98 protein-coding genes and 1 pseudogene (2 of these 99 only partly in view) are annotated in these 115343 nt (G+C 59.5%); 33 read left to right on the plus strand and 66 right to left on the minus strand.

All coding sequences use genetic code 11. From position 1 onward, the window contains the following. The 3 genes from AGR13A_RS15990 to bcsN all read right to left on the minus strand — a co-directional run. Nucleotides 1–296: the 5' portion of a cellulose biosynthesis cyclic di-GMP-binding regulatory protein BcsB gene (locus tag AGR13A_RS15990; RefSeq protein ID WP_080837447.1), read on the minus strand. 2188 nt of this gene lie to the left of the window's left edge; 296 of the gene's 2484 nt are visible here — the first part of the coding sequence; it begins with the start codon at nt 294–296; its stop codon lies beyond the left edge, outside the window. Then, entirely contained in the window at nt 293–2482 is a 2190-nt protein-coding gene (bcsA, locus tag AGR13A_RS15995) for a UDP-forming cellulose synthase catalytic subunit (RefSeq protein ID WP_080837450.1), read from the minus strand. The genes AGR13A_RS15990 and bcsA overlap by 4 nt, the downstream gene beginning before the upstream one ends. Before the next feature lie 82 nt (nt 2483–2564). Then, entirely contained in the window at nt 2565–3464 is a 900-nt protein-coding gene (gene bcsN / locus AGR13A_RS16000) for a cellulose biosynthesis protein BcsN (RefSeq protein WP_080840232.1), read from the minus strand. 433 nt (nt 3465–3897) lie between these two features. On the opposite strand from bcsN, the gene AGR13A_RS16005 reads away from it, so the two are divergent. After that, nucleotides 3898–5082: an AGE family epimerase/isomerase gene (locus tag AGR13A_RS16005; RefSeq protein WP_035220904.1), complete on the plus strand. Its 1185-nt coding sequence runs from the start codon at nt 3898–3900 to the stop codon at nt 5080–5082. 52 nt (nt 5083–5134) lie between these two features. On the opposite strand, the gene AGR13A_RS16010 is transcribed toward AGR13A_RS16005, so the two are convergent. From AGR13A_RS16010 to AGR13A_RS16030, 5 genes are read right to left on the minus strand one after another with little or no spacing between them, the layout of a single operon-like run. After that, the gene (locus AGR13A_RS16010; protein ID WP_080837455.1) at nt 5135–6097 is read right to left on the minus strand and encodes a glycoside hydrolase family 26 protein; all 963 of its coding nucleotides are present in this window, start codon (nt 6095–6097) and stop codon (nt 5135–5137) included. A gap of 12 nt (nt 6098–6109) precedes the next feature. Beyond that, nucleotides 6110–6613, minus strand: a complete 504-nt coding sequence (locus tag AGR13A_RS16015; RefSeq protein ID WP_080837458.1) for a DUF995 domain-containing protein — start codon at nt 6611–6613, stop codon at nt 6110–6112. Between the two features lie 15 nt (nt 6614–6628). Then, the gene (locus tag AGR13A_RS16020; RefSeq protein ID WP_080837461.1) at nt 6629–8557 is read right to left on the minus strand and encodes a glycosyltransferase family 2 protein; all 1929 of its coding nucleotides are present in this window, start codon (nt 8555–8557) and stop codon (nt 6629–6631) included. Further along, nucleotides 8554–9537: a UDP-glucose 4-epimerase GalE gene (gene galE, locus AGR13A_RS16025; RefSeq protein ID WP_080837465.1), complete on the minus strand. Its 984-nt coding sequence runs from the start codon at nt 9535–9537 to the stop codon at nt 8554–8556. The genes AGR13A_RS16020 and galE overlap by 4 nt, the downstream gene beginning before the upstream one ends. A gap of 1 nt (nt 9538) precedes the next feature. Continuing rightward, nucleotides 9539–10561 carry a UDP-glucuronic acid decarboxylase family protein gene (locus AGR13A_RS16030; protein WP_035220920.1) on the minus strand — a complete coding sequence of 341 codons (1023 nt, stop codon included), beginning with the start codon at nt 10559–10561 and terminating at the stop codon, nt 9539–9541. Nucleotides 10562–10958: 397 nt separating this feature from the next. Between AGR13A_RS16030 and AGR13A_RS16035 the strand changes: the two genes are divergently transcribed. Further along, the gene (locus AGR13A_RS16035; RefSeq protein WP_080837468.1) at nt 10959–11312 is read left to right on the plus strand and encodes a hypothetical protein; all 354 of its coding nucleotides are present in this window, start codon (nt 10959–10961) and stop codon (nt 11310–11312) included. Between the two features lie 55 nt (nt 11313–11367). Here the strand turns inward: AGR13A_RS16035 and AGR13A_RS16040 are convergent, their stop codons facing one another. Next, a complete protein-coding gene (locus AGR13A_RS16040) occupies nt 11368–12138 on the minus strand; it encodes a helix-turn-helix transcriptional regulator (protein WP_080840234.1) in 771 nt (256 codons plus the stop codon). Nucleotides 12139–13044: 906 nt separating this feature from the next. On the opposite strand from AGR13A_RS16040, the gene AGR13A_RS16045 reads away from it, so the two are divergent. The 5 genes from AGR13A_RS16045 (at nt 13045) to AGR13A_RS16065 (ending at nt 20418) form a co-directional block, all read left to right on the plus strand. After that, nucleotides 13045–14010, plus strand: a complete 966-nt coding sequence (locus tag AGR13A_RS16045) for a fibrinogen-binding protein (RefSeq protein ID WP_080837471.1) — start codon at nt 13045–13047, stop codon at nt 14008–14010. 149 nt (nt 14011–14159) lie between these two features. Then, nucleotides 14160–16181 (plus strand): hypothetical protein, encoded by a 2022-nt coding sequence (locus tag AGR13A_RS16050; protein WP_080837474.1) that lies wholly within the window; start codon nt 14160–14162, stop codon nt 16179–16181. 88 nt (nt 16182–16269) lie between these two features. After that, nucleotides 16270–18471 carry a type I secretion system permease/ATPase gene (locus tag AGR13A_RS16055; protein ID WP_080837477.1) on the plus strand — a complete coding sequence of 734 codons (2202 nt, stop codon included), beginning with the start codon at nt 16270–16272 and terminating at the stop codon, nt 18469–18471. An 8-nt stretch (nt 18472–18479) separates the two neighbouring features. Then, nucleotides 18480–19838 (plus strand): HlyD family type I secretion periplasmic adaptor subunit, encoded by a 1359-nt coding sequence (locus AGR13A_RS16060; RefSeq protein WP_035220932.1) that lies wholly within the window; start codon nt 18480–18482, stop codon nt 19836–19838. An 85-nt stretch (nt 19839–19923) separates the two neighbouring features. Then, nucleotides 19924–20418 (plus strand): hypothetical protein, encoded by a 495-nt coding sequence (locus tag AGR13A_RS16065; RefSeq protein ID WP_035220934.1) that lies wholly within the window; start codon nt 19924–19926, stop codon nt 20416–20418. A gap of 65 nt (nt 20419–20483) precedes the next feature. Here AGR13A_RS16065 and AGR13A_RS16070 read toward each other — a convergent pair whose 3' ends face one another. From AGR13A_RS16070 to AGR13A_RS16090, 4 genes are all read right to left on the minus strand, one after another. Further along, nucleotides 20484–21794 carry an O-antigen ligase family protein gene (locus AGR13A_RS16070; protein WP_080837481.1) on the minus strand — a complete coding sequence of 437 codons (1311 nt, stop codon included), beginning with the start codon at nt 21792–21794 and terminating at the stop codon, nt 20484–20486. A 7-nt stretch (nt 21795–21801) separates the two neighbouring features. Then, on the minus strand, nt 21802–23061 hold the full coding sequence (locus AGR13A_RS16075; protein WP_080837484.1) for a polysaccharide biosynthesis/export family protein: 1260 nt from the start codon (nt 23059–23061) through the stop codon (nt 21802–21804). 193 nt (nt 23062–23254) lie between these two features. Continuing rightward, nucleotides 23255–23935 carry a sugar transferase gene (locus AGR13A_RS16085; RefSeq protein WP_003500662.1) on the minus strand — a complete coding sequence of 227 codons (681 nt, stop codon included), beginning with the start codon at nt 23933–23935 and terminating at the stop codon, nt 23255–23257. 619 nt (nt 23936–24554) lie between these two features. After that, entirely contained in the window at nt 24555–25103 is a 549-nt protein-coding gene (locus AGR13A_RS16090; protein ID WP_035220941.1) for a cupin domain-containing protein, read from the minus strand. 146 nt (nt 25104–25249) lie between these two features. Between AGR13A_RS16090 and AGR13A_RS16095 the strand changes: the two genes are divergently transcribed. Together AGR13A_RS16095 and AGR13A_RS16100 are read left to right on the plus strand one after the other, a co-directional pair. After that, nucleotides 25250–26584 carry an aspartate aminotransferase family protein gene (locus AGR13A_RS16095; RefSeq protein ID WP_080837487.1) on the plus strand — a complete coding sequence of 445 codons (1335 nt, stop codon included), beginning with the start codon at nt 25250–25252 and terminating at the stop codon, nt 26582–26584. Nucleotides 26585–26727: 143 nt separating this feature from the next. Next, a complete protein-coding gene (locus AGR13A_RS16100; RefSeq protein ID WP_080837490.1) occupies nt 26728–28548 on the plus strand; it encodes a methyl-accepting chemotaxis protein in 1821 nt (606 codons plus the stop codon). A 199-nt stretch (nt 28549–28747) separates the two neighbouring features. On the opposite strand, the gene AGR13A_RS16105 is transcribed toward AGR13A_RS16100, so the two are convergent. The 4 genes from AGR13A_RS16105 to AGR13A_RS24970 form a co-directional block, all read right to left on the minus strand. After that, nucleotides 28748–29533 carry a L,D-transpeptidase gene (locus AGR13A_RS16105; RefSeq protein ID WP_080837493.1) on the minus strand — a complete coding sequence of 262 codons (786 nt, stop codon included), beginning with the start codon at nt 29531–29533 and terminating at the stop codon, nt 28748–28750. A 19-nt stretch (nt 29534–29552) separates the two neighbouring features. Then, nucleotides 29553–30608: a L,D-transpeptidase family protein gene (locus tag AGR13A_RS16110; RefSeq protein ID WP_167377567.1), complete on the minus strand. Its 1056-nt coding sequence runs from the start codon at nt 30606–30608 to the stop codon at nt 29553–29555. Between the two features lie 156 nt (nt 30609–30764). Further along, on the minus strand, nt 30765–31550 hold the full coding sequence (locus AGR13A_RS16115) for an SDR family oxidoreductase (RefSeq protein ID WP_080837497.1): 786 nt from the start codon (nt 31548–31550) through the stop codon (nt 30765–30767). After that, nucleotides 31547–31930 carry a hypothetical protein gene (locus AGR13A_RS24970; RefSeq protein WP_167377568.1) on the minus strand — a complete coding sequence of 128 codons (384 nt, stop codon included), beginning with the start codon at nt 31928–31930 and terminating at the stop codon, nt 31547–31549. Before AGR13A_RS24970 ends, AGR13A_RS16115 begins: the two co-directional genes overlap by 4 nt. Before the next feature lie 98 nt (nt 31931–32028). On the opposite strand from AGR13A_RS24970, the gene AGR13A_RS16125 reads away from it, so the two are divergent. Continuing rightward, nucleotides 32029–32601 carry a DNA-3-methyladenine glycosylase gene (locus AGR13A_RS16125; protein ID WP_080840236.1) on the plus strand — a complete coding sequence of 191 codons (573 nt, stop codon included), beginning with the start codon at nt 32029–32031 and terminating at the stop codon, nt 32599–32601. Between the two features lie 94 nt (nt 32602–32695). Here the strand turns inward: AGR13A_RS16125 and AGR13A_RS16130 are convergent, their stop codons facing one another. The 3 genes from AGR13A_RS16130 to AGR13A_RS16140 form a co-directional block, all read right to left on the minus strand. Further along, entirely contained in the window at nt 32696–32854 is a 159-nt protein-coding gene (locus AGR13A_RS16130; protein WP_080837499.1) for a hypothetical protein, read from the minus strand. A gap of 230 nt (nt 32855–33084) precedes the next feature. Continuing rightward, nucleotides 33085–33282, minus strand: coding sequence for a hypothetical protein (locus tag AGR13A_RS16135; protein WP_020011889.1), 198 nt, complete (start codon nt 33280–33282; stop codon nt 33085–33087). A 174-nt stretch (nt 33283–33456) separates the two neighbouring features. After that, complete coding sequence (locus tag AGR13A_RS16140; protein ID WP_035220956.1) at nt 33457–34470, minus strand: substrate-binding domain-containing protein; 1014 nt, start codon at nt 34468–34470, stop codon at nt 33457–33459. 266 nt (nt 34471–34736) lie between these two features. Between AGR13A_RS16140 and AGR13A_RS16150 the strand changes: the two genes are divergently transcribed. The 6 genes from AGR13A_RS16150 to AGR13A_RS16175 all read left to right on the plus strand — a co-directional run bounded on the left by AGR13A_RS16150 (nt 34737) and on the right by AGR13A_RS16175 (nt 40809). Beyond that, nucleotides 34737–36002, plus strand: a complete 1266-nt coding sequence (locus tag AGR13A_RS16150) for an ABC transporter substrate-binding protein (RefSeq protein ID WP_080837503.1) — start codon at nt 34737–34739, stop codon at nt 36000–36002. A 64-nt stretch (nt 36003–36066) separates the two neighbouring features. Next, the gene (locus AGR13A_RS16155) at nt 36067–37041 is read left to right on the plus strand and encodes a carbohydrate ABC transporter permease (RefSeq protein ID WP_035220962.1); all 975 of its coding nucleotides are present in this window, start codon (nt 36067–36069) and stop codon (nt 37039–37041) included. Then, the gene (locus AGR13A_RS16160) at nt 37038–37871 is read left to right on the plus strand and encodes a carbohydrate ABC transporter permease (protein ID WP_035220964.1); all 834 of its coding nucleotides are present in this window, start codon (nt 37038–37040) and stop codon (nt 37869–37871) included. The genes AGR13A_RS16155 and AGR13A_RS16160 overlap by 4 nt, the downstream gene beginning before the upstream one ends. Nucleotides 37872–37881: 10 nt before the next feature. Further along, entirely contained in the window at nt 37882–38910 is a 1029-nt protein-coding gene (locus AGR13A_RS16165; protein ID WP_080837507.1) for an ABC transporter ATP-binding protein, read from the plus strand. A 57-nt stretch (nt 38911–38967) separates the two neighbouring features. Next, the gene (locus AGR13A_RS16170; RefSeq protein WP_035220968.1) at nt 38968–39753 is read left to right on the plus strand and encodes a ThuA domain-containing protein; all 786 of its coding nucleotides are present in this window, start codon (nt 38968–38970) and stop codon (nt 39751–39753) included. 6 nt (nt 39754–39759) lie between these two features. After that, nucleotides 39760–40809 (plus strand): Gfo/Idh/MocA family protein, encoded by a 1050-nt coding sequence (locus tag AGR13A_RS16175; protein WP_080837510.1) that lies wholly within the window; start codon nt 39760–39762, stop codon nt 40807–40809. 193 nt (nt 40810–41002) lie between these two features. Here AGR13A_RS16175 and queE read toward each other — a convergent pair whose 3' ends face one another. From queE to queC, 3 genes are read right to left on the minus strand one after another with little or no spacing between them, the layout of a single operon-like run. Beyond that, entirely contained in the window at nt 41003–41758 is a 756-nt protein-coding gene (gene queE / locus AGR13A_RS16180; RefSeq protein WP_080837512.1) for a 7-carboxy-7-deazaguanine synthase QueE, read from the minus strand. Continuing rightward, nucleotides 41755–42111: a 6-carboxytetrahydropterin synthase QueD gene (gene queD, locus AGR13A_RS16185; protein ID WP_080837515.1), complete on the minus strand. Its 357-nt coding sequence runs from the start codon at nt 42109–42111 to the stop codon at nt 41755–41757. The genes queE and queD overlap by 4 nt, the downstream gene beginning before the upstream one ends. After that, on the minus strand, nt 42111–42821 hold the full coding sequence (gene queC / locus AGR13A_RS16190; protein ID WP_080837519.1) for a 7-cyano-7-deazaguanine synthase QueC: 711 nt from the start codon (nt 42819–42821) through the stop codon (nt 42111–42113). The genes queD and queC overlap by 1 nt, the downstream gene beginning before the upstream one ends. Before the next feature lie 225 nt (nt 42822–43046). Between queC and AGR13A_RS24975 the strand changes: the two genes are divergently transcribed. Further along, entirely contained in the window at nt 43047–43184 is a 138-nt protein-coding gene (locus AGR13A_RS24975; protein WP_167377569.1) for a hypothetical protein, read from the plus strand. After that, nucleotides 43177–43347 carry a hypothetical protein gene (locus AGR13A_RS24980; RefSeq protein ID WP_167377570.1) on the plus strand — a complete coding sequence of 57 codons (171 nt, stop codon included), beginning with the start codon at nt 43177–43179 and terminating at the stop codon, nt 43345–43347. The genes AGR13A_RS24975 and AGR13A_RS24980 overlap by 8 nt, the downstream gene beginning before the upstream one ends. Nucleotides 43348–43443: 96 nt before the next feature. Here AGR13A_RS24980 and AGR13A_RS16195 read toward each other — a convergent pair whose 3' ends face one another. The 6 genes from AGR13A_RS16195 to AGR13A_RS16220 all read right to left on the minus strand — a co-directional run bounded on the left by AGR13A_RS16195 (nt 43444) and on the right by AGR13A_RS16220 (nt 49731). After that, complete coding sequence (locus AGR13A_RS16195) at nt 43444–44577, minus strand: Gfo/Idh/MocA family protein (protein ID WP_080837525.1); 1134 nt, start codon at nt 44575–44577, stop codon at nt 43444–43446. A gap of 23 nt (nt 44578–44600) precedes the next feature. Next, on the minus strand, nt 44601–45365 hold the full coding sequence (locus AGR13A_RS16200) for a sugar phosphate isomerase/epimerase family protein (RefSeq protein WP_080837528.1): 765 nt from the start codon (nt 45363–45365) through the stop codon (nt 44601–44603). A 59-nt stretch (nt 45366–45424) separates the two neighbouring features. Next, nucleotides 45425–46513, minus strand: coding sequence for an ABC transporter ATP-binding protein (locus AGR13A_RS16205; protein WP_080840238.1), 1089 nt, complete (start codon nt 46511–46513; stop codon nt 45425–45427). 5 nt (nt 46514–46518) lie between these two features. Continuing rightward, entirely contained in the window at nt 46519–47460 is a 942-nt protein-coding gene (locus tag AGR13A_RS16210) for a carbohydrate ABC transporter permease (RefSeq protein WP_003525110.1), read from the minus strand. After that, nucleotides 47453–48355, minus strand: a complete 903-nt coding sequence (locus AGR13A_RS16215) for a carbohydrate ABC transporter permease (protein ID WP_080837531.1) — start codon at nt 48353–48355, stop codon at nt 47453–47455. Before AGR13A_RS16215 ends, AGR13A_RS16210 begins: the two co-directional genes overlap by 8 nt. Before the next feature lie 143 nt (nt 48356–48498). Then, nucleotides 48499–49731, minus strand: coding sequence for an ABC transporter substrate-binding protein (locus AGR13A_RS16220; protein ID WP_080837534.1), 1233 nt, complete (start codon nt 49729–49731; stop codon nt 48499–48501). Between the two features lie 238 nt (nt 49732–49969). Here AGR13A_RS16220 and AGR13A_RS16225 point away from each other — a divergent pair, with 238 nt between their 5' ends. Further along, nucleotides 49970–50704 carry a CPBP family glutamic-type intramembrane protease gene (locus tag AGR13A_RS16225; protein ID WP_308400276.1) on the plus strand — a complete coding sequence of 245 codons (735 nt, stop codon included), beginning with the start codon at nt 49970–49972 and terminating at the stop codon, nt 50702–50704. A gap of 106 nt (nt 50705–50810) precedes the next feature. Here the strand turns inward: AGR13A_RS16225 and AGR13A_RS16230 are convergent, their stop codons facing one another. After that, nucleotides 50811–52241: a mannose-1-phosphate guanylyltransferase/mannose-6-phosphate isomerase gene (locus AGR13A_RS16230; RefSeq protein ID WP_080837540.1), complete on the minus strand. Its 1431-nt coding sequence runs from the start codon at nt 52239–52241 to the stop codon at nt 50811–50813. A 456-nt stretch (nt 52242–52697) separates the two neighbouring features. On the opposite strand from AGR13A_RS16230, the gene AGR13A_RS16235 reads away from it, so the two are divergent. The 7 genes from AGR13A_RS16235 to AGR13A_RS16265 all read left to right on the plus strand — a co-directional run bounded on the left by AGR13A_RS16235 (nt 52698) and on the right by AGR13A_RS16265 (nt 61438). Next, the gene (locus tag AGR13A_RS16235; protein WP_003524555.1) at nt 52698–54986 is read left to right on the plus strand and encodes an NADP-dependent malic enzyme; all 2289 of its coding nucleotides are present in this window, start codon (nt 52698–52700) and stop codon (nt 54984–54986) included. 395 nt (nt 54987–55381) lie between these two features. Further along, on the plus strand, nt 55382–56218 hold the full coding sequence (locus AGR13A_RS16240) for a transporter substrate-binding domain-containing protein (RefSeq protein WP_035221000.1): 837 nt from the start codon (nt 55382–55384) through the stop codon (nt 56216–56218). A gap of 195 nt (nt 56219–56413) precedes the next feature. After that, entirely contained in the window at nt 56414–57157 is a 744-nt protein-coding gene (locus tag AGR13A_RS16245; RefSeq protein WP_139786080.1) for an amino acid ABC transporter permease, read from the plus strand. Continuing rightward, complete coding sequence (locus AGR13A_RS16250) at nt 57154–57936, plus strand: amino acid ABC transporter permease (protein WP_059753232.1); 783 nt, start codon at nt 57154–57156, stop codon at nt 57934–57936. The genes AGR13A_RS16245 and AGR13A_RS16250 overlap by 4 nt, the downstream gene beginning before the upstream one ends. A gap of 12 nt (nt 57937–57948) precedes the next feature. Then, nucleotides 57949–58749, plus strand: a complete 801-nt coding sequence (locus AGR13A_RS16255; protein ID WP_020813292.1) for an amino acid ABC transporter ATP-binding protein — start codon at nt 57949–57951, stop codon at nt 58747–58749. Nucleotides 58750–58753: 4 nt separating this feature from the next. Then, on the plus strand, nt 58754–60100 hold the full coding sequence (locus tag AGR13A_RS16260) for an MmgE/PrpD family protein (protein ID WP_080840242.1): 1347 nt from the start codon (nt 58754–58756) through the stop codon (nt 60098–60100). Between the two features lie 18 nt (nt 60101–60118). Continuing rightward, nucleotides 60119–61438, plus strand: a complete 1320-nt coding sequence (locus AGR13A_RS16265) for an LLM class flavin-dependent oxidoreductase (RefSeq protein ID WP_167377571.1) — start codon at nt 60119–60121, stop codon at nt 61436–61438. Between the two features lie 182 nt (nt 61439–61620). Here the strand turns inward: AGR13A_RS16265 and AGR13A_RS16270 are convergent, their stop codons facing one another. Then, complete coding sequence (locus AGR13A_RS16270) at nt 61621–63357, minus strand: methyl-accepting chemotaxis protein (protein WP_080837543.1); 1737 nt, start codon at nt 63355–63357, stop codon at nt 61621–61623. Between the two features lie 328 nt (nt 63358–63685). Between AGR13A_RS16270 and AGR13A_RS16275 the strand changes: the two genes are divergently transcribed. After that, nucleotides 63686–64939, plus strand: a complete 1254-nt coding sequence (locus AGR13A_RS16275; protein ID WP_080837546.1) for an NAD(P)/FAD-dependent oxidoreductase — start codon at nt 63686–63688, stop codon at nt 64937–64939. 56 nt (nt 64940–64995) lie between these two features. On the opposite strand, the pseudogene AGR13A_RS16280 reads toward AGR13A_RS16275, so the two are convergent. Then, nucleotides 64996–65528: pseudogene (locus AGR13A_RS16280) on the minus strand (hypothetical protein). A gap of 50 nt (nt 65529–65578) precedes the next feature. Continuing rightward, nucleotides 65579–65803: an aa3-type cytochrome c oxidase subunit IV gene (locus tag AGR13A_RS16285; protein ID WP_035221013.1), complete on the minus strand. Its 225-nt coding sequence runs from the start codon at nt 65801–65803 to the stop codon at nt 65579–65581. A 417-nt stretch (nt 65804–66220) separates the two neighbouring features. Here AGR13A_RS16285 and AGR13A_RS16295 point away from each other — a divergent pair, with 417 nt between their 5' ends. Together AGR13A_RS16295 and AGR13A_RS16300 are read left to right on the plus strand one after the other, a co-directional pair. Continuing rightward, nucleotides 66221–66760 carry a TRAP transporter small permease subunit gene (locus tag AGR13A_RS16295; RefSeq protein ID WP_080837550.1) on the plus strand — a complete coding sequence of 180 codons (540 nt, stop codon included), beginning with the start codon at nt 66221–66223 and terminating at the stop codon, nt 66758–66760. A gap of 32 nt (nt 66761–66792) precedes the next feature. Then, the gene (locus tag AGR13A_RS16300; RefSeq protein ID WP_080837554.1) at nt 66793–68262 is read left to right on the plus strand and encodes a TRAP transporter large permease; all 1470 of its coding nucleotides are present in this window, start codon (nt 66793–66795) and stop codon (nt 68260–68262) included. Between the two features lie 386 nt (nt 68263–68648). Here the strand turns inward: AGR13A_RS16300 and AGR13A_RS16305 are convergent, their stop codons facing one another. Continuing rightward, entirely contained in the window at nt 68649–69746 is a 1098-nt protein-coding gene (locus AGR13A_RS16305; protein WP_035221021.1) for a TRAP transporter substrate-binding protein, read from the minus strand. A gap of 305 nt (nt 69747–70051) precedes the next feature. Between AGR13A_RS16305 and AGR13A_RS16310 the strand changes: the two genes are divergently transcribed. Continuing rightward, nucleotides 70052–70807, plus strand: coding sequence for a gamma-glutamyl-gamma-aminobutyrate hydrolase family protein (locus tag AGR13A_RS16310; RefSeq protein WP_035221024.1), 756 nt, complete (start codon nt 70052–70054; stop codon nt 70805–70807). A gap of 95 nt (nt 70808–70902) precedes the next feature. Here AGR13A_RS16310 and AGR13A_RS16315 read toward each other — a convergent pair whose 3' ends face one another. The 19 genes from AGR13A_RS16315 to AGR13A_RS16410 form a co-directional block, all read right to left on the minus strand. Next, entirely contained in the window at nt 70903–71934 is a 1032-nt protein-coding gene (locus tag AGR13A_RS16315) for an ABC transporter permease (protein ID WP_080837557.1), read from the minus strand. Nucleotides 71935–71967: 33 nt separating this feature from the next. Next, complete coding sequence (locus tag AGR13A_RS16320; RefSeq protein ID WP_080837560.1) at nt 71968–73509, minus strand: sugar ABC transporter ATP-binding protein; 1542 nt, start codon at nt 73507–73509, stop codon at nt 71968–71970. A gap of 237 nt (nt 73510–73746) precedes the next feature. Continuing rightward, complete coding sequence (locus tag AGR13A_RS16325; RefSeq protein WP_035221030.1) at nt 73747–74676, minus strand: sugar ABC transporter substrate-binding protein; 930 nt, start codon at nt 74674–74676, stop codon at nt 73747–73749. A 357-nt stretch (nt 74677–75033) separates the two neighbouring features. Continuing rightward, nucleotides 75034–76476, minus strand: coding sequence for a M20 family metallopeptidase (locus tag AGR13A_RS16335; protein WP_080837563.1), 1443 nt, complete (start codon nt 76474–76476; stop codon nt 75034–75036). 128 nt (nt 76477–76604) lie between these two features. Continuing rightward, on the minus strand, nt 76605–78149 hold the full coding sequence (locus AGR13A_RS16340) for an ABC transporter substrate-binding protein (RefSeq protein ID WP_167377572.1): 1545 nt from the start codon (nt 78147–78149) through the stop codon (nt 76605–76607). A 29-nt stretch (nt 78150–78178) separates the two neighbouring features. Continuing rightward, on the minus strand, nt 78179–79021 hold the full coding sequence (locus AGR13A_RS16345) for a serine hydrolase (RefSeq protein WP_167377573.1): 843 nt from the start codon (nt 79019–79021) through the stop codon (nt 78179–78181). A 13-nt stretch (nt 79022–79034) separates the two neighbouring features. Continuing rightward, nucleotides 79035–80669, minus strand: a complete 1635-nt coding sequence (locus AGR13A_RS16350; protein WP_080837571.1) for an ABC transporter ATP-binding protein — start codon at nt 80667–80669, stop codon at nt 79035–79037. Further along, nucleotides 80666–81484, minus strand: coding sequence for an ABC transporter permease (locus AGR13A_RS16355; protein ID WP_046801390.1), 819 nt, complete (start codon nt 81482–81484; stop codon nt 80666–80668). Before AGR13A_RS16355 ends, AGR13A_RS16350 begins: the two co-directional genes overlap by 4 nt. Continuing rightward, nucleotides 81481–82425, minus strand: coding sequence for an ABC transporter permease (locus tag AGR13A_RS16360; protein ID WP_035221393.1), 945 nt, complete (start codon nt 82423–82425; stop codon nt 81481–81483). Before AGR13A_RS16360 ends, AGR13A_RS16355 begins: the two co-directional genes overlap by 4 nt. Before the next feature lie 180 nt (nt 82426–82605). Beyond that, a complete protein-coding gene (locus AGR13A_RS16365; protein WP_035221042.1) occupies nt 82606–83511 on the minus strand; it encodes a LysR family transcriptional regulator in 906 nt (301 codons plus the stop codon). A 116-nt stretch (nt 83512–83627) separates the two neighbouring features. Then, nucleotides 83628–84572 carry an isoaspartyl peptidase/L-asparaginase family protein gene (locus AGR13A_RS16370; protein WP_080837574.1) on the minus strand — a complete coding sequence of 315 codons (945 nt, stop codon included), beginning with the start codon at nt 84570–84572 and terminating at the stop codon, nt 83628–83630. Between the two features lie 44 nt (nt 84573–84616). Further along, nucleotides 84617–86155: a hydantoinase/oxoprolinase N-terminal domain-containing protein gene (locus AGR13A_RS16375; RefSeq protein ID WP_080837577.1), complete on the minus strand. Its 1539-nt coding sequence runs from the start codon at nt 86153–86155 to the stop codon at nt 84617–84619. Next, nucleotides 86152–87228, minus strand: a complete 1077-nt coding sequence (locus tag AGR13A_RS16380; RefSeq protein ID WP_003524597.1) for a DUF917 domain-containing protein — start codon at nt 87226–87228, stop codon at nt 86152–86154. Before AGR13A_RS16380 ends, AGR13A_RS16375 begins: the two co-directional genes overlap by 4 nt. 118 nt (nt 87229–87346) lie before the next feature. Further along, nucleotides 87347–88942, minus strand: coding sequence for an ABC transporter substrate-binding protein (locus tag AGR13A_RS16385; RefSeq protein ID WP_035221049.1), 1596 nt, complete (start codon nt 88940–88942; stop codon nt 87347–87349). 43 nt (nt 88943–88985) lie between these two features. Continuing rightward, complete coding sequence (locus AGR13A_RS16390) at nt 88986–90119, minus strand: DUF917 domain-containing protein (RefSeq protein ID WP_035221052.1); 1134 nt, start codon at nt 90117–90119, stop codon at nt 88986–88988. Continuing rightward, nucleotides 90112–91668 (minus strand): hydantoinase/oxoprolinase N-terminal domain-containing protein, encoded by a 1557-nt coding sequence (locus AGR13A_RS16395; protein WP_035221395.1) that lies wholly within the window; start codon nt 91666–91668, stop codon nt 90112–90114. Before AGR13A_RS16395 ends, AGR13A_RS16390 begins: the two co-directional genes overlap by 8 nt. 17 nt (nt 91669–91685) lie before the next feature. Further along, entirely contained in the window at nt 91686–93332 is a 1647-nt protein-coding gene (nikE, locus tag AGR13A_RS16400; protein ID WP_080837581.1) for a nickel ABC transporter ATP-binding protein NikE, read from the minus strand. Nucleotides 93333–93336: 4 nt separating this feature from the next. Next, nucleotides 93337–94218: an ABC transporter permease gene (locus AGR13A_RS16405; RefSeq protein ID WP_020813268.1), complete on the minus strand. Its 882-nt coding sequence runs from the start codon at nt 94216–94218 to the stop codon at nt 93337–93339. After that, on the minus strand, nt 94218–95246 hold the full coding sequence (locus AGR13A_RS16410; RefSeq protein ID WP_080837584.1) for an ABC transporter permease: 1029 nt from the start codon (nt 95244–95246) through the stop codon (nt 94218–94220). Before AGR13A_RS16410 ends, AGR13A_RS16405 begins: the two co-directional genes overlap by 1 nt. A gap of 136 nt (nt 95247–95382) precedes the next feature. Between AGR13A_RS16410 and AGR13A_RS16415 the strand changes: the two genes are divergently transcribed. Next, on the plus strand, nt 95383–97734 hold the full coding sequence (locus tag AGR13A_RS16415; RefSeq protein WP_167377574.1) for a helix-turn-helix transcriptional regulator: 2352 nt from the start codon (nt 95383–95385) through the stop codon (nt 97732–97734). Nucleotides 97735–97737: 3 nt separating this feature from the next. Here the strand turns inward: AGR13A_RS16415 and AGR13A_RS16420 are convergent, their stop codons facing one another. The 5 genes from AGR13A_RS16420 to AGR13A_RS16440 are packed head-to-tail and all read right to left on the minus strand — an operon-like array spanning nt 97738 to nt 103349. Continuing rightward, nucleotides 97738–98448 (minus strand): ribonuclease activity regulator RraA, encoded by a 711-nt coding sequence (locus tag AGR13A_RS16420; protein WP_080837586.1) that lies wholly within the window; start codon nt 98446–98448, stop codon nt 97738–97740. A 37-nt stretch (nt 98449–98485) separates the two neighbouring features. Next, nucleotides 98486–100210: an L-arabinonate dehydratase gene (gene araD, locus AGR13A_RS16425; RefSeq protein ID WP_080837589.1), complete on the minus strand. Its 1725-nt coding sequence runs from the start codon at nt 100208–100210 to the stop codon at nt 98486–98488. A gap of 1 nt (nt 100211) precedes the next feature. Then, entirely contained in the window at nt 100212–101291 is a 1080-nt protein-coding gene (locus tag AGR13A_RS16430; protein ID WP_080837592.1) for a Gfo/Idh/MocA family protein, read from the minus strand. Next, nucleotides 101288–102304, minus strand: a complete 1017-nt coding sequence (locus tag AGR13A_RS16435) for a Gfo/Idh/MocA family protein (RefSeq protein ID WP_080837595.1) — start codon at nt 102302–102304, stop codon at nt 101288–101290. Before AGR13A_RS16435 ends, AGR13A_RS16430 begins: the two co-directional genes overlap by 4 nt. Further along, the gene (locus tag AGR13A_RS16440) at nt 102297–103349 is read right to left on the minus strand and encodes a Gfo/Idh/MocA family protein (RefSeq protein WP_080837599.1); all 1053 of its coding nucleotides are present in this window, start codon (nt 103347–103349) and stop codon (nt 102297–102299) included. The genes AGR13A_RS16435 and AGR13A_RS16440 overlap by 8 nt, the downstream gene beginning before the upstream one ends. Before the next feature lie 117 nt (nt 103350–103466). Here AGR13A_RS16440 and AGR13A_RS16445 point away from each other — a divergent pair, with 117 nt between their 5' ends. Both AGR13A_RS16445 and AGR13A_RS16450 read left to right on the plus strand, forming a co-directional pair. Then, nucleotides 103467–104180 (plus strand): GntR family transcriptional regulator, encoded by a 714-nt coding sequence (locus AGR13A_RS16445; RefSeq protein WP_080837604.1) that lies wholly within the window; start codon nt 103467–103469, stop codon nt 104178–104180. A gap of 56 nt (nt 104181–104236) precedes the next feature. After that, the gene (locus tag AGR13A_RS16450; protein WP_080837606.1) at nt 104237–105133 is read left to right on the plus strand and encodes an SMP-30/gluconolactonase/LRE family protein; all 897 of its coding nucleotides are present in this window, start codon (nt 104237–104239) and stop codon (nt 105131–105133) included. 11 nt (nt 105134–105144) lie between these two features. Here the strand turns inward: AGR13A_RS16450 and AGR13A_RS16455 are convergent, their stop codons facing one another. From AGR13A_RS16455 to AGR13A_RS16490, 8 genes are all read right to left on the minus strand, one after another. Further along, nucleotides 105145–106458, minus strand: coding sequence for an HlyD family type I secretion periplasmic adaptor subunit (locus tag AGR13A_RS16455; RefSeq protein ID WP_080837609.1), 1314 nt, complete (start codon nt 106456–106458; stop codon nt 105145–105147). Next, nucleotides 106445–108280, minus strand: a complete 1836-nt coding sequence (locus tag AGR13A_RS16460; RefSeq protein WP_080837612.1) for a type I secretion system permease/ATPase — start codon at nt 108278–108280, stop codon at nt 106445–106447. The genes AGR13A_RS16455 and AGR13A_RS16460 overlap by 14 nt, the downstream gene beginning before the upstream one ends. A 14-nt stretch (nt 108281–108294) precedes the next feature. Further along, nucleotides 108295–109050 (minus strand): hypothetical protein, encoded by a 756-nt coding sequence (locus AGR13A_RS16465; protein ID WP_080837615.1) that lies wholly within the window; start codon nt 109048–109050, stop codon nt 108295–108297. Between the two features lie 104 nt (nt 109051–109154). Further along, nucleotides 109155–111989: a TonB-dependent receptor gene (locus tag AGR13A_RS16470; RefSeq protein WP_080837619.1), complete on the minus strand. Its 2835-nt coding sequence runs from the start codon at nt 111987–111989 to the stop codon at nt 109155–109157. A 149-nt stretch (nt 111990–112138) separates the two neighbouring features. Then, complete coding sequence (locus AGR13A_RS16475) at nt 112139–113134, minus strand: FecR family protein (protein ID WP_080837621.1); 996 nt, start codon at nt 113132–113134, stop codon at nt 112139–112141. A 111-nt stretch (nt 113135–113245) separates the two neighbouring features. After that, nucleotides 113246–113746: an RNA polymerase sigma factor gene (locus AGR13A_RS16480; RefSeq protein ID WP_020813249.1), complete on the minus strand. Its 501-nt coding sequence runs from the start codon at nt 113744–113746 to the stop codon at nt 113246–113248. 226 nt (nt 113747–113972) lie between these two features. After that, nucleotides 113973–114725 (minus strand): ABC transporter ATP-binding protein, encoded by a 753-nt coding sequence (locus tag AGR13A_RS16485; RefSeq protein WP_080837625.1) that lies wholly within the window; start codon nt 114723–114725, stop codon nt 113973–113975. Continuing rightward, a protein-coding gene (locus tag AGR13A_RS16490) for a FecCD family ABC transporter permease (RefSeq protein WP_080837628.1) crosses the window boundary here: on the minus strand, nt 114719–115343 show its 3' portion. The gene runs 443 nt beyond the window's last position; 625 of the gene's 1068 nt are visible here — the last part of the coding sequence; the start codon falls outside the window, past its right edge; its stop codon occupies nt 114719–114721. Before AGR13A_RS16490 ends, AGR13A_RS16485 begins: the two co-directional genes overlap by 7 nt.

Consider the following 115343-nt stretch of genomic DNA (forward strand, 5'->3'; position numbering starts at 1 on the left):
CTTTCCTGACGCGCCGGGACGGTGACGGGAGGCAAAGGCGCCGGCGGAACGGCAGCCGGGCGCTGTGGCGGTTGCGCTTGCGACGGCTGAGCCTGCGGCGGCGGCGGGATCTGGGCCGGAGCTTGCTGGCGAGGTGCTGTCGGAGGTATGGCGGGCGGCGGCACGGGTGCCGGCGTGGTCTGGGACGGCCTTTCGGGCGACATGTCGAAAGGTGAGGACTGCGCCACAGCACCGGCTGCAGCGGTTCCCCACATCAGCACTGCCAGTGAACTCCTGATCGTTTTGCTGCCGGTCATTTCACGGCTCCGGCAGGTTTGACGGTTTTGGAGGCCGGCCGGAGCGCCTTGGCGAGATAAAAAAGGCCGCGCTGCGTCTGGAAGAGTGAAATCGCCAGGAAGATCGCCGTGCCGCGAATGAGGCCGGGGTTCTTGCGGCGCACGCGCTGGAACTCGCTCCACTGTTCGGAATTGGCAAAGATGAGGTCGGCGATCAGGCGATGATCGACGGCGCGCTGCGGTGAGAACGTGCAGCCGATTGAAACGAACCCTTCGCCGCGAACCGTCCGGACGACATTGATGGGCATGGTTTCCGGAACACCCTCGCTATGGGGTTTGACCTTCACGATCGCCGTCGTGTTCTTTTCGATTGCGGTCGAATTGTCGAACAGATTGATCAGCAGGCCATGCACCGAGACGTTCTCGATGGAGGCCGGCACCCATGCCTCGCTACCCTCAAGCTTGACCTCGCAGCGGCGCTTGACGGTGATGCGGCGCGACGCCGATTTGTCGCCGCGCTCCGAGACGACGCCGAGCGCGCAGCCCGCAAAGATGAGGTTGAGCAGGTTCCAGCCGCCGACGACAAGCGTGACATCCGCCTTGTAGGGCTCGCTGTAGATGCGCCAGGCGGCAAAGGCCATGGCCACGACCAGAAGCGCAAAAATGACGAAGAACGGGCGGCTGATTTCCGAAAGCCGCGCCTCGGCGATGGATTCGTCCTTTGCCGTCACCTTGAAGGTCGGCTTGCCCGGATTAAAGATCACCGAAACGACGGCGGGCAGCAGGTGAACCGTCTGCACATATTCGTAGAGTTCCGAAATCCATGGCCAGCGGAAGCTGCCATAGAGATAGTTCTGCATCATCAGGTTCACGAGCATATAGGCTGCGGTATAGGCAAGAAACTCGCCACCCGAGGCAACGAAAATCTGAAGATCGAAGAACAGGTAGAACAACGGCGCGAACAGAAAGATCGTGCGCGGAAACGGGAACAACCAGAACAGCGTCGATGACATGTAGCAAAGACGTTGTGTGAAGGAGAGGCCGCGCCGGAAGAGCGGCTGGCGGAAAATCAGGATCTGCATCATGCCCTGCGCCCAACGGCTGCGCTGGCCGATGAAGCTTGCAAAAGTGGCCGGTTGCAGCCCGGCGATCAGCGGCTTGTCGACATAGATGCTGTTCCAGCCGCGCGAATGCAGTGCCAGCGCCGTCTCGCAATCCTCGGTGATGCTGACACCGCTGAAGCCTTCGGTATCCTGCAGCGCCTCACGCCGCAGCACGGCGGCGGAACCGCAGAAGAATGCGCCGTTCCACTTGTCGAGGCCGCGCTGGATGATGCCGTAGAACATCTCGTTCTCACTCGGCATCGTCTCGAAGGTGCGCAGATTGCGCTCGATGGGATCGGGATTGACGAAGAAATGCGGTGTCTGGACGAGAAAGAGCCGAGGGTCCTCTTCGAAATAACCCACCGTTTCCAGCAGGAAATCACGGGCAGGCGCATGGTCGGCATCGAACACCGTCACCAGTTCACCGGTCGAGTGGGCGAGCCCGTTATTGAGGTTTCCGGCCTTGGCGTGGACGTTGCGCTCGCGCGTCAGATAACGAACGTCGAGATCCTCGCAGAGCTTCTTCAGCTCCTCGTGGCGGCGCTGCGCGGCCTGCGCCTCGACAATATTGCTGGCATTGCGCTTCTGCACCGAACCGCCATCGTCCAGCAGCCATACGGTGAACCTGTCGGCCGGATAATCCATGTTCTTGGCCGCCGCCAGCGTATTGGCCAGAAGCTCCGCATCCTCGTTGTAACTTGGAACGAAAACATCGACCGTCGGCCGGTAATCGGGCGAGCCGGGTCGGGTCTTGCGAGAAGGCAGCGGCATCGAGACGATGACGAGGCTGAGCCCCAGCATCACCACGCTGTACATTTCCGCGAGATAAAGCAGAAAGCCCGGAATGAAGTTCTCGAGCTGGTTGACGGGCGGCAGGGTGCTGGTGGTGCGCCAGTAGACATAGCGCAGCACGATGGCCGTGCCGAAACCGAGCGCCACAAGACGCCAGGCCCCCTGCCCGTTGAAACTCTTGATCGTTGCAAGAAGAACAAGCGAGATCGCCGTGGCGACCAGATGCGTCTGCAGGCTGATCGGCATCGTGATGATGGCCAGAACGCAAAGCGACACAAGCAACCAGACAATGATCGTGATGGCCTTGTTCATCCCGAAATTTTCCGTTCTTTTCCCCACCCGGAATTCTTACCCGGATTTTTTGCAACGACCTCTTCTACCCTTGTTCCAGCGCCTATCTGCATCCCTGTGCCGCTCCCGAACCGGACAGACATGCTGGCGAGGGAATGGACACCTGCGGAACCTGCGAAGGCTGCCGGCTCTCCGCCTGCACGCCTTCCGCGCGGCTGCCAGCCACGGCAGGCCTTGCGGGCTGGGCGGGGAAGCCGGCCGATATTGGCGACGGAATGCTGACTTCCGCTACCGGCGGCAGCGGCTGCGGCTCGGGCCGAACAGGCGTGATGGCTGCGGCGGCACGGCGCGCAGGCGGCCTCGGCACACTCGCAGTCACTTCGCCCCCCGGCCGCATCGGCACGTCATCCGCCTTGACAGGATAGACCGGATGGCCCGGCCGGCCGAGGTTCTGGTCCACCGCCTGCGGCGTGCCGTAAGGGTTCCAGCTTTGCGACGCATAGGTGCCGGTAATCGTGTAATTATACATGACGGCCAGAAGCCGTTCGACACTCGCATCCGACTGGCAGAGCCGCAGTCGCACCTTGATACGGCCAAGGTTGCGGAAATCCTGCCGCATGCTTTCCGGCGAGCGTATGTCCTGCCAGCCATAAAGGCAGGTGTCGCCGCCCCTGCCGCTACCGGCCGCATAGGAAAAGGCGCCGTAGCCGTTCTGGAGGTAATTGGCCGACATGGCGATGTTTTCGCCCGGAAACTCCGCGCGGATTTCACGCGCAACAGAGGCGGCCCTGAAACCGGTGAACGTCAGAGCGTCACGATCGGTATCACCCGCCTGCTGCGGACCGAAAAATTCCGCCTTGATATAGTTCTGCCCGGGCGTTGCCGCCTCAGAACGCAATATGACCTGCTGCGCCACGGCGTTCGAATAGGTACGGTTGATGACAGTGACGATTTCCGGACCGCCTGGCGGCGGGAAAACAAGCGCCTCGGACGGAGACAACATCTGCGCACCCCCGAACGACCGAACGCCCGAAGGAGTATTGCAGCCCGCAAGAACCGCAACGGAGAACAGCAATGAAGTATAGGCAGAAAATCTCACTGCCCTGCGCCCCTTTGTTTCCCCAACGCCGCCCAGGTTAAAAGGAGACCGAATCACTAATGACCAGACCATTGTTACGAAATACGTGAGGACTACGAATAAGCAATCTCAAATTTCCGTTGTAATTTCTGAGACTTTATGACTTTCGAATCACTGCGGATCCGATGTTGGCCATGCCCGACGGCGGAACCAATTGCCGCGGTATGGGTTGCCTCAACGTCAGGTCGATAATTTTTACGGTTGCAGTGCAATATGTCCCATGGTCTACTTGCCCTCATAATTACGTATTTTTATTGGTCTAATTTTTCATTCAACTGTAAAAACAGAGAGTTGACGCATGACTGTGCAATTTCCGAGCATCGCGCAGGCGCTTGCCGAAGAGATCGGAACATTACGGAAATGGCTGGATAAGGACGCCCTGCCCTTATGGTGGGAGGCGGGTTCCGCCCGACCCGACGGCGGTTTTTACGAGCGCCTCGGCCAGGATGCGAAACCGGTTTTTTCCGATGATCGCCGCGCCCGCGTCCAGCCGCGGCAGGCCTATTGTTTCGCCGCCGCCGGCCAGCACGGCTGGCAGGGACCCTGGAAGGACGCGCTCTCGCATGGTCTCTCCTGGTTCGAAAAGGTCTATCGCCTCGATAACGGCCTTTATGGCAACCTCGCCGACCAGACCGGGAAGCTGATCGATCCATCCTTCGATCTCTACAATCAGGCTTTTGCGCTTTTCGCCGCTGCCCAGACGGCCGCAGCCCTTCCCGACCGCAAGGACGAGATGCGCGGCCGGGCGCTCGACATTCTCGCCATCCTCAAGCGCGACTACAAACATCCCGTCGCCGGCTTCGAGGAGGCAAATCCGCCGCGCACGCCGCTCTGCTCCAATCCGCACATGCATCTGTTCGAGGCGATGCTCGCCTGGGAAGCGCAGGACCCGCAGGGTCCGTGGTCAGCGCTGGCCGATGAGATCGCCGATCTTGCGCTGACCCGCTTCATCGATGGCGGCAATGGCGGATTGCGGGAATTCTTCGGCCATGACTGGACGCCCTATGAGGGCGACAAGGGCCGAATCATGGAACCGGGCCACCAGTTTGAATGGGCGTGGCTTCTGGTGCGCTGGGGCAGCCTGCGCAATAATGAAGAGGCGATAGACAAGGCCAAGCGCCTTTTCGAGATCGGTGAAGACCATGGCATCTGCCCGCGCCGCAAGGTGGCGATCATGAGCCTCTATGATGATTTTTCGGTGCATGACGGGCTGGCGCGCCTGTGGCCGCAGACAGAATGGCTGAAGGCGGCGGTGCGCCTTGCCAGCGTCACATCAGGCGAGGAACGGCAGCGTTACCTCGCTTCGGGCCTCAGGGCCATCGGCGCGGTGCAACCCTTCCTCGACACGCCGGTCAGGGGATTATGGTTCGACAAATGGCCGGCCGACAGGCCAATGCTCGACGAGCCGGCGCCGGCCAGTACATTCTATCATATCGTCTGCGCCATCTATGAGGCGGAGGCGGTGCTGGCAATCAGCGGATAATGTCCGGGCGGGCCGAGCGGGCCGGGCGTCCGCTCGGCCCGCTCGGCCTCGGTTAAGCCTTTGCAGGGCGCACCACGCGCCAGTCGGGCTTGCCGAGATTGTGTGGCCAGTTGTGCACGTCCTTGTCGTTGAAATAGACGACCTCTTCCAGCCTGGGAAAATCCGCCTGCTTCAGCGTCACGTCGTTCATCCACGGGCGAACATAGGAATCGCCGCCTTCATAACCGAGTTCGGCGACCCAGATCGGCTTGTTGAAGGTTTCGACAAGCCCATAGCCTTTACGCAGCAGATCCGAGAACTTCTGCGGCCCGCCATATTCGATCTTGTCGTACTCCTCGAGACCGAAGACCGAAAGGCCGACCAGGTCGGCATAGCTGTCGCCGGGATAATAGGCCTTGAGACCATCGAGCCCCTTCGGAGACCACATGACCTTGACGCCGGGGACCGCCTTGCGGGTCATATCCACCATGCGCTTATAGGCTGTGATGTAGTCCTGCGGATTCCACCCCGACCATGAGAAGCGGCCGGACGTGTCTTCCATTTCCTGCCCCCAGCGCAGGATGAGCGGGCTTTTCATGGCCGACATGCGTGCTGCAATCGCCTGCATGTTCTTGTCGTAGTCACCTCCCAGCACCTTGCGGCGCAACTCGTCGGAGGTGAGACGCCAGTTGACGTCCCAGGACCAGGGCTCGACCGTGATCATGACATTGCGCTTGCGTTCCAGGGCATAGGCGTCCGCGAGCGCAAGACTGTCGAGATCCACGTCTTCCCAGGGCAGAAACAGATGTTCCGTCGCCACCCCGGTCTGACCGGTGAAATCACCGTGCGGATCGTAAGCGCCGAAGCGGATGCCGTCCGCATGCAATGTCGGGCGTTTATCGGCAAGTGTCTTCATGCCCGTGGAACCCATGGGCGCTACCCCTTGGGCGTCCAGCTTGAATATGGGATACATGCTGGCTGAAGCAGCAACAGCGGCCCCACTTGCGAAAAGCAGTCTTCTTCTTGTTATTTGCATGACACTTTCCTCCTACCTCGTCGCGGTCATCGCCTTGTCATAAGCGGCGATCTGCGGGGTGACATCGTCCTTGCGGACAAGTTTCAGGAATTCATCTCCGGGTCGCGGCGGGTTATGCCGGAACACGTACCAGGGGCCGCCCTGCTTGCGCTGGTAAAGCACCTTGCCGATGCGGCCATGGTCGAAGCAGGTATCGGCCTTGCCGCTTCCCGCAGTACTCTTCCATGTGGCGCGCATGCACAGCGTACCATTGGCATCCACGGTCCAGCGGCCATCGCCGACCGACTTCACGCCCTTTTCTTCCGTGGCGGCAACGAACTTGCGGCCATCGGCAATGAAGCGTCCGCCGCCCGTTTCCCATTTCCAGGTCTTGTCGAAGTACATGTCCACGACTTCGCTGGTTCTGAGCGGTTTCGGCGTCTTCGTGCCGCCTGCGGCGTGGACGGCACTGGGCGCGATCACCGCAAGGCAGAGTACGAAAGCGGAGAATCCGCATTTGCTTATTGTTGTTCTCATCACAGCCTCCTCCTTCTATTGTCCGACCCTATTGTCGGCCAGCATGATTTCTCCGGTTGCCATCACCGGCGGCGGCACCATGGGCTCCGCCTGGATGTTTCGATCTCCGGGCATTCCCGGCAGCACGATGCGCAGTTTCAGGCGCACCGATCTCGCTCCCTCCACGCCCGCACCGGCCACGGTGAACCGCGTTTCGGTGAAGCTGACATAGGGTTGTCCGTGCGACAGCGCCTCCAGCCCGCCAATTGCATGGGAGCTGAGTTCCGCGGCACTACCGGCCACGAGCAGCGCCGAACAGGCGGCGGCAGTCGCCGCACCACGCAATGCCGGCAGCTTTGGCAAACCGTTTTCCATCGCGTGGCGGATAAGCAGAAACACCGAGAGGCCCGCATAAATTGCCACATTGATCGCGGCGAAAACGAAGAAGCCTTCCGCTCCGCTTTCGCGCGGCGCGAGCACCATCGCCAGAAGGCTTATCGCGGCCAAAACCATGTAAGGCGCGATTACCCGGAGTGGCAGCGGCGGTGTTGCCTGCGTGCCCTTCGGCGTAATGCGGAAGTCGACAAAGTCTCCACGGATCGTATCGCGTATCGCCGCAAGCACCCCCATCAGCGACCAGGGCCAGCGCAGGAACAGAAACACCATGGCTTCCCAGCTGAACAGCTTGGCATTATGCGGGCGAAATGCCCCCGTGGCCCGCCAGAAAAAGGCAAAGACGATCATGATCAGCGAAATCGGCAGGAAATGCGCCAGAAACGCCGGATAGGAAGCGTTGACCAGCACATGCCCGCGCATCAGGGCGACGGCGGGAAGCACGAACATCAGCGCCATGAAGCCCGAAAACAGCGGATACCAGAGCTGCGAAAACAGGAACTGGAACTTCAGCCGCAGGGGCAGCTTTGGAACATAGTGCCGCGAATATTGCAGCAGGATGGTCATCAGGCTGCGCGACCACTGGAACTCCTGCACGATGAGATCGGCAAAGGTCGACGGCCCGTCGCCATGCGCAATGGCGTTGACGGCATGAACGCCGCGCCAGCCACCGGCATTCATCAGAAGCGTAGTGGAATGGTCCTCGGCAAGCTCGGGTCCAAGCCCGCCCACTTCACGCAATGCTTTCGTGCGCACGGCGTAGTGCGAACCGATGCAAAGCGGTGCCCAGCTATTGTTATATCCCAGCTGCAGCGCACCATGCAGGCTCGCCTCGGCATAAAGCCTGCCACGGGCTGCCCAGCTCTCACCGGCATTGGCATCGCAAATACTCGGCGCCGAGACATATCCCACCACGGGATCGGCAAAGGGACGGATGATCTCGCTGAGATATTCCGGCTCCGGCACGTGGTCGGCGTCGAACTGGGCGACGAAATCATACCGCTCATAACCGTAATGATCGTAGAAATAAGCGAGATTGCCTTCCTTGCAACGCGTGCGGCGCGGCCAGGTCTTGCGATGATAATCGGCCACACCTTTTCGCGTGGAAACGAAAACACCATGCGCACCGCACCATGTCAGCGTCTGCGCATCCGGGTCTTCATCCGCAAGCCAGACGTCGAATTCCAGCCCCTTCTGCTCCAGCATCGCCAGCAGCGTTTTGCGCACAACGGCGAAGGGTTCCGACGGCGCCTTGGTGACGACCATTGCCACCCGCCCCTTCGGCAAAGCAGAGCGTCGATCGACAACTCTGGCGTTCAGGAAGATGAAAATGAAGTAGGACGGCAAAAGGGTGATCCACGCGAGCGTCATCGTGACGACGGTGTAATAGGGCCAGTCGATGACCCGGTCCCGGTCCAGCCACCAGATCCAGAAATAGGCAAGTGTCACCAGCCAGCCGCCAATACCCAGAAGGTAGGCCATGCGGTTCCAGCCGGTAAAGACCGGCAGCATCCGCAATTCGCCTGTAGCAACGCGCGATGATGCGACAGATGGGATGGAGCGCGTCTTCATGACAGCACCTCCAGCCCGAAGCCGGGGCCGGCCGTGCGGATGATGGTGTCGATATCCGAGCGTTTCGGAATAAAGCCAAGTGTTTCTTCCGCCCGTCTTATATCCGCAAACAGGGCTGGCGGATCACCGGCGCGCCTTGCGCCGAAATGCACCGGCACCTCCTGCCCCGTCACACGGTGGATCGCCCGGATGATATCGCCAACCGATGTACCGTGGCCGGAGCCAAGATTGACACGCAGCGTCTCGCCGCCATCGGCCAGATAGTTAACGGCAGCGACATGGGCATCGGCCAGATCGCTGACATGGATGTAATCGCGAATGCAGGTGCCGTCGCTGGTGTCGTAATCCGCGCCGAAGACATCGAGTTGCGGCAGTCGCGAGGCGGCCGCCATCAGGGCCCGCGGGATCAGATGGGTTTCCGGCTCATGGCGTTCACAGAGCTCGCCATCCGGGTCAGCGCCCGCAGCGTTGAAATAGCGCAATGCGACGAAACGCATTCCGTAGGCTGCGGCATAGTCATCAAGCGCCATTTCAAAAATCAGCTTCGTGCGACCGTAAGGATTGACGGGCACCTGTGCCGTTTCTTCGCGGATCGGCAATTGCAGCGGCACACCATAGGTGGCGCAGCTGGAGGAAAATACCAGCCCGTCAATATTCTGCTCGAGGCAGGCATCCAGAAGCGCCAGGCTGCCGCCGACATTGTTGCGATAATATTTGCGCGGATCTTCGACGGATTCGCCGACATAGGCATTGGCAGCGCAATGAATGACGAAGGATGGCGCGAACTCCTTGAGCGTGGCCTTCAGCAGACCACGGTCGAGAATGTCGCCCTCGATAAAGGGACCCCAGCGAACCGAATCCGCGTGACCCGTCGAGAGATTGTCGTATGCGATGGGCTTGAAGCCGGATTGAGCCAGCGCCTTACAGATGTGGCTGCCTATGAACCCGGCCCCGCCCGTGACGAGGATTGTGCGGGGCATCTCATACGGCCTCCGCCACATATCTGCCGGACAGCAGCGCGTCGAAATAGACGATGGTTTTTTCCAGTCCTATTTCGAGCGGTACACGTGGTTGCCATCTGAGTTGTTCCTTGGCCCGCGAAATATCGGGGCGCCGCTGCTGCGGATCGTCGATCGCTGCAGGCAGATGGACGATCCGCGAGCTGGAATTCGTCATGCGGATGACGATATCAGCCAGTTGCCGCACCGGAATTTCCGTCGGGTTGCCGAGATTGATCGGCCCGATGCAGTCCTTCGGCTTTGCCGAGAAACGCAGGAAACCGTCGATGAGATCGTCGACATAGCAGAAGGAACGCGTCTGGCTGCCATCGCCATAAATGGTGATGTCGGTGCCTTTCAGTGCCTGTACGATGAAGTTGGAAACCACACGTCCATCATCCGGGCGCATGCGCGGCCCATAGGTGTTGAAGATGCGTCCGACCTTGATATCGACGCCATAAAAGCGGTGATAATCGAAAAACAGCGTTTCAGCGCTGCGTTTTCCCTCATCGTAACAAGCTCGCGGCCCGATTGTATTTACATTGCCGAAATAGCTTTCCGGCTGCGGATTGACGAGCGGATCGCCATAGACTTCCGATGTCGAGGACTGCACTACGGTTGCACCGCATCTGCGGGCGACCTCCAGCACGTTGACCGCACCAAGCACATTGGTGAGCAGGGTGCCGACGGGATCGCGCTGATAATCCGGCGGCGAGGCCGGCGAGGCGAAGTTGAAGATCAGCGAAACGTCGATATCGTAGGGTTTGCGCACGTCGTGCTCGACCAGCAAAAACCGCTTATTGTCCCGTAAATGCTCGACATTCGCCGTCCGTCCGGTGGAAAGATCGTCGAGACAGATCACCTCGTGGCCGCAGGCCAGCAGGCGTTCGCAAAGGTGGGAACCAAGGAAACCAGCGCCGCCATTGACAAGAACGCGCTGGCCTGGCCGCCACTCGGAATAGATTGTGACGCCGTTATCATGCTCGTTGGGAACGAAATTACGCATTACACACTCCTCCCCATGAGGAATCAGCCCGGCTGATTCGACTTGAACTGGATCAAACTCCCGATTGTGCGGTATCTTGAATATCACCCTCCGGTTTTTATTTCTTCTGGAGGTTTTAATATTTCGATTCGATAGATTTCAACTTTTATGATAGGCGCGGCGAAAAACAGGTCAACTTCATTTTATGGAAATATTACAATTGATTACCCGTTATTACTCAAATTAGCCCCTTGATTTAATACTTTTTAACTATGCCTACATTATGCCTTTCTTATTGAGCATTAGCGCAAGCTTCGCTCAACCAGTCGGGACTATCCTGGTTTTGTAAGGCTCGGTCCACCGGGACAAAACCGCCCGGCGAGATGCGACAGACAGTCGATTTCAGGGGACATACACTATGAATGAAATGCCTTATTCCCATAGCGGCAAAGCAGCTCGCCGCTGTCACTTCGCACTTGTTGCCACAGCACTTGCGGCCTTCACTTTCGCCACTGCTTCCTGCTCCGTGGTCGAAGACGCCGTTCTTATCAAGACCGCATCTGCGAATACGGCCACGATGAAGACGCGCGTTGCTCCGGCCAAGTCTTCCTACGGTTACGACAAGGCAGGCAATGCGGCTGTTACGCTTGTTGCCGACGCATCGTCGTCCGAGACGCCCTCGATATCGCGGCCGTCCTACTCCGGTTCTTCCCCCTATATCTGCTCACCGAGCGGATTTGGTCAGAAGTCCCGCTGCTTCCTGAGGCCCTGAGCCTCGGCAGAAAACCTGATAATACTGGCGCCTTGCGACCTTCGCCGCCCGGCGTTCAGTTTCTCCAGCCGGAAAAGGCCTCGTCTTCGTCTTTATTAAAGAAGCGTGAGGCGGCTTCCGTGCGGTTACGCACATGCATCTTCTTGTAGATGTTACGGACGTGTACCTTCACTGTGTTTTCCGACAGGTGAAGCCGGTCCGCGATGATCTTGTTCTGCGTTCCCTTGCAGAGAAGGTCGAGAATTTGCACTTCCCGCGTGGTCAGCGCCGACATTTCGCTCCGGCTGACAGCGAGGGCGTCAGCACGATTGGCGATTACGGCATTGTTTTGAACGTTTTTGCCGTTGACGGCCTGGGAATAGGGCGTGAGCTTGCCAAGAAGAGCGGCAGGAAAATGCTCTCCGCCTTTCATGAGCAGGTCGACGGCCGCCATAAAGACGTCAAGCCGGAGGTTAAGCGGCAATACGCCATCTATAATGCGCGTCCCCACCAGTTGCTTCAGCGACTCCTCGCACTTGTCGATGGTTTCGACGACCAGCGCGATAGCAGCATCGGGGTGTTTTTCGCGAATGGTTGAAAGAACGCCGTGAAGCCGCTCCGACGATAGGCGGTATGGCAATACCAGCCGGACATTGGCGCCGTAATCATCGTCGATCGTCGCCGACGAAGCGACACTGACCACTGCGAATGTGGGGAACTTTTTGCCCAACGCCTCCACGAGGCACTCGGAAAACAGGTCCGGATCCGCTATGATCAATAAAGTTCCATTTATAGGAGCAACGGCACCACTTTGTTTAGCCGCATAATCTGAAGTTCCCATGAACATTGACGCCTCCCTAAAGCGCTTACGCATTACATTCTTTTGGTTGTGTCGTCTGTGTCTGCCGAGGTCCCCCTGAAAACATAAGGGGCAATTCCCGCCTCAAGCCATGTCAACTATCATTAATTACCCGTTAATTAAGGAGGCTAATACGAAAAGCTGTGTAAATAAATGGCCCAAACGGGTTATTTTTTACAATTGACGTACAAAATAGGTTACGCAATGACAGAATCACTGATCCCGGAAATGTTGGAAAAACAAACACATCGGAAAAGCTTTCGCTGCGGTTTTGTAATCCGGGAAAATATAACTTTTAGTTGAAATCCCTTTACATACCTCCCCGCCAGGCGTGCCCGGAGGATGTGCCGTTTCGGGATGCAAGACTTTTCTCACCGAAATAAACCATGTTTTTCGAAAAAGCCGCTGGCGATCGCCAAAGCCGCTTTATTCCCGGCGAAAGCGGCGAAACGACCGCTGCGCAACACCCTCCGACATATATATTCGGGGTGAAAGCGCCAATATGTTTAACCCGAATTGATATCTAGGAACGGCAATTTTTCTGCTGCACAGTCTGACCGTCGCTGAAACGGCGACCGATGGAAAGACAATCCCGGCCTTTGACGTGTGTTTGCAGATGCCGGTTCCTTTTCAAGAAACATAAGACCGAAAAGACGAAAGCCACCGCGCTCCCCATTGGGGCGAGGATAGGATTTGTGCGCCTTTTTACCGAGTAGCGCACAAGGGCTGAACGAAAAGAGCCCGGTCACGGGCCGATGCCAAACCGCAGGTGATGCGTAACGAGTACATCTGCAAACATCAATCTTTGTACAACGCGGAGCAAGCGCGAAAAAATCCCATTTAAGATGAGAGGGATTTCGAAAGCTGCTCCGAGCTTTTTCGGAGGAAATAGAAATGGGTTATGATCCAAAGTCATCCGGCAGCGACGACGACATCACCAAGATCGGCGCGCTTTCCGATGGTTTCGCCAACACCTCGACCAATGACGCCAAGGTGGAAGACAGCAACGTCGGCACCGCAAACGGTGAAAACCGCAATAACGACAACAGCGACAACAGCACCAATGTGGATGTTGACGCCAAGATCGATGTTGACGCCAATAACGGTGACAATCGCGACAACGACTATGACTGGAGCTATGACAGCAAGTCCTATAGCGACAACGACACGACCACCAAGACAAGCACCGAAACCAACACTGATATCAAGGTCGACTACGACTGGAGCTATGAAAGCAAGTCGTACAGCGACAACGATACCAATGTGAAGACGATCACGGATACGGACACCAAAACGTCCAACTATTCCGACAACGACACCTCCACCAAGACCACAACGACCTCCGACAGCTTCAACTCCGCAGACAGTTTCTACAAGTCGGATGACGACTTCGGCAACATCACGGGCGTCAAGGATGTCGGCAATCTCGGCATCGCCGGCGGAGACCTCACCTTCAACCTGGGTGATGACTTCTCCTTCACACTCGATGTCGACAATATCCTCAACAACTCGCTCGGCGGAGACGGCAACGACACCGGCTTCAGCATGGTGCAGGCCAACCACCTGGCGGACCAGGATCAGGCCTACGACATCAAGATGCAGAATGGCGGTGCGGAAAACCACCTGAGCGCCAATGCCGGTGACGCCTATGGCGCCGAAGGCATCGACGGCAAGGGATGGGACCTCAAGGCCGGCGACGATGCCGCAGGGACCAGCACGGCAGATGCATCGGCAATCCTTGCAAATTCCGGCTTCCATCTGGAACTGGTGCAGGGCGCCAACATGCTCTCCAATGCCGTTGACGTCACGATCACAGGCGGTAACTCGCATGTATCCGATGTCGGTGAGGATCACTCCTGATACCCACCTCTTGACGAAAAGAGCTGCACCGGCATCCGCCGGTGCAGTTCGCGGTTGAAGGACCGGTTTGCGTGAAAACGAAGCACCGCCTTTGAGACGTGTGCCGTCCGCACCCCTGGCCCTGCCGCGATGATCGGGGAGGACCTCCAATGCATATCGACAAGATTTCCGACATGATTGCGCATTTCATCGGCCTTTTCGATACGGTGATCGAGGATGCGCGTCTGAGAGCCAACTATAGCGAGGGCCCGGCGCATTCCGATGCGGATCGCCTGCCGGATGATGAGGCAGCAAAGCTGCTCGACAAGAACTACGACGTTGCCCTCGACGACTACGACCCCGGTGTCAAATATCGTGCCGGCTATTATGATTTCGATTACATACGGCCGCATTTCGCCCGCGCTGTCGAATACGACATGCAGCAGCTTGCAAATGTCGTCCCGGCCGATATTTCCGGCGCTAATTTCCGCTTTCCCGGCCGCCTCTCCTTCGAGGAAGAACGCGAACTGATGGTCCATACCGGACCCGGCTCGGTGATAGGCCATGTTACACAGGTCAATATTCTTCAGGACGACGACTATCTGAACATGACGGACGGCCCGAATGTGGCGCGCGACACGACCTTCGTGACGGAGCGCACCGTCGAGTTCTACAATGAAGCGTCGGTCTTCACGCCTTTCTCCACCTTCCAGCGCACCGACAACTACGATGCGTTGCAGGCGCTTGCCAAATCCGCTCATGACTACATCGAACATGCCCGTGACAATGATGTCACGTCGCTCGGTACCGGCGCGGACCAGAATTTCGTTCTGGCCGGCAACGATATCAACGGACTTTACATCAATGGCTCCATAGCCAGCGAAAAGCCAGCGCTTGATGACTTCATGCCGGATCGCGGCATTGCCAAACCGCAGGAAGAGCCGGAAAAGAGCGATGTTTCGCTGCATGAGGACAGCCCCGCAGGCAATAGCCTCGATATTGCCGCTGGCGCCAATGTCGTGGCCAACATCGCCACGCTGGTTAATACCGGCGTCATGACCTCCGTTACTGCCGTCATGGGTGACTATCACCAGATCGACGCCATTACCCAAGCCTATATCTATAGCGATCGGGACGATATTTCTTCCGTCTTCACCCATTCCGAAGATCAGGCCGCAACGGCCGCATACAACATCGCCAGCTTCGAGCGCAGCATCTATCCCGGCGCGGAAAATGCCGCAGCGGACAGCCACGAGACGGGTGAAACGCCGATATTCCCCACCGCCTGGCGCGTCAGCGTGTTGGAGGGGGATGTTTCCTTCGTACACTGGATCGAGCAATACCAATTCATCAGCGACAATGACACGATGACGATTACCACCTCGGGTGCGACCGTCAGCCTGCTGACGGGTGGCAACGCCGCACTCAACATCGCCAATTTCCTCGGCATCGGCATGCAGTACGATCTGATCATCGTCGGCGGCAATGTCCTCGACATGAATCTCATCAGCCAGATTGCCGTGCTTTACGACAATGACTGGGCCCGCGCCAATCCTGACGCGCCTGGTGGCGCCACCATTCAATCCGGCAACAACCTTCTCTGGAACGACGCCAGCATTCACAATGTCGGCAGCAATGACCGTTTCGAGACCATGCCTGATTACATGAACCAGACGGTGAACGCGATCAATGAGCGCGACCCGAACATGCCGGATGCACTTGCCCACGACGTCAATTTTGCCGGCTATCAGGGACTGAACGTCCTTTATATTACCGGCAACCTTTATGACGTCAGCATCATCAAACAGGTGAGCGTGCTGGGCGATTCCGACGACGTGACGCAGGCCGCCGCCAAGGTTCTCGAAAACAATGAGAACGCCACCGTCAATATCGATACCGGCAGCAACGCCGTCGTCAACATTGCACAGATCGTCGATTACGACAGCTTCGGTTCGACCACCTATGTCGCCGGCGGCGTTTATTCAGACGCCATTCTGATACAGGGCGGCATCATCGAAGATGATACGTCGCAGCCGGCGCAGCACGGCCAGCTGGCAAATGAGGTCATCGCCTTTCTTCACGACGACCCCGCCACCATCGAAAACGAATCCGACGGCGTCATCAATGCCGGCCACGACCTGTCATGGTCAAACGCCCATTCGGCCGACGTCATGCAAGCGGTCACTGCATAGGTTTGGCAAGCGGGGCGGGAAAACCGCACAACAATACGCCCCGCCCGAACCGCAAACACCGCAAGATCACCGAGGGGACCGATAAAAAATGGATCATATTTCAAGAAAAACCATTGCCGACGGGCGCTCGCTGGATTTGCCTCTGGATCAGGATGCGGAAGACAGCAAGCTAACCGACGCCTGCATTTCGGCCATCAACGAAGCCGTTGAGAACCTTCGCCAATTATCCGGCGCAGAACAGGCGAAAAACCCATCGACCTCCCAGAACACAGCGCCCACGCACCCCCCTTCACAACCGCTGGCCCAAATGGAGCAACCGGCGCAATTGCGCGACGTTCCACCGGAGAGACCAGCGCCGCAACAGCCCCCACAGCCAACCTCCCCTATTGAACCCCAGGCCAAGGTCGACAATAGCGACCTGCCTTTCGTCAAGACGATCGACAATAATGACGGTCCGATCCGCGAAAACGAGCGCCGGCCCGTGACGGGCGGTGGCGGCAACGGCAAGGAGCCGACGGACAATGGCGGCGGCGGTGGTGGCGGAGGCGGAAGCCAGAGCGGCTTCCACAAGCGCAGCGAGCCAATCAACTTCGCGGCAAGTCTTGCCAAGGGTATCGCCGCGGTTCGCCGCAACATGGTGGTGGTGATGCTGTTTACCGTTGCCATCAACATCCTGCTGCTTGCGATCCCGCTTTATCTTTTCCAGATCTCGGACCGGGTGCTGACCAGCCGCTCGATGGATACGCTGGTGATGCTGACGGTAGCCGTCCTCGGCGCGGTTCTGCTGCAGGCCTTCATGGACGCGATCCGCCGCTTCATCCTGATGCGCACCGCCGTCGAACTTGAGGTACAGCTTGGGGCGCCGATCCTGTCCGCCGCCGCCCGCGCCTCCCTGCATGGCAGCGGCAAGGACTACCAGATCCTGCAGGATCTGCAGCAACTGCGCTCCTTCCTGACATCGGGAACCTTGATCGCCTTCCTCGATGCGCCGCTCATGCCGCTCTTCATCGTGGTGGTCTATCTTGTGCATCCACATCTCGGCATCATCATCATGGTCTGCTGCGCGGTCCTGTTCATCATCGCCTGGCTGAACCAGCGTTTCACCGCCAGACAATTTGCAGAAGCTTCCGGTTATCTGAGCCGCGCCAATTTCCATCTCGATTCCATGTCGCGCAATTCACAGATCATCAATGCGCTGGCGATGATCCCCGAAGCGGTGAAGATGTGGGGCCGTGAAACGGCGGGATCGCTGAAGTCGCATGTGGCGGCACAGGATCGCAACATCATGTTCTCCGGCGTCTCCAAGGCCGCCCGCATGATCACCCAGGTAGCGCTTCTGGGCTGGGGTGCCCATCTGTCGCTCTCCGGCGAGTTGACCGGCGGCATGGTGATTGCAGCCTCGATCATTTCCGGCCGTGCGCTGGCGCCCATCGAAGGCGCGATCGAAGGCTGGCACCAGTTCAACAAATCCGCCGCTTCCTACGGCCGCATCAAGCAGCTTCTGATCAGTTCGCCGCTGAACTTTCCTCGTCTGCGCCTGCCCAACCCGGAAGGACGCCTCGATGTGGAACGCATCCTCTTCGTGCCGCCGCCGCAGAAGAAGGTGATCCTGAACGGCATTTCCTTTTCGCTGAAAAAGGGGGAATCGCTCGCCATCATCGGTAATTCCGGCTCCGGCAAGACAACGCTTGGCAAGATGCTGGTCGGCTCCATCCTGCCCACGTCAGGCAATGTCCGCCTCGACCTCATGGACCTGCGCAACTGGGACCAGCGGCAATTCGGTGAAAGCATCGGTTATCTGCCGCAGGACGTGCAGCTTTTCCCCGGCACCATCAAGGCCAATATCTGCCGCATGCGCGACGATATCGAGGACCGGCAGATTTATGAGGCAGCGGTGCTGGCAGATGTGCACGAGCTGATCGCGGGCTTTCCACAGGGTTATGAAACCGTGGTCGCCGCCGATGGCGCACCGCTTTCCGGTGGCCAGAAACAGCGCATCGCACTTGCCCGCGCCTTCTTCGGCGATCCCAAATTCGTGGTGCTGGACGAACCCAACTCAAATCTCGACACACAGGGCGAACAGGCGCTGGCCAAGGCGCTGCTGCACGCCAAGAAACAGGGCATCACCACCGTCACCATCACCCAGCGGCCGGCGCTTTTGCAATGCGTCGACAAGATCATGGTGCTGAAAGACGGATCGGTCGCCATGTTCGGCGAAAGAATGGATGTGCTGAAAGCACTGTCCGGCAATGGCCGCCCGAGCAGCCAGTCCCCGCAGATCGAGGGTTGAGGATCGTCATGTTCAAGAAGAAAAATGCCATTGTCGAAGTCAAACCCCAGGGCCAGCTCGAATGGTACAGTGAAGTACCGCGCTCCATTCGTCTGCACAGCTCCATCGGTCTTGCCGTGCTGCTTGCCTCTTTCGGCGGCTTCGGATTCTGGGCCGGCACCGCACCGCTCTCCTCGGCCATTATCGCCCAGGGCAGCTTCGTCGCCACCGGCAACAATAAGGTCGTCCAGCATCTGGAAGGCGGCATCATCAAGGAAATGATGGTCAGCGAGGGCGATACCGTCAAGGAAGGCGACGTTCTTCTGACGCTCGACAAGACAACGGCACTTGCCAATGAGCGCATGTTGCAGCTGCGGCGGCTTCGCCTCGAAACCATTGTGGTGCGCCTGCGCGCCGAGGCACAGGGCGAAAAGAACTTCAAAGTGCCTGACATCGTCATGAAGGAAGCCGGTGATCCCGATATCAACGCGATCATCCAGAGCCAAAACATCGTATTCCACAGCAAGCTCATCAAGCTTGAGGAACAGCTGAACCTGATCGACAAGAACATCCGGTCGCTGGAGTTCCGCTATGCGGGTTATGACGGTCAAAAACAGTCTTTCGACCGGCAGTTGGCGCTTCTGACACAGGAACGCGATTCCAAGGAAAAGCTGGCCAAGGACGGCGTTATCCGCAAAACGGACATGCTAGCGCTGGAGCGTGCCATCGCCGACGCCATGGGTGACATCGCCCGCCTGAGCGGCGAGATGAACCAGAGCGAAGCGGAAATCGCCAAGTTCAAGCAGGAAGCGGTCATCGCCGTCAATGCCAACAAGCAGGCCGCGCTCGATGCGCTTGAAACCGCGGAATCAGATCTCGACAGTGTGCGCGAACAGGTTCGCGGTGCCGCCGAAGTGCTGGAACGCACCGTCATCCGCTCACCCGTCAATGGCACCGTCGTGCGGTCCTATTACCATACGCCGGGTGGCGTCATCACCACCGGCAAGCCGATCATGGAAATCCTGCCCGCCCATGTGCCGCTGATCCTCGAAGCGCAGGTTCTTAGAACCTCCATCGACCAGCTGCACGAAGGCCAGACCGCCGCGATCCGCCTGTCGGCATTGAACCGTCGCACCACACCGGTCCTCAATGGCAAGGTCTTTTATGTTTCCGCCGACAGCATTGAGGAAAATGCCGGCCTGCAGGTCAAGGACGTCTATATCGTGCGCGTGCAGGTTCCCGACGAGGAGATCGCCAAGGTCCATAATTTCCACCCCGTTCCCGGCATGCCGGCCGATGTTCTGATCCAGACTTCGGAACGCACCTTCTTCGAATATCTGACCAAGCCCATATCGGACAGCATGTCACGCGCCTTCAAGGAAAGATGAAGAAATATCAGTAACCTACACTGTCTTTTCCGCAGCGATCAGCATATAATATCCGAATATATTTCGTCGGGGCGGGAGAAGCGACATGGCGGCGATGTCGGATGTATTGCTGCTGGTCGGCAGGCTGAATTACGTGTGGACCAACACTGAAAGCCTGATGATCTATCTGATCGTTCATCTCCTGAAAGTGGAGAAGGAAGCGGCTATCGTGGTGTTTCTGACGCTCAACACCACGCGGGCGCGTATGGACCTCATCGAGCGCCTCGCAAAACTGCCGTCCACGGAGGCGAAGGACCGCAAGACCATTCTCTCCATCATGGCGCGGCTGAAAAAAGAAGCGAAAACGCGCAACAAATACAATCATTGCATCTATTCCTTCGACGACAAGGGCGAAATCGCCAGCACCCAGCTGATGCGGCTGGTGGAAGACGACAGCAAGGTTCGCTACGGCAAGGTCGAACGTATGGACGAGAAGGAAATAGAGCACCTCGAAAAGTCGATCGCGGATATTGTCGAGGTCAGCAAGGATATTTGGAGCTTCATCCACGCCAGCCCGCACGTTTCGGCGGATTATCTTTAGAAGTATCTCTCCTGCGTCATCCTAGCCTTGATCGACGCGCATCCGCGCGGCGAAGACGAGTTCTTTCAGCGAAAGGACTTGGGCTGGCTGGTTTCCGTCTCAAGGCCGGAATGGCGGTGAGAAAATCCGCCACGAACGCTGGTCAGATGCACGCTGCCCCGCGCCGCTTTTGCCGGCAGGCACAGTTTTCCGGCCGCGAAATAGAGCAGGAACGAACCGATCTGATATGGGAAGATGATGTCGATCTCCACGAAGGAGCGAACGACGAAGAGCGCGCAGATGGCAAAGAGGATAACGCCTTGCGGGTCGCTCTTTCGCATCAGCACCGAGCGCAGATGGCCGAGCAGCGTTCCGTAAAGCACCATGCCGAGCAGGATCATGCCGACGAAGCCATTCTCCACCACCGTCTCGATATAGGTGTTGTGGAAGTGGAAACCGCTGCGGCCAGTGATGAAGAAGTCGTTCCACAGGCGTTCGGCATCGGCAAAACCCGCCACCCAGAACCCCTGATATCCGACACCGAGGATCGGGGTCTGTTTTGCGGCCTCAATGCCCTGCTGCCAGAGATAAGTACGGCCGGTCAGCGTCGAATCCTTGCCGAAAATGCCGAGAATGGCATCGAGCAGGCCGAATTGCAGGGAGGCAACAACCAGCAATGCGCCAAGACCGCCAAGCGTGAAAAAGGTCATCTTGCGGTTGGCGGGCGAAAGCATGCCGATCGGAATGAAACCGATGATGAGGGCGACCACGGCGGCCGTGGTAATGGTTGATGTGGCCGATTGCGATGCGAGGAGGCTATAGGCCGATAAAAGCCCGGTGACACCGGCAATTGGCAGCCAGATACCCCTTTGCTTGAGGACCAGCACTGAGGAGGCGGCAAAAATGACTCCAAGCGAGGCGTAAAAGCCAAGCTGGTTCTTCGACGAAAAAGCACCGACAAAACTATAGGTTCCATCAAGCGCATCGAAGAGATAGATGCCGAACAGCAATGAATAAAGCAGCACGACCGTGATGCCGATCAGCGCGCCACGCGTCAGCGTGCGGATGGAAATCACGCGCATGGCAATCAGCGCGCAGACAATATGCGTCATGTACTGGATGGAGGCACGCATGGTCACTGACGCAGCCTCCGACCAGAAGCTGGACAGCACGGTCAGGATACCGAAAGCGAAAATCCACAGATAACGCGGATAATTGCCCAGCACCTGCCGGTAGTTGACCACCACCAGCGGCAGCCACATGCCATAATAGGCCAGTACCGAAATCTGCCCGAAACGCGACGAATAGGCGAACACGAAGAATGACAGCGCGATCGCCGCCATTCCATAGGCTTCATTGCGTTCGGGATCGATCAGCGCCGATTTGGCAATCCGCATGCAAACCTCACTGCATCAGGATTTCGGATGAAACCTTGATGACGTCACCGGGCTGAAGCATCGCATTTTCATCGACCTTCACTTCCTTCGGCTTGCCGTTTTCCTCACGCACCACGACGTAGCTGATGGTCGCGGATTTTCCTGACGGGTCGAAACGGATCGCCTCGGCAGATTGCGCCAGCGCCTCAGACATCAATTCGCGGCTGGTGGTCAGCTGCAGATTGAGCTTGTCGAGTTCCGCTTCGGTATCCTGCAACTCCTTGGAGCGCTGCGCCACCCAGTCGTTACGCAGGTTGATCTCGTCCTGGGTCGCCTTGTTGATGTCCTGCTTGGCACGCAGCGACTGCGTGTCGATATCGAGCAGGGTGGATTCCACTTCCGCCGCCCGCTCTTCCGCGGAGATACGCCGCTGCGAGAGCGCTAGCCCCTGCTCGTTCAGCCGGTTGACGCGGTCGCGGTCCTCATTGGCAAGCTGGAGCTGGCGGTTCTGTGTTTCCGATTTCTTGTTCAGGGATTCGACTTCGCTCTGCAAAAGGGCATGCAGATCCGTCAACGCCTTGAGCTGCAGCGTGTAACGCTCCGTCCGAGACTTCATCAGCGCGCTTTCGCTGGCGAGAAGCGTATCGATCTCGGCAATCTTTTCCATTTCCGGCGTCTTGGCGATGGCCGCATCACCCTTTACTTCAGCGACGAGGCGCGCCTGACGGGCGAGCAGTCTTGCCCGCTGATTGTCATAAACAGCGGCATCGCCGCGCGCATTGATGAAGTCGCGGGCAAAACGCTGCCCGGCATCGGAGCGCCTTAGGCCGCCGGCAAGGCTGACCGCCTTCAGCACCGTCAGATTGGCGGCGTATGGATATTCGCCAGGCGTCTGCACATCGCCGCTCAGAAAGATCGGCCGGAACTGGGCGATTTCGACGGAAGCCGAAGGCAGATTACGAAGGGCAAATTTGCTCTGAAGCTGTGCGCCGATCGCCTCGCTGACTTCCGACGGCGTTTTCCCCGCCACCTCCAGCTGGCCGATGAAAGGCAAGGACAGCGCGCCGGACGGGCCGACGGAATAATCGCCGTTGATGACATCCCAGTTGCGGATGCTGCCATCGGCCGGCTGCCATTCGGCAACACGGATGCGCAGCTTATCGGCGGTGCCGAGCTTGTATTGGGCGCCATCGGCGGCCAAGGCGGAGAGCGGTGCGGCGAAGGCAACGGATGCAGCAAGCACGAAGACGGCGAGCGGGTGACGGGTGGCGGCGAAAAGGCCGTTCATCGGGAAACTCCCTGTTTGCGGACCGCCGCGCGGGCGATCAGGCGATAGAGCAACCGGACAGTGCCGGTTGCGCAGCGCCGCAAAAAGCGGCCAGTATGATTAGCACCAATGACGCACCCGAAGACCGGACTTGGGATCCCGGTCAGGGTGCGTGTCGAAACGAAGATCGATAAAGCCGAACTCAATATTGGTTTTAGTAGCTGCCGCGCGACAGGCACACAGCGGGGATGGTCTTGACGATGATGAAGACATCCTGCCGCATCGACCAGTTCTGCACATATTGCGTGTCGAAGGCCACACGGGTCTTGTAGGAGACGTCATTGCGGCCGCTGATCTGCCACAGGCCAGTCAGGCCCGGACGGGTGCTGAGGTAATAAGCGGCAGCGCTTTCATAGTAGCTCAGCTCTTCGTCGACGACCGGGCGCGGTCCAACCACGCTCATTTCGCCGCGAATGATGTTGAGCAGCTGCGGCAGTTCATCGAGGGAGAGCTTGCGCAGCACGGCGCCGACGGCCGTAACACGCGGATCGTTCTTGAGCTTGCGGGTCGCGCGCCATTCCTCGGCGGCTTCCGGATTGGCGGCAAGATATTGCCGCAGCATCTCGTCGCCATTCATCGCCATCGTCCTGAATTTCAGGCAATGGAAATAACGGCCATTATGGCCCACACGCCGGTGGCCGTAGAAGATGGGGCCAGGATCGGAGAATTTCACCAGCGCGGCGATCAACAGGAAAAGCGGGCTGAAGATGAGCAGCGCAAGTGCAGCCGATGTCATATCGAAGCTACGTTTTGCGATGCCCCCGATAGGAAAACTGACATCGAAGTCTTCGGAACTGCTGAGTGTCTGTTCAGCCGATTGGGTCGCGGACTTCATAGAGAGAACTCCATTTATGTTTTGCGATTGGTCGGTGCCCGGAGGCGTGTCTTTCCGTCTAAAAGAGATAACAAGTCTGTGTTCTGAATTTGATGCTAATGGATTTTTTGTAAGGCACATTGCCTATGACCGTCTATGCGATTTCTTGCGAGAGCGGCCGATCAACGTCCGGGCAATATTATCGGTTGCATAAAAAAGAAACAAATGTGCAGGGGGCCATGTTCCCAGAGCATGGGTGTCCGTCCGGCATGTATAGCGTTTTCGGCTCCGGATAGTCTTTTCTTATATGTTTCTTATGACTTGATGAGATGACACAGGAACGCCAAGAACAGCTATGCGTGTAACAGACTATTAAATTTTTTTGCGGCGCAACAGGATTGCGGCAATGCATATAAAATTTGACATATTAGCCGGGATTTTTTTAACCACCACTCACAGTTTGCCAAGAAAAAGCGATGGAAAAATTGCAAGAGCGGCGTAAAAGCGGCAAAACAATGGCGAGAATTCGTATCAAAGCCCCGACACATGGTCGAAAATATTCCTCCCCGGCAGAGATTCTGTAGCCCCCACGATGGCCTAGGTGTCTGCCACATGTCGCATCGGGCAAAAGACGGCAGAATCAGAAAGTGGGCGGCGTGCAGGCGCTGATGACCTCACAGGGTACGGGACCGATACAACGGAAGCGATGCGGCCTGCGGCTTTCGAAATAATAGGCGTCGCCCGGTCCAAGCACCCGCCTCTCCTCGTCGACCGTCACCTCCAGACGCCCCGAAAGTATGATCCCACCTTCCTCACCGTCATGCACCAGCGGAACCTTGCCGGTATCGGCGCCCGGCTGGTAACATTCCTTCAGTATCTGCAGGCTGCGGCCGAAGACATTGTCGCCGACCTGCCGGAAGGATATCGGGCCCTTGCCGATTTCGACCAGTTCGTCCGCCCGGTAAAAAGCCTTGCGGCTTGTCTCGGGCTCGAAGGCGAAGAATTCGGCAAGGCCGATCGGTATGCCGTCGAGAATACGCTTCAGCGCGCCGACAGATGGATTGGAGGTATTGGATTCGATCAGCGAAATCGTCGAATTGGTGACGCCGGCACGTCTCGCCAGTTCGCGCTGGGAAATATTGTGACGCAGCCGCAAATGCCGCAAACGCCCGCCTATATCCACCGACATGCGTGAGCCCCCGTTGCCCTTGTTCGAAATATCGAAAACTCTCGCTCTCACCTATAGCATTTTCAATAGCTTCGCCACTGAGAGAAAAGGGCTTGTTCAGTCAGAAAAATAGCTTTCAATCATCGGCAACGAACAGGAGAACCACCATGGATAACCCCAGCCGATCCAATTCCACCTCGCTCGACAGCTACTGGATGCCATTTACCGCCAACCGGCAGTTCAAGGCCAATCCCCGCCTGCTGACGAGCGCCGAGGGCATGTATTACACCAGCAACGATGGTCGTCAGGTTCTCGACGGCACGGCTGGCCTTTGGTGCGTCAATGCCGGCCACGGTCGCCATCAGATCGCATCTGCCGTCAAACATCAGCTTTCGACCATGGATTATGCGCCCTCCTTCCAGATGGGCCACCCCGTCGCCTTCGAATTTGCCGAACGGCTGGCGGAAATCGCTCCCGGCCCGGAAGGCGCGAAGCTTGACCGCGTCTTCTATACCGGCTCCGGCTCGGAATCGGTCGATACGGCGCTGAAAATCGCCATCGCCTATCAACGCGCCATCGGCCAGGGCACCCGCAGCCGCCTCATCGGCCGTGAACGTGGCTATCACGGCGTCGGTTTCGGCGGCATCTCCGTCGGCGGCCTCGTGAATAACCGCCGCGTTTTCCCGCAAATCCCTGCGGATCATCTGCGTCATACCCACGATCTTTCGAAGAACAGCTTCGTCAAGGGCCAACCCGAGCACGGCGCAGAGCTTGCCGACGATCTGGAACGGCTGGTCGCGCTGCATGGCGCTGAAACCATCGCCGCCTGCATCGTCGAGCCTGTCGCCGGCTCCACCGGCGTGCTGGTGCCGCCGAAGGGTTATCTGGAGCGTCTTCGTGCCATCTGCGACAAGCACGGCATTCTGCTGATCTTCGATGAGGTCATCACCGGTTTCGGGCGCATGGGCTCATCCTTCGCCAGCAACTATTTCGGCGTTACGCCTGATATCGTCACCACTGCCAAGGGCCTCACCAACGGCGCGATCCCCATGGGCGCGGTCTTCACCAGCCGCAAGGTGCATGACGCGCTGATGCACGGGCCGGAAAACCAGATCGAGCTGTTCCACGGTTATACCTATTCCGGCCATCCCGTCGCCTGCGCCGCCGGCATCGCCACACTCGACATCTATCGCGATGAGGGTCTCTTTACCCGTGCCGCCGAATTGCAGGATGTCTGGCACGATGCGATCCATTCCCTGAAGGGCCTGCCGAATGTCATCGACATCCGCACAATCGGCTTCATTGCCGGCATCGAGCTGCAGTCGCGTGACGGTGCCATCGGCGCCCGCGCCTACGAGGTTTTCACGGATTGCTTCGAGCGTGGCCTGCTGATCCGCGTCACCGGTGACATCATCGCCCTTTCGCCACCGCTGATCGCCGAGAAATCGCATTTCGACGACATCATCTCGATCCTCGGCGACGCTCTGAAAAGGGCGAAATAAAATTATACATTACTAATAAAGAAAAGGCTGCAATACAAATTGCAGCCTTTTTGAATTTTATCAAAAACATAGCAAAATAGATCATTTCTTAAGCATGTTCTATTATTTTCCCGCAGTATAACCAACGGAGCGGGAACGGCCCCATGGCGTCGATTCAGAAAAAGATAATATTAGCAAGCATCGCAATATTCTCCCTCACCGGAAGCGCCGTTGGCATCGGCATATGGGCGACGGAGACCCTCAACCGTAACAGCGCGGAAGTATCGCGCTCGGCAGAAATACTTCACAATCATATGCTTGCCGACATGATGCACGATGCGTTGCGCTCGGATGTGCTGGCAGCCGTTCTTTCTACCAATGATATGATGGGCTTGTCCTTTGATGCGGTTAAGGCCGACCTTGCCGAACACGAAGCTACATTCCTTGAAGCCATAAAGAAAAACGAGGCCCTGTCTGAAGGGACGGACGCCAAAGCCGTTATCGACAGCGTGGAAAAGCCACTTCATTCCTATCTGGAAATCGCCAAGAAGGTGGTCGGCCTTGTCAACACCGATCCGGGCGCGGCGATAAAAATGATCCCGGATTTCATGCAGCAGTTCAGCGCCCTTGAGGCAGCGATGGAAAAGGCGGGCGAGCAGATCGACGCGCTTTCCGCGGCCACTGTCGCGGAGAGCCAGGAGACCAAGGCGGTAATCGACCTCCTGTTGAAAGGGTTGCTGGTTCTGGCAACGCTCTTCTGTGTCAGCCTCTTCATCTTCACCCGCAAAACGGTAACGGGTCCCATCCTGCAACTGTCGAAGACGATGGAAACCCTTGCGAGTGGCGATACGTCACAGGCAGCCTCCGGCATTGACCGAAAGGACGAGATCGGCTCCATGTCAGGCGCGGTCGAAATATTCCGGCAGGCGGCGATTGCCAATCGGGCATTGGAACAGGAAGCGGCGGATGCGCGCGAAAAGGCTGAACTCAACCAGCAGGCAGCACGACGCCAGGCGGAAGAGCATGCCTCGGAGCGGCTGCGCATCGCCACATCCGGTCTTGCCGCCGGATTAAAGCGGCTTGCATCGGGGGATCTCGCCTTCCAGCTGGATGTCGCCTTCGCGCCGGAATTCGAGGGCCTGCGCCATGATTTCAACAGGTCAGTCAAGCAGCTCGGCGAAACGCTTCTCGCTATATCCGACGGTGTCGCCACAATTGACGGCAGCACCCGCGAGATCGCGGCGGGGGCGGACGATCTTTCTCGCCGCACCGAACATCAGGCAGCTTCCCTCGAAGAGACGGCCGCCGCCCTTGAAGAAATCACCGTCAATGTCTCGAATGCCAACAAGCGCGCCGCCGAAGCACGCCTTGCGGCGACCGATGCCAACGAAAGCGCCCTGAAATCGGCGGAAGTCGTCGGCCATGCCGAAGAGGCGATGCGCCGCATCGAAACCTCGTCGCGGCAGATCACCGGCATTATCGGCGTCATCGACGAAATCGCCTTCCAGACCAATCTCCTGGCGCTGAATGCAGGCGTGGAAGCCGCCCGCGCCGGCGAGGCCGGCAAAGGCTTCGCCGTTGTGGCGCAGGAAGTGCGTGATCTTGCCCAGCGCTCGGCAAAGGCCGCAAGCGAGATAAGGGGCCATATCCGGCAATCATCGGCGGAAGTGGAAAGCGGCGTGAAGCTGGTTCTCGACACCGGCATGACGCTGAAAGATATCGGCGAGCGGATCGCCGGCATTGACCGCCATATGAACGCCATCGCCACATCGGCAGCCGAACAATCGACCGGCCTTGCCGAAGTCAACGCGGCGGTGAACTCGATGGACCAGGCAACCCAGCAAAATGCGGCCATGGTGGAACAATCCACCGCCGCCTCCGCAATGCTCGCCGCGGAAACGGCAAAGCTGCGCGCGCTGGTATCGCGTTTCCGTCTTGCGATGGAAATTGACGAAAGCCGGGGAGAGACGCGCCGCGTCGCGTGAGTGCATGGTAAAGGGTTTGAGGCCGTCTCTTCCGTGCCGGCCTCGAGCAGACGTCCAGCCATTGCGTGTCTGCGCTGTGAGAAGAGTGTTCGCGATCAAGATTTGGTCGCATCGGACCCCGGATCCAATCCGGGGTGAGAAAATGCAAATAGCGCAGCTTTTCCAGCCGCCGTCTCAGGCGGCTGGAAATCTTTCCATATCAATAGGTCTGCATCGGCTGCGACAGGCCGTCACCGACAACGCCGCCGCCATATTGCGCCACGGGCACGCCCGCCTGCCCGATCGGCACGCCCTGCTGTGCCGGCCCGAGCGCGGTCACCACGATAGGCGTGCCATCCGGCACACGGTTGTAGAGATCGATAATATCCTGGTTCAGCAGGCGCACACAGCCGGAGGAGACGGATTTGCCGATCGTCCACCATTCGGGCGAGCCGTGCAGACGATAGATCGTATCCTTGCCGTCCTTGAAGATATAGAGCGCACGGGCGCCGAGCGGGTTCTTGAGGCCCGGCTCCATGCCGCCGTTGCGGCTGCTATAGGGCTCCAGTTCCGGCTGGCGGGCAACCATCTCATCAGGCGGCGTCCAGCGCGGCCACTGCCGCTTGTACTGGATCACGCCACGGCCGGACCATTCGAAGCCCGCGCGGCCGAGACCGACACCGTAGCGCATGGCCTGATTGTTCTCATAGGTGAGATACAGGAAATGATTGGCGGTATCGACCACGATGATGCCGGGGCGCTCACCGGTCGGATTTTCCACCATTTGCCGCAGGAACTGGCGCGGAATCCGCTTGTAGGGAATTTCCGGCAGCGGAAACTGCTCGTCCGGCTTGGGGCCGTACATCAGGGCATACATCGGGTCGTCGGCCGGAGCGGCTGGCCGTGTCGCCTCGCGCGCCGTGGTGTTACAGCCCGCAAGGCCGGCAAGCGCCAGTCCACCTGCTCCAAGCAGGAAACCCCGCCGGGTCGTTGTCGTATCGTTCAATTGAAAAACCTCATTTACGTCATCTCACACTGGCAAAGGGATCTGCCAGCGCCGCCTCGGGGCGGCTGATAGGGTACTTCGTGCCGGAAACCTGCGATGCCATGGCCTTGGCGCCACTGGATTTCAGGATGGCACGGAAGCTCGGATGCATGCCGCCGTCTACATACGCGCTGAGGGGAGCAGTGGTTCCCTCACTCATGGCGGCGGCAAATTTTTGTTGCTCTTCAGCCAGTTTCGAAGCCACCAGCGGATCCTGTTGATTGATGGCGGGTGGGCACGCGGCCAGCGGATCGGCGGGCTCGCCCTCGGCAAATTCACTGTTGAAGACATATCGCCGGCCGCAGACGGACACCTTGGGCTGCCGGCGCGTCACCTCGAAATAGTCGTAGCCTTCCTTCAGCGTCTTCCAGAACGGCATGTTGGGGTCGTCCCGATGCGCCACCATGTTGCGGGCGCTCATGCGGAAGGGATAGGCCTGCACCTGAAAACGGTCCTGCCCGCCCTGCAGAGCGCGCGCCACGACGGCGTAAATCTCACCAACCTGCTGATCGGTCATGGCATAGCAGCCCGAAGAGGAACAGGCGCCGTGCACCATCAGCGCTTCACCGGTGTAACCGAGCGCCGATTCCAGACGGTTGGGATAACCGAGGTTGAAGGAGACGAAATATTGCGAATTCGGGTTCAGCATGCCCGCCGAGACATGATAAAAACCTTCGGGCGCCTGCCTGTCGCCGGTTTTCATCTTGGGCCCGAGCTTCCCGGACCAGCGGCACATGGGATAAGTCTTCAGCAGCGCATAATTTCCGGTCTTATCGATCTTCCAGACCTCGAGTTCGCTTTCCTGCTTGAAGATGCGAACGAGGACCGGGCTTTCCGGGCGCATGCTCTTGGCGGACATCTGTGCCATCATCTTGGACGACAGCTTCGGCGGGTCCTTCTTGACACTGTCGAGACCCATGGAAGTGCATGCGGCAAGGCTGCCGCCGATCGCAACGATCGCAGCCACCCTCATCCCCGCCTTTAATCTGTACCGCAACTCCGCAACCGCGAAATCCAGCAGTGCCTTCATACCCATGGATCGTTCTGCCCGCCTGATTTGCCCGCCTTTCCGGCAGACGCTTAACTAGCGAAGGTGGCCACAACGCGGCAACCTCGCACATGGACAAAGTCTCGTGAACAGACGTTACCCATTCGTTAATCATATGCACACAAGCCTGTGATGGAACTGTCGTTACCGAAGCAGCCCCTGCCCGCCATCAATCCATACCGGCGTGCCGGTGATGTGGCGCGACTGGTCGGACGCCAGAAAACCGATCAGCGCGGCCACATCCTCGCTCGACCCAGCCACCCCGCCCGTAACCGGAATGTCGCCCGCCGGAAAGCGAACCGGTACCTCGGTTTTGTCGCGCCCGCGTATGTCGGTATTTTCGTCAATTGCCGTTTCGATCTCGCCCGGACACACCGCATTGACACGGATACGATGACGCCCGAGCTCCAGCGCCAGTTGCTGGGCCATGGCAAGTTGTCCCGCTTTCGTGACGGAATAGGCGGTGGCGCCCGGCGAGGTGAACGTGCGGGTGCCATTGATGGAAGAGACGATGACGATGGAGCCGCCACCTGCCGCCTTCAGATGCGGGACACTGGCATGGACGGTAAGATAGGTGCCGCGCAGGTTGATGCGGATCGTATCGTCCCATTCGGAAGGTAGTAGCTCGTCGATAGGAGCCCATACACCGTTGACGCCGGCATTGGCCACCACGACATCCAGACGGCCGAAAGCTCTCACAAGCGCTGCGACTGCGTGTCGCATGGCCGCCTCATCCGCCACATCGGCGATGAGGACCTTCGAAGTGCCGGAAACGGCGGCAATCTCGTTTTCCACCGCCTGCAATTCGGATTCCGTGCGGCCAAGAAGGCCGACGGAAAAGCCCTCCGCAGCCAGATGAAGGGCAGCGGCCCGGCCGATGCCGGAGCCAGCGCCGGTGACGAGTGCGACTTTACCATCCGCCAATGTCACAGCCCTCCTTTTCTCGACGCGATTGACGTGACCGTCGCCGAGACCGGATCGCTCGCCGGAAAGCTGTCTTCGAGCCCCTCTTCCAGCTCCTCCTCCAGAATGTCGCGATCCTTCGATGTGCGGGCACTCGCCTGACCATGTGGTGCTTCATCCTGCGCCGTGCCGAGAGCGGAGAATTGCGAGGATGCATCCGCCCCCTGACGCGTTCCGAATGCCGTCAGCTGAACCATCACCGCGCTCGCGCGCTTGATGGCCTCGTCATCGCCGATCCCCTCCAGACCATCGGCAAGGCGAACCGAGACCTGATCGCCGTCACTGCCGACGAATTCCACGGAGATCACCTCGTTATTGCGTTTTACATAGGTCGTGGAAAGTTGCATGACATGCCCTCCGGTTTGAAAAGCATCGGCGTAACATCCGACACGACAACACACTGAAACCTGAATTCACAACGATGGCAGAGCAGAAGGGGTTCCAGATGGATCAGGCCTTTGGCCCGGAAATGCAGGAGAAATTCTTCCTGCGTAATGCGCTGGACGTAGCCCGCGACCTTATCGGCGCCGAGTTTCGCATCGGCAATGCCGGCGGCGTCATCGTGGAAACCGAGGCCTACCATCCGGACGATCCGGCATCCCACAGCTTCAACGGGCAGACCCCGCGCAACAGGGCGATGTTCGGTCCGGCCGGTCGTCTTTATGTCTACCGGTCTTACGGCATCCACTGGTGCGCCAACTTTGTCTGCGCGCCGGGTTCCGCCGTGCTTCTGCGCGCCATTGAACCCAGGATCGGCATAGAGATGATGAAACTGCGGCGGGGAACTGACAAGCTGAAACTTCTATGTTCCGGCCCCGGCAGGCTGTGTCAGGCGCTCGCCATTACCGGAGACATGGACGGCAGGCCGCTAGATGCCCCGCCGTTTTTTCTCCACCTGCCAAAAGAAGCAGCCTCAGTCACAAGCGGCAAACGCATCGGTATCAGCCGCGCGCAGGATTACCCCTGGCGTTTCGGACTTGAAGGCTCCGCCTTTGTCAGCAAGAAATTTGAGAGTTAAGAGGACCACCGGACGTCGAAGCCAGCGCTTGACCGATCATTCACAAGCGACCCTGTCTTGCCGATGAAACCCGACCAAGATTTCCAGCCACTCATTACAAGACCTTCGGCGGACCATCGTTTTCGTCGGGATTGGGTGTCGGCGCCTCATCCGGCAACCGGTCGGGTTCCGGTTCGTCGACAGGTGGTATATCGGGCTGAGGCGGCACCGGCATCGGCGGCTCATAACGGGGATCGGCTGGAACGGCGGACATTGCGGCCTCCTGATATCAACGCTCTTTGTCCCAACTAAATCAGGACTGCGTTATCATCTCGTGGGACAGCGCGTGCGCTGTCGCCATTCAGACGGCGCAACACCCAATTCGCCCATCGGTCAAATGCCGGTCAAGTCCCTTGAGTTCAGTTGCGCCGCCCTGTGGGTCGTGCAAGGAAAACGCGGGGAACGCCGGTCCGTTCCGTTTTTTGGAAAGCTTTTTGCGACAGCTCAGGCAAAACCGAGCGCGCTGCGGGAAATATCGCGGTTTTCGCAATAGTCGCGGGAATGGGCCTCATGGCCATGTTCGCGGGCCGTTGAACGGGTGAGCTCCGGGCTCGGAACGTTGAGCAGCGCATCGGCATAGGTGCCGGTCGCTTCCACATCATCGATCACAGTCTGCTGTTGCGGTTTCAGAAATTCAAACATCCGTCATCCTCCTTCGGCACGTCCCCTCAACGCACCGGCCCGGGTCATGTTCCATATGCCCGTAACAGTTTCGATTATACATGAGACGGCGCCGCCGTATAGATGACGAAAGGCGAACGGCATTCAATTGACGTTCACAAAATGGAATGGAATCAGTGATCTATGACCGAAAGCTCAGGCTGGGCCGACCGATTCCCGCAGGATCAGCTCGACAGGCCACAATTCCTGCACCTCACGGACGGGACGGCCGCCGACGATCTGCAAAAGCAGGTCCGTCACCCGCATGCCCGCCATGCGCATCGGCGACCGTGTGGTGGAAAGCGGCGGCATCATGCTTTGCGGCGTGAGATAGGGAAAAACGTCATCGTGGGCGATGACGGAGACATCCTTGCCAATCGTCAGACCCAGTTGAGTTGCAGCCCGATAAACGCCCTGCGCCGTCATCATCGCGCCAGCGACAAAGGCGGTCGGGCGCGGCGTCTGCTCCAGTAGCGAGCGGGCAAAACGGAAAGCGGCCTCCTCGCTGAAATGCTCGCTCATCATGAAGCGTGGATCCGGCGTGAGACCGTGGGTCGCCAGCGCCTCGCGAAAACCCTGTTCGCGATCCTGAACGAAGGTGCGGCCTGTCGGGCCATTGATCAGCGCGATGCGACGATGGCCCCGCTCCAGAAAATGGATCGTCGGACGATAGGTCACATCATGGTTGTCGATATCGAGCCAGGCATGTTCGAACGGCGTTTTGGAGCGGCCATGCACGATGAATGGCACGCCGAGCCTGTTGAGCAAGGCAATACGCTCATCTTCCGGCCGCGGCGAATGCACGATGATGCCATCCACCCGTCCGCTTGACGCAAGCCGGCTGAAAATCGCCAGCTCCTCGTCAATATTATTATCGACGGTCACGCTGACGAGAATGTCGGTCTCTTCCCCTTCCAGCCGGGTCGCCATGCCACCCATGAACTCCGAGAAGAAATGCCCACCACCCGAACGGCCCATGACGACGCCTATGGCGCCGGCCCTGCCGGTCGCCAGCCGTACCGCATTGGCATTCGGCCGGTAGCCATATTTCAGCGCAGCCTCCATCACCCGCTGCCGCGTCTCCTCGCGCACCTCGGGATAGCCGCCAAGCGCGCGGCTGACGGTGGTGGGTGACAGCCCGACCTTTTCTGCGAATTCCTTGAGCTTCATGTTTTTTGCCAATTTGCCACTGCATGCGTTGCCGCCGCGGATTTTTCAAGCCGACAAAATTGAAAACGATTTCAATTTCTCTCCCCAGAAAGCCTACATCCCATTATTCCGAAAGGCAAACCTCGAAAAATTGCGTGTCAAAACACCTGAATTCCCCACCATTAGAAAGAGTATTGACAGAGCGTCTGGCTTTTGCGAGCCTCGCATCAGTCAAAAGCGCTTTCAATTTTGAGGACGATCGGAAGCGTCAACGGAGGAGTTTGACTATGAATATTTCCATGAAAACTTTGTTCCTGTGCGGAAGCGTGCTTTCCGCGGCAGTTTCCGCGCAAGCCGCCGAGCTTTCCATCGCCGCCAATTCCACCGGCAAGAACGTCGCGTTCTTCCGCGAAAGGATCGCCGCTTTCGAGAAAGAGACCGGCCACAAGGTCAATCTTGTCACCATGCCGTCATCATCCAGCGAACAGTTCAGCCAGTACCGGCTGTGGCTTGCCGCCGGCAACAAGGATGTAGACGTTTACCAGACGGACGTGATCTGGGCGCCGCAGCTGGCCGAGCAATTCGTGGATCTGACCGAGGCGACGAAGGACGTTATCGGCGATCATTTCCCCTCCATCGTCGCGTCGCAGACGGTTGACGGCAAGCTCGTCGCCATGCCGATGTTCACCGACGCACCGGCGCTTTTCTATCGCAAGGACCTGCTCGATAAATACGGCAAGCAGCCGCCGAAGACCTGGAAGGAACTGAGCAAGACCGCCAAGGAAATTCAGGACAAGGAACGCGAAGGCGGACAGAAGGACCTCTGGGGCTTCGTTTTCCAGGGCAGCGCCTATGAGGGCCTGACCTGCAACGCGCTGGAATGGATAGCTTCCGCCGGCGGCGGCCATATCGTCGAGACCAATGGCGATATCTCGATCAACAACGAGAAAGCCGCAGCCGCGATTGAAGCGGCCAAGGGCTGGGTCGGCACCATCGCACCGCAGGGTGTGCTGGCCTATAAGGAAGAGGAAGCGCGCGGCGTCTGGCAGACCGGCAACTCCGTCTTCATGCGTAACTGGCCCTATGCCTATGCGCTTGGAAATGGTGCCGACAGTGCCATCAAGGGCAAGTTCGGCGTTACGCCGCTTCCGGCCGGCGCTGAAGGCGAGGCCCCAGCCTCGACACTTGGCGGCTGGAACCTCGCCGTTTCGAAATATTCGGACGACAAGGAAGCCGCCATCCAGCTCGTGAAATTCCTGGCGTCGAAAGACACTCAGAAAATGCGTGCGATCCAGCTTTCCAACATGCCGACGATCGCATCCCTTTATGATGACAAGGATGTTGCTGACGCGCAGCCCTTCATGCCGACATGGAAGCCGATCTTCCAGACCGCCGTTCCGCGTCCGTCCGCCTCCGCCAAGGTGAAATATAATGAGGTTTCAGCCAAGTTCTGGGGTGCCGTGCACAACACGCTCTCCGGCAACGGCACGGCGGCTGAAAATCTCGAACTTCTCGAGGTTGAACTGACCGATCTCAAAGGCAACGGCTGGTAATCCGGCCCGCGCGGGCGGCGGTCTTGACCGATCGTTTCCCGCGCTCCAACCGCGAGATATCCTCATGAACGACATCGCCCTTCAAAGACCGGTCGTAACATCCCGCGCCGGCTCCGATCTGCAGTCGGAACGTCTTAAATCCGCCTGGCTGTTCCTTGCCCCCACATTTCTGGTGCTGGCGCTGGTGGCCGGCTGGCCGCTGGTGCGCACCGTCTGGTTCAGCCTCACCGACGCCTCGCTCACCAATCTCGAGGGAGCGCAATTTGTCGGCCTCAAGAACTACCTGACCTGGATCACGCTCAGCAGCGGCCGCACCATCTATCGCGGCCTTCTGGCCGATCCCGCCTGGTGGGGCGCGGTTCTCAACACGCTCAAATTCACCATCGTCTCCGTCAGCCTCGAAACGGTGCTTGGCCTCATCGTCGCGCTGGTGCTGAACGCCGAGTTCAAGGGGCGCGGCCTCGTCCGCGCCGCCATTCTCGTGCCCTGGGCCATTCCTACCATCGTCTCGGCGCAGATGTGGGCGTGGATGCTGAACGACCAGTTCGGTATTCTAAATGACCTGTTCCTGAATCTGGGACTGATCTCCAGCAAGATCGCCTGGACCGCCAATCCGGAAACCGCAATGGTCGCCGTCTTGATCGTCGACATCTGGAAGACCACGCCCTTCATGGCGCTGCTCATCCTCGCCGGCCTGCAAATGGTGCCGAAGGACATGTATGAGGCGGCAAAGGTGGATGGCATCCACCCCGTCAAAGTGTTCTTCCGCGTCACCCTGCCGATGATCCGCCCGGCCCTGATGGTCGCCGTCATCTTCCGCATGCTGGATGCGCTGCGCGTCTTTGACCTCATCTACATCCTGACGCCGAACAACGCCCAGACCCGCACCATGTCCGTGCTTGCACGCGAGAACCTGTTTGATTTCGACAAGTTCTCCTACGGCGCGGCGGCCTCGACCATGCTGTTCCTCATCATCGCCTCGATCACGGTCATCTATATGTGGCTCGGGCGCGTCAACACCGATGGAGCCGCGCAATGACCCTTACCGATATCGTCAAGACCACGGCCTTTTACGCGCTGGTCGCCGTCATCATCGTCATTTCGGTCTTTCCGTTCTATTACGCGATCCTGACCAGCCTGAAATCGGGAACGGCGCTGTTCCAGATCAACTACTGGCCGCGCGAATTCTCGCTTGCCAATTATAACTTCGTCATTGGCAATGGCAGCTTCCTGCGTAATCTCGGCAACTCGCTGATGGTCGCTTCGTCGGTCGTCGTCTTGTCGCTGTTTTTGGCGGTCACGGCTTCCTATGCACTGGCACGCGTCCGCTTCCGGGGTCGCGCGCTGCTGCTCCTTACCATCCTGTCGGTCTCGATGTTCCCGCAGATCGCGGTTCTCGCCGGCCTGTTCGAACTGATCCGCTGGGCGGGCATCTTCAACACACCGCTCGCGCTGATCTTTTCCTACATGATCTTCACCCTGCCTTTCACGGTCTGGGTGCTGACAACCTTCATGCGCGACCTGCCGATCGAGATCGAGGAAGCGGCGATCGTCGATGGCGCAACGCCCTGGGTCATCATCACCCAGGTGTTCATGCCGCTAATGTGGCCGGCGCTCGTCACGACAGGGCTTCTCGCCTTCATCGCGGCATGGAACGAGTTCCTCTTCGCGCTCACCTTCACCTCATCGAACGAACAGCGCACGGTGCCGGTCGCCATCGCACTCCTGTCGGGCGGCTCGCAGTTCGAAATCCCGTGGGGAACGATCATGGCCGCGTCGGTCATCGTCACCGCTCCGCTCGTCGTCCTCGTTCTGATCTTCCAGCGACGCATCATCTCCGGCCTCACCGCCGGCGGCGTCAAAGGCTAGGAGAAAATTCATGACCACCATTCAACTGCGCGATCTTCGCAAATCCTTCGGCGCCTTCGAAGTCATCAAGGGCATCGACATGGACATCCGCTCCGGCGAATTCATGGTTTTCGTCGGCCCCTCAGGCTGCGGCAAGTCCACGCTGCTGCGCCTCATCTGCGGGCTGGAGGAAATTTCCAGTGGCACGCTCTCCTTCGACAGCGAGACGGTGAACCGCCTGCCGCCCGCCAAGCGTGGCGTCGCCATGGTGTTCCAGTCCTATGCGCTTTATCCGCATATGACCGTGTTCGATAACATGGCCTTCGGCATGAAACTGTCGGGCGCGGACAAGGAACAACGCCGGAACCGCGTCGAAGCGGCGGCCGATATGCTGCAGCTCACGCCCTATCTGGAACGCCTGCCCAAGCAGCTTTCGGGCGGCCAGCGCCAGCGCGTCGCCATCGGCCGCGCCATCGTGCGCGATCCCAAGGTCTTCCTGTTCGACGAGCCGCTCTCCAACCTCGACGCGGCGCTGCGTGTCGCCACGCGTCTCGAAATCGCCAAGCTGCACCGCTCGATGCATGACACGACGATGATCTACGTCACCCATGACCAGGTGGAGGCCATGACGCTGGCCGACCGTATCTGCGTGCTGCGCGATGGCCGCGTCGAGCAGATCGGCACGCCGCTGGAGCTTTACGAAAGCCCGGTCAATACCTTTGTCGCCGGCTTCATCGGCTCGCCGAGGATGAATTTCCTCGCCGGCAAATATGCCGAAGCAGAAGGCGCCAAAACCATCGGCGTCCGTCCCGAACACATTACAATCGTCACCGATGGCAGCGGCTGGAGCGGCGAGATCGTCCATTCGGAAATGCTGGGATCGGACAGCTACGTCTATGTCGAGATCGGTGCCGGCGAACCCGTCGTCGTTCGCGAAGAGGGCGTCACAGACCGCAAGGCCGGCGAACGCATCGCCATCGCGCCGGATGCAGCACAGATCCACCGCTTCGACGCCGAGGGTCGGACGCTTGCGCGCAATCCCGCCCGGGGTGCTGCCTGAAGATTTAACTTTCGCCGGGATCACCCAAGGTACCGGCTTTTACCGAGGAGCATGAAAATGACCATCAACACCGTTGTATGGGGCGAAAATATCCACGAACACATCAATGAAACGGTGCGTTCGATCTATCCGAACGGCATGCACAACACCATTGCCGATGCGCTGAACCAGAATCCCGAGATCTCCGCCACCACGGCCACGCTGCAGGAGCCGGAACACGGGCTTTCGCAGGAGCGCCTCGACAAGACCGATGTGCTGGTCTGGTGGGGCCACAAGGACCATGGCGCGGTTCAGGACGAGATCGTCGAACGCGTTGCAAAACGCGTCTGGGAAGGCATGGGTCTGATTGTCCTGCATTCCGGCCATTTCTCCAAGCCGTTCAAGCGCCTGATGGGCACGCCCTGCGCGCTGAAATGGCGTGAGGCGGGCGAACGCGAGCGTCTGTGGACCATCAATCCGCGCCATCCCATTGCCGCTGGCCTGCCGGAACATTTCGAGCTGGAAAACGAGGAAATGTATGGCGAGCAGTTCTCCGTGCCGGAGCCTCTGGAAACCGTGTTCATCTCCTGGTTCCAGGGCGGCGAAGTCTTCCGGTCCGGTCTCACCTGGCGTCGCGGTGCGGGCAATATCTTCTATTTCCGCCCCGGCCACGAGACCTATCCGACCTATCACGACGCCAATGTGCAGAAGGTCATCAGCAACTCGGTGAAATGGGCCTATAATCCCGTTGGCGCACTGAAAAGCATTCACAATGCCCCCAATGTTCCCGTCGACAAGGCTCTGGAGCCGATCGAGGAACGCGGCCCCAAGCTGCACAAGGCAGGCGAAGCAGGTTACAGGTAAATAGCCATGAGACTTCTCATTCTCGGAACCGGCGGCATGGCCAACAACCATGCCACTTATTTCTCGCAAATCCCCGGCGTCGAACTGGTCGCGGCGGTGGATGTGGACGATGTGGTGGTGCGGGGCTTTGCGCTGCGCCACAACATTCCGCTCTCCTTCACCTCACTGGATGACGCCATTGCCTGGGGTGAATTCGATGCGGCGGCCAATGTCACGCCGGATGCGATCCACCATCCCACCAGCCTGAAGCTGCTGGCGGCTGGCAAGCATGTTTTCTGCGAAAAGCCGCTGGCGGAAAACTACGCCAAGGCCGCCGAAATGGCCGATGCCGCCGAAAAGGCCGGCCTCGTCGCCATGGTCAACCTCACCTATCGCAACGTCGCTCCCTTGCAGGCGGCGCGCGAGATGGTGCTGGCAGGCGAGATCGGCAAGGTGCGGCATCTCGAAGCCTCCTATCTCCAGAGCTGGCTCGTTTCCAAGGCCTGGGGCGACTGGATGACGGAGAGCAAGTGGCTTTGGCGGCTCTCCACCAAGCACGGTTCGAATGGTGTGCTGGGCGATGTCGGCATCCACATTCTCGACTTCGCCTCCTATGGCGCGGGCAGCGATGTGGAGCGCATCTTCACGCGGCTGAAGACCTTCGACAAATATGAAGGCAACAAGATCGGCGTCTACGACCTCGACGCCAATGACAGCTTCACGATGACCGCCGAACTGGAAAACGGCGCCATGGGCGTCATCCATGCCAGCCGCTGGGCGACGGGTCACCTCAACGAACTTCGTCTGCGCATCCATGGCGACAAGGGCGCGCTGGAAGTCATCCACACGCCCGACTATTCCAGCCTGCGTGCCTGCATCGGCGAGGATGTGGAAAAGGCGATCTGGAAGACGATCGATGTCGACCCCGTGGCAACGAATTACGAAAAATTCGCCAAGGCCGTCATGGAAGGCGGCCCTGCCGATCCGGATTTCCGTCATGCGGCCAATCTGCAGAAGGTACTCGATCTGTCGATCATCGCGGATCGGGAGAGGCGCGAACTGGCCGTTTCGGCCTGATTTGCGAAAGTGCGGCGGCGCAAGCCGCCGCATGGATTGCTGCAAAGGGCTCTTCGCTCTCCGTCACCCCGGACTTGATCCGGGGTCCAGCGCGATCAAGTCTTTGATCGCAAGAGACTCTTTTCACGGCGCAGACGCGCCGTGGCTGGATGCCGGATCAAGTCCGGCATGACGGAGGGAACTTATAACTCCCTCAAACCCCGCGCTTATTCCCCCACAACAGGACATGCAGCTGCGGTAGCACCCGGGCAGAAAACCAGCGGTCTTCGTTGACCTTGTCCACCAGCCACAACATCCGGTCCATCACCCCATCGATATCCACACGCGCATCGTCGTCATCCGGCGGCGGCGGGGTATGGTTGCCGGGCTGGAGATAAACGGGCAGATGCGGGAAACGCGCGGATGCCGCCTTGGCATAGGCATAATCCGCATCGTCGAACACCACGATCTTCAGCGCCACCTGCGGTCCGTTGCCGGCGGCGGCAAGGCAGTCTTCTAAGGCCTGCCAGTCCGTTTCCATGCCGCTCGATGGCGGCTTGGGGCTCAGCACCAGATGGTCGAGATCGGCAAACCAGTCTTTCGCGATGCTGCCCTGCGTTTCCAGCGCGAAACGATATCCCTCGCCCTGCCCCTTGGCGATCAACGCCCCGAGCGGCTGGATGGCCGGGTTGCCGCCTGAGAGCGAGACCGTCAGCGGCACGCCGCCGGAAAGCCGCCGCACCTCCTGCCAGATCGCCTCGACCGGCATCGGCTTCCATGTATCGCGGTATTCGCTGTCAACAGCATGCAGCGTATCGCACCAGGAGCAGCGGTAATCGCAGCCGCCAGTGCGCACGAAAACGGTCGGCAGACCGATCAGCACGCCTTCGCCCTGAATGGTCGGACCGAAGATTTCGCTGATGCGGATCGTGGTTTCCTTGGCTGCAATCTTGTGTGCAGCCGCCGTCATGGCCGGTATTCCGCCCAGGTCTTGGCGGTTTCGCTGACCCGCACGGCGCTGGTTTCCGGCAGGCGATCCTTGCACCAGTCGTAGAAATGCTTCGCCAGACATTCCGCCGTCACCCGGTCGTGGCCCAGCACGTCATTCAGGTGGCGATGGTCAAATTGATCGTCGATATAACGCTTCAGCGGTGCAAGCTCGTGATAGTCGCGCACGAAACCGTGCTCGTTCAGCGCTTCGCCCGCAAGCTCGATCTCGACGATGTAATTATGCCCGTGCAGGCGATTGCACTGATGGTCCGACGGCAGGCTTTTCAGCTGGTGCGAGGCGGAGAAGTGAAATTCCTTGGTTATGCGGAACATCAGCGCACCTCCTGCGCCGCATAGGCATGGGTGGCCGCCACCCAGAAATCCGGGTCTTCATAGTCGGTCGGATCGGTGACGCCGGCCAGATGAAAGGCCTCGCGCCGCTCCACGCAGGTGCCGCAACGACCGCAATGACGCAAGCCGCCCTTGTAACAGGACCATGTTTCGCCGAAGGGCGTGCCATATTTCACGCCGTCGGTCACGATCGCAGCCTTGGAAACGGTGACATAGGGCGCGAAGAGCTTGACGTCGGCATAACCTTCCAGCGCATGCGCCTGCATGGCATTGAAGCTGTCGATGAAGCCCGGCCGGCAATCGGGGTAAATGAAGTGATCGCCGCCATGCACGGCAATCGCCACCGCATGCGCCTGCTGTGCGGCAGCCAGCCCGAAAGCGATGGTGAGCATGATGGCGTTGCGGTTCGGCACCACGGTGGAGCGCATGGTCTCTTCCGCATAATGCCCGTCCGGCACCGCAATGTCGTCCGTCAGCGCCGAGCCGGTGAGATGCGTACCGATGGTGCGGATATCGATGACGTGATGCGGCACGCCGAGCCGCCTTGCGCAATCGGCCGCGAAATCCAGCTCCTTCTTGTGGCGCTGGCCATAGTCGAAGGAGACGAGAGCGAGAAGTTCGTGTTCCGCCGCGATTTTATGCGCAAGCGAAACGGAGTCCAATCCGCCGGAGCAGATGACGATGGTTTTCATAATTTGGGATCCCTTGTTTTGACCGGGTGGGCTGCGACCGGATTACGGGGAGCGGCTTTAAACCAAACCGACGGACTTGTGAAGGGCTTTGCGGCAATCGCGCAAAGCCACGCCATCACGAAAACGCCCCGCGGCAGCAACAAGACGAAACAATCGGGACATATGCGGGAAACCGGCACGATTTAGAACGGACTGAAATTTTGCTGTTCTTGAAGGGTCTTGCCGATGACGGCGGCTGATACATTTCTGTTTTCGCTGAGCAATCTCAGCTCTCTTGGCACCGGAATCCTGATGGCGATGGCGGGTATGCTTTATATCACGCTCACCATTCGCGGGCTGATCGCCGCTCTCCGCCATGGATAGAGCACTCGAGCCGAAACGTTACCGGTTCAGGCGCAATCTCACAACCGGCCTCCTCGTCGCCTCTGCAGCGCTCGTCACCGCCACCGGCACAGCGTCGTTCGTGTTCCTGATCTGGATGGTCAGGACGGTTGCGCGCTGGCTGGGTCTTTTTATCGGCCTGTGAAGTCGAATGAACACGCGACGCTCGCCACTAAATGGCAGAGCGGAAAAGGCCCGGCGAACTGGCAGTGCGCCGGGCCTTTTTTCATTGGCTGTGCGCTCAGCGCAGCAGCGCCTGCGCCTCCTCGATCCCGAGTGCAGCCGGCTGGGTGCAGGTCGTCGTCATTTCGATGAAACGGCCTTCCTCCCCGGATTTGAGGATCGAGGTCATCACATCGATGCCGTGCAGGGAGCGATCCAGCGAGCAACGGGCATCGCGGCCTTCCAGAATAGCGATTGCCATATCGGCAAGGCCCGCCGTGCGATAATTGGCCCGCGGGCCGTTCGGGCTTTCCTGATTGGCAATGCCGAAGGGATGCGCCCAGTCTTCCAGCGGCTGGATATCCTTATCCCGGCCGCTTGCCTCCACCACACCGCCGAAGAAGTTCGGGTCCGGCACGTAGATCGAGCCTTCCGTGCCGTAGAGCTCCATATTGGCGTGGCGATGCGACCAGACATCCCAGCTCGCCGAAAGCGTGATCGTCGCGCCGTTCACGAATTCCAGCAGGGCATGGATATTGGTCGGTGTTTCAACGGGGATGATCTCGCCGTTCAGCGGCTGGCTGGTCACCGTACGGGTCGGATTGGCCATCGAAGTCAGCGCACCGACGCGCTTCACCGGTCCGATGAGGTTGATGAGATTAGCGACGTAATAGGGACCGAGATCGAGGATCGGCCCGCCGCCCTTCAGGAAGAAGAAGCCCGGGTTCGGGTGCCACATCTCCATGCCGGGGCTCATCACATGGCAGGTGCCGGAAGTGATCCTCCCGACCTTGCCGTCATCGATATATTGCCGGGCAAGCTGATGCGCGCCGCCAAGGAAGGTATCCGGCGCGCAGCCGACGGAGAGGTTCTTCTCCCGGGCGATGCGCCGCAGCTCCTCGCCTTCCTCTAGCGAAAGCACCAGCGGCTTTTCCGAATAGACGTGCTTGCCCGCCTCAAGAGCGGCTTTCGACACCGGAAAATGCGCGGCGGGAATGGTGAGGTTCACCACCACATCGATATCCTTGTTGGCGAGCAGCTCCTCGATGGACTGCGCGATAACACCGAATTCTTCCGCCCTCAGCTCCGCCGCATTGCGGTTGAGGTCGGCGCAGGCAAGCACCTTGATGCCCTTGAAGAGCGGTGCCAGCGAGAAATAAGCAGACGAGATATTGCCGCATCCGATGATGCCGACGCCAAGATCCCTGGCCATGATGCAAACTCCGAAATTGAAACTTAGTAGGTTTTGAAAGATGCGATCGAGCGGGTTATCAGCCGGTCGATGTCCTTCGGATTGTCGTGCTCGACCACGAAATGTTTCGTGGCGGATTTCGCCTTCAGCGCCGCGACGAGGCCCTTCCAGTCCACGGTCCCATGGCCGACATCGGCCCAGCCATCCTCATCCGCATTCTCGCCTGCTGGTGCGATGTCCTTCACATGTACCGCAGTAATGCGTTTGCCATAGCTTTCGATCCATGCGAGCGGATCGGCATTTCCTCTGATAATCCAGGCGATATCCGCCTCCCATTTCAAATCCGGGCCACCGGCAAATATATGCTCCTGCGGTGTGGAGCCATCGCCAAGCGTCTTGAACTCGAAATCATGGTTATGCCAGCCGAAGGTCAGCCCTGCATCCACGAAGGGCTTTCCAGCTTCCTGCAGGCGCTTGCCGAAAGCGAACCAGCCTGCGGCATCTGTCGGGCGCTGGTCAGGCATCAGATAAGGGCAATAGATCGCCTCCACGCCCAGAACTTTCGCGATGTTCAGCGCCTTTTTCGGATCGCCTTCCAGAAGGTCGAGGCCGAAATGGCCGGTCGGCATGGCAAGGCCATTGGCGTCGAGTTCGGCGCGCAGGCCTTTCAAACCGGCATCATCCAGCGAAGCGTACATCGCGCCATAACCTTCGACATGTTTATAACCCGCCGCCGAAAGCTTCTTCAGAATATCGGAAAAAGGCTGGAAATTGCGGGCGCTGTAAAGCTGGAAACCGAGTTCTGTCATTGTCTCCTCCATAGAGATCTGGGTCTTGGGATTGTGTGTGGGGGTAAATCGAAGCTGTTCTAGAGCCGGTCCTCGCTTTGCGCGTCGAACAGTGAGGCCATCGTCATGTCGAGGCCGAGGCGCACCTTGGTGCCCGGCGAAAACCGCCTGTGGCCGCCGACGCGCACGGACATGGTATGCCCGGCATGTTTCAGCCAGATCAGATTGTCGGCGCCCATCGGCTCCTCGATATCAACAATCGCCTCATGCACTTCGCCGCCAACGATATCGGCATCGACGCGCACATGTTCGGGGCGAACGCCCAGAACCACGGCACGGCCGGCGGCGAGTGGCGTTTCCGACTGGTAGCCATCCAGCGCGAAAGTCACGCCATTGGTGGTGAAGACCACCTTGCCGTCCTTTTCGATCAACTCACCACGCAGGAAATTCATCGAGGGCGAGCCGATGAAACCGGCAACGAAGAGGTTTCGCGGCTTGTTGTAGATGGTTACGGGATCGGCAAGCTGCTGGATGACGCCGCTTTTCATGATGGCGATCCGGTCCGCCAGCGTCAGTGCCTCGATCTGGTCATGCGTCACATAAATCATGGTGTTCTTCAGCGACTGGTGCAGCCGCTTGATTTCGACGCGCAGTTCCGAGCGCAGCTTGGCGTCGAGGTTGGAGAGCGGCTCGTCGAACAGGAACACATCCACATCCCGCACCAGCGCCCGGCCGATGGCCACACGCTGGCGCTGGCCGCCGGAAAGCTCGGCGGGCTTGCGTTTCAGCAGCGGCTCGATCTGCAATATGCCGGCCGCCCTTTTGACGCGGCGGTCGATTTCCTCTTTCGGCACCTTGGCGACCTGAAGGCCGAAGGACAAGTTCTTCTCCACCGTCATCTGCGGATAAAGCGCATAGGACTGGAACACCATGCCGATGCCGCGATCCTTCGGCTCCTCCCAGGTGACATTGCGGTCCTTGATGAAGATTTGCCCGTCGGTTGGCTCCAGAAGGCCGGCGATGCAATTAAGAAGGGTCGACTTGCCGCAGCCGGAAGAGCCGAGCAGGACGAGGAATTCGCCGTCGTAAATATCGAGATTGAGGTCTTTCAGCACGGTAACGGCACCGAAGGACAGGGAAAGATCGCGGATGGAAACGCTTTTGTTCATATAGCTCAACCTTTTACTGCGCCTGCGGCAATGCCGCGGACGAAAAGCCTGCCGGAGACGAAATAAACGATCAGCGGCACGGCACCCGTCAGAAGGGTTGCGGCCATGTTGACGTTATATTCCTTCACGCCCTGCACGGAGTTGACGATATTATTGAGCTGCACCGTCATCGGGTAATATTCCGGCCGCGTGAACACCACGCCGAACAGGAAGTCGTTCCAGATGCCGGTCACCTGCAGGATCATCGCGACAACGAAGATCGGCAGCGACATGGGCAGCATGATGCGGAAATAGATCTGCCAGAAATTCGCGCCATCAATGCGCGCCGCCTTGAACAATTCTTCCGGCAAAGAGGCGAAATAATTGCGGAACAGCAGCGTCAGGATCGGCATGCCGAAGATGGTGTGCACGATAACGAGGCCGGTCAGCGTGCCATAGACACCCATTTCACGCAGCACGATGACAATCGGATAGATCATCACCTGATAGGGGATGAAAGCGCCGATGATGAGGATCGAGAAGAACAGCTCCGACCCCTTGAACTTCCAGTTGGCCATGGCGTAGCCGCTGACGGAAGCGACGACGATCGAAATGACAACGGAAGGAACGAGAATGCGCACCGAATTCCAGAAGCCGCGTGAAAGCCCGTCGCAGTTCAAGCCCGTGCAGGCATTGGCCCAGGCTTTCACCCAGGGTTCGAAAGTGATTTCCACCGGCGGCGCGAAAATGTTGCCAAGCCGGATTTCCGGCATGCCTTTCAGCGAGGTGACGACCATCACGTAAAGCGGCAGCAGGTAATAGGCGGCGGCCACGAACAGCGTGCCGTAAAGAATGATGTTGCGGCGGGAAAAGGTTTTCCTCGGCTTCCTGCCGCGCGGGCCGGAAAGGTCTTTGGCAACCGCATCGGTGGCGGCCACGACCGTGTTTAATGTGCTGATATTAGCCACGCTTCTTGCCTCCGAATTCGAGGTAGGCCCATGGAATGATGATGATCGCGACCGTCAGGAGCATCATTGTCGAAGCCGCGAAACCCTGCCCCAGATTCTGCGCCTGGAACATGTAGTCATAGACATATTTCGCCGGCACTTCGGACGCGATGCCCGGCCCGCCGCTCGTCTGCGCCACGACAAGATCGTAGACCTTGACGATACCGCTGGCGATGATGACCAGCGTGGTGATGAACACCGGCCGCATCATGGGAATGATGATGAGAATATAGGTCTTCCACATCGGGATGCCGTCGACGCGTGTCGCTTTCCAGATGTCCTCGTCGATGCCACGAAGACCGGCCAGCATCAGGCACATGACGAGCCCCGTGCCCTGCCAGAGCGCCGCAATCAGAATGCCGTAGATGACGATCTGCGAATTATAGAGCGGATCGAAGGTGAAGCTTTCCCAGCCCATCGAACGCACCACCGACTGGATGCCGAATTCCGGGTTGAGCAGCCATTGCCAAACAAGGCCGGTGACGATGAAGGACAAAGCGAAGGGATAAAGGAAAATGGTGCGGAAGGTGTTTTCGAACCGGATTTTCTGGTCCATCAGCGCCGCCAGAACGAAGCCGATGACGAGACTGAAGATCAAAGACAAAATACCATAGATCGCCAGATTCTGGATGGAAACGATCCAGCGTGGTGCTGCCCAGAGCCGTTCATACTGATCAAAACCGATGAAGCTCGCCCGCGGCAGAAGCTTGGAATTGGTGAAGGAATAAATCACCGTCCAGACCGTGCCACCGAGGAAGATCACCATGGCGGTCAAGATCATGGGAATGGAGGCAATCTTGGAATTGAGATTGCGAAAAAGCTGATTGGGACGCCTGGAGCGCGTTTGACCTGCCATGCTACCTCCTCCTGTAACGTTACAGTAAACGGTCAGGCAATAGCCTTACCGCATGAAACCCCTGCCCGCACTGGTGACTATCGCACGGACCGGACGTTGGAGCGGGGAGCGGCGAACCGCTCCCCGACCCGGAGAGATCACAATCAGTCAGCGGAACCGATGAGGTCCGCGAAGCGCTTCTGGCCATCTGCCGCAGACATCGAGCCGGCGAAGAATTCCGCCATCAGGTCTTCCTTCTGCTTCTGCGTATCGGCAGAAATCAGCTGGTCGGTGCTGGTGAGCGCATTGCCCTTCGCCAGAATTGCCAGACCCTTCTTCATGCAGTCATTGGCGGCGTTGAGATCGACGTCGCCACGGATCGGCAGCGAGCCTTTCTTCAGGTTGAAGGCGACCTGCGTTTTCGGATCGACGATGGTTTCAGCCAGCACGTCCTGCGCCTTGGTTTTCGCCTCGTCCTTCAGGACCGGGAAATAAAAGGCATCGCCGCCGGTGGTGATATAGTCATTGAGGCCGAGACCCGGCAGGCAGGAATAATCCGTACCGGCCTTCTGGTTTGCAAGCTGGAACTCACCCTGCGCCCAGTCACCCATGATCTGGCCGCCGGCCTTGCCGGTTATGACCAGGTTGGTCGCCTGGTTCCAGTCCTGCACATTGGTGCCCTTGGCCATATCGCGGGCCTCGACGGCCGCTGCAAAAATCTTCGCCATCTCAGGCCCCGCTGCCGCTTCGGCATCCTTGTCGCCATAGACTTTCTGGTAGAGATCCTTGCCGCCAATCGAAAGCGTCAGCGTGTCAAACAGGCCGTTGGCCTGCCATGCCTGCCCGCCGAGCGCGAGCGGCTGGATACCGGCCTTCTTCAGCGCCGGTGCGGCTGCAACAAATTCCGTCCAGTTCTTCGGAACCTCGACGCCCGCCTTCTTGAAGGCTTCGTTGGAAAGCCACAGCCATTGCCAGGAATGAATGTTGACCGGTGCGCAATAGATCTTGCCGTCGATGGTGCAGCTGTCGAGCAGGCTCGCCGGCTTGATGACCTCTTTCCACTTGCCCTTTTCGGCAACGTCGGACAGGTCGCGCATCAAGCCGGCCTGCACCAGCTCTTCCGCCTGCCGGCCGTGGTTGAACTGCGTGGCGCCCATCGGGTCACCGCCGGTGATGCGGCTGATCATGATCGGCCGGGCCGTACCGCCCGAACCGGCAATTGCGCCATCCACCCATTTGTTGCCGGTCGCATCGAAAGCCTTGGCAAGCTCGGCCACCGCTGCGGCTTCGCCGCCCGATGTCCACCAATGGGTCACCTCAAGATCGGTGGCCCCGGCCATGCCCGCCGGAATCATGACACTGGCCAAAAAGGCCGCAGAAATAACACGCATTCGCATGAGTCTCCTCCCTCACTGAAACGTTGCAGTTGGAACGTATGCGAAGATTTTTGATTAGGCAACCGCCTAAGATACGAATCTCGCCAGCGCTCCCAAGGGTGTTCCAAACGGCCGCAATCCATACTGAACAGCCGGCCAGGAGGGATGTCGAAATGGCGTAACCCACAGGTAATGCAGGCCTTTTACAACGCTTCAGAACCCGGCTCCGCTCTCGGCGCAAACCCCACGGGATAGACAGGTGAAGGCGACAATGAAAGCTTGGCACATTCTTTTGATCATCGGATTGGCGGGTGTCGCATCGCTCCTGCTGGTACCGGTTGAGCAACTTGCACCGGGACAGCAGCTATCTTTTCAAATACGCCTGCTGATGCTCATCCAGCCCGCGATGCTGACCGTTGCAGCGGTGGCGATTGGTCAAGCCCTGGCCGGCAAGGTAGGGCTCGGCGCACCACTGATCCATACCCTTGTCCAAGGAAGCAGCATGCGCGCCGTGCTGCAGAGACAGGCGATGCCCGCGCTTCTAGCGGGCCTCGCCATCGGTTTGCTGATGATTACCTATTCGGCAGCGGTCCTTCCCGCGGTTACGGATGCATCGACCCGGGCAATGATGGTCGCTTTTCCCGTTCCACTGACGACACGGATTCTCTACGGCGGAATCACGGAAGAGATTTTGACCCGATGGGGCCTGATGTCGTTTTTCGCATGGGTGCTCTGGCGCATCACAGGAAGGGGCCGGGCAGGTCCGGCCCTGATGTGGACAGCTATCCTTCTGGCGGCAGCCCTTTTCGCCGCTGGCCACCTGCCACTCTTGTTTGCCATCGCAACCGATCCGCAGCGATTACTAATCGCTGCGATCCTGCTCGCTAATTTTATCCCCGGCCTGTTGTTCGGGTGGCTTTTCTGGCGGCGGGGGCTTGAAGCAGCCATGCTTTCCCATGCCTTCGCCCATGGCGTGAACGCGCTGGCCTCCTGAGCCGCCACGATCCCATCAGTCGCGGTCAGAAATCTTTCGGTAAAGGGTGGCGACACGGGCGAAGGCTCGCTCACCCCATGATGCCGCCTGCCCCCGCGCTACGATCCTACTGTCGCTTGTAATCATCCTCGATACGGATGACGTCGTCCTCGCCAATATAGGCTCCGGTCTGGATTTCGACCAGTTCGAGCGGAATCTGCCCTTCATTGGCAAGCCGGTGCGGTTGGCCGATCGGAATATAGACGGATTGGTTTTCCGTCAGCAGCCGGGTCTCCTCGCCAATCGTCACCGTCGCCGTTCCCTTGACGATGATCCAGTGCTCGGAACGGTGATAGTGTTTCTGGAAGGAGATGCGGTGGCCGGGATCAACCGTGATGTGGCCGACACGATAACGCTCGTCGACATACATGTGCTCGATATAACCCCACGGACGATAAACGCGCTTGTGGCTCTGCGTTCTCGGCGCATGTTCGCCGTCCTTCAGCGTCTCCACCAGCCCCTTCACATCCTGTACCCGGTTTTTCGGCACGACCAGAACCGCGTCCTTGGTGGCCACCACCACCAGGTCCTTGGCGCCCACCACCGTCGTCAGCAATTGCGTGGAATGGATGAGGCAGCCTTCGGAATCGATGAAAACGCCATCGCCTTCCAGCGCATTGTCGTTACCGCGCTTGTCGGCGATCTCCCAGATCGCATCCCAGCTGCCAATATCCGACCAGCGAAAATGGCCATGCACCACGGCCATGCGCTTGGTCTTCTCGATCACGGCATAGTCGATGGAGTTTTTCGGGGAAGCCTCGAAGCTTGCCTGATGCAGGCGCACGAAACCGAGGTCGCTTTCATATTGCTCAACCGCCTGCGTCACCGCCGCAAGAATCTCCGGTGCGAAGGCCTTCAACTCGGCGATCATCACATCGGAACGGAACAGGAAGTTGCCGGAGTTCCAGAGATAGCCCTTTTCCAGATAGGAAATCGCAGTCTTCACATCAGGCTTTTCCACGAAAGCCTCGACGGTGCTCAAATCTTCTTCGCCATCGATCGCCTCACCCGGCTTGATATAGCCATAAGAGGTGCGCGGTTCCGTCGGCACCAGGCCGAAAACGACGATATTGCCCTGATCGGCGGCCTTGGCGCCAAGCTTCACGGCGTCGGAAAATTTATCGGCATCCAGCACCACATGGTCAGCGGCAAGCGCCAGCACCAGACATCCGGGCTCGCGGCGCTCGGCCAGCACGGCGGCGGCGGCCATGGCGGCGGCGCTGTCACGGCGGGCGGGCTCCAGCACCACCGTTGCCGGCAGATCGATCTCTTCCGCCTGGCGGCGGGCGAAGAAGCGGAAATCCTCGTTGGTGATCACCAGTGGCTCGGAATAAAGCGCCTTGTCACCCACTCGCGTCAATGTCTGCTGATAGGTCGAAAGATTGCCGACCAGCGGCTGGAACTGCTTGGGTAACTGATCACGCGATACCGGCCAAAGCCGAGATCCCGCCCCGCCAGCAAGAAGAACCGGTGTGATCTTTCGAGAATGTGCGCTCACAACAAAACCTTTCCAAATCTAAAAAATTCCCGGCGCGCCGGACAATATACATATTTGCCAATGCTGCCATCATCGGTTCACGGGCGGATAAGCGCAAGCTCATAAGTTCGCCTTGTGAAAGCTTGGTGAACAAGCGGAAGGACATGTTGATTGTTGGCGGGCCCATTTCGCTAACGCGGCGTGGTTCGCGCGGTTCCACGGAACCCGGCACGAAAACGTCCTCGGAAATCGCAGGAATCTGCCCATCTCGAAAACCACATGGATGGCCGAGCCATGGCGCATCAGATCTGCAGCACCCGCCGGCGAAACAAATTAATCGATTGAATCGGCCGCAAATTTCATCACGCTTAAATTTGCTGCACTGAACAACATTCAAGGCTTGGCAGGGGCGCGAAAAATACAATAACAACGGCGGATATTTTTACACTGTTATCGACACGAAAGCGCGCTCAGCCCATGTCCGACACGACGAAACCCGCCAGCACCAGAACATCGGTTACGGATCAGGAAGCCCTGGATTTCCACGCGGAAGGCCGGCCGGGGAAACTGGAAATCACCCCGACCAAGCCGATGGCGACGCAGCGGGACCTGTCGCTTGCCTATTCGCCGGGCGTGGCCGTGCCGGTGAAAGCCATCGCCGAAAATCCGGCGACCGCTTACGATTATACAACGCGCGGCAACATGGTTGCGGTCATCTCCAACGGCACCGCCATCCTCGGTCTCGGCAATCTCGGCGCGCTTGCTTCCAAGCCGGTCATGGAAGGCAAGTCGGTCCTTTTCAAGCGCTTCGCCGATGTTGATTCCATCGATCTCGAAGTCGATACCGAAGACGCCGATGAGTTCATCAATTGCGTGCGTTACCTCGGCCCGTCCTTCGGCGGCATCAATCTGGAGGATATCAAGGCGCCGGAATGTTTCATCATCGAAAGCCGCCTGCGCGAGCTGATGGACATTCCCGTTTTCCATGACGACCAGCACGGCACCGCCATCATCGCCGCCGCCGGCCTCATCAACGCCATCGAACTGACGGGCCGCGACTTCAAGACCACCAAGCTCGTCTGCAACGGTGCGGGTGCGGCGGCAATCGCCTGCATGGACCTCATCAAGGCCATGGGGTTCAACCCTGAAAACATCACGCTCTGCGATACCAAGGGCGTGATCTATCAGGGCCGTACCGAAGGCATGAACCAGTGGAAATCCGCGCACGCGGTGAAAACCAACAACCGCACGCTGGCGGAAGCCATGAAGGGCGCGGATGTCGTATTCGGCCTCTCCCAGAAGGGCGCTTTCAGCGAAGAAATGATCCGTTCCATGGCGCCGAAGCCGATCATCTTCGCCATGGCCAATCCGGACCCGGAAATTACGCCGGAAGAAGTGTCGCGCATCCGCGACGACGCCATCATGGCAACCGGACGTTCGGATTACCCGAACCAGGTCAACAATGTCCTCGGCTTCCCCTATATCTTCCGCGGCGCGCTCGATGTCCGCGCCAGCCAGATCAACGACGCGATGAAGATCGCGGCGGCACAGGCGCTCGCCGATCTTGCCCGCGAGGATGTTCCTGACGATGTGGCCGCCGCCTATCAGGGCAACCGCCCGCGCTTCGGTTCGCAATATATCATTCCCGTTCCCTTCGATCCGCGCCTGATCTCGGCCATTCCGGTGGCCGTGGCGAAAGCCGCCATCGAAACCGGCGTTGCCCGCCGGGAACTGCCCGATCTCGACGCCTATGCCCGCGAGCTTTCCGCCCGCCGCGACCCGATGGCCTCAACGACGCAGCGCCTTTACGAGCGGGTGCGCCGCTCACCGAAGCGGGTCGTTTTTGCGGAAGCCGAAGAAGAACAGGTCATGCGTGCGGCGATTTCCTTCACCGCACAGGGCCTCGGCACCGCCATCCTGCTCGGCCGTGATGATATCATCAAGGCCAATGCGGAACGCGCTGGCATCGATCTCGACCGCGCCAACATCGAGATCACCAATGCGCGTCTTTCCAGCCGCGTCGATGCCTATGTCGATTATCTCTATGCGCGTCTGCAGCGCGGCGGCTTCCTGCTGCGCGACGTACAGCGTCTGGTCCACAACGACCGCAACCATTTCGCCGCCTGCATGGTGGCTATGGGCGATGCGGACGCCGTGGTCACCGGCGTTACCCGCAACTACTCCACGGCGCTGGAGGATATCCGCCGCTGCATCAACACCAAGCCCGGCCATCGTGTCATCGGTGTTTCGTTGGTCGTTTCGCGCAACCGCACTGTCTTCGTGGCCGATACAGCCGTGCATGACATGCCGAACGCGGAAGATCTTGCCGATATCGCGGAAGAAGCAGCCGGCCTCGCCCGTCGTTTCGGTTACGAACCGCGCGTTGCCATGCTGGCCTATTCCACCTTCGGCCAGCCGACCGGCGAACGCTCCGACAAGGTGCGCGAGGCGGTGAAAATTCTCGACAGGCGCAACGTCAATTTCGAGGTCGACGGCGAAATGTCGGCCGATGTGGCGCTGAACCATCACCGCATGCAGAGCCAGTATCCCTTCGCCCGGCTTTCCGGCCCGGCCAATGTGCTGGTCATGCCCGCCATCCATTCCGCCTCCATCTCCACCAAGATGCTGCAGGAACTGGGCGGCGCAACCGTCATCGGCCCACTTCTCGTCGGCCTCGATAAATCGGTGCAGATCACCTCCATGGGTGCGAAGGACAGCGATATCGTCAACATGGCGGCAATAGCGGCCTATAACGCCGGACGATAAGCGCAGGGCGCGGCCGGTTTCTTCTCCCCGCCGGGGAGAAGATGGCCCGAAGGGTTAGATGAGGGGGCCTCTCCGCATATCTCACCCTCACCCCCTCATCCCGCTGCCGCGACCTTCTCCCCGGCGGGGAGAAGAGACAAGCCGGATACGCTCGCTCCGCATGTGGCCATCCGGTCCTCAGCGACGTCCGGACTACTCTCCAGCCCCTGACAGACCGGCACATAGCGACGGATGAAAAGAACAGGATTCTACGATTCCAAATTATTAGGATAATTTTTCTTCCTAAAAGATTTATTGGAACCGGATTTTATTCATACTATTTTTCACGCAATGCCAATTCTCGCTCTTGGCGGGTGCCTCATGTAGTTTCCACCTACAATCAAAAGGAAATACCCATGGCCCTCTCTTTCTCCAGATTTGCCGCAAAACTCATTGCCGGAACCGTTGTCATCGCTTCGATGGCCACCGCCGCTCACGCGGATGCAACGCTCGACCGCATCAAGGGTCGCGGCAAGCTCACCGTTGGCGTCATCCTGTCCGGCGCGCCTTTCGGTTTCATCGATCCGAAGACGCAGGAGCAGAAGGGTCTCAACATCGACGTCGCCAAGGCGCTGGCCGCCGGCCTCGGTGTCGAGCTGGTCACCGAAACCGTGACCCCGCCCAACCGCGTGCAGTTCCTGCAGCAGGGCAAGGTCGATATTCTGATCGCCAACATGCAGTACACGGAAGAACGCGCCAAAACGCTCGATTACGTACCGACCCCCTATGACCGCCAGGGTGGCGCCGCCATCGGCCGCAAGGACAGTGGCATCAAGGACTGGCCGGACCTGAAGGGCAAGATCGCCTGCGTTTCGCAAGGCTCCAACTACACCCAGCCGCTGATCGAACAATATGGCGCGCAGGTTAAAGCGCTGCCGAGCCAGCCGGAATCGCTACTGGCGCTCAAGGGCGGCAATTGCGACGTCTCCGTTCACGTCAACGGCACGCTCAGCCTGATGCTTCAGGACCGCGCCGATGAGTGGAAGGATTACGGCATCCTCATCCCCACCGACCTGATCCCGTCTGATTCCGTGATCTGGCTGCGCAAGGGCGAAAGCGACACGCAAGCCGCTCTCGACAAGATCGTCAAGGAACTGCACGCCTCCGGCAAGATGCTCGAATTCGCCAAGGCCAACCGTCTGCCGAGCATCGGCTATATGGAAGAGCAGCAGAAGAAGCTTTCGGCGCAATAAGACAGGCGCAGGGTCTCTCCGTTCCTTGCATGTCCTCACCGCAGGGTGAGGATGATGCCGAACAGGCGGAGTGATTTCCTATGACCATCAGGAACGGCCGGTTTCGCCTGCCGTTCTTTTCTGCTTTATAAAAAGACAGGTCATTCTGGCGCCGCCTGCAGGGCGGCGCACCCGCGACAACAGCATGGATTTCCGATGCAGGATGGATTTACAGCGCGCTTCATAGAACTGGCCGCGCATCTTGGCCTCAACTATGACTTTCTGAACAGCGGTTACGAGGTTCAGATCTGGCTCGACGGCATGAAGATGACGCTGATCCTCGTCGCCGTCACTTTGCCGCTTAGCCTCCTCTTCGGCTTCATTTTCGCGGCAATGCTGACATCGGGCAAGGTCTGGCTCGCCGGCCCCGTGCGCGCCTATGTGGAACTGACGCGCAACACGCCGACGCTGGTGCAGCTGATGTGTGGTTTCCTCGTGCTCAACATGCTGATTTCCAATGCGCTGGGCGGCGCGCAGAACAACCCGCTGACGCCATTCTTCTGGGTCGTCGCCATCACCGGCCTGCACATCGCCGCTTTCCATGCGGAAGCGTTGCGCGGCGGTATCGAGGCGGTGCCGGCCACCACCATCGAGGCGGCGCGCGCGATCGGTTTCAGTTCCTTCGAGATTTTACGCTATGTGGAGTTTCCGCTGGCCATCCGCACGGCGCTGCCCTCCATCATCAACAACCTCGTCAATCTGGTGAAGCTCACCACGGTCGGTTCGGCAATTGCGGTGGGTGAGATCACCTATGCCTCGATCCTGATCTGGACGCAGCGCGACAATGTGGTCGAGCTAATGATCGTCATCCTGATCTTCTTCAGCGTCATCAATTTCATCGTCGCAAGAGCCGGTCTCTGGCTTGAACGGCGTCTTGCGGTTCCGGGGTTCGGTCAATGAGTGCGGTGGTTTCTCCAACACAGGCGGTAAAGAAGCCGCCCTTCGGCACCATTCTGCTCCTCGGCGTGCTGATATCAGTCATTTTGTGGCTGATCCTCGACCCTTCGCTCGGCCAGGTGCTGCTGCAATGGCTGCCCTATCTGGCCAAGGGTTTTGCCATGAACGTGCTGATCAGCATCCTTGCGATCGCCATCGGCACCTTCATCGGCGTCCTGCTCGGCATCATGGAGCTCGCGCCCTACCGTCTCGTGCGAGCGCCCGCGCTCACCTATGTGCAGATATTCCGCAACGCCCCGCATCTGGTGCTGATCTTCGCCGCGACCTACATCTTCCCCTTCGAGATCGTCGCCTTTGGCAACTACATTCCCTTCCCGGACTGGATCAAGGCCGTCGTCGGTCTCGCCATTCCGGCCAGCGCCCATATCGCCGAAATCACCCGCGGCGCCATCCAGTCGATTCCGACGGCGCAGTGGGAAGCGGCGCAGGGGCTGGGTTTTTCGCGCAACCAGACACTGCGCTGGATTATTCTGCCGCAATGCGTGAAGCGTTCGCTGCCGCCATGGATGAACCTCTATGCTTCGATCACCATGGGTACGGCGCTCGCCTCGCTGGTCGGCGTGCATGAGCTTCTTCATGCCGCGACAGACGCCAGCACCGCCGTGCAGCGCAACGATTTCACCGTCGTGGTCTATCTCACCGTTCTGATGGCGTTCTTCCTGTTCTGCTATCCCGTCTCCCGTTTCACGCAGCGCCTCGAGCGGCGCTTCGCTTCCCGCTGATTGGAACAAGCCATGTCCGCACCCGCACCACAAACCGCCGCAAAAGCCCTGGTCGAACTGGAAGGCATACACCTGTCCTTCGGTGACAATCAGGTCCTGAAAGGCATCGACCTCACGGTCAACAAGGGCGACGCCGTCTCCATCATCGGCCCTTCCGGCTCCGGCAAGTCCACCATCCTGCGCTGCATCAACGGCCTGCTCATTCCGCAATCGGGCAAGATCACCGTCGGCGGCACCCGTGTCGACCAGCTGAAGACCGAGGCTGAGCGCATCGCGCTGCGCAAGCGCATCGGCATCGTTTTCCAGCAGTTCAACCTCTTTCCGCATCTGACGGTGATGGAAAACATCACCATCGCGCCGATCAAGATTCTCGGCACGCCGAAGGCGGAAGCCGAGCGCCATGCCCGCGAATTGCTGGAAAAGGTCCGCCTTTCCCAGAAGGTCGATGCCTATCCCGGCCAGCTTTCCGGCGGCCAGCAGCAGCGTGTGGCGATTGCCCGCGCGCTCGCCATGCGGCCGGAACTGGTGCTGTTCGATGAGGTCACTTCCGCGCTCGACCCCGAAACCGTGGGCGAAGTGCTCGCCGTTATCCGCGATCTCGTCAATGATGGCATGACCAGCATTCTCGTCACGCATGAAATGCGTTTTGCCGAAGAAATCAGCGACAATATCGTCTTCACCGAAAACGGCCTGATCGTCGATCAGGGCACGCCGGAGCATATTTTCTACAAGTCGACCAATCCGCGCATCAACGCCTTCGTCAAGGGTCTCGGCGGACAGGTGGCGCGGGTCAATGACGGCGAAGGGATCTGATGCCATGGCCGCGGACGAAAAACTCACCCTTCATCTCGCCGAAGCGATTGCCGCCTCCGATCCCCTGGGTGACGAAGATGCTGTGGCCATCGCCCGCACGGCGCTGATCGATTTTTTCGCCTGCGTGCTGGGCGGCGCTGCCGACAGAAGCACGAAAATCCTGATCGACAGCTTTACGCCCGGCACGTCAGGCACGGCGGGCATTATCGGCCACGATCTGCGCACGGATGCCTTCACCGCCGCCCTCATCAACGGTCACGCCGGGCATGTGCTTGATTATGACGATGTTCACGGCAGCGTACGCGGCCACCCGACTGTCGCCATCATTCCCGCTTTGCTGGCTATCGCGGTCGAAGAGAGCTCCACGGCGGACGCCTTCATCGCCGCCTATATCGTCGGGCTGGAAACCATGGCGCGTCTCGGCCTCTCGCTCGGAACGAAGCATTACGAAAACGGCTTCCACGCCACCGCCACGCTCGGCCCCATCGGTGCTGCGGCAGCCATAGCCCATCTCCTGAAATTCGACCCGCAAACCACGGCCGTGGCGCTCGGGCTTGCCGCAACCCAATCGGCGGGGCTTCGCCTGCAATTCGGTTATGACGCCAAGCCGCTGCATGCGGGGCTTGCCACGCGTGCCGGCCTTACCGCCGCGTGGCTGGCGCGATCGGGCTTTCAGGGCGCGCCGGATTTTCTGGAAAACCCCATCGGTTTTTATTCCGCCTACGCCTTCGGCGCCGAGCAACCGAAACGTGTTCTCTCCGGCTGGGGCGCACCCTGGCAGATCGTCTCGCCCGGCCTCACCCTCAAGGCCTTTCCCTGCTGCACAGCCAGCCATCCCGTTGCCGTCGGCGCGCTGGCGCTGCGCAACAGCAATGATCTGACGCCGGACGAGATCGAAACGGTCACCATCACCTTCCCGCCAGGCGGCGATGCCGCCCTCGTCGGCCCCGCCACGCCCACGACCGGCATCGACGCCCGCTTCAGCGCCGAATATGTCTTTGCCGCAGCGCTGACGGATGGAGCGCTTGGTATCGGCCATTTCGACGAACGCCCGACGCGCGACGACTTGCTTGCCCTTTCCGCCAAAGTCTCACGCCGGCATGACGAGACCGCCCGCCGCCTCTCGCCCGATCCGACCACACGGTTCGTGGTCATCGACGTGACGAAGAAGGACGGCACGGTGCTGTCGCGCCGTGTCGACGGCCTTCCTGGCATCGATGACCCGACCGAAAAATTTGCCGACGCGACCGGCGGCAATGAGAAATTTTCCGGTATTCCGGCACTGGTGCGGTCCATGAAGACCGCAGCCGACCTCAGGAAGCTCGAAACGCTTCTGGTATCGCAAATATAACTCGACCGACATGAAGGCATGATCCCCATGACCACCACGACACGCAAAAGACAGATGCATCTCGGCCTTTTCCTGCAGGGCGCCGGGCACCACGTTTCCGGCTGGCGTCACCCCGATGCCGAAGCCGGCAGCGAGAATTTCGATCTGCTCACCCGTGTTACGAAAATGGCCGAAGCGGCGAAGTTCGACATGGTATTCCTCGCCGACGGCCTGACCAGCGGCGTCGACGCCCACCCCTCGATGATAGCCCGTTTCGAGCCGCTGACCCTGCTGGCAGCCCTTGCCATGGTCACCGATAAGATCGGGCTGGCCGCCACCGCCTCCACAACCTATGGCGAGCCCTACCACACCGCCCGCGCCTTCGCTTCCATCGATCATCTGAGCCACGGCCGCGCGGCGTGGAACATCGTCACCACCTCCTATGCCCGCACGGCGGCGAATTTTTCCAAGGACCATCCCGAGCATGACGAACGTTATGCGGTGGCGGAAGAATATGTGAATGTCGTTCGCGGCCTGTGGGACAGCTGGGATGACGACGCCTTCGTCAAGGACAAGCAGGCGGGCCGTTACGTCGATCCGGAAAAGGTCCATATCCTCAACCACGAGGGCAAATATTTCACGGTCAAGGGACCGCTTAATATTCCGCGTTCGCCGCAGGGCCACCCGGTTCTCATCCAGGCCGGCTCTTCGGGGCCGGGGCAGGATCTCGCCGCCCGCACCGCCGACATCGTCTTCACCGCCCAGCAGGCGATTTCCGAAGCGCAGGCCTTCTATACCAGCCTCAAGGCACGTGTGGAAAAATTCGGCCGCGACCCGGCCAGCGTCGCCGTGATGCCCGGCTTCATGCCGATCATCGGCAGGAGCTTTGAAGAGGCTGGCGAAAAGCTGAAGGAACTGAACCGCTGGACCGATATCAAGAGCGCAATGCCGCTGCTTGAAGAACGCATCGGCCACAGCCTTGCCGATTACGATCTTGACGGCCCGCTGCCGGACCTGCCGATTTCCGACCAGTTGCGCAGCCGCGCTGAACTTCTGACCGAACTTGCACGCCGCGAAAAGCTGACGATCCGGGAGCTGGCACTGCGCGTTGCGGCAGGCCGCGGCCACCATATCGTCATGGGCACGGCCAAAGACGTGGCCGACCGCATGCAGCAATGGTTCGAAAACGGTGCGGCCGACGGTTTCAACGTCATGCCGCCCTTCTTCCCCGGCGGGCTGGAGGAATTCAATCGCGAGGTCGTTCCGCTGCTGCAGGAACGCGGCCTGTTCCGCAAGGACTACGAAGGTTCGACACTGCGCGACCATCTCGGTATCGAACGGCCGCCATTGCGCGGATGACGGAATGCGGATGCCAGATCAAAGGGGCATCCGCATCAGAAATTCATTCAACGGGCCAAAGCGCTTGCTGCGCCGCCTGGACTTTCAGCAGACATCCGGCGTCATCACGGATCGAGGCCGAAGAATGATGGGGGAGAGGTTTGACTACCTCTCCCACTATCCGAGGGACGTAAGCCCGCCCTTTACGCAGCCGCTCGCCTCGCCGGCTGATCGCGCCGGCTGGCATTCGAAAAATCCGACGGCATGGACGATCCATCTTCACGCTGAACCGTGCGGCGGTTCAGTTTGAACAGGCTGACGAGTTGTGCGAGCACATCGGCGCCCTGCGCCAGCGTGGTGCTTATCACGGTGGTACGGGCACTCATGGAAGCGTTCTCCTGCGTCATCTGGTCAAGCCGGTTAACCGCCCGATTGATTTCGCCTATGCCGATTGCCTGCTCATCGGCCGCCTTCGCGATCATGTCGACATTGCCGTCTATGTGCCTCACCAGCGCGTCGATCTGCTTCAGCGCTTCACCGGTCTCACCCACCAACCTCACACCTTCAAGAACCTCGGTGCCGGAATTGTTGATAAGCGCCTTGATTTCCTTCGCAGCGTTGGCGGAGCGTTGCGCAAGTTCGCGCACTTCCTGCGCCACGACGGCAAAGCCCTTGCCGGCTTCCCCCGCACGCGCGGCTTCCACGCCGGCATTCAACGCCAGAAGGTTGGTCTGGAAGGCAATCTCGTCGATAACACCGATGATCTGGCTGATTTCGCGCGATGCCGTCTCGATACGCTGCATGGCATTGACGGTTCGCTCAACCACTTCGGTCGATGCCGCCGTCGATGTCCTTGCGCTCTGAACGAGCTTGCGCGTCTCCCTGGTATTTTCGGTCGATGAGCGAACGGTGGCTGTAATCTGTTCAAGCGCCGCCGAGGTTTCTTCCAGCGCCACCGCCTGCTCGCGCGAGCGTTCGGCGAGATTGACGGAGGCTTCACTGACTTCCTGGCTGCTCTTGGTCAGGTCATCCGTCTGACCAAGAACATTCTCCAGCGTCTTCTGGAATTCCGCGATGGACTTATTGAAGTCGCGACGCAGCCTTTCGAATTCGCCCACGAATGGTTTGTCCAGCGTGACACGGATATTGCATTGTGAAAGCCGCTCGAGGGCAGCACCAAGCTCTTCAACCGCATGCATGCGGTCGGTCACGTCGAAAGCGAATTTCACGACCTTGAAGACACGGCCCCGGTCATCGAGGATCGGATTGTAGGACGCCTGAATGAAGACGCGTTTGCCATCCTTGCCAAGCCGCATAAACTGTCCGGATGAAAAGCTGCCCGTGCGAAGCTCATCCCAGAAGCTGCGATAGTCCTGAGACTGTGCATAGGCCGGCTCGCAGAACATCGAATGATGTTTACCGATAATTTCTTCCGCCGTGTAACCCAGCGCGCCAAGGAAATTTTCATTGGCACCAAGGATTTTTCCGTCGGGCGTAAATTCAATCATGGCCTGCGCCCGGGAAAGCGCAGCCAGCTTGCCGTCATCCTCGGCGCTCTTGCGCTTGATTACAGTAATGTCGGTCGCGATCTTGACGACCTTGTAAGGTTTGCCGAAACGAAAAACCGGATTGTAGGAGGCCTCGATCCAGATTTCGTCGCCGTTTTTCGCCCGCCGCCGGTACTGGCCCTGATCATATTCACCGCGCGAAAGCTTCGCCCAGAAAACCTTGTATTCCGGGGAGGCCGCATCGTCGGGAGACAGGAACATGCTGTGGGAACGCCCGACGATTTCAGATTGCTGATAGCCGATCGCATTGCAGAAATTATCGTTCGCCTTCAAAATCTTGCCGGTAAGATCAAATTCGATGATGGCTTGGGAGCGGCTCAAGGCGTCAAGCACCGCAGATGCATCCAGACCAAATTTGGAAAAGTGAGACATGCCTTTAAACCCCCAGCGATGACCAATATACGGACCTCCTTCACCTCTCGAACAGAAAAGACAAAAAGGGTCGGTCCGCCTGCGGGTGAAACTAGCCGGACACCGTTAAATAGCCATTAATGATGATCCATAACTACTTGCATGGCGACAGGATTGGCAGGCAAAAATACTTGAAGGCTGCGCCATTTTTCACCGCATTATCTCGAGATGGGAACCGCTTATTTGCCACACTGCTGATATTTCTGCGGCCGCGGCGCAATGCGGCCTTTCATCGGAACGGCATTCATTGTTATGGCGGGCCTGAAAGATTTGTGTTGCAGGAGCGCCGATGACCAAAACCCTGAAATGCGACGTGCTGGTAATCGGCAGCGGCATTATCGGTTCCATGGCGGCGCTTTACCTGCAAAATGCCGGGCGCGATGTCGTTCTTCTGGAGCGCGGCGAAGTTGCCCGGGGTGCGAGCGCTGGCAACGCCGGCATCCTGGCCTTTCCCGAAATCATTCCCATTCCCGCTCCCGGCATCATGAAAAAGGCGCCGCGCTGGCTTTTCGACCCGCTTGGCCCACTCAGCGTGCCGCCCGCTTATGCAGCAAAGATTGCGCCCTGGCTGTGGCGTTTCTGGCGCGCCAGCGCCGAGCGCAACTTCCGCCACGGGCTGAAGGCGCTTGGTGACATCAACCGGCTGGCGGCGACGGAAATGGCCCATGTCACCGCCATGCCCGAGCTCTCGTCCTTCGTCTCGAAAACCGGCGCGCTCGATCTTTACGACAGCGAAACGAGCTTTAATGCCGCCCGCAAGGAGTGGAGTGAAAAGGAGCAGGCCGGATTCTCCTTTCAGCGTGTCGGCCGTGACGAGATCGAGACGCTGCAACCGGGTCTTGCACCGCAGTTCCGTCATGCCATGTTTTCGCCGGACGGCCTGCAGGTCTCCGATCCCTATGCTTTCACCCGTGCCATTTTCGACCTGGTGATTGCCCGGGGGGCGAGCCTGCGCAAGGGCGAAGCCGAACGCATCGACGCCGTCGGCGAAAGCACGATCGTAACGCTGGAAAACGGCGACAAGATCGATGCCGACAGGGTGGTGATCGCCTGCGGTGCATGGTCGAAGAAACTGGCCGCGGCGCTTGGCAATATTGTGCCCCTGGAAACGGAGCGCGGCTATAACACCACCCTGCCCGCTGGCGCCTTCAACGTTATACGGCAACTTTACTTCAACGACCACGGTTTCACCGTAACCCCGCTATCCTCCGGCATCCGCATCGGCGGCTCTGTCGAACTTGGCGGTCTGGAATTGAAGCCCAATTTCAAACGATCCGACGCCATGCTGAAAAAGGCGGGACGTTTTCTGCCGGGCCTCAAGGTGGAAGGCGGTCGGCAATGGATGGGGTTCCGCCCGTCAATGCCGGACTGTCTTCCCGTCATAGGTACGGCGCGCGCCACGCCCTCCGTCATCTATGCTTTCGGTCACGGCCATCTGGGACTGACACAATCGGCAGCCACCGCCCGCCTCGTGACACAGCTCGCAACCGGGGAAGAGACCTCGATCTCGGTCGATCCGTTCCGGCCGGGGCGTTTTTCCTGAATATGCGGCAGGCCGGTTGATGCCGGCCATCGTGTTTCCGGTTCGAAACGTTTGGCTTATTTCACCGGCTGCATGGAATCTTCCGGAAATTCCACGTCGGCAAAGGCCGGATAGACCTTTCGCAGGGTCGCCACCTGTTGCTGGTCGCTGACACGCAGCAAATACCAGTCCGTACCATCGATCAGCGCCAGCGTGTGGGATTTCGCCTCGATTGTCTGGCCCCCGGTTTCCATCACGGTTTTTGTCGGAACAAGCGCATAGGGCGTTCCATCAGGCGTTTGCCCGACACTTATCGCCCGCGTGTCCATGGTGAACTCGGTTATCTTGACGCCGCCAGCGCCATCTGCATCTGCGCCGTCAGGGCGCTGCGCAATTGCTCCACTGTAATACCCGCGTCGCTTGCAATGAACTCGAAGATTTTCGGCGGTACCGTCCTGGAGACGGCCTCGAAATCCTGCTTGTTCAGCGCCGCGCTGAACCGCTCGATCTGCGTCTTGAGCCTGTCCTGCTCGGACGGCAATAAATCACGAGACCAGGCGGGATGTGAAATCACCGCCAGCAGGAACAGACAGGATAACAGGCGGTTCATGGCTTTACCTTTTGGCATTGGCCGGCATCGCCCCGTTGCCGCAGGATCGCTCAGCGCAGCAGAAAAAATCCTGCAACCGAAAGGGCGAGGAAGACAATCAGGCCGCCAAGGAAACCTGCAGAGGTGAAGAAACCGGCGACCATGGCCAGCATCAGTACACATACCAGCATGGTGCCATATTTCGTCATGGCCAGAAAAGCGTTGTAGGTCTTTTCGTGCTCGGCGTAATTCATCTCGGCGCCAACTTCGACCGGACCCGTATGGTGTTCGCTCATTCCGCTTCCCCTTTTGCTCCATCCGTCACTGCCGCTGCGCAGAACAATTTGCTCCGCGGACGATCATGGGCTCGTGCCGGATTCTCCGGAGCCAGAGGTAACATGAAGTCGCCGAAAAGTGCAATGCATTCGGAATGAAACAGCATCTGCGCGATGTTAGGACAAAGGCGCGCCGGGCAAAGCGTGCGGCCGGGCAACATTCTTTCGCAAACGGTTGAAAAGGGCCGTCGTCCGGCCTGTTTGAGAGTGGTTTCGGTTGCTTTTCGAACAGCCTGCCCATACACGGGATTCTGTGGGGAGGAACGCCGGGACCTGAATCAGCGGATACGCGTGGAGGCGCGACCGCAGCAATGCACGCCCGGCTTTGCTCTCCGCCATAAACCCGAAAAGGGCCCAATAAGGGAAGAGGGGAAAGTCATGAAATCGCTTTTGAAAATAAGTGCGCTCATAGACCTTGCGAGCAAAGCTCTGGGCAAGGTCGCCGGTTATCTGGTGCTTATCTGCTGCCTCGTCAGTGCCGGCAATGCCATGGTTCGTTATGCTTTCAACTACAGCTCAAACGGCTGGTTGGAAATCCAGTGGTACATGTTCGCCTTTATCGTTCTGATCGGTGCGTCTTACACGCTGCGCATGAACGAACATGTGCGGGTGGACATTATCTATGGCGCGATTTCCTCGCGCAGCCGCATCTGGGTTGACCTTATCGGAATAACGCTTTTCCTGCTGCCCGGCTGCTTTTATCTGGCCTGGCTTTCCTGGCCGATGTTCACGCTTTCCTGGTATCAGAATGAAATGTCCTCCAATGCCGGCGGTCTCATTCGCTGGCCGGTGAAACTCATCATCTTTGCCGGTTTCGCCCTTCTGGTTCTTCAGGGATTTTCAGAACTTATCAAGCGCATAGGCGCCCTCAACGGGCTTTATGCGCTGGATACGAAGTACGAAAAACCCCTGCAATGATCGCGCCGATCTGAACCTTCAGGATATTTCCCATGTTTGAATATGGTATTCTTCCGCCACTGATGTTCCTCGGCATGATCATCTTCATGCTTTACGGATTTCCGGTTGCTTTCTCGCTTGCCACCGTCGGTCTGGTTTTCGGCGTCATCGGCATCTTCACCGAGCATTTTTCGCCGGCCTTTCTTCAGGCCTTGCCGCTGCGCATTTTCGGCATCGTCTCCAACGACCTTCTGCTCGCCATTCCCTTCTTCACCTTCATGGGCGCAATTCTGGAGCGATGCGGGCTTGCCGAAGATCTGCTTGAAGGAACCGGTAAGCTGTTTGGCGCCATTCCGGGCGGTCTTGCCTATGCCGTCATCATCGTTGGCGCGATCCTCGGCGCAATCACCGGCACGGTTGCAGCCTCCGTCATCACCATGGGCGTCATCTCCCTGCCGATCATGCTGAAATACGGTTATAATCCGCGGCTTGCCACCGGTGTCATCGCCGCGTCGGGAACGATCACGCAGGTCATTCCGCCGTCCCTCGTCCTGATCGTTCTCGCCGACCAGCTCGGCAAATCCGTGGGCGACATGTATCTCGGCGCAATCGGGCCCTCGATCATGCAGGTCGCCATCTTCATGCTCTTCATCCTGCTAATGTCGATCGTGCGGCCGAAGGATTTGCCGGCTTTGCCGCCGGAAGCACGGGGAGAACTCAACCGCGCGCTGGTGTTCCGCGTGCTGGCGGGCATGATCCCTTCTATCGTTCTGATCTTCCTCGTGCTCGGCACCATATTCCTCGGCCTCGCCACCCCGACAGAAGCCGGCGCGCTCGGCGTCGTCGGCGCTATGGCGCTTGCCGCCGCGCACCGACGCCTTACATGGGATCTCGTCAAGCAGGGCATGCATTCCACCATGCACATCACCTCCATGGTGGTGTTCATTCTGGTCGGCGCCACCTGCTTTTCCCTGGTCTTTCAGGGCATGGACGGTTCGCTGTGGATCGAACACATGTTGTCGGGCATTCCGGGCGGCCCCATCGGCTTCCTGATCTTCGTCAACATCTTCATCTTCTTCCTCGCCTTCTTCCTCGATTTCTTTGAAATCGCCTTTATCGTCATTCCGATGCTGGCACCGATCGCCCAGTCGCTCGGTATCGACCTGATCTGGTTCGGCGTTCTGATCTGCATCAACATGCAAACGAGCTTCATGCATCCGCCCTTCGGATTTGCGCTGTTCTACCTGCGCTCCATCGCGCCGCGCACGGTCAAGACATCGGATATCTACATGGGCGCGATTCCCTGGCTCGGCATGCAGCTCATCCTCGTCGCCATCGTGATCTTCTGGCCGGAATCCGTCACCTACTGGCTGGATAAGGCACCCGAGGTCGATCTGAATTCCATCAAGATCGAAGTGCCGGCCTTCGGCAATCAGGGTGGCAACACCATGCCCAATTTCGGGCAGCCGGGTGGATTGCCGGGCATGCCGAATCTTGGTGAACCGCCGAAGATCGGGCCGTAACAGCGTCTTGTAAGTATCTGGCGAAACGCTTATGATTGCGGAGTGGAAGACAGGGTTGCACCCCTGCCTTCCGTTTGCTTATCTGCTTAGAAAATTGAACCGGACGGAGACAGACCAGCCCGTCCGGTTCTTCCTAAACCAAAGCGTAATGCTCAGCGGTTTCCACATCGCATCACCTCCACAGTTGAGAGCAAGGCCTTTGCCGAGGTCGGCGTGGCCAATCCTCGCCGACACTCCGGCTGGTCTCGGAGCCTGCTGCTTTTGCGCCCAACAATCAGATCGTAAATCACCCTTTCTTGTCGGGCGCGTGAAGGCTTGAACGCACAACAAAAACCCCGGAGACCGAAATCCCCGGGGTCTTTGCTCGGTCCGCCGTCACCGAATAATCAGAGCTTGCCGTTGCGCTGCTGGATCATCATGAAAGTGTCGAAAGTGTATTCCGCCAGCTGCATCCAGAGATACCCCTCGCGCTTGAAGGCAACCTGATCCTCGTAGATCTTTTTGAAGTCCGGGTTGGTGGCCGAGATATTGGCATAGACTTCCAGCGCCGCCTTGTAGCAGGCTTCGAGGATTTCCTGGCTGAACGGCCGCAATACGGCACCTTCAGAAACCAGCTGCTTGATGGCAATCGGGTTCTTGGCGTCGTATTTCGCCATCATGCTGGTATTGGCGAAAGCGCATGCATCCTGCAGTGCCGTCTGATAGTTCTTCGGCAGGCTGTTCCACTTGTCCAGATTGACGAAGGAATGGATGACGGGGCCACCCTCCCAGAAGGCGGGATAGTAATAATACTTCGCCACCTTCTGGAAACCGAGCTTGTGATCGTCATAGGGGCCAACCCATTCGGCGGCATCGATGGTGCCTTTTTCCAGCGCGGGATAGATGTCACCGCCAGCGATCTGCTGCGGCACGACGCCGAGCTTTTCCACCACCTTGCCGGCCAGACCGGCAATGCGCATCTTCACGCCCTTGAAATCGTCGACCGTGTTGATTTCCTTACGGAACCAGCCACCCATCTGCGCGCCGGTATTACCCGAAATCATGCCGTAGAGATTGTGCTTGGCATAGAACTCGTTGAGCAGCTTGTTGCCATTGCCCTCATAAAACCAGGAATTGGTCAGGCGGGCATTGAGGCCGAAGGGTATCGCCGTGCCGATGGCGAAGGTCGGGTCTTTGCCGACATAATAATAGGAGCAGGTGTGGCACATTTCCACAGTGCCCGATGATACGGCGTCAGCCGCCTGCAGGCCGGGCACGATTTCGCCGGCTGCAAAGGGCTGAATGGTGAAATTGCCATCGGTAGCGGCCGCAACGTGCTTGGCGATATCTTCGGCGCCCCCATAGATCGTGTCCAGCGATTTCGGAAACGACGACGTCAGGCGCCAGTTGATCTTGGTATTCTGCTGTGCAATGGCGGGCGCGGCCAAGGCTGCCGTAGCAGCTCCCGCCAGCGCACCTTTTTTCATAAAGGAACGGCGATCCATCTATATCCTCCCAGATATGAACGCTGCCCGCAGCTTTGAATTCCCCTCTTTGCTGTTCAGGCATCGCAGCAAAGTAAGCACGGTTACCGCCCGGCTGACAAGCACCCGCTCCAAGAATTAATCGCGCGGAAACCGGCCTTTTGAGGAATTTTCCGGCCGTCTCCTCCGTATTTTATTTGCAACTGAAATATCACAATGCAGCCTTATACTTTAGGCGCATATATTGCCGACAGAACGCAAAAGGCGTGCTTGACTTGCCCCGCCGGCAGTCGCACAAATTTTTGGAGATTCGCCCCGGAGCCACCATGCCAAAACCGATTATCGCCGTTCCCGCCGACATCCGGCATTTCACCGGAGCCGACTGGCACGCCGCGCAGAACCAGTATCTTTCCGCCGCGCTGAAGGTGGCGGGCGTCATGTCCTTCATCGTTCCGGCCTTTGAGGAAGGCAATGAGGTGGACGCCATTCTTGACCGGGTCGACGGCCTGCTCGTCTCCGGCTCGGCCACCAATGTACACCCTTCCCTCTACGGAAAAGAGGCACGGGAAAGCGACGGCCCCTTCGATCCAGCCCGTGACGCCACCAGCCTGCCGCTGATCCGCCGCGCGCTGGAACGCGGCATTCCGATGCTTGCCATCTGCCGCGGCATCCAGGAGCTGAACGTGGCGCTGGGTGGCACGCTTGCTTCCGAAATTCAGGAACAGCCCGGCATCTGGGACCACCGCAAGCCCGAACATGACGACCGCGACGTGGCCTTCGCCATCCGTCAGCCGGTGCATGTGCGCGAAGGCTCCTGCATTGCGCAGCATCTCGGCATGTCAGGCGAAATCCAGATCAATTCGCTGCACCGGCAGGCGATCGCTGAAACTGCACCACGCCTGCAGGTGGAGGCCACGGCGGCGGACGGCACCATCGAGGCCGTCTCCGTCATTGACGCCAAGGGTTTCGCCGTCGGCGTGCAATGGCATCCGGAATATTGGGCCGAGACGGACGCGCCGTCACGCGCTTTGTTCGAGGCTTTCGGCAAGGCCGTTCACGAGTATCGCAACAGCAAGGCCTGAAACCCTCGCCCTCAGATGCAAGCCGGATCCCTATCGCCGGGGCATAAAAAAGGGGCAAGCTTGAAAGCTTGCCCCAAGTCCGGGAGGAGGAGTGTTTAACGCTTTGCGCGTTTCTTCTGGCGGTAAACGTCGGCGACAACAGCAGCCACGATGATGAGGCCTTTGACGATCTCCTGATAATAGGCGTCAACCCTGAGGAATGTGAAACCGGACGTCATGACGCCGAGGATGATGGTGCCGATCACGGTTCCCGTGATGCGGCCGGCACCGCCAGCCAGCGAGGTGCCACCGATAACGGCTGCGGCGATGGCGTCGAGTTCATACATCACGCCCATGCCGGCCTGCGCCGTCTGCGCGCGGGCAGCGGTGACCACACCGGCAAGACCCGCCAGCATGCCGGCAATGGCATAGACCTTGATAAGATGCGCCTCGATGTTGATACCGGAAACACGCGCCGCCTGCTGGTTGGCGCCGATGGCATAGGTGAACTTGCCGTAACGCGTATAGCGCAACGCCACATGGAAGATGACGGCGACGACGAGGAACACCACGACCGGCCAGATGCCCGTGCCGATGAAGTTGAAACCATCGGTGAGCCCCGAGATCGGCTGACCCTTCGTGTACCATTTGGAAAGGCCGCGCGCCGTCACCATCATGCCGAGCGTTGCGATGAAAGGCGGAATTTTGGTGCGGGCGATAAGCTGCCCGTTAATGAAGCCGGCTAAAGCCCCGGCCAATATGCCGACTGCCAGCGGTATGAAGAACGGCAGATCGGTAAGGCCCGGATAGAGGGCGCGCGGCCATGTCGAGGATTGCGCCACACTTGCGGACAACATCGCCGTTAGGCCGACGACCGAACCGGAAGACAGATCGATGCCGCCGGTGATGATGACCTGCGTGACGCCGACCGCGATGATGCCGATCACCGACACCTGCAGGATCATGATCGTGAGGCGCTGCTGGTTCATCAGAAAGCTCTGGCCGATGAAAATCCAGCCCAGCATCTCATAAACCAGCGCGATGCCGATCAGGATGAAAAATATATTGGCTTCCGGCGGAATGCGCCTGTGCGGCTTGCGTCCGGATTTTGCATCCAACTCTGCGTTGGCGGCGGCGTTCGTATTCATTACGTGTTCCTCCTCGAGAAATCCCGGCGCGCCTCACCGCGATGCGAGATCCATCACTTTCACCTGTGTGGCTTCACTTCTATCAAGGAAGCCCGTCACCCGACCTTCATGCATGACCATGATGCGGTCACTCATTCCCAGAACCTCCGGCATTTCGGAGGAAATCATGATGACGGCGACGCCCTGACGCGCCATCTCGCCAACCAGCTTGTGAATCTCAGCCTTCGCCCCGACATCGATGCCGCGCGTCGGTTCATCCAGAATGAGAATGCGCGGTTTTGTCAGCATCCAGCGGCCGATCAGCACCTTCTGCTGGTTACCGCCCGACAGATTCTCAATACGCTCGTATAGATGCGGCGTCTTGACCCTCAGCTTGCGGCACATCTCCTCGCAGGCATCCGAAAGCGCGTTTTCCTGCACGAAGCCATTGGCGACATATTTGTCCTGCAGGACCGCGATCTGCATGTTCTCCAGAATGTTGAGGATCAGCAGACATCCGGTATCCTTGCGGTCCTCCGTCAAAAACGCCAGGCGATGACGGATGGCCTCTGTCGGGCTGGCGATGGAAACCGCCTTGCCGTCGATTGCAACCGTGCCCGAGGATGCGGGCGTTACGCCAAACACCGTTTCGGCGACATTGGAGCGACCCGAGCCGACGAGGCCCGCCACGCCGAGAATTTCACCGGCGCGCACCTCGAATGAAACGTCACGGAACACGCCCTCAAGCGTCAGATTGTTGACCGACAACACCACGTCGCCAATCGGAACCTCTTCCTTCGGAAACATCTGCGTGATTTCGCGGCCCACCATCATGCGGATGATGTCGTCACGCGTCACATCCGTAGACGCATGTGTTCCGATATATTTGCCGTCGCGGAAGACGGAAAACTCGTCAGCGATTTCAAACAGCTCGTTCATCTTGTGGGTGATGTAGACGATGCCGATACCGCGTTCCCTGAGATCCCGGATGATGCGGAAAAGATGCTCGACCTCACGCTCCGTCAGCGCCGATGTCGGCTCGTCCATGATCAGAACATCGGAATCGTAAGACACCGCCTTGGCGATCTCAACCATCTGACGGCTCGCCACCGAAAGCTCGCCGACGCGCGTTTCCGGATCGAGATCGATGCCGAGCCTTTCCAGCAGCGCCTCGGTGCGGCGATACATTTCACCGTGATCGATGAAGCCGAGCCGGTTTTTTGGCTCGCGGCGTATCCAGATGTTTTCCGCCACCGTCATATAGGCCATCAGGTTGAGTTCCTGATGGATCATCGCAATACCGTTCTCGAGCGCGTCGAGCGGTGAATCGAGACGTATCGCTGCACCTTTCAGGCGAATTTCGCCGACATCCGGCTGATAGATACCGGCAAGAATCTTCATCAGCGTCGATTTGCCGGCGCCGTTCTCGCCCATCAGCGCATGCACGGTGCCGCGCTTGAGATGGAACGAAACATCATCCAGCGCGACGACGCCGGGAAACTCCTTGCGTATGCCATCTGCCGCGAGAAGAAATTCTGCATTCGGCACGGCGCCGCTGGCGCGCACGGCGGCCATTGTCGATGGACTGACGACCATCTCACCCTCCACAATAGACAAAAATAACCGGAAAAATGGCTCTGCCCAACGGCGGCCGTCTTCCGGGGAGGCTTACAGCGCCGTATCGCTCACGACACAAAGGCGCTGTAACACTTTGAATTCAATGAAATTCTATAGCTTTTCCCGTTCCGGAGCCTGGCGCTCCGGCAGCCGTCCATATCCGGCATTTGCTTCCGAGACTGATTTAAACGGTTACAAATGCCGGAATGGGTTTCGTCAGTTCTTGGCCACGTAGTCCTTGACGTTTTCCGGTGTGACGAGCTGGAAGGGAATGTAAACCTTCTTCTCCACCTTGTCGCCCTTGACGAGCTTCAGCGCCGCGTCGAGAGCGCCCTTGCCCTGGCCTGCGGCATCCTGGAACACCGTCACATCGAGATCGCCCGCCTGCATGGCGGCAAGCGCATCCTGGGTGGCATCCACACCGGCAACGACATATTCCTTCATGTCCTTGCCTGCGGCCTTCAGGGCCTGGATGGCGCCGATCGCCATTTCATCGTTGTTGGCGATGACGGCGTTGAACTCGATACCGCTGGACAGCCAGTTGGTGACGAGGTCGGCACCCTGCGTGCGCTGCCAGTTTGCCGTCTGTTCTTCAACCACGGAAATGCCCTTGCATTCATCGGTCTTCAGAACATCGTGAACGGCCTGCGTGCGCATGCGCGCGCCCTGATTGGACAATTCGCCCATCATGACCACGGCCTTGCCCTTGCCACCGAGAAGGCGGCAAACTTCCTTGGTTTCCAGCGTGCCGGCAACGGTTTCTTCCGATGCCACGAAAGCCTGGCCATCCGGCAGGCTGTCCACGTTCACCGGCTGACGGTTAACGTAAACCAGCGGGATTTTCGCGTCGGCGGCAAGCTTCGACATGGCTGCCGTCGCATCCGTGTCAACCGGGTTGACGATGATCGCATCCACCTTGGAGGCGATGAAGTTCTGGATCTGGCTCTGCTGCTTGGCAACGTCGTTCTGCGCATCCTCGACCTGCAGGGTGACGCCTTTCTGTTCCTTGGCATAATCCTGCATGCCGTTGCGCAGCACGGTCAGGAAGTTGTCGTCGAACAGGGCCATCGAAACACCGACGGTCTCGGCATGTGCCGCCGTGCCCAAAAGCACAGACATGGCCGCACTGATGATAAGCTTCTTCATTCTTTTCTCCTCCGTGGTGTCCGGCGCCACCTCTCCCAGCCGGAAACGAGCCCAAAAGCCCGCCGCTACCTCCTCACAGTCAGAAAACGGAATAATGAAACCGATTTTCTGTTGTTCGGTATATTTATTCCATTTTTGGTCTGAACGTCAATGCTTTCTTCGCAGCCCGTCAGCGAAGCGGCACACAAGGCGGTGATGAACGGAAATTATGGGAGGACGTGCCGGCGCGCTCCCGCTTTGGCGGAAGCGGAAACGGCTCACGCGAAAGCTGAAGACTTACCCGCAGGTCATCGGGCAGCCTTCAGCAAAGTGTCTTGGGAGGCAGTCGGGGACGGGCGAGAAAGCTGGCGGGGCGCGTTACGGGTGCGAACCGGGCATCACGTCGGCCGGAATTGGGCAGACATAGTCGCTGCCTTCCGTTTTTTCCCGCCACTCTTTTTTAGCACTGGCAAGCAAATCAGGCGAGGTCATCAGCGCAAGACCCGTCGATGCGAGCGTCTTGGCTGCATGCGCCATGGCCTTATGGGCGGCAGGGCTCTTGCCCTGCGCCACCACCTGCCATGTATGCGGATTGGTGCCGATCGCCCAGGCGGGCGTCCAGCATTGTGCCGTCGGCGTGATCCAACTGACGTCGCCGACATCTGTGGAACCCGCCCGGAAATGCGACTCGCCCTCGAAATCTCGCAGACCGAGATGCAGGGGCATCGATCCGTCGACCTTTCTGTTGGAAAAGACATCGCCCTTTATCTGGTAAAGCCGGATGCTGCTTTTGATCGCCTCTTCGGTGAAAGTGTCCTGAATGCGTTTGGCGAATTCGATATCGGCCTCATCGAAGGCGATGGGGCCAAGCGTCACCATGTTTTCATGCATCGCCGTTTCCAGCGTGATGTTGGGCAGGAGATTGGTGGAGGCGGTATCGAAGACGATCTCCACTTCGGTTTCGGTCATCATGGCAGCACCACGCGCGACCTTGTCCACCCGCGCCGCGAGATCGAGCGCCTGGCGCATTTCCGGTGCGCGGATCAGGTAAAGCACTTCCGCCTTCGCTTGCACGACATTGGCCGCCTTGCCGCCGGTATCGGTAATCGCATAATGCACCCGGCAATCCTGCGGCATGTGTTCGCGCAGAAAATTGACGCCGACATTCATCAGTTCCACGGCGTCCAGCGCCGAACGGCCGAGATGGGCAGCGTTGGAGGCGTGGGAAGCCACGCCTTTGAAACGGTAGAAATATTCCAGCACGGCGAGATTGTTGGTGGAACGCACGCCATTGAAGGGAGCCGGATGCCAGGTCAGTGCCGCATCGACATCATCAAACAGGCCGGCGCGCACCATGAAGGTCTTGCCGGAACCGCCCTCCTCACCGGGGCAACCGTAATAACGCACGGTGCCGGGCAGATTATTGGCCTTCAGATGCCGCGTCAGTGCAATGGCCGCCATCAGCGACCCGACGCCGAGCAGGTTGTGGCCGCAGCCGTGGCCCGTAGCACCCGCTTCACGCGGCTGCACCTGCGCCACATCGGCCACCTGGCTCATGCCGGCCAGCGCGTCGAATTCACCGAGGAAGGCAATGACCGGCTTGCCGCTGCCGAATTCACCGATGAAGGCCGTCTCCATGCCTGCCACGCCGCGTCGGACCGCAAAGCCGTTTTCTTCAAGCGCCTTTGCCAGAACTCCGGCGGATTGCCGCTCCTCGAACTTAAGTTCGGCAAAATCCCAGATACTGTCGCTCAGAGTGGTAAAATCGGGCTTCATCATCTCGATTTCGGCGGCAATCGACATCACGGCGTCACGGTTCATGGTTCGTCCTCGCATTCTCGCCCTTTTCGGGCGCACGCAAGCGCTTCGGCGGAGGGGACCACCAAACCCTTACGCTTTATGATGAAAAGACCCGCGCCGGATTTTGCTGCCGACGCGGGCATATTGGATCAGTTGTCGACCGAGACTTCCCAGAGGCGGGCGTTCGACTGCCAGACTGGCTGGCCCTTGAGCTTCTTCGTGGCGCCCCAGACATCGACCATGTCGTAGAGGAAGATGCCCGGCATTTCCTTCAGCATCAGTTCGTGGAACTCGTCGAAAATCTTCTGGCGTTTCGTCTGGTCGGCCTCGACATATGCCGCCTTCATCAGTTCGATCGCTTTCGGATCGTCCCACATCAAGGAGGCGTTCTTGTCCTTGTTACCGACATAGAAGGCATACATCAGCGCCGGGTCGAGACGCGGGGCGACCGACTGTGAGATCACCTGATAATTGCCGGAGCGACGGCGGTCGACCTGCGTGGCGTAATCCAGCACCTCGATCTGCACGTTGAGACCCGCCTGCTGCATCATGGCCTGCGCCATGACGGCGGCCGGGAAACTCGGCACGTTGCCACGCTTGTTGGCGATGATGGAGATCGGCTCGCCCTTGTAACCGGCGGCCTCCAGTTCCTTTTTCGCCGCCTCAATGTCATAGGTCGGGCGCTTCTTCTGGGTCTCGTCAAAATAGACCGAGTCCTGCGAGACCATCGAGCCATTGGCTTCACCCGTGCCGTTCGATGCGGCAGCAACCAGTTCATCGAGATCAAGCGCCATCGCCATGGCGCGGCGCACGCCGGGATTGCTCAGCACCTTGTCGCGGGTCTGGATGTAGAACAGGTTCTTGCCGTTGTTGCGGGCAACGATGAGCTGCATCTTCTCATTGGTCTTGAACTCCGGAATGAGATCGGGAGAAATCTCAGCCGTGTCGAGCACACCGGATTCAAGGCCCGCCTTCACCGTCGAAGCATCGGGAATAACCATGAACTTGATGCCATCGGCGAGCGGCCGCTTGGAGCCGACCATGCCGTCAGGCTTACCGTCATTTGCCGGCGAAACATAATCGGCAAATTTGGCGAGGCGGATATATTCGCCTTTCTTCCACTCGTCCCACTGGAACGGACCGGTACCGATCGGCTTGACGAAGCTGCCATCGGCAGCAACCGATTCCGGCGAGATCATGCCGGTATAACCGCATTCCGGCCGCGACATGAGGCCGAGAAAAACGGCTGACGGCTTTTCAAGGGTAATCTCAACCGTAGATGCATCGCTGGCCTTGACGCCGGTGACGTGTGCTGCCCCACCCTCGGCGAAATCGTTGAGGCATGCCCATTTGGTTTCCGGCTTCAGATAACGTGCCCAGTTCCAGGCAACATCCTCTGCGGTGAGCGGCTTGCCATTGTGGAATTTCACATCCTTGCGCAGCTTGAACGTATAGGTCAGGCCGTCAGCTGCAACCTCCACGCTTTCGGCCAGAAGCGGCTTCACCTCTCCGGCATTGTTATAACCGACAAGGCCTTCCACGATGTGCAGGATAACCCCGTCCGTATTGCCATCGCGATTCACGCCGGGATTGCTGCTGCGCAGATCCGAGCTTTGCGCGATGGTGATATCGCGGGCCGCCGCGATATTGGCCGTTACCAGCAGGGCAACGCCTGCAAGAAGAAATTTTTTCACTGTTCTACCCTCTTTGTTGTCGTTGATTATCATTGGTGAAAACCGTCCCAGCAGGCCTGTGCCAGCCGGCCGATCGTTTCGAGCGCGATGGTATAGCCCGGCGTGCCATCAGGCATGGTTTGCGGCACCTCGTCGGTATAGGTGGTGATGATGAAGGACGGCGCGCCGTTTCTGTAGACGATGCCGGCATCCATGCGCCCGCGCTTGCCGCGACCGCTCTTGCTCGCCACCACGGCCTCGAAAGGCAGGCGGGAGCGAATTCCATACCGCAAAATCTGGTTCTTCAGCGTCTGCATCGCCCACTCGCACAATTGCGGGCTGCAACCGAGCTTTGCCTGCGCCTCCGACGAAGATTGCGCATCCAGAATTGTCTGCAGCAGAAGCACCTGATCCGCCGCCGAGGTGGTGGTGACGGTTTTCAACGGATGGTCGGCCGCCAGCGCCAGCGGTGGGATGAGGAAACGGTGATGGGTATTGGCCATGCCGAGCGATTTGCAATAGCCGTCCACCTCTTCCAACGTCAGTCTCTCCAGCACCATCTTGGTGCAGACATTGTCGCTGAGCACCATCATGCCGGCGACGGCATCGCGCAGCGAAATGACGATGCCCGGCGTCATGTAACGGAACATGCCGCTCGCGACCTCTTCCGCCAGCCGCTTTTCATAGGTGACGGGCTGGTCGAGATCGATCCGCCCTTCGCTGGCGGCCTTGAGCACGGCCATCATGATCGACGTCTTGCGGGTGCTGCCCGATGGCGTCTCCTCGTTTTCTCCCCGCCCGATCTCTTCGCCGGTCAGAAGATTGCGCACCATGAAGCGCGTCACGAAAGGCTGTGCATCGCAGATCGCATTCAGTTGGGCAGCCACAGTCATTGTCATCTTCCTGTTAAACTTCATCTTCCAGACGCCATTTCAGTGTCACGCCGCCCTTTTCATTCTGGTCGAGGGCGGGAATGGCCGAGAGCAGCCGGCGCGTATAGGCCTCTCTCGGGCTGTCGAAAATCGTGTCGCGGTCACCCTCTTCGATGATGCGGCCGTCCTGCATGACGACGACACGGTCGGCCACCTGCTCCACCACGCCGAGATCGTGGCTGATGAACAGGCAGGAAAAACCGTAACGTTTCTGCAGATCGGAAAAGAGATCGAGCACCTGCGCCCGCACCGTCACGTCGAGCGCGGAGACCGGTTCGTCGGCGATCAGGAACCGCGGGCGGCGGGCAATGGCGCGGGCAATCGCCACGCGCTGGCGCTGGCCGCCGGAAAGCTCGTGGGGATAGCGGGCTGCAAAGTCGGCGCCGAGCCCGACTTCCTCCAGCGTTTCCAGCGCCCGCTTACGCTTGGCGGCCTGGTCGAGGTCAGGCACGAGGCGCAGCGCCTCCTCCACCAGCGCCTGAATGGTCATGCGCGGATCAAGCGAGGAATAGGGATCCTGAAATACCATCTGGCAATTCAGGCGATAATCCTTCCAGTCCTCGTTGCGCTCGCGGCCCTGAAAGCGGATATGTCCTTCGCTCTCCTGCACGAGCCCGGCAATGGTGCGGCCAAGCGTGGTCTTGCCGGAACCGGAGCCGCCGACAAGCGCCACGACCTCGCCCTCATGAATATCGATGCTGACGCCATGCAGCGCCCGCTTCGGTTTGGCTTTTTTCAGCAGGGATTTGCGGCCGGCATAATCGACGACGATATCGCGGGCCGAAACCATTGGCGCCTTGGATGTATCGATGCTGCGCGGCTCGCCGCGGAACGGCAGGGAGGAAAGAAGTTTCTTCGTATAGGGGTGCTGCGGCGCGTCCAGCAGGTCCTCGGTGCGGCCCTGTTCGACGATCGTGCCTTTTTCCATCACCACGATTCGGCTGGTATAACGTGCCACCATCGGCAGATCGTGACTGATGAGGAGAACGGCTGTGCCTTCCGCCCGCGTCAGTTCCACCATCAGTTCCATGACATCGCGCTGGATGACCGCGTCAAGCGCCGTCGTCGGCTCATCGGCGATCAGCAGGGCCGGTTTCAGCAGCATGACCGAGGCCAACATGATGCGCTGGCGCATGCCGCCGGAAAACTCGTGCGGATAGGCCGTCAGCGCACCTTCGGGATCGCGGATGCCGACCCGGCGCAGCATGTCGAGAATTTTCTCGCGGCGCTCTTCGGGCGACAATTTCGTGTGGAGGATCAGCCCCTCTTCCAGCTGCCGGCCGATCGTCATCGATGGGTTGAGGGAGGTCATCGGCTCCTGAAACACGACGCCGATCTCCGCGCCACGCAGACGCCGAAGATCCTTCACCGGCAGGGACATAACATCCTGCCCCTTGTAGATGATCGACCCGCCGGTGACGGCGATGGCCGGCGGCAGAAGCGAGATGAGAGCGCGGGTGGCGAGCGTCTTGCCCGAGCCGCTTTCGCCGACGATGCCGAAGATTTCGCCCGCAGCAATATCGAAGGAGACATCCTTGACCACCCGGTGGCCGGTTCTGGCGACTTCGAGCGAAAGGCCGCGAACGGTGAGAAGTGTATTATCCGTCATTTGAGACCTCTCATGCGCGGGTCAAGCCTGTCGCGCAGGGCATCGCCCAGAAGATTGATGCCAAGCAGCGTCAATGCGATGCAGAGACCGGGGAAAAGCCCGAGCCAAACGGCCTGCTGGATGAAGGGACGGCCGGCGGCCAGCATGTTGCCCCAGGTGGGCGCCGGCGGCGGCACGCCAAGGCCGAGGAAGGAGAGCGCGCTTTCCGACAGGATGGCCCAGCCGAACATGGAGGTGGCAAGAACCGTGATTGGCGCAATGCAATTGGGCAGGATGTGGCGGAACATGGTGTAGATCTCACCATTGCCCATCACCAGCGACGCCTCGATGAATTCCCGCTCACGCAGGGAAAGCACCGCGCCACGCACCACGCGGGCCATGGATGGCGTATAGGCGATGCCGAGCGCGAAGATGATGCCATACTGGTTCGCGCCGAAAACCGCGAGCAGGCCGAGCGCCAGCAGAATGCCCGGAAAGGCCAAGAGCGCATTGTTGATGGCCATGATGACGCCATCCACCCAGCCGCGTGCATAACCGCTGACAAGGCCGATCAGCGTACCGAAGATTGTCGCGAAGCTGACCGTCAGGAAGCCGATCCAGACACTGGCGCGCGCACCAACCATCAGACGGCTCAAAACATCGCGCCCGAATTCGTCGGTGCCGAGAAGATGGCTCGGACCGGGTGCGGCGAGACGCGAGGCAAAGCCGAGCTTCATCGGATCATAGGGCGTCCAGAACAGGCCGGTTACGGCGGTGATGAGCAGGAGGGCGATGAGAAAGCCGCCGATAAGCCCGTTAAGTGTGAACTTTTTCATTCGGCAACCACACGCGGATCGAAGAGGGGATAAAGAAGGTCGACGAACAGGTTGACCAGCACATAGGACAGCGAGACGAACAGCAGGCAGCCTTGAATGACCGGATAGTCGCGGGCAAAAATACTGTCGACCATCAGCCGTCCGAGGCCGGGAATGGTGAACACCGTCTCGATGACGGCGATGCCGCCAAGGAGATTGCCTAGGATGAGGCCGATCATCGTCCAGGTCGGACCGAAAGCGTTTTTGAAGGCATGCCGCCAGAGGACGGCGCTCTCCGAAAGGCCCTTGGCGCGGGCGTGGGTGATGTAATCCAACCGCAGCACTTCCAGCGTGGAGGCGCGCGCCATGCGGATCAGGACGCCCATTTCATGGATCACCAGCGTCATGACAGGCAGGACAAGATAAAGCATGCCACCGACGAGATTGTCGCTGATCGACACATATCCCAGCACCGGCAGCCAGCCGAGCTTGAGGCCGAAAAACAACAGAAGCAGCAGACCCAGCCAGAATGTCGGGATGGAGAGGAGCAGGGTCGCCGTTCCCACCAGTGCAAGATCGGTCAGGCTGTTCTGTTTCCAGGCGGCGATAACACCCGCCGGAACCGCAATCAGGCTGGCGAGCAGCACGGCGACCACGACGATCTCGGCGCTGACGAAAAAGCGCGAGACCACCAGCGGCAGCACCGCTTCGTCATTGACGATGGAGCGGCCGAAATCGCCCTGCACCACATTGCCGGCCCAGATGACGAATTGTTGCGGCATGGACTTGTCGAGGCCGAGTTCGGTCCTCATCGCCTCGATCTGTTCCGGTTGCGCCATGTCGCCCAGCATCAGGGCAGCCGGATCGCCCGGAATGAAGCGGATGAGCGCAAAGACCGTGATCGACACGAATGCGATCGTCGGCAGCGCCATCAAAAGACGGCTCAGTATGAATCTTATCATCGGTTCCCCACGATTGATGGCCGGGAATGACATCCCGCCTCTATCGGTTTCGTTGTTGGTGACTATGACGGATTGATAAATAAGTCGCAATATTATGCATAAACGTCATATATCTATGCAGAATGATGGCGCGTTTCATCCTGACACGGACAATGAGGACTTCCGCGAAAAATCCTGTTTTCAGTCGGTTTTCTGCGAAAGCTGGATTTGCTGTTTCAAGGCGTCGCTGAGCGCCTGCGCGGCGATGGACAGCGGGGCGCCAGAGGCGCGGGCAAGACCGAACTCCTGCGTTGACTGCGGGATGAAAGGCCGGGCGACGACTGGAAGGTGCCGGTAAAGATTCGCATAAAAACTGCTGATGATCGTGACCCCCAGCCCATGCGCGACATAGGCGCAGGCGGAGCTGTTGGTGTGGGTCTCGATCTTCACCATCGGCTTGACGCCGGCCTTCTTGAAAACCTGATCGAGCGCCATGCGGTTCGGCCGCTGCCGGCCGATCAGGATGAGCGGAATATTGCGCAGGTCCTTGACGGTAATTTCATCAAGCTCGGCCAAGGGATGATCCTCCCGCACCACACAGACGCTCTTGCCGGTCGCGACACGCTCGACATCGATGCCCGGCCCGATCTCTCCTTCCATCCGCAGGAAACCGAGATCGATCACCCGCTCGCCGACGAGCTTGTTGATGGCGATCGTCGTTTCGAAAAAAGTCTCGATGCGAACACCCGGGAAATCCCTGACATAGTCGATCAGCATGGCGGGCGCGAAATTTTCCCACATGCTGCTCGGCAGGCCGATGCGGACGATTTCCGGGCCGGCCGCGCCATTGCGCAAATCCTCGGCGTGGCCGGACATGCGATCGACCGCAAGCAGCACGTTTTCCGCATCACGGGCAAGCAGCACCGCCTCCGGCGTCGGTATCAGCCGCCCCTTGTCGCGGGCAAACAGCGTCAGCGACAAATCCGCCTCGAGCTGCGCCAGAAGCCGGCTGATACCGGACTGGCTGAGCCCCATGGCCTTGGCTGTGGCAATGGTGGAGCCGGTGGAAAGAAGCGTGCGCAGGACTTCGAGCTGCTTGATGTTCATGAGGCCAGCACCATGGGTGAAGAGACGAGCCGGTTTCGGTTCAGACGTTTTGCCGCCGATAGACCTTGATGTCACCGGTTTTTTTAACGCCACCACTTAGCCGGTACGGTCGCCGGTTACAATTCCACCTCATAGACCGTGTCATGGGTGGCCACACGCGCCTCTCCCGAGGAAGTCACCCAGCCGCGAAACATGCCTGATGTATTATAGGGCGCGGATATGCCGCCTTCAGCATCAATTGCGACGAGGCCCGCGCCGATATCGTAGGGCGCCAGATCCCTGTGGACCAGATCGCCGGCGGCGGTCTCCAGATCCTGCCCGAGATAGGCGACACGCGATGCGATCTCGTGGCCGACGACATAACGGATGAAAAACTCGCCCTTGCCGGTGCCGGAGACCGCACAGGCCCCATCACGCGCATAGGTGCCGGCCCCGATCACCGGGCTGTCGCCCACCCGGCCATCCGGCTTGTTGGTGTAGCCGCCGGTCGAAGTGGCCGCCGCGAGATGACCCATCGCATCGAGCGCAACTGCGCCGACGGTTCCGTGCTTTTCGTTCTCAGTGGCTTCCGTGCCCGTGGCAGCATGACGCTTCATCGCCGCAAGTGCCTCCACGCGCTTTTGGGTGGTGAAATAGGATTGAGGCTCGGTGGCGAGCCCCTTTTCCTTTGCGAAACGGTCGGCCGCCTCCCCCGTCAGATAGACGGCACGCTCATCCGCCATCAGCGCACGGGCCGCCTTTACCGGGTTGCGAATGGCGCGGGAGGCGCTGATCGCGCCCGCCGCCAGCGTCGCGCCGTCCATGATCGAGGCATCGAGTTCATGAATGCCGTTTTCATTGAGCGCCGCCCCGTGGCCGGCGTTGAAATGCGGGCTGTCCTCCATGACGACGACCGCCGCCTCAACCGCTTCAAGCGCCGTTCCGCCAGCCTTCAGCACGCCATAACCGGCACGCAGGGCCGCGGCCAGATCGTTGCGCGCAGCAGCCCACTCCTCTGAAGTCATGCTGTCTTCCGGCATCACGCCGCAACCACCGTGAATGGCCAGTGCGATCTTCGTCATGTGCTCACTCCCTCGTCACCCCACTCCCGCAGGGCCTCTTACCATCAATGAAAGGCGATATCGCCGATGACCCGCACGCGCACTCTGCGAGCGCCGCCCGGCAGATAGGCGATCGGAATATCCTCTACCTCAAGCGTCTTGAGGCTCGCCCGCTCCGCACCGGATGCGACCGCAGCGTTTTGCGCCTCGGTCTCGGCCTTCGCAAGAGCCTCATCGCGGCTCAGGCCGGAAAACACCTGATCCACCTCGCCGGAAACCTGCGCCATCGCCGCACCCAGCGCATTGGCAACGCCGGCATTTTCCACGCGCAGCACTTCCGACGCACCCGGGACCGTCTCCGGGATCAGGAACGCCCCGCCGCCGACAGCAACCAGCGGCACGTCTTCGGCCGATGTCTTCATCTGGTCGAAACTGTCGGCCACCATATCGCGGATGCGTTGAAGCGAGGCCTGCACGAAAGCCCGATCGAGGTCTTTTACACGGTCGCGGTCACCCATCTCGATCAGGCCGGCGGCAACGGCGATATCCGATGTCGTCAGCGTCTTACCGCCGAAAACGCGGGCTTCCGTCAGGATGCGATAACCGACCGAGCGCGGGCCGATCTTGCCTGTTTCAGGGTCGACGATGGTGCCGCCGCCGAGCGCAATAGGCAGAAGATCGGGCATACGGAAGAGCGTGCGCACCCCGCCAATATGGACGATATTGTTCGCCTCGCGCGGAAAACCGCCGACAAGGCAGCCGATATCGGAGGTGGTGCCGCCGACATCCACCACCATGGCATCGGAAAGTCCGGTGAGGAAGGCAGCACCGCGCATCGAGTTCGTCGGGCCGGAAGCGAAACTGTGCACGGGGTTCGCGGCGGCGACATCCGCCAGCGCCACCGTGCCGTCATTCTGGGTCAGATAGAACGGTGCTTTTACGCCCGCTTCGCGCAGCGCATCCGAAAATGCCTGAACCGTGGTCTTGCCGAGCGTTTGCAGCGCTGCATTCAGGAGAGCGACATTTTCTCGCTCCAGAAGCCCGATGCGGCCAAGCGTATGGGAAAGCGTGATGCGTGCATCAGGGATCACAGAACGGACGATTTCCGCCGCCCGCACCTCGCACTCCGTCGTCAGCGGTGAGAAGGTCGCGGAAATGGCAATGGAGGTGATGCCCGCATCGCGAATTTTCATCGCCGCTTCGCGGATTTCATCTGGAACCATGGGCACCAGCGGACTGCCGTCATATTCATGGCCGCCATGCACCATGAAGATCAGAGGATCGACGGCCTCGCGAAGATCCTTCGGCCAATCACACATCGGCGGCAGCGAAGAACCTGTCGGCAGCGCAATACGGATGGCAGCAACCCGCTCCAGCCGGGCGCGCTCCACAACCGCATTGGTGAAGTGCGTGGTGCCGATCATCACCGCATCAATCGGCCGGTCTGCCGCGCCGACATGGCTCGCCACATGGGCAAGCGCCGCCTTGACGCCGGAGAGGACATCCTGCGTGGTCGGAACCTTGATGGAGGCGACGATGCTGTCTCCATCGATCAGAACGGCATCCGTATTGGTGCCGCCAACGTCAATACCGATGCGTTTCATGGGAATACCGATCTGAAATCAATGTCATAACCGAAGGCGCGCGGGCCGACGGCGGCGATGCCGGCAGGTGTCGTCAGAAGCTCCGGCGCCGGCAGGGCGACAACCGTGACGCGTTGGCCGTAACGCACCGATTCCGTGCCGATGGCGCCGCCGGAAACCGTGTCGAGAAGGCAGAGCAGGTCCGGCGTCATGGCGACCGGCTGGCCATCGCGGAAGGCGACCGCCCATTCGTTCTGGAAGGCGAGTTCCATCCGCGAACCGCGGTCGGCATCGATACCTTCAATGGTCGTGCTGCCGCGCAGGAAACCGCCGGTGGTCTCACGAGCGACATCCACCACCTTGCCGCGGAACAGCTGCTTTCCGCCCTCGTGGTCGAGAACCGCCTGAACCGGATCGTCATGGCGCGCACGTGCTGCCATCACCGCGCGCCCGAGTTCGGTCGCCTTGGTGACGGTGTAGTGAATGCCCCATTCCTTGACTTCCTTGCCGGTGCGCGGTGCCTTGCAGGTGGCGGCGGTGGAGCCGACTTCGGTGCAGACCTTGCGCGAGATGCGCTCCATCCATTTCCACGAGGCAGCCCGCGTCACGATCACCTCATTATCGCGCACATCCACCAGCGACAGCGGAAACATCGGCAGGTTGCCGATGGCGAAGGATGTCATCTGCGCTTCGGGATAGGCGCGTCCCATGGCGTCGGCATTCACGACCGGCCGGTCGAGCACGGCAGCGGCGAGGAAAGAAGAAAGCGCATTCGAGCCGCCGATTTCCACGCTCATGATCGCCCGGAACGGCTTGCCGAGATAATCCTCCATCACCTCGACGGCGCGGGCGAGATGCACGGGGTCCCCCAACCGCTCCTGACCGACAAGCGGCGCACCCATCTTGGAGACGACGGCAACCATATCGTCATCGGCAAGCGCCATGGGGTCCATGACCTTTACCCGCCTGCCCTCGGCATAAAGACGGCGCAGGTTGAGCGTCGAGATATAGGGGTTGCCGCCGCCGCCGGTTCCCAAAATCCAGGCGCCGGTGGCCAGAGGTTCGATATCGTCTTCGGAAAATTCCTGGATCATGCGTCATCCTCGGGCATGCCACAGCCTTTCCGGCCGCAGGCGATGCTCCTTCCCTTTGAAGTTCCAAGTCTGGCCAACCCCGCCATTTGTGGCGGGGCCGGTTTTCATGAGGCGGAGATCACTCCGCCTTGCAGTCCCAATGGAAATTGGAGAAGTTCAGGTCCCAGCTCTGCATGGGAATGAACTCGTAACCCTGAAGGCACTTGTTCGCCGCATAACGGCGGTTCGGCGCAACGGCCCAGACGTCAGGCTGAAGATCGGCGATCTTCGTCTGCAGTTCCTTGTAGGTGGCGTTCTGCTCGTTCACATCGGTGGTGGCGCGGACCTTGTCGATCAGGCCGTCGATTTCCGCATTCTGCAGCCATTCCATCGACATCCAGGTGCCGGATGCCTTGGAGTGATACTGATTGTAGAACATCGCGTCCGGCGACGGATAGGTCGGCGAGATGTTCACCTGCGTCGATGCCGGCGTCGTTTCCGGCTTGGAGGACAGCTCGACGATACGGTTCCACGGCTCGGGCTTGATATCGAGCGTGATGCCGATCTGCTCGAGGCTGGATTGCAGAAGCAGCGCCACTTCCGCCTCGAATGCCAGCGAAGCGACATAGCTATTGACCAGCGTGATCTTCTGGCCGGCATATTTCGACTTCGCGAGTTCTTCCTTGGCTTTCTCCAGATCATAGACGCCGGGCTGGATATCGCCGTTATGCGCGTCCTTGAACGCGTCGGAGAGCGGTCCCTTCATATCGAAGCCCGGATAGATCACTTCCTGGATCGTCTTGTAGTCGGTCGCATAGGCGATGGCGCGGCGAACGTGAACGTCGTCGGTCGGATAGACCTTGGTGTTGAGCTTGATGACGAAACCGCCGGCGGTGCGGGTCTGGATCAGCTTGTAACCCGTCATGCGGCCGATGGATTCATAGGTGTCGTTGCCAAGCCCGTGCGAGGAAAGGCCGAGTTCGCCCTTTTCCGCCAGCGCCTTGACGGTGGCGTCGTCGCTGGTCTGCACGAAGCGCACTTCGTCAATCGGCTTGCCCTTGGTCCAGCCGAGGAAATAATCAGCATTGCGGGCGATGACCATATCGGCGGAACGGTTGTAGCTGACCAGCTTGTAGGGGCCGGAGCCGGCGGAATGTTCGCCGACATAGGCCTCGCCCCATTTGTCCTCGGGCTTGGCATTGGCTTCGATCAGCGTCTTGTTCATCGCCATCATCAGCGGCGTTGCCGCCATGAAGGGCGAGAACTGGCGCTCGATCTTCATGACCAGCGTGGCATCGTCAGGCGCGGTAACGTTTTCGGGCTTCAGCACGCCGACGATGAGGTTCGAAGGACCCTTGTTGATGCCGAGCAGGCGCTGGATTGACCAGGCAAGATCGGCAGCCTTCACCGCCGTGCCATCCTGAAACTTCGCATCGTCGCGCAGGTGGAAGGTGTAGGTCAGGCCGTCTTCCGAAATCTCCCAGGATTTCGCCAGATGCGGCACGATTTCGCCCTTGGCGTTCACCGTGGTCAGACCGTCATACATGTTCACGATGGCCATGTAGCCGGTGTAATCAGTCACTTTCGCCGGGTCGAGCGAGCTGAATATCTGCATGGTATTGACTGCGACCGACACCTTGTCTTCCGCAAGGGCTGCGGAAGAAACAAACGGCAACGCAAGCGCCGTGCCGAGCGCCAGCGCGGCGAGACGGGAAGAAAGTACAGGCATTTTCATTATCGTTCTCCTCTTTATTGCGGAGCATTGGCCCCGCTTATGGTTAGGCAGCCTTGCTGACCGGAACGGGCAGCGGTGAGAAAGGAATGTCCGGGTAGCCGAAGGCTGCCGGCCCAACGACCTCAAGCGCGCGGGCGCTGCGCAGCAGGTCGTGGCAGGGGATGGCGATGACGGCCACACGCTGGCCGTAGCGCAGCACTTCGGTGGTGATCGGATAACCCGTATCGACATCGAGCAGGACGATCAGGTCGGGAACCGTCACTTCCACCTTGCCGTCACGGGAAAACAGCAGGAATTCGTTCTGGATGGCGACGCCCGCCGTCTGGCCCGCGCAATCGTCGAAGCCGGAGAGCGTAAGATCGCCGACCGCGAAACCGCCGCGCAGGTGGCGCTTCAGATCGGTGATCTTGCCGTTGAAGATGCGCTTTCCGCCTTCCAGTGCACAGACCGCGGCAATCGGGTCTTCCTGCTGCTTGCGGGCGCGGATCACCGCCTCACCGATGGCAATCGCCTTGGTGTAGGTTTTCGGAATGCCGTATTGGTGCACGTAATGCGCCTGCATCGGCGCGGTCGCCAACATCGCGCCGCCGCCCTGCGAAACGACGCAGGCGCGCGCCATGCGCTCGTGCCAGACTTCGGAAACGGCATGGCTGAAAATGACGGCATTGCCGTGCAGATCGCACATCACCGACGGTGTGGAACTATGACCATAGATGGAGAAGGTGGTCATCTGCATTTCCGGGAATGCCCGGCCCATGCCGTCGCAATCGAGGATCGGCAGGCCGCCCAGCGCCGCAGTGACCAGCGGGTTCATGGAATTGGAACCGCCGATTTCCTCGCAGACGATGGCGTCGACCGGGTTCCGGATCAGCTCTTCCATCGCCCGCAGGCAGCGCAGGCCTTCGCGGCCTTCGCGAATACGCTCGACACCGACGACAGGCGCGCCGATGCCGCCAATGGACATGCAGAGCGCATCCGGCTCGATGGCGTCGGTTGCGAGGATCTTCATCTCGTAACCGGCCTTCATGGCTTCCAGCGCCAGCAGCTTGCCGAGATAGGGATTACCGCCGCCGCCCGTGCCGAGAATGCCGGCGCCGATTTCCAGCGCGTCGAGATCTTCACGGGTCAGCGTCCGCAATGCCGCTTCGTCATATTTCAGCTTGCGTGTCTCAGCCATGATTGGCTCCCATTTCTCCAACAACTTTCACATGAATGCGGGTGGCATTGCCGGGCAGGTATGCAAGCGGCATGTCCTCGCGCTCGATGACTTCCAGCGTTTCGGCAACTGCACCGGCGGCAATCGCCTTTTCGCGCGCCTCCGCTTCCGCCTCGGCCAACGCGCTCTCGCGCGTGCGTCCGTCCACCAGCGAGAAGACCCGGTCGGTCTCGCCGCTGATCTGCGCAATGGCCGCGCCGACGGCATTGGCCACCGCGAAATTCTCAGGCCGGATGACTTCGAGGTCACCGATCCGATCCGGCATCAGAATGGAACCGCCGCCAACGGCAATCACCGGCACCGGCGACGACGAGATGCGGCTGCGCTCCACGCAGGCCTCAAGCATGTCATTGATCTTGTCGACCGCCGCATCCACGAGCTTTTTGTCGAGGCTGGAAACCAGCGCCTTCTCGCCCACATCGGCCTTGCCGGAGGCAACCGCGATATCGGTCGCCGTCAGGGTCGAGCCACCGAAGCAGAGCGCCTCGCGGCGAACACGATAACCGACGGATTTCGGCCCGACGGTCAGGCCGTGGTCGCCATTGACCACCAGCGAACCACCACCGAGACCGATGGAGAAGACGTCAGGCATGCGGAAATTGGTGCGCACCCCGCCAATATCCACCGTGGTAGAGGCCTGACGCGGGAAACCGTGCGACAGCGAGCCGACATCGGACGTTGTGCCGCCGACATCCACCACGACGGCATCCTTGAGGCCGGTGAGGAAGGCAGCACCGCGCATGGAATTCGTCGGGCCGGACGCGAAGGTGAGCACGGGGAAACCGCGCACCACATCCGCCGCCATCAGCGTGCCGTCGTTCTGGGTAATATAAAACGGGCAGGTGATGCCCGCAGCCTTCAGCGCCTCGCCGAAAGCCGCAACGGTGCGGTCGGCCAGCGACAGCAGGCTGGCATTCATGATTGCAGCACTTTCACGCGCAAGCAGACCGTGACGGCCAATATCCTTGGACATGACCACCGGCAGGCCGGGGCAGCGTTCCTGCAGGATTTCCTTCGCCCGCAGCTCCATCGCATCGTTGATGCCGCTGAAAACGCAGGTGACGGCAGCGGCCTTCAGACCCTTGGCGCGGATATCGGCAGCGATGCGGACGATTTCGTCCTCATCGAGCAGGGAAATTTCACGGCCGTCGAATTCGTAACCGCCGCGCACCTGATAACCGTGGTTGCCGACGATTTCCCGGAGATCATCCGGCCAGTCGACCATGGGCGGCAGGCCGGCGCCGGAAGGCAGGCCGAGACGGATGGCCGCCACCTCGTCCATATGCCGGCGCTCGATCACCGCATTGGTAAAATGCGTGGTGCCGATCATCACGGCGCCGATGCGCGCCCTGTCTATGCCCGACGCCTCGATGACCTTTTCAAGGGCTTCGATGACACCGGACGTCACATCCTCTGTCGTGGAGGCCTTCACCCCCGCCAGAACGGTTTTATCCTGCAACACAACGGCATCGGTATTCGTGCCGCCGACGTCAATTCCAACGCGATACACGTCAGGCTCCTCTTTCATCAATCGGTCGTTTTTACGAGGAAGCGCATCCGCTCTTCCTCGGTCACGGTGGGTTTGAGACGTTCTTCCTCGTCGGTGACGACGGGGATGGCCGCGATCAGGGCGCGGGTATAGGGATGGGCCGGCTCAGCGAAGACCGCCGACGTCACACCCTCCTCGACAATCTCGCCGCGCAGCATGATGGCGATGCGCGAACAGAAATTGCGCATCAGCGACAGGTCATGCGAGATCATCAGATAGGTGAGGCCAAGCTCCTCGCGCAGTTGCAGCAGAAGGTCGATCACCGTCTTCTGCACGGAGACATCAAGTGCTGCCGTCGGCTCGTCGAGGATGAGGATTTTCGGTTCTGCCGCGAGCGCGCGGGCAATCGCCACGCGCTGCTTCTGGCCGCCGGAAAGCTCGTGCGGATATTTGCCGAGATAGGATTGCGGCAGCCGCACCAGCCCCATCAGTTCCTGCATCCGGCTTTCCCGCGCCTGCCCATCCATGCCGATGGATTTCAACGGTAGTGAAAGCGTCTGCCTGACGGTACGCTTCGGATTGAGCGAAGTACCCGGATTTTGATAGACGATCTGCGTCAGCCGCTTGCCGCGCTCAGGTGCCGGGGCGTCGATGACAAGACTACCGGAGGTGGGACGGGAAAGGCCCATGATCATGCGCGCAACCGAGGTCTTGCCGGAACCGGATTCACCCGCAAGGCCAAAAACCTCGCCCTGCTTCAGCGTCAGGTTCACGTCGCGCACGGCATGGTAGCCATTGCGCCTGCCGTAAATCTTGTTCAGGTCTTCGATGGTGATGATCGGCTGCCGCGTGCTTTGCGTGAGGTCCGTGACGCGTGGGCCATAGAGCGGCGGCACCGCATCCAGCAGCGAACGCGTATAGTCCTTGGCAGGGCTATGCAGGATTTGCGTGCAGGGACCGGTCTCGACGATATCCCCGTGATGCATGACCACGACCCTGTCCGCCACCTTGCGCACGACGCCGAGATTGTGGGTGATCATCAGCAGCGCCATGTTTTCTTCGGCAACCAGCTGGTTGATGAGGTTGAGGATTTCATCCTGCGTCGTCACGTCGAGCGCCGTGCCGGGCTCATCCGCGATCAAAAGCTTCGGCTGGTGCAGCAGCGCAAGCCCGATCAGCACACGCTGACGCATGCCGCCCGAAAGCTCGGACGGATAGGCGTTCATCACCCGCTCGGTATCGGCGAGCTGCACGCGGCGTAAAACGGCTTCGATGCGGTTGCGACGCTCCGCCCTGGAAGAATTGATACCGTCGCGCTTGTCGGCAAAACGCATGACATCATCGAGATGCGTGCCGATCTTGAAGACCGGATTGAAGGAGGAAAGCGGATCCTGCATGATCAGCGAAAACGCCGTTCCTTTCAGGGCCTCTCGCTCCCTGCGCGGCATGGACAGCACATCCCGGCCATCGATGACAATCGCGCCGGAGGTGATCGCGGCATTCTTCGGCAAAGTGCCGATGATCGCCTTGGCGGTGACGGACTTGCCCGACCCGGTTTCGCCGATCAGCGCTACGCGCTCGCCGGCGGCGACCGTGAAGGCCACGTCGCGCAGCACCTGTCGGGTGCGGCCGTAATTGGTGAAGGTGACGTTGAGGTTTTCGACCTTGAGAAGCGGTTCAGTCATGGCCTTAGCTTTCCACGTCGAACATGTCGCGCAGGCCGTCGCCCAGCAGATTGAAACCCAGCGTCACGTAAAGCACGGCCGCGCCGGGGCAGAGCACTTCCCACCAGAAATCCGGCATGAACTGGCGCCCGTCGGCAACCATCGAACCAAGGTCAGGGGTCGGCGGCTTGACGCCGAAACCGAGGAAGCTCAGTGTTGCGCCGAACAGGATGACGAAGGCGGCATCCAGAGTGGTCTTGACCGATATGACCGAGACGCAATTGGGCAGGATTTCGCGAAAAAGGATATGCAGGGGGCCGGCACCGGCAAGACGCGCCGCCTCGATATAGTCTTCCGACGCAATGGACTTCGACACCGAATAGATCAGCCGCGCGTGCCATGTCCACCATAGCAGCGTGATCGCGATCATGGCGTTCATCAGCGTCGGTTCCAGCAGGTTGGAGACCGCCAGTGCCATGACGAGTGGTGGCATGGCCAGCATCACATTCGTCAGGCCGCTGATGAGCTTTTCAGTCCAGCCACCGAAATAACCGGCGATGAGGCCAAGCACGGTTCCGACCGGCACCGAAATGCCGAGCACGCCGATGACGAGAAGCAGCGAGACCCGCAGCCCGAAGATGGTACGCGAAAAGATATCGCGGCCGGCCTTGTCGGTGCCGAACCAGTGCTCCAGATCCGGCGGCATATGCCGGGCACGAAAATCAACGACCGCGCCGATATGTTTGGGATAGGGCGTGAGCCATGGCGCGAAGACCGCCAGCACCAGCACCGATAGCAGGATCAGCGAACCGATGACCGCCGCCGGGTTGCGGCTGAAACGATACCACATCATATAACCGGCGCTTAGGCCGCGATCGGTGGGTTCGAGCATTTTCATATCAGCCATCAGCGAGCCTCCTTGCGGCGCAGGCGCGGGTCGATGATCGAGATCAGGACATCCACGATCAGGTTCGCAACGATGAAGAACAGGCCGGCGGCCAGCACCACGGCGGTCACGGCATTGAGGTCTTTCTGCAGGATGGCGTTCAGACCGTAGGAGGCGAAACCGCCCCAGGCGAAGACCATCTCGATCACGAAGGCATTGCCGATCAGCGACGCGAACTCGAGACCCATGATCGTCAGCGGCGCGATGGAAGAGAGCTTCAGCAGATAACGGAAGATGATGACCCTCTCCGGCACGCCGAAGCTCTGCAGGGTCAGCACATGGTCCTTGCGCTGGTTCTCGATCATCGAGGAGCGGGTAATGCGGGTGATCTGGCCGATGCCTGCCATGGAAAGCGCGAAGGCCGGCAGTGCGAGATGCTTCAGCGCATCGAGCACCACATCGAAACGTCCGGCCAGCGTGCCGTCGATCAGGATGAAGCCCGTGGGGCCGCCCTGCCAGCCGAGCGAGTGGTCGAGCCTGCCGATTATCGGCCAGCCGGAGAGAAACCGCGCGGCCAGCAATTGCAGTGTGATGGCGAAAAGAAAGCTCGGGATCGTGACCCCGGTGAGCGACAGGATGCGGCCGATATGGTCCAGCGGGCGGTCGCGATAATGCGCCGTGATGACGCCGAGCGGGATGGCGACGGCAAACATGAAGATGACCGAGACAAGTACCAGCTCGACGGTCGCAGGAACGGTCTGCGCCAGATCGGTAGTCACCGGGCGTTGCGACACCAGCGAGAAACCAAGATCGCCATGCAGGGCATTGCCGATGTAGTCGAGGTATTGGACGGCGAGCGGCTTATCGAGACCCATCTCCCCACGTAGCGCATCCACCTGCTCCTGCGTTGCCGCAGGACCGAGCGCCATGCGGGCGGGATCGCCCGGCACCACGCGGGCCAGCACGAAAATCATGATGGACAGGGCGATCATGACCAGCACGAAGGTGCCGAGCCTGTTCAAAATCGCGACCAGCGGATGTTGCTGCATCGGTGGGACGTTCCTTGTGCATCGGTTGCGTGAGCACAAGTTTTCACCACATGTCCGTTTGAACAATTGCCGAAAGGTATAGTTTTTTGAAAGATGAGTATAGGTTTTCAGGCTTAAATCCCCTATGCCTTTGCGAATGACGCTCCTGCCCCGCACCCGCCTTTGCCGCCGCATCGCCAGCGAAACCGCCGGCGTGGTCTTTCTGCGGGCGCCCGCGGGTGCGGGAAAAAGCGTGCTGCTGGAAATGCTTGCAAAAGAGCTCGAAACGCCGGTGTGCCGCACGCACCAGCCGCGAAGCGACGAGATCGAAAATGGCTGTCTCCTTTGGGACGTGCCGGTTTTCGCACGGGCGGCGCGCATGCCGGCCGCCATTCTGGAGACGGTGCGCTTGGTGGTCATAGCTTGCCGGCCGGATCAGCGGATCAGCGGACTGGCCCGGCAAATCCTGCATCGCGGCTCGCTCACCATCGGGCCAAATGAACTGCTTCTTGGTGAGGATGAGGTGGAAGACCTGCCCTCTGAGCAGAAACGTCTCGCCCTTCACGACTATGCGGGTTGGCCGGCTTTTCTGTCACTGGCGCGTTTTCCGAATGAAACGCTGTGTGCCGACTATCTGAGGGAAAACTACCTGCCGCATCTTTCTCCCGCCCAGACGGTTGAACTTTCGTTCTGGCTGGAGAACCCCTCTGCGGAACCCGAGGCGGACTGGACCGAACTGCTGCCGCCTTTCCTGACCGGAAATCCCGAAAACCACCCCACTCTGATACGGCTTCTGGGCGCGGCTGCGCGGGAACGTCTTGCTACCCTGCAGGCCGGCAGCGCCGTGGTGGAGGTCGCATCGGCTTTCGAAAAGGAAGGACGGGCGCTTGCGGCCATGGCGATGCTGCTCGACCGTGGTTATGAGACCCATGCCGCGCAAATCCTGGAACGCGCCCATGGTCGCGAACTCATCTACAGGAGCAGCGTCGACAGGTTTCGCGAGATCATCATGCGGTTTTCGCAGGATATGATCGCAACGAATGAAACCGTGCTCTTCGCCGTCACCCGCGCCCTGCTGAAACAGGGGGAGTTGCAGCGCGTGCGCCATCTGCTTGGCAAAAGCCTTGGGTCGGATTATCTCGATCCACTGAAAGTGCTTGCCCGTGGCTCACGCTTTTCCTTCGCCGCCCGCACCTTCCGGCTGAACCTGATGATTGCCGAGGATCTGACCCCCAATGACGCGGTAATCACGCGTCTGGGGGAATTCATGGCCGACTATCCCATGAACGATCACGGCAAATGGGCGGCCTATTACAATGCACTGCTGGAATTCGAAATCCGCCGCCGCAATTTCCGCGAGGCGGAGGCGGCGGCAGCCCGCGCTCTGATCTATCTGCGCAAGATGGGCGGGCAGCCCCTGCTCGAATTTTTCATCCATCTGCACCAGATCGTGCTGCGGCTGATGAGCGGTGATGTGCTTCTGGCCCGCCGGGCGGCGCAGGAGGCGCGCGCACGGCTGGAACAGGTGCCGCATGACGCCGTGCAGGAATTCCGGATGCTGCGGCTGGCGGAAGCCTGCCTCGCCTATGAGGCGGGAAAGCCCCGCGACCTTCTGCATTTCGTCGAGCACGAATTCGATCACTTCGCCGCTGCCGAGATCTGGCCGAGCCTGATGCAGTTTGCCCTGTTTTACGCCTCGCAGGTGTTGATCGACCATTTTCCGATGACCGTTCGTCCGGACTTTCTCGATGGCTTGTGGATCCATCTTTCGGAAGGGCTGCAATTCCATGCGATGATGGAAATCAGGACGGCTCTTGCCTATCAGAACGCCAACCGGTGGGCGGATGCGGCCGCGACGCTTTCCGCGATCCGCATGCCCATGGGCCGCAACTGGGTGGAGAGCGCGCATGAGGATCTTTCCCGCCTGACGCGGCGCGATGAAATCGCCTATGTGATGGCGTGGCTGCGCGATGCGGTGCATCTTTTCACGCCGCGCGCCTATCTCTCCCGCCAGATCGACGCGATGATCGCCAATCCAAAGGTCACCAACCGCGAAAAGGTCGCGCTGAGAATATGGCAGAGCTACGCCGCGCATCAGCGCCGCGACAATGCCGCCGCCCGCGCCCATATCCTCACCGCCCTTGAATCGGCGACCCGCCTTGGCTGCAGCGGCGTCCTGTCGGAGGAGCGCATCTTCCTGTCGCCGCTTCTGAACAATCGCCGCATCCGCAGCTTCATCGAAACCTCGTCCGATGTCCGCACAGCGCTTTCGATTTTCGCCGCTTCGGTGAATTCACCGCAGGCGCGCGCCCTGCATGGCGGGCTTTCGCAGCGCGAGGCGCAGATGCTGCAACTGCTCGCCAGCGGCATGTCGAACAAGAAGATCGCCCAGACGCTCAATATCTCGGAAGTGACGGTGAAGTTTCATCTCGGCAACCTGTTTCGCAAGCTGGATTGCAAACGCCGCGCGGAGGCGATCCGCGCGGCGAAAGCACTGGGCTGGCTGTAAGGTTCAGCGGTTGTTCTTCTTGCGCCATTCGGCAAAAGCGGTCTGGTGCTCCTCCTTGGTGCAGGGGTAAAGCCCGATGATCGACTGACCCGCCTTGACCTGCTCCACCACGAAATCCTCATAAGCCGTCATTTCCACCGCCTCGGTGGCAATCTCATCGGCAATGCCAGCGGGAATGACGATGACGCAATCCGCATCGCCGACGATGATGTCGCCGGGAAAGACCGGCGCGTCGCCGCAGCCGATAGGGCCGTTGATCTCGATCGCCTCGTGTTTGGTCAGATTGGTCGGGCTGGAAGGGCGTGTGTGGTAGGCCGGAATATCCAGCTCGGCAATCGTGGCAGCGTCACGAAAACCGCCATCGGTCACGATGCCCGCACCGCCGCGAACCATCAGCCGCGTGACGAGAATGTCACCGGCCGAGGCGGCGCTCGCATCCTTGCGGCTGTCGATCACCATCACATGGCCCGGCGGGCAGGTTTCAATGGCGACGCGTTGCGGATGGGCGGGGTTGCGAAATTCGACGAGCTGGTTGCGATCTTCGCGGGCGGGCATGTAACGCAACGTAAATGCCGGCCCGACCATGTTCGCGCCCTTGTAACCGAGCGGATGTACGCCCTGAATGACCTGGTTTCGCAAGCCGCGCTTATAAAGCGCCGTTGCCAGTGTTGCGACGGAAATCGTCATCAGCTTTTCGCGCGTCTCGTTGTTCATTCAGTATCTCCTGTCATTCTGCTTGATGGCACCTAGCCTAAAAAATATCCGGCTCACCGGCCGAGCGGCCGAAATCGGTCTGCAGGAAGTCGAAATCGCATCCCTGATCGGCCTGGCTCACATGTTTCGAGAAAATGTAGCCATAGCCGCGCTCATAACGCGGCGGCGGTGCCTGCCAGGCGGCCCGGCGGCTGGCGATTTCCTCATCGCTCACCAGCATGTCGAGGCGGCGCTGCGGCAGATCGAGCCGCACGATATCGCCTGACTTTAGCAAGGCGAGCGGCCCGCCGATGAAACTCTCCGGCGCAACATGCAGCACGCAGGCGCCATAAGAAGTGCCGGACATGCGGGCATCGGAGATGCGCAGCATGTCGCGATGGCCTTGTTTGATCAGCGCCTTGGGGATCGGCAGCATGCCCCACTCTGGAAAACCGGGGCCGCCAAGCGGGCCGGCATTGCGCAGCACCAGCACATGATCCGGCGTCACATCGAGATTTTCATCATCGATCGCCGCCTTCATCTCGGGATAGCTGTCAAAAACCAGCGCCGGACCTTCATGGATGTGAAATTTCGGATCGCAGGCGGCGGGTTTGATGACCGCGCCATCCGGACAGAGATTGCCGCGCAAAACGGCGAGTGAACCTTCCGCATAAACCGGATTGTCGAGTGAACGAATCACATCGTCATTATAAACTTTAGCGCCCTCGAGATTTTCGCCCATGCTGCGGCCCGTTACCGTCAGGGCGGAATAATCGAGCCGGCTTTCAAGCTGCTTCATCAGGGCGCGCAAACCGCCCGCATAATAGAAGTCCTCCATCAGATAGTCCTTGCCGGAGGGGCGGACATTGGCGATGAGCGGCGTGACGCGACCAAGCTCATCCAGATCGTCAAGCGTCAGCGGCACACCGGCGCGGCGCGCCATGGCGATCAAGTGCACGACGGCATTGGTCGAACAGCCGGTCGCCATCGCGACGATGGCGGCATTGCGGAACGCAGCCGCCGTCAGAATGCCGTCCGGGGTCAGATCCTCACCCACCATTTCCACGATGCGACGGCCGCAGGCGGCAGACATGCGCTGGTGTTCGGCATCCACCGCCGGAATGGAGGACGCGCCTGGCAGGGTCAGCCCCAGAGCATCGGCAATAGCCGTCATGGTCGATGCGGTGCCCATGGTCATGCAGACGCCGGCGGAACGGGCGATGCCGCCCTGAAGGCCGCGCCATTCCTCGTCGCTGACATTGCCGGCCCGCCGCTCGTCCCAATATTTCCAGGCGTCGGAGCCGGACCCCAGCACCTTGCCGGCATAGTTGCCGCGCAGCATCGGCCCGGCCGGCAGATAGATCATCGGCACGCCGGCGGAGATTGCACCCATGACGAGGCCGGGCGTCGTCTTGTCACAACCACCCATCAGCACCACGCCATCAAGCGGATGAGAGCGGATCATTTCTTCCGTCTCCATCGCCAGCATGTTGCGATAGAGCATCGATGTCGGCTTGGTAAAACTCTCATCGACCGAAAGCGACGGCATCTCCACCGGGAAGCCGCCCGCCTGCAAGACACCGCGCTTCACATCCTTCACGCGTTCGGGAAAATGCGCGTGACAGGTGTTCAACTCCGACCAGGTGTTGAGGATGCCGATAACCGGCTTGCCGACAAAATCCTCTTCCGCATAACCGAGCTGCATCATGCGCGAGCGATGACCGAAACTGCGCAGGTCGTCGGGGGCGAACCAGCGGTCGGATCTCAATTTCCTGTCGGTCATGTCAGGCTTCCCGCAAAGCCGGCGCCTGCGGCGCCCAGCCCTTATAGAGATCGTCATCGGAAGTCAGCGGCAACCGCACCGGCAGTCCCTGACGCACGGATTTGTAGATGGCGGTGACGAGTTCAATGGATCGCAACCCGTCAGCCACGGTCACTTCATTGCCGCCACGGCCCTCCACCGCATCCGCGATGGCCTCAAGGAAGCCGGCAAAACCATCCAGCCCGGTGCCGACCTTCGCCAGAACCGCGTCGATCTCCTCCTGCGTGGTCGGCGCGCGTGCCGTGAAGCGCCAGGTGTCTTCGGCCGGCGCATAGGGCTTGGTGCCGCTTTCGGCGGTCAGCCCCTCGAAACAGAAACGCAATCGCGACGTATCATTACCCGCGCCGAGCGTGACGGAGCTTGTGACCAATGCCCCACTCTTCATGCGCAGGCTGATAGCCGCGCAATCTTCGGTCTCGATGGTGTTCACCCTTGTATCGGCAAACGCGAATACTTCCTCGACGGGACCCAGCACATGGCAGATGAGATCATGGGCATGAATGGCATGGCCGAGGGTCGCGCCGCCGCATTCGCCTTTCCATGTGCCGCGCCAAGGAATGGAGTAGTAGTCTGCGCCCCGGTTCCAGTGCACTTCGGAACTGGCGACAAAGGCTTTCCCCGCAAGACCGGCATCGATGAGCGCACGCAATTGCCGCATGGCATGGCCGAAACGATACTGGAAAACCGGGAAGACCTGACGACCAGTGTTCTTCACCGAAAGAAGCAGCGCATTCGCCTCTTCCAGCGAGCGTACCAGCGGCTTTTCGCAGATCACATCCTTGCCGGCGGCATGGGCCTGCAACGCGACCGGAAAATGCAGATGCGGCGGCAGGCAGATATCGATCAGCGAGATGCTCTCATCCGCCAGTACCTCATCCAGGCTGGTGGTCACCTTTATCGAGGGATCATCCTCGACAAGCTTGCGCGCCCGCTCCAGGTCGAGATCGCAGATCGCCTTGACCGCATAACGCCCGGGAAGTGCGCGATACCCCTTCAAATGCAATGCGCCGATGCCGGCGCCGATGATTGCAACGCCGATCATGCCTTTCTCCCTTCGGCCTTTGCCTGCGCCTGAAGCGCGAGTTCGCAAACCTTGAACACATGCGCTTGCGGCATGGCGGTTTCAGTGCGGTTGCGGATATCCGCCGACAGGCGGTCGAAATAGGGCAGGCCGGCATCGGAAGCGTCGATATATTCGCAGCGGTCGCCATTGACGAGAATGAGCCGGTCGGCGCCCGGCTTGTTGCCGAGATCGACATATTTCCGGAGCTCGATATAGCCTTCTGTTCCCAGAATGGTCAGGCGGCCATCACCCCAGGTGGGCAGCGCATCGGGCGTATACCAGTCGACGCGGATGTAACCGTGGCCCCGGTCACCGCGCAGCAACACCTCGCCGAAATCCTGCAAACCCGGATCGCCGGGATTGGCGTAGTTCGCCACCGTCGCCGAAACCACTTCCACGTCCGTCGAGCCGGTAAAGAACATGAACTGGTCGATCTGGTGGCTGGCAATATCGGTCAGAATGCCACCATAGGCTTCGCGGTCGAAAAACCAGTCGGCGCGCAGCGCGCGGTTGAGGCGGTGCGGCCCCATGCCGACGGTCTGCACGACCCGGCCAATGGCGCCGGCAGCCACCAGTTCCGTGGCCTTCGTGACGCTCGGCACTTCGAAACGTTCCGAAAAATTGACCGACCAGATGCGTTTGGTCCGGGCAACGGCCTCGCGCAAACGTTCCAGTTGCGCAAGCGTCGTGCATCCCGGCTTGTCCGACATCACATCCTTGCCCGCATCCATGGCACGGATAGCAAGATCGGCGCGGTTCTTCGGAACATCGGCGATCAGGACAAGGTCTATGGTCGGGTCGGCAAGCACGTCTTCAACGCTTTTCATGCGCGGAACATCGGGGAACCGTTTCAGGAAACCTTCCACGACCTCTGGTTCGCCCTCCGTCCACCAGCCGGCAAATTCCGCCCCGGCATTCAGCATGTTCTGTGACATGCCAAAAATATGCCGGTGCTCGATACCGAGAGCCGCAAATTTGATCGGTTTACTCATTGCGCAGTTCCACTTCATTGCCGCCTTCGGCGGATTTGACAATTGCATCGATCAGTCGGTGAGAAAGGAGCGCGGCCTCGCCGATTACCACCGGATCACGCTCCGAAACGAGGGCATCGACGAAATCCTCAAGGACAGCCTGATGCCATTCATGGGTGAAAGCCATGGGATCGGCGCCACCACCGGTGCCGGACGCGGCACCGCCAAAAGCCTCGCTGCGCCCGTCCCTCCAGTCCACATGCAGCACTCCGGAAGCGAGTCTCAGACTTGCCTTTTCAAAATGCAGCGTGATGGTTTCCGCCCCGCCGGGAAAACTGGCGGTACTTGCCACCAGTGATCCTACGGCACCGTTTTCGAAACGCAGCCCGGCAGAGACGAAATCCTCCGTCTCCATCCTGTGAAACCGCGTCGTTGCCGCCATGGCCTGCACCCGCGCGACCGGACCGGCAAGGCTGAGCGCCAGATCGATCGTATGGATCGCCTGCGATATCAGAACGCCGCCGCCATCCCGCTCCCGCGTTCCACGCCCCGGCTCGTCATAATAGGCCTGGGTGCGCCACCAGGGCACGGAAATCTCGCAGAGACCGAGTGCACCGAGGACGCCGCTGGCAACCAGCTCTTTCGCCTTTCGGGATGCCGCCCGCATACGGTGCTGGAAAACAATGCCGAGCGTGACACCGGCCCTGCGGCAGAAAGCTACAAGTTCGTCGGCTTCCACTGTGCCGCGGGCAACCGGCTTTTCAAGAAGGATATGTTTGCCGGCGCGCGCGAGCGGCTGGACCACGCTTGCGCGGGCGTTCGGCGGTGTCGCAACAATGGCAAAATCCACCTCGGGATCGTCAGCGACCTCCTCAATGGATCGATAGACGGCGACATCATGCCCGACAAGTTTGGATGCCTCCTCTGCAAGGCGCGCCGCCCGCCCGGAGCCGCCATCGACCAGTCCCTTGAGCGTCATTTTATCGGCACAGGCGGCCGCTGCCAGCACATGGGTTCTGGCCACCATTCCCGCACCAACGATGACAAAAGTTTTGCCTGTCCGCATGACCGCGAGCCTCCCAACCCACGCTTGGCGGTAAAAGTGCATACCGGTATGCCGGTTGTCAATAAATTTGCATTCCGGTAAACAGGATTATGAAAATTGCCGGACGCAGGGGGAAAAATGCGAAAAGGCCTGACGACAGAGCGCCCGGCCCCGGAGATGGAGCCACTGGATTTGAACCGTCCCGCGGTGGACCAGATCTATGCCGCGCTGAAGGGCGCCATCCTCGCAAGACAGCTTGCACCGGGTCAGGCCGTGTCGGAAAACGATATCGGCCAGCTTTTCAATTCCAGCCGCACGCCTGTTCGCGAGGCATTAAGCCGTCTTCGCGATGACGGGCTGATCGTTACCCTGCCAAGCCGGGGAACCTATGTTTCAAAACTTTCGGAACAGCAGATCAGAAGCGCTCAATTCATCCGCGAGGCGCTTGAAGTGGCCGCCATTCGCAGGCTTTGCCAGATGGATTTGTCCACCCGGGCGATGCGCGACATCGAACAGGCTCTGGCCGCCCAGCGCCAGGCGATCGTGGACGGCGACAGAAAAGCGTTCCGCGTGCATGACGATCAGTTTCACAGCGCGCTGGCCGCCGCCACCGGCCTTGACCGTCTGGAAACACTGCTGATGCGGGAAAAGGCGGCACTGGACCGGTTGCGGGTGCTCGCCATAACCGATGAGGCCCATATGGCCCGCCTGCTTTCCGAACATGAGGCTGTGTATGACGCGGTCAAAGCCAGGGATGAAGAGCGCGCTGTAGAATGGCTGCGCCAGCATCTGCGACGTGTCCTTGGCATTTTGTCGCAAATATACGAGGCTCACCGCGAATATTTCGACTAAGGCAGAAATCCTGCAAACATCGGACCGGACGAACTGAAATTACAATGGCAGAGATAATGCGGAATTTGGGACAGGCGGAACTTTTCTGCGACGTGATCGGCACGCTTGCGGAATCCCCCGTATGGGACGAACGGCGACAAGCCCTTTTCTGGTGCGATATCGTGGAGAAAAAGCTCCATTCCTTCGCCCCTTCCAGCCGGACATACTGGACATGCACCCTTGCGGACACCGTCTCCTGTCTTGGCCTTTGTGAAAGCGGCAGGCTGATCGTCGCATGTGGAATGCAGATCCTGCTGGTCGATCCTGAAAGCGACACGGTGCAAACGCTCGTCACCATACCCGCGCCCGATGCCCTGCCCTGCCGGCTGAATGATGGACGCGTCGGCCCGGATGGCGCATTCTGGGTCGGCACCATGGATGGTGGGCCGTTCAGCGAGATACGACCGAAAGGTCAATTATGGCGGGTCACCGCAAACGACATACGTCTTATGGAGACGGGGATGACCTGTCCCAACGGCCTTGCCTTTTCCGCCGATGGCGCGGTGATGTGGCATAGCGATTCCGTTCAGCAATGGATTCGCAGGCGACGTTTCGACAAGAGGAGCGGCACTTTCGACGAAGGCCGGATCATCGCCCGGCCGACCGAAGAAGAGGGCCGCCCGGACGGCGGTTGTGTGGATGGCGACGGCAGGTACTGGAGCGCCGGCGTTTCCGCTGGAATGCTGAATGTTTACGATGATGACGGCAAGCCATTCGATAAAATCCGGATGCCCGTACCGCATCCCACCATGTCCTGTTTTGGTGGCGAGGATTTCAGGACCCTGTTCGTCACCTCACACGGAAACAAGATGAGTGAGGAGGCCCGCACACGCTTTCCGCATTCCGGCGGCGTCTGGGCCATTCCGGCCGATGTTCAGGGTTTTCCGGCCTTCCGTTTTGCGGACGGGGCATAACCCCCGAAAACTTAGTCCTCCCGGAAGGCGCGGCTGATCTGGTCCGTCAGCGGTTTGGCGATATAGGACAGTGCGGTCCTTTCGCTGGTCTGGATGAAGGCCTCGGCAGGCATGCCCGGCACCAGCGGCGCATTGTTCAGCTTTTCCCGGTCGGAGACCGGCACTGAAATTCTCGCCAGATAATAGGACAGACCGCTGCGCTGGTCGGTGGTGATATCCGCCGCGATACGGCTGACATGGCCTTCCAGTTCCGGCGTCACGCGCTGATTGAAGGCGGTCATGCGCAGCATGGCCTTTTGCCCGACCTGTAGCTGGTCGATATCCTTCGGTACGATCTGCACCTCCAGCGCCAGCTCATCCCCGTCAGGTACGATCAGCATGATTGGATCGGCCGGCGTTACCACGCCTCCCACCGTGTGAACCGCCATTTCATGCACCATGCCGGATTGCGGCGCTATGATATCGATACGTTTCAAATCATCCTCGGCGGCGACCTTCCGCTCGACATATTCGCCCATCTGGGCCTGTATCTCGCGAAGCTCCCGCCCGACCTCGGTGCGCAGTTCCTGATCGATCTGGAGAATTTGCAGTTTCGTCTCGGTGATCCGTCCGGCCGTCTGCGCCTGATAGGCGATTTTTTCGCCACGCTCGCCGCCGAAGGTCGCAGCTTGAGTCTGCAGGCTGTTCAGCCGCTGCACGGAGACGATCCCCTGTTCACGCAGGGATTTCTGCGAGGTGATTTCGGCGTCCAGCACGGCAAGGCCGTTATCATAAGCGACTTCCTGTGCCTTCAGCCCTTCAATTTCATGCTCGAACTGGGTGATACGCTCGGCAAGCTGCGCCTTGCGTCCCTCACGGTAAGATTTGCGGAATTCGAACAGCTTGGTTTCGCTGCGCATGGCGGAAGCCACATCGGGATTGTCCTTGCGCGCAACAAGAGCCTGCGGGAAAGTGAGTTCCGCCAAATCGTCACGCTCGGCCTCCAGCCTTGACATGCGTGCACTGAGCTCATCCAGCCGCTTGGTGACGATGGCGAGATTGGCGCGGGTCTGCGTCGCGTCGAGACGCATGACGACATCGCCGGCTTTCACCCTGTCACCCTCACTCACCAGAATTTCGCCAACCACGCCACCTTTGGGATGCTGCACTTTCTTGCTATAGGAATCCACAACCAGATGCCCGGACGCCACGACCGCACCGGCAAGATTGGTCGTCGCTGCCCACCCGCCGACACCGGCCAGCAGCGCAACACTTGCGGCAAGACCGGCAAGAAGATGTTTGCGAATGGAACGGGACACATGGGTGCGCTGATCAATTTTTGACATCCGCATCTCCTTCCTGATTACCCTCTTCCAGTGCAACCGGCTGAGCCTGGGTATTGGCAACGACACGCAGCGGTGAGACAGTCTGGGCGGATGCGGCAAATCCCTTGACCGCCTGCCCCTGCGGAACGCGCAGCACCTTTGACAGCACCTCGTCGCGCGGGCCGAAAGCTTTCATCCGCCCCTCTTCCATCATCAGAATGAAATCAACTGCACCGATGGCGCTCGGCCGGTGCGCGACAACGACGGCAATGCCCCCCCGCGCCTTGACCGAGGAAATCGCCCTGACCACGGCGGCTTCGCCTTCCGCGTCAAGATTGGCGTTGGGTTCATCCAGTACTACGATGAAGGGATCGCCATAAAGTGCACGGGCAAGGCCGATGCGCTGGCGCTGTCCGGCGGAAAGCGCCGAGCCAGCCTCGCCGATATCGCTGTCATAACCCTTTTCGAAACGCAGGATCAGCTCGTGCGCACCCGCGGCTTTGGCCGCCGCTATGATGGCTTCAGGATCGGGATTATCCTCGAAACGGGAGATATTTTCCCCGATCGTGCCATCAAACAGCTCCACGCCCTGAGGCAGATAGCCGATATGGCGGCCGAGCGCCTCACGGTCCCACTGATCGAAACTCGCACCGTCCAGCCGTACCTTGCCGGCCACCGGCATCCACGCGCCAGTGAGAATGCGCGACAGGGTGGATTTACCCGAGCCGGAGGGGCCGATGACGCCAAGCGCATTTCCGGAGGTCACGATGAAACCAAGTCCGGCAACTGTCGGCTTTTTCTCTCCCGGCGGGACGATGGTAACATTTTCGACGCGTAGTTCCTTTTCAGGCTTCGGCAGGGCCATCGCGGCGGCATTGGCCGGCATCTGTGCAAAAAGCTCCTTCAGCCGCGCCCAGCTCTGCCGGGCGGCCACGAAGGACTTCCAGTTGGAAATGGCAAGATCGACGGGCGCCAACGCCCGACCCATCATGATCGAGCTGGCGATCATCACACCGCCCGAAGCTTCCTGGTTGATGACCAGCCACGCACCAACCGCCAGAATGGCCGATTGCAGCACGACCCGCAGGGATTTCGCAATATTGCCGAGACCGCCGGCCACATCGCCCGCCTTGCGATTGGCGGCGAGATAGGCCTCGTTGGAGATTTGCCAGCGTTTGCCGAGCCGGCCGCCGAGCCCCATGGCCTGCACGACCTCGGCATTGCGGCGCGAGGCCTCCAATTGCCGGTTGCGGGCCATATTCTCGACCATGGTGTCGCGGATCGGCTTCTGCGAAAAGATGTTGGTGAGGATCGTGAGGGAAACGAGCAGCACCGCGCCGGCAAGCGCCGTTACGCCGATCCAGAAATGAAACAGAAAACATATGCCGAGATAAAGCGGCATCCACGGCAGATCGAAAAAGGCCGTCGGCCCCGTGCCGGAGAGAAAACCGCGCACATTGTCGAGATCGCGCAGCGGCTGCAGACCGTCGCCCGGCATGCGGTTGACGAGCGGAAGGCGTACCACCGCATCATGCACCCTGCCGGAATAACGCATGTCGAAATCTTCACCGATGCGGATCAGAACGCGGGCGCGGATGATATCGAGCAGGCATTGGAAGCCGTAAAGGCCAAGCGCGAGAAGGGCGAGCCCGACCAGCGTCGGCAGGCTGCCGCTTGCCAGAACCCGGTCATAAACCTGCAGCATGAAGAGCGGCGACGTGAGCGCGAGTATATTGACCACGCCACTGACGAGCGCAACGCCGAGAAATGTGCTTTTAAGGGGCGAAACAACCGCCGCAGTGAGGGACTGCGGCGGTGTCTGCTGGTGGTTTTGAAAGCCCACAGCCTGTTTTTCCTTTACGCGGCAAGCGCCGTTGCGCTGGCGAAAATGAAGTCCGATGCGTCGAGTACGCTGGAATCTACACCAACAAGGGTAATGGTGTCGCCACCAAAGAGGTTTTCAATGACTGCATCTCCGTTTGCATTGTTGCCGATTATGACATCATCAATGCTTCCGGCGCCCCAGGCGGATACGTCCAGCTTGTCTGCTCCGTCCTGATAACCGTAGGTTCCGGTCGGGCCAGCCTTCACCACATCATTGCCGCCGGAGAAAACGAATGTATCTGCGCCAGCAAAACCTGTCAGCGTGTTGGAGGAAGCGGTGTCTTCGATCACAGTGCCGGTAGCCGCAAAATAGTCATAGAAGCCGGCCAGCGAGCCGAAGCGCGCAAGCTGGTAAACGGCGAGATCGAGCAGGTCGCGCGCGCCTGCGAGCGAGTAGGAACCGTCGGGATCGATCAACAGTTCCTGCTGGCTGACGGCAATGCCGCTGGTGGACTGGCTGTAGCCGGTACCCAGAACGATGCTGTCAACCGACCCCGTCAGGTTGCCCTGGGAGTACTGCAGAGCGCCGCTCATGACGATGCCCTTGCCGCCGGTGCTGCCATCGCCCCACGCCTCATAGGTCGTGTTCGGATCGATGGTGGTGGTGGCGAGAGAGCTGGTCTGAGCATCGTAGAACGCACCATAGGTCGAACCAAAACCGCTCGTCCAACCGTTAAGGTAACCGATCAGGTCGGAGGAAGACTGCGTCAGTTGAATTGTGGTAGCCATAGGTGTACTCCTTTGCTGGCCAATAGGGATACCTTGGTCATGTGACGAAGGCGTTTCATCTCCGGGACGGGCTGCAACCCAGCCCGGAGAATTTCTTCTGCGTCTCAGAACTTCACGTTCATCGTCGCGATAAAAGTGCGGCCAGGCGCGGTGTAGGCGCTGGTGGCTGGAATATATTTGCGGTCCGTCAGATTGTTGACGGCGAAACGAAGTGTCGCCTTGTCGTTGAAGGCATAGGAACCATAGAGGTCCACCGTCGTGTAGGGATCGGTCACCTCGCGCAGATTGCCCTCCGTATCGAGCGTGCGTGACTGTGTCGGCGTGACATGGTTGAGCCGCGCTCCCAGAGAGAATTTTTCGTCGAAGAAACGCATGCCGCCATCGAGCGTAAGCTTAACCTTCGGTGCGACATCGCCTGGCCATGCGACGATCTCGCCACTTGTCGTGGTTGTGCCGTTGGAAAATACCTGTGTTTTGTCCGGCCAGTCAGTCTTCAGCAGCGTTGCCGAGCCGCCGAGCCAGAAGCTACGCGCATCATAATTGCCCTCGAATTCGAGCCCACGCATATAAGTCGTGCCATCGAGATTGACGAAGCTGGTATAGGTGCGGTTCGCGACCTGATCCGTGACGAGATAACCAAGAGCGATATAATCCTTCACCTCACGGCGAAAGGCGGCCATTTTGATACGAATGGAATCGTGGTCCAGCAGCACGCCATCGAAACTGATATTCGCGCCGATTTCATAGGTTGTTGCTTTTTCCGCCCGCAGGGACTGGTTCGGAGCATATTCATAGCCGACCGAATCTCCAGGACGTGCGCCGGCAAAAAAGGCCTCAAGAATTGTCGGCGGTCGCAGGCTCTGGGAATAGCTCACGTAGGGCCGGAACCAGTCAACGGGTTTTAGTTCTATCGTAGCGGATGGCAACCAGGCACTATAGGTACGGTCTATTTCCACGTCGTACGAAGGGTACTCCGTCGAAGAAGTCGTGCCAAAATAGGTAGTTCCAGCATCCCGCCACTGGCCGTTGATGATTTCACCCTTAGTAGCAGGCCAAACGGTGTTCAGAGTGTTGCAGGAACTTGCCCTCTGTACCGCGGTAAAAGTGCGACCACCAAATACACCCGTAGTGCAAATCGCGTATACGCGATCGTAAGTTGCCCGCGAGTATTGCGAAACATAGGTGAGATAATTGTCTATTGCGCCTACAACACGGTTTGAACCCGTCTCAACCGTCACCTGATCGTAGTAAGTTGCCGATCCTTTCAGACGCGACCAGTCATATCGCACGCCGCCGCTTATCACTATCCAGTCCGCGGGCTCAAGTTCACCGTTTAAAAACAGGCTTGCGACATCACGTCGCCCGGGCGGGCTGAAGGCGGTGTAGCTGCTGGCAAAGGCGGGGTTACTCGTAATGGCAGAGCTCGTGGCAACCGATGAGGAAATGTCCCTGAAAGCTTCCGCGCCATAATTCAGGCTGAGCTCACCCGCTTTAGTATCGAAACGGCTAGTGTTTTCGACGCTACCCCCGAAACTCCGCAAGCCCATGTCAAGGTTCGTTTCAACGGCATATCCGGGACGCGCCGAACGCAATTCGTGCGTCATATTATCGTTCAGCCACAGCGAGGACTTGAAGTCTATGAGTTCGCTTTCGGGGTCCCAGTCCAGCTTGGCAACGATGCTGTCGTTACGCACGCTCTCCCGGTCTATCTGTTCGGCGGCGCCCTGAACGAAATCATTCTGCTGGTGCATCCACGACAGCGACGCCTTCACGTCCCCGAAGTCACCTTCACCCTTGAAAAAACTAGACCAGCCATCCCGGCCGAGCAGGTCCTTCATGGTCAAGGCGGTGCTTCGGGCCTCGCCTCTGGTGCCGATCTTGTATTCATCCATGATTGTACGGCTGTAACCGGCAACGAAGGAGAGTGGGCCATCCGGCTCTCGGACAGCAGCCAAAACCGAACCCTGAAAATCGTAACCATTGGTGCCGCGAGAAATATTCACCTCGCCGCCTTTGTTCGCACCCTCAGGGATAATATCTGCAGCGCTGACGGTGCGGAACTCGACCTTTCCGCCCAGCGAACCGGCATTGCCGGATGTGGCGCTGGTCATTTTTTCGACCTCGACAGCGCGTATGAAGGCGGCGTCCACATAGGCCTGGCCATTATTGGCAGAATAAATCGATGCGCCGCCGGTGCTGAACCCGCGCTGCGCATTCTGCCGCGCGCCATCGATGGAGACGACCACGCGGCCGCTTTCCTGCAAACCGCGCACATTTGGCGAAACGGTTGGGAAGCTGCCATTGCCCTCACCGGCATAAACGCCGGAGACCCGGTTGAAAACATCGCGGGTGTTGCGCACGCCTGCCGACTGGATGGCCTCGCGGCCGACCACGCTGACGCTTGCGGGCGTTTCATAAACCCAGTCTGGCGTCCCCTGATAACCGGAGCCGGCAATGGAGCTGCGCCCGGTTTTACCGGTCAGCGTAATGGTTTCGAGAACCGTCGTGCCCTCCGCCCCGGAAAGATCGACGGTCGATTCCCCCGTACCGATGATGACGGTTCTACCATTCCCGGCGATGCGGAAATTCACGCCCGTACCCGCCAGCAACCGCGACAGCGCCTCCCGCACCGTGAAACTGCCGGTGACGGCGTTGGTGCGCACATTGCCCGCCGATGGCGTGGCCAGCGTGACCTGAAGGCCGGATTGTCGCCCGAAGGCGCCTACCACGGATGACAGCGACTGGACAGGAATGTTGAACGGTCGCGTTGCGCCCTGCTCGCCATTCGGGCGCTGGCTATTGGCGGCATCAGGTCCGGTCTGCGCAAAAACCGGCATCGAGATTGAAACAACGACAGCCGTCGTCGCCAGCAGCATGGCTCTGCGCGCCTGCTTTCCCGCTTTTCTGCCCGAACCGGTTACAAGTATATGGAGGCGCATATTGCTTTAGTCTTCCTGTCTTTCGTTCCGGAAATATCTTGACCGGATTACTCAACAAAAAGACGATTGCCTCGGCGATTTTTTTCAGGCTTTTTGAGGAAATTTTATAAATTACTGAAAATAAATATGATTTTTTGTTTTCAACTGTTTCAGAAGCGGGTGATGATGCGGGCGCTGCCGCCAATCGCATGCACCTTGCCCCTGTAGGGTTCCACCAATGCTTCCAACGCGCGGTCGGGGTCACGAAGATCGTAAAACCCCGTCACCCGCTGCTCGGCCAGCCTTTTGTCCGCCATTGTCAGCCATGCCGGATGATAGCGCTGTATCTGCTCCACGACCGAGCCGATGGTCGCATCCACCACATAAAGCTCCCCGTTGCGCCAGCCGCCTATATCCTCCACGGACACGCTCTCCTTTCGGATTGCGCCGGAGGCGTCGACAATCAGCATCTCGCCGGGGATAAGCCGTGTAGGCGCCGCATTGCGGAAGGATGCTTCCACCGAGCCATGCGCAAGCGCAACCTGCGTTATGCCATCCGTGAGATCGACATCGAAAGCCGTGCCCAGCACCTGAACGGTGACATTCTTTGTCTCCACCACGAAGGGTCGTGCGCTATCCGGCACGACATCAAAAAAGGCTTCGCCCTTCAGCACTTTCACATTACGGCGGCCATCGGTAAAATCGGTGGAAAGCGCGCTCGCAGCGGCAAGTTGCACCCTGCTGCCGTCTTCAAGGATTATCGTGCGGCTTTCAGCCGTACTGGTCTGATAATCCGCTTCGATGCGGACGAAAAAAGCGGGTACGAAAAACACGGCAAGACAGAGCGACGCTGCAGCCATGGCCATGCCGGCATAGTGACGAACGGTAAAGCGTCGCCGCGGTAGCTGTTTTTCGGCCTTGGCCGGCAGGTGGGGCGCATCTTCCCAGAGGTTCTTGAAAGCCGGTTCAACCAGACCGAGGTTGCGCCACGTCTTGCATGTCCGCTCCCAGGCAAGACGGTTTGCCGGCGAGGCAACCAGCCATCGATCAAACTCCGCCTTCAGCCGCGGCTCCACCGATCCCGCCTGCAGGCGTATCAGCCAGTCAGCCGCCTCTTCCGCCTTCCCGTCAGGCAATTCTATTTTCCTATCTGGATCAATGGTCATTGAACCGGGCCAGTTCCTTTGCGAGGCAGAAAAGACGCCTCGTCTTCCGCGTTGTTATATAGACGTTTAACGGAAAGTTTTTTTTCACATAATGGGACAATCAGGGCAATTTCACTTCATTTCTCTGGTAATCGCGGCAATGCTACCCTTGATCAGGCGGTGAGCGCTGGCCACGGACACGCCAAGGTGACGAGCGATCTCCTCCATATTGTAACCACCGAATCTGTGCATTTCCAATGCCACGCGCGCCTGAACCGGCAGGGTCTCCAGAATTGTCTGCATCTGCCGAACTTCATCGCAGAACAGCGCATGCTCTTCCGGCGTACCGTGGTCCTGCGGCACGCCCCAGAAGGGGGTGTCATCCGGTCGCTCCCGCAGGTCTTGCCGGTTGCGCCGGCGGTTGTCGAGCGCAAGATTGCGAACGATGCGAAAAAGATAGGATTTGAGGTTGGAGGGATTGCCGGAGGCTTCCGGAACGAATTTCAGGAACGCTTCCTGAACCACGTCCTCCGCATCCGCCCGCGACCCTAAAATCAGGGTGGCGTATTTGATCAGGTCGACCCTATGCGCGACGTAAGCGTTATAACGCTTGTCATCTTCCCGTATGCCCATGTCTCAACCGAGAGAAATCTGAAGGATCAACGACACTGCCGGCCCCAAAATGACAACGCAGTTTTCCGCCCAAACCTCTAGCATTCAAACTGCGGATCGAACAGATATTTCATGACTATAATTATCAAGAATCTGTGCAAGCTTAACTTGCGCCTCAACCAGCACAGGGCTTGTCTGAGGCCTAAGCAATCGGACCCGGCAGCGGATGCGGCCGGCTCCTCATCCGTCAGATCGCCCCGTCGACGATGACCATCGGCCTGCCCTGCGAACAGGGCTCGATGCGCGCATCGATGCGATAGATATCGCGCAGCATCGCCGAGGTTATCACCGCCTCGGTGCTGCCGCTCACCACCATTTCACCGCGGGCGATTACCATTGTATTCTCGCAATAACGAAGTGCGTGATTGAGATCATGCAGGGCGATCAGCACGATCATGCCGGTCTTCTGGGCAAGCTCGGTGACGAAGCCCAGAACCTCGATCTGCCGGTGAAGATCGAGCGCGGAGGTCGGCTCGTCCATCAACAGCACTTCCGGCTTACGCGCCAGCGCCTGCGCCAGCGACACGAGCTGGCGCTGGCCACCCGACAGTTCGCCCAGACCGCGAAAGGCGAGATCGTGGATTTTCAGCGCCTTGAGAATGGCGTCGATCTCGAACAATTCATCATCATGAACACGCCAGCCGCCGCCCTGCTTGGCGGAAAGCAGCACGGATTCGTAAACCGTGAGCACGGCATTGGCGCCGGTATCCTGCGGCATGTAGCAGATGGCGCGCTTACCGCGCGCCGTATCGGAAAGTTCGACCAGTCCGGGACCCGAAATCAGGCTGGCGATGCGCTTGAAAAGCGTCGACTTGCCGGCGGCGTTCGGGCCGATGACCGCTGTGACGCTGCCGCTTTCCAGCGTATCGATGCCGACCTTGGAGAGAACGGTGGTGCGCCCATAGGCGGCGCCGACATCCTTCAGTGCGAGCGCTACCATGCGCGTCTCCTGTTGCCGAAAATAAGCGCGAAAAAGAACGGTACGCCGACAAGCGCCGTGATGACCCCGATCGGCAGAATTGCGCCGGGAATGAGGATTTTGCTGATGACCGAGGTGGCCGACAGAAGCAGCGCGCCACAGATCACCGAGCCGGGCAGGAAGAAGCGCTGATCCTCACCCACCACCATGCGGGCGATGTGCGGACCGACCAGCCCGACGAAACCGATGGTGCCGACAAAGGAGACCGGAATGGCCGCCAGAAGACTGACCGTCAGCATGGTCGTCAACCGCAGCCGCCGGACATTGATGCCCATGCTCGCCGCCTTGTCGTCGCCCAGCCGGAGTGCGGTCAGCGCCCAGGCATTGCGCATGAACATCGGCACGGTGATGACGAGAATGGCAGCGGTAATATAGACCTTTTCCCATGTTGCCTTCGTCAGGCTGCCCATGGTCCAGAACACGACGGCGGCCAGCGCCTGTTCGGAGGCCAGATACTCCAGCAGCGACAGGGCCGCATTAAAGGTGAAAACCAGCGCGATGCCGAGGAGAACGATGGTCTCCACGGTCACGCCGCGCATCGTCGAGGCGAAGTGGATGAAGAGAGCCGCGACCATGGCC

The organism is Agrobacterium genomosp. 13 str. CFBP 6927 (assembly GCA_900012615.1).
In the GTDB taxonomy this organism is placed as follows: Bacteria; Pseudomonadota; Alphaproteobacteria; order Rhizobiales; family Rhizobiaceae; genus Agrobacterium.

What these genes read in the sequence shown, in the direction of transcription:
- AGR13A_RS24980 (WP_167377570.1), top strand. Translation starts at nt 43,177, where the DNA reads ATGGATAGAGCACTCGAGCCGAAACGTTACCGGTTCAGGCGCAATCTC.
- AGR13A_RS16415 (WP_167377574.1), top strand. Translation starts at nt 95,383, where the DNA reads ATGACGCTCCTGCCCCGCACCCGCCTTTGCCGCCGCATCGCCAGCGAA.
- AGR13A_RS16410 (WP_080837584.1), bottom strand. Translation starts at nt 95,246, where the DNA reads ATGCAGCAACATCCGCTGGTCGCGATTTTGAACAGGCTCGGCACCTTC.
- AGR13A_RS16335 (WP_080837563.1), bottom strand. Translation starts at nt 76,476, where the DNA reads ATGAACCGTGACGCCGTGATGTCGATTGCCGCCGAAATCGAGATGATG.
- AGR13A_RS16465 (WP_080837615.1), bottom strand. Translation starts at nt 109,050, where the DNA reads ATGGCTACCACAATTCAACTGACGCAGTCTTCCTCCGACCTGATCGGT.
- bcsA (WP_080837450.1), bottom strand. Translation starts at nt 2,482, where the DNA reads ATGAACAAGGCCATCACGATCATTGTCTGGTTGCTTGTGTCGCTTTGC.
- AGR13A_RS16360 (WP_035221393.1), bottom strand. Translation starts at nt 82,425, where the DNA reads ATGATAAGATTCATACTGAGCCGTCTTTTGATGGCGCTGCCGACGATC.
- AGR13A_RS16365 (WP_035221042.1), bottom strand. Translation starts at nt 83,511, where the DNA reads ATGAACATCAAGCAGCTCGAAGTCCTGCGCACGCTTCTTTCCACCGGC.
- AGR13A_RS16215 (WP_080837531.1), bottom strand. Translation starts at nt 48,355, where the DNA reads ATGGCAGGTCAAACGCGCTCCAGGCGTCCCAATCAGCTTTTTCGCAAT.
- AGR13A_RS16350 (WP_080837571.1), bottom strand. Translation starts at nt 80,669, where the DNA reads ATGACGGATAATACACTTCTCACCGTTCGCGGCCTTTCGCTCGAAGTC.
- AGR13A_RS16235 (WP_003524555.1), top strand. Translation starts at nt 52,698, where the DNA reads ATGTCCGACACGACGAAACCCGCCAGCACCAGAACATCGGTTACGGAT.
- AGR13A_RS16095 (WP_080837487.1), top strand. Translation starts at nt 25,250, where the DNA reads ATGGATAACCCCAGCCGATCCAATTCCACCTCGCTCGACAGCTACTGG.
- AGR13A_RS16160 (WP_035220964.1), top strand. Translation starts at nt 37,038, where the DNA reads ATGACCCTTACCGATATCGTCAAGACCACGGCCTTTTACGCGCTGGTC.
- AGR13A_RS16435 (WP_080837595.1), bottom strand. Translation starts at nt 102,304, where the DNA reads ATGAGTAAACCGATCAAATTTGCGGCTCTCGGTATCGAGCACCGGCAT.
- AGR13A_RS16100 (WP_080837490.1), top strand. Translation starts at nt 26,728, where the DNA reads ATGGCGTCGATTCAGAAAAAGATAATATTAGCAAGCATCGCAATATTC.
- AGR13A_RS16065 (WP_035220934.1), top strand. Translation starts at nt 19,924, where the DNA reads ATGGCGGCGATGTCGGATGTATTGCTGCTGGTCGGCAGGCTGAATTAC.
- AGR13A_RS16250 (WP_059753232.1), top strand. Translation starts at nt 57,154, where the DNA reads ATGAGTGCGGTGGTTTCTCCAACACAGGCGGTAAAGAAGCCGCCCTTC.
- AGR13A_RS16470 (WP_080837619.1), bottom strand. Translation starts at nt 111,989, where the DNA reads ATGCGCCTCCATATACTTGTAACCGGTTCGGGCAGAAAAGCGGGAAAG.
- AGR13A_RS16240 (WP_035221000.1), top strand. Translation starts at nt 55,382, where the DNA reads ATGGCCCTCTCTTTCTCCAGATTTGCCGCAAAACTCATTGCCGGAACC.
- AGR13A_RS16050 (WP_080837474.1), top strand. Translation starts at nt 14,160, where the DNA reads ATGCATATCGACAAGATTTCCGACATGATTGCGCATTTCATCGGCCTT.
- AGR13A_RS16310 (WP_035221024.1), top strand. Translation starts at nt 70,052, where the DNA reads ATGCCAAAACCGATTATCGCCGTTCCCGCCGACATCCGGCATTTCACC.
- AGR13A_RS24970 (WP_167377568.1), bottom strand. Translation starts at nt 31,930, where the DNA reads ATGCAACTTTCCACGACCTATGTAAAACGCAATAACGAGGTGATCTCC.
- AGR13A_RS16275 (WP_080837546.1), top strand. Translation starts at nt 63,686, where the DNA reads ATGACCAAAACCCTGAAATGCGACGTGCTGGTAATCGGCAGCGGCATT.
- galE (WP_080837465.1), bottom strand. Translation starts at nt 9,537, where the DNA reads ATGCCCCGCACAATCCTCGTCACGGGCGGGGCCGGGTTCATAGGCAGC.
- AGR13A_RS16345 (WP_167377573.1), bottom strand. Translation starts at nt 79,021, where the DNA reads ATGACTGTGGCTGCCCAACTGAATGCGATCTGCGATGCACAGCCTTTC.
- AGR13A_RS16030 (WP_035220920.1), bottom strand. Translation starts at nt 10,561, where the DNA reads ATGCGTAATTTCGTTCCCAACGAGCATGATAACGGCGTCACAATCTAT.
- AGR13A_RS16220 (WP_080837534.1), bottom strand. Translation starts at nt 49,731, where the DNA reads ATGCGAATGCGTGTTATTTCTGCGGCCTTTTTGGCCAGTGTCATGATT.
- AGR13A_RS16300 (WP_080837554.1), top strand. Translation starts at nt 66,793, where the DNA reads ATGTTTGAATATGGTATTCTTCCGCCACTGATGTTCCTCGGCATGATC.
- AGR13A_RS16150 (WP_080837503.1), top strand. Translation starts at nt 34,737, where the DNA reads ATGAATATTTCCATGAAAACTTTGTTCCTGTGCGGAAGCGTGCTTTCC.
- AGR13A_RS16385 (WP_035221049.1), bottom strand. Translation starts at nt 88,942, where the DNA reads ATGAAAATGCCTGTACTTTCTTCCCGTCTCGCCGCGCTGGCGCTCGGC.
- AGR13A_RS16060 (WP_035220932.1), top strand. Translation starts at nt 18,480, where the DNA reads ATGTTCAAGAAGAAAAATGCCATTGTCGAAGTCAAACCCCAGGGCCAG.
- AGR13A_RS16165 (WP_080837507.1), top strand. Translation starts at nt 37,882, where the DNA reads ATGACCACCATTCAACTGCGCGATCTTCGCAAATCCTTCGGCGCCTTC.
- AGR13A_RS16085 (WP_003500662.1), bottom strand. Translation starts at nt 23,935, where the DNA reads ATGAAGTCCGCGACCCAATCGGCTGAACAGACACTCAGCAGTTCCGAA.
- AGR13A_RS16125 (WP_080840236.1), top strand. Translation starts at nt 32,029, where the DNA reads ATGGATCAGGCCTTTGGCCCGGAAATGCAGGAGAAATTCTTCCTGCGT.
- AGR13A_RS16420 (WP_080837586.1), bottom strand. Translation starts at nt 98,448, where the DNA reads ATGAACAACGAGACGCGCGAAAAGCTGATGACGATTTCCGTCGCAACA.
- AGR13A_RS16045 (WP_080837471.1), top strand. Translation starts at nt 13,045, where the DNA reads ATGGGTTATGATCCAAAGTCATCCGGCAGCGACGACGACATCACCAAG.
- bcsN (WP_080840232.1), bottom strand. Translation starts at nt 3,464, where the DNA reads ATGTTGTCTCCGTCCGAGGCGCTTGTTTTCCCGCCGCCAGGCGGTCCG.
- AGR13A_RS16070 (WP_080837481.1), bottom strand. Translation starts at nt 21,794, where the DNA reads ATGCGGATTGCCAAATCGGCGCTGATCGATCCCGAACGCAATGAAGCC.
- AGR13A_RS16090 (WP_035220941.1), bottom strand. Translation starts at nt 25,103, where the DNA reads ATGTCGGTGGATATAGGCGGGCGTTTGCGGCATTTGCGGCTGCGTCAC.
- AGR13A_RS16245 (WP_139786080.1), top strand. Translation starts at nt 56,414, where the DNA reads ATGCAGGATGGATTTACAGCGCGCTTCATAGAACTGGCCGCGCATCTT.
- nikE (WP_080837581.1), bottom strand. Translation starts at nt 93,332, where the DNA reads ATGACTGAACCGCTTCTCAAGGTCGAAAACCTCAACGTCACCTTCACC.
- AGR13A_RS16455 (WP_080837609.1), bottom strand. Translation starts at nt 106,458, where the DNA reads ATGTCAAAAATTGATCAGCGCACCCATGTGTCCCGTTCCATTCGCAAA.
- AGR13A_RS16195 (WP_080837525.1), bottom strand. Translation starts at nt 44,577, where the DNA reads ATGGCCAGGGATCTTGGCGTCGGCATCATCGGATGCGGCAATATCTCG.
- AGR13A_RS16260 (WP_080840242.1), top strand. Translation starts at nt 58,754, where the DNA reads ATGGCCGCGGACGAAAAACTCACCCTTCATCTCGCCGAAGCGATTGCC.
- AGR13A_RS16445 (WP_080837604.1), top strand. Translation starts at nt 103,467, where the DNA reads ATGCGAAAAGGCCTGACGACAGAGCGCCCGGCCCCGGAGATGGAGCCA.
- AGR13A_RS16170 (WP_035220968.1), top strand. Translation starts at nt 38,968, where the DNA reads ATGACCATCAACACCGTTGTATGGGGCGAAAATATCCACGAACACATC.
- AGR13A_RS16305 (WP_035221021.1), bottom strand. Translation starts at nt 69,746, where the DNA reads ATGGATCGCCGTTCCTTTATGAAAAAAGGTGCGCTGGCGGGAGCTGCT.
- AGR13A_RS16285 (WP_035221013.1), bottom strand. Translation starts at nt 65,803, where the DNA reads ATGAGCGAACACCATACGGGTCCGGTCGAAGTTGGCGCCGAGATGAAT.
- AGR13A_RS16110 (WP_167377567.1), bottom strand. Translation starts at nt 30,608, where the DNA reads ATGGGTATGAAGGCACTGCTGGATTTCGCGGTTGCGGAGTTGCGGTAC.
- AGR13A_RS24975 (WP_167377569.1), top strand. Translation starts at nt 43,047, where the DNA reads ATGACGGCGGCTGATACATTTCTGTTTTCGCTGAGCAATCTCAGCTCT.
- AGR13A_RS16440 (WP_080837599.1), bottom strand. Translation starts at nt 103,349, where the DNA reads ATGCGGACAGGCAAAACTTTTGTCATCGTTGGTGCGGGAATGGTGGCC.
- AGR13A_RS16015 (WP_080837458.1), bottom strand. Translation starts at nt 6,613, where the DNA reads ATGAGAACAACAATAAGCAAATGCGGATTCTCCGCTTTCGTACTCTGC.
- AGR13A_RS16020 (WP_080837461.1), bottom strand. Translation starts at nt 8,557, where the DNA reads ATGAAGACGCGCTCCATCCCATCTGTCGCATCATCGCGCGTTGCTACA.
- AGR13A_RS16450 (WP_080837606.1), top strand. Translation starts at nt 104,237, where the DNA reads ATGCGGAATTTGGGACAGGCGGAACTTTTCTGCGACGTGATCGGCACG.
- araD (WP_080837589.1), bottom strand. Translation starts at nt 100,210, where the DNA reads ATGACCGACAGGAAATTGAGATCCGACCGCTGGTTCGCCCCCGACGAC.
- AGR13A_RS16380 (WP_003524597.1), bottom strand. Translation starts at nt 87,228, where the DNA reads ATGATCCAGGAATTTTCCGAAGACGATATCGAACCTCTGGCCACCGGC.
- queD (WP_080837515.1), bottom strand. Translation starts at nt 42,111, where the DNA reads ATGTTCCGCATAACCAAGGAATTTCACTTCTCCGCCTCGCACCAGCTG.
- queE (WP_080837512.1), bottom strand. Translation starts at nt 41,758, where the DNA reads ATGACGGCGGCTGCACACAAGATTGCAGCCAAGGAAACCACGATCCGC.
- AGR13A_RS16175 (WP_080837510.1), top strand. Translation starts at nt 39,760, where the DNA reads ATGAGACTTCTCATTCTCGGAACCGGCGGCATGGCCAACAACCATGCC.
- AGR13A_RS16405 (WP_020813268.1), bottom strand. Translation starts at nt 94,218, where the DNA reads ATGGCTGATATGAAAATGCTCGAACCCACCGATCGCGGCCTAAGCGCC.
- AGR13A_RS16255 (WP_020813292.1), top strand. Translation starts at nt 57,949, where the DNA reads ATGTCCGCACCCGCACCACAAACCGCCGCAAAAGCCCTGGTCGAACTG.
- AGR13A_RS16370 (WP_080837574.1), bottom strand. Translation starts at nt 84,572, where the DNA reads ATGACGAAGATCGCACTGGCCATTCACGGTGGTTGCGGCGTGATGCCG.
- AGR13A_RS16055 (WP_080837477.1), top strand. Translation starts at nt 16,270, where the DNA reads ATGGATCATATTTCAAGAAAAACCATTGCCGACGGGCGCTCGCTGGAT.
- AGR13A_RS16130 (WP_080837499.1), bottom strand. Translation starts at nt 32,854, where the DNA reads ATGTCCGCCGTTCCAGCCGATCCCCGTTATGAGCCGCCGATGCCGGTG.
- AGR13A_RS16475 (WP_080837621.1), bottom strand. Translation starts at nt 113,134, where the DNA reads ATGACCATTGATCCAGATAGGAAAATAGAATTGCCTGACGGGAAGGCG.
- AGR13A_RS16375 (WP_080837577.1), bottom strand. Translation starts at nt 86,155, where the DNA reads ATGAAACGCATCGGTATTGACGTTGGCGGCACCAATACGGATGCCGTT.
- AGR13A_RS16010 (WP_080837455.1), bottom strand. Translation starts at nt 6,097, where the DNA reads ATGCAAATAACAAGAAGAAGACTGCTTTTCGCAAGTGGGGCCGCTGTT.
- AGR13A_RS16200 (WP_080837528.1), bottom strand. Translation starts at nt 45,365, where the DNA reads ATGACAGAACTCGGTTTCCAGCTTTACAGCGCCCGCAATTTCCAGCCT.
- AGR13A_RS16265 (WP_167377571.1), top strand. Translation starts at nt 60,119, where the DNA reads ATGATCCCCATGACCACCACGACACGCAAAAGACAGATGCATCTCGGC.
- AGR13A_RS16480 (WP_020813249.1), bottom strand. Translation starts at nt 113,746, where the DNA reads ATGGGCATACGGGAAGATGACAAGCGTTATAACGCTTACGTCGCGCAT.
- AGR13A_RS16325 (WP_035221030.1), bottom strand. Translation starts at nt 74,676, where the DNA reads ATGAAGAAGCTTATCATCAGTGCGGCCATGTCTGTGCTTTTGGGCACG.
- AGR13A_RS16040 (WP_080840234.1), bottom strand. Translation starts at nt 12,138, where the DNA reads ATGTTCATGGGAACTTCAGATTATGCGGCTAAACAAAGTGGTGCCGTT.
- AGR13A_RS16355 (WP_046801390.1), bottom strand. Translation starts at nt 81,484, where the DNA reads ATGAAAAAGTTCACACTTAACGGGCTTATCGGCGGCTTTCTCATCGCC.
- AGR13A_RS16320 (WP_080837560.1), bottom strand. Translation starts at nt 73,509, where the DNA reads ATGGTCGTCAGTCCATCGACAATGGCCGCCGTGCGCGCCAGCGGCGCC.
- AGR13A_RS16390 (WP_035221052.1), bottom strand. Translation starts at nt 90,119, where the DNA reads ATGGCTGAGACACGCAAGCTGAAATATGACGAAGCGGCATTGCGGACG.
- AGR13A_RS16485 (WP_080837625.1), bottom strand. Translation starts at nt 114,725, where the DNA reads ATGGTAGCGCTCGCACTGAAGGATGTCGGCGCCGCCTATGGGCGCACC.
- AGR13A_RS16140 (WP_035220956.1), bottom strand. Translation starts at nt 34,470, where the DNA reads ATGAAGCTCAAGGAATTCGCAGAAAAGGTCGGGCTGTCACCCACCACC.
- AGR13A_RS16135 (WP_020011889.1), bottom strand. Translation starts at nt 33,282, where the DNA reads ATGTTTGAATTTCTGAAACCGCAACAGCAGACTGTGATCGATGATGTG.
- AGR13A_RS16295 (WP_080837550.1), top strand. Translation starts at nt 66,221, where the DNA reads ATGAAATCGCTTTTGAAAATAAGTGCGCTCATAGACCTTGCGAGCAAA.
- AGR13A_RS16205 (WP_080840238.1), bottom strand. Translation starts at nt 46,513, where the DNA reads ATGAACAAAAGCGTTTCCATCCGCGATCTTTCCCTGTCCTTCGGTGCC.
- AGR13A_RS16005 (WP_035220904.1), top strand. Translation starts at nt 3,898, where the DNA reads ATGACTGTGCAATTTCCGAGCATCGCGCAGGCGCTTGCCGAAGAGATC.
- AGR13A_RS16035 (WP_080837468.1), top strand. Translation starts at nt 10,959, where the DNA reads ATGAATGAAATGCCTTATTCCCATAGCGGCAAAGCAGCTCGCCGCTGT.
- AGR13A_RS16155 (WP_035220962.1), top strand. Translation starts at nt 36,067, where the DNA reads ATGAACGACATCGCCCTTCAAAGACCGGTCGTAACATCCCGCGCCGGC.
- AGR13A_RS16270 (WP_080837543.1), bottom strand. Translation starts at nt 63,357, where the DNA reads ATGTCTCACTTTTCCAAATTTGGTCTGGATGCATCTGCGGTGCTTGAC.
- AGR13A_RS16430 (WP_080837592.1), bottom strand. Translation starts at nt 101,291, where the DNA reads ATGATCGGCGTTGCAATCATCGGCGCCGGCATCGGCGCATTGCATTTG.
- queC (WP_080837519.1), bottom strand. Translation starts at nt 42,821, where the DNA reads ATGAAAACCATCGTCATCTGCTCCGGCGGATTGGACTCCGTTTCGCTT.
- AGR13A_RS16315 (WP_080837557.1), bottom strand. Translation starts at nt 71,934, where the DNA reads ATGAATACGAACGCCGCCGCCAACGCAGAGTTGGATGCAAAATCCGGA.
- AGR13A_RS16075 (WP_080837484.1), bottom strand. Translation starts at nt 23,061, where the DNA reads ATGAACGGCCTTTTCGCCGCCACCCGTCACCCGCTCGCCGTCTTCGTG.